At 47.5% G+C, this 113,974-nt stretch carries 116 protein-coding genes (2 of these 116 cut by a window edge); 75 read left to right on the forward strand and 41 right to left on the reverse strand.

What is annotated here, in order from left to right:
* From cdaA to Q0757_RS03130, 8 genes are all read left to right on the forward strand, one after another.
* Positions 1-237: the final stretch of a diadenylate cyclase CdaA gene (gene cdaA / locus Q0757_RS03095; protein ID WP_022794289.1), read on the forward strand. Its footprint begins 582 nt before the window's first position; the window shows 237 of its 819 coding nt (coding positions 583-819); its start codon lies beyond the left edge, outside the window; the stop codon is at positions 235-237.
* Complete coding sequence (locus Q0757_RS03100; protein ID WP_298784641.1) at positions 230-1,786, forward strand: YbbR-like domain-containing protein; 1,557 nt, start codon at positions 230-232, stop codon at positions 1,784-1,786. Before cdaA ends, Q0757_RS03100 begins: the two co-directional genes overlap by 8 nt.
* A gap of 43 nt (positions 1,787-1,829) precedes the next feature.
* The gene (gene glmM, locus Q0757_RS03105) at positions 1,830-3,176 is read left to right on the forward strand and encodes a phosphoglucosamine mutase (RefSeq protein ID WP_298784644.1); all 1,347 of its coding nucleotides are present in this window, start codon (positions 1,830-1,832) and stop codon (positions 3,174-3,176) included.
* A 541-nt stretch (positions 3,177-3,717) separates the two neighbouring features.
* Positions 3,718-5,520 carry a glutamine--fructose-6-phosphate transaminase (isomerizing) gene (gene glmS / locus Q0757_RS03110; protein WP_298784646.1) on the forward strand — a complete coding sequence of 601 codons (1,803 nt, stop codon included), beginning with the start codon at positions 3,718-3,720 and terminating at the stop codon, positions 5,518-5,520.
* Between the two features lie 339 nt (positions 5,521-5,859).
* Positions 5,860-6,816 (forward strand): calcium/sodium antiporter, encoded by a 957-nt coding sequence (locus tag Q0757_RS03115; protein WP_298784648.1) that lies wholly within the window; start codon positions 5,860-5,862, stop codon positions 6,814-6,816.
* Between the two features lie 144 nt (positions 6,817-6,960).
* The gene (locus tag Q0757_RS03120) at positions 6,961-7,830 is read left to right on the forward strand and encodes an SDR family oxidoreductase (protein ID WP_298784650.1); all 870 of its coding nucleotides are present in this window, start codon (positions 6,961-6,963) and stop codon (positions 7,828-7,830) included.
* 19 nt (positions 7,831-7,849) lie between these two features.
* Positions 7,850-8,377: a D-lyxose/D-mannose family sugar isomerase gene (locus Q0757_RS03125; RefSeq protein ID WP_298784652.1), complete on the forward strand. Its 528-nt coding sequence runs from the start codon at positions 7,850-7,852 to the stop codon at positions 8,375-8,377.
* A 141-nt stretch (positions 8,378-8,518) separates the two neighbouring features.
* Positions 8,519-10,219: a methyl-accepting chemotaxis protein gene (locus Q0757_RS03130; protein WP_298784654.1), complete on the forward strand. Its 1,701-nt coding sequence runs from the start codon at positions 8,519-8,521 to the stop codon at positions 10,217-10,219.
* A gap of 42 nt (positions 10,220-10,261) precedes the next feature.
* Here the strand turns inward: Q0757_RS03130 and Q0757_RS03135 are convergent, their stop codons facing one another.
* A complete protein-coding gene (locus Q0757_RS03135; RefSeq protein ID WP_298784656.1) occupies positions 10,262-10,768 on the reverse strand; it encodes a VOC family protein in 507 nt (168 codons plus the stop codon).
* Positions 10,769-10,991: 223 nt separating this feature from the next.
* Here Q0757_RS03135 and Q0757_RS03140 point away from each other — a divergent pair, with 223 nt between their 5' ends.
* On the forward strand, positions 10,992-11,462 hold the full coding sequence (locus tag Q0757_RS03140; RefSeq protein ID WP_298784658.1) for a GNAT family N-acetyltransferase: 471 nt from the start codon (positions 10,992-10,994) through the stop codon (positions 11,460-11,462).
* Positions 11,463-11,505: 43 nt separating this feature from the next.
* On the opposite strand, the gene Q0757_RS03145 is transcribed toward Q0757_RS03140, so the two are convergent.
* A complete protein-coding gene (locus Q0757_RS03145; RefSeq protein ID WP_298784660.1) occupies positions 11,506-13,179 on the reverse strand; it encodes a M20/M25/M40 family metallo-hydrolase in 1,674 nt (557 codons plus the stop codon).
* Positions 13,180-13,352: 173 nt separating this feature from the next.
* Between Q0757_RS03145 and Q0757_RS03150 the strand changes: the two genes are divergently transcribed.
* Positions 13,353-13,640, forward strand: coding sequence for a putative quinol monooxygenase (locus Q0757_RS03150; protein ID WP_298784662.1), 288 nt, complete (start codon positions 13,353-13,355; stop codon positions 13,638-13,640).
* Between the two features lie 47 nt (positions 13,641-13,687).
* On the opposite strand, the gene Q0757_RS03155 is transcribed toward Q0757_RS03150, so the two are convergent.
* The gene (locus tag Q0757_RS03155) at positions 13,688-14,131 is read right to left on the reverse strand and encodes an ASCH domain-containing protein (RefSeq protein ID WP_298784664.1); all 444 of its coding nucleotides are present in this window, start codon (positions 14,129-14,131) and stop codon (positions 13,688-13,690) included.
* 182 nt (positions 14,132-14,313) lie between these two features.
* Between Q0757_RS03155 and Q0757_RS03160 the strand changes: the two genes are divergently transcribed.
* A complete protein-coding gene (locus Q0757_RS03160) occupies positions 14,314-15,162 on the forward strand; it encodes a Cof-type HAD-IIB family hydrolase (RefSeq protein WP_298784666.1) in 849 nt (282 codons plus the stop codon).
* Positions 15,163-15,232: 70 nt separating this feature from the next.
* Here the strand turns inward: Q0757_RS03160 and Q0757_RS03165 are convergent, their stop codons facing one another.
* Positions 15,233-16,225, reverse strand: coding sequence for an NlpC/P60 family protein (locus Q0757_RS03165; protein WP_298784668.1), 993 nt, complete (start codon positions 16,223-16,225; stop codon positions 15,233-15,235).
* A gap of 641 nt (positions 16,226-16,866) precedes the next feature.
* Positions 16,867-17,595 (reverse strand): TIGR02206 family membrane protein, encoded by a 729-nt coding sequence (locus tag Q0757_RS03170; RefSeq protein ID WP_298784670.1) that lies wholly within the window; start codon positions 17,593-17,595, stop codon positions 16,867-16,869.
* Positions 17,596-17,825: 230 nt separating this feature from the next.
* Here Q0757_RS03170 and Q0757_RS03175 point away from each other — a divergent pair, with 230 nt between their 5' ends.
* Positions 17,826-18,788, forward strand: coding sequence for a bile acid:sodium symporter family protein (locus Q0757_RS03175; protein WP_298784673.1), 963 nt, complete (start codon positions 17,826-17,828; stop codon positions 18,786-18,788).
* A 50-nt stretch (positions 18,789-18,838) separates the two neighbouring features.
* Here the strand turns inward: Q0757_RS03175 and trxA are convergent, their stop codons facing one another.
* A complete protein-coding gene (gene trxA / locus Q0757_RS03180; protein ID WP_022794304.1) occupies positions 18,839-19,153 on the reverse strand; it encodes a thioredoxin in 315 nt (104 codons plus the stop codon).
* Positions 19,154-19,356: 203 nt separating this feature from the next.
* Between trxA and Q0757_RS03185 the strand changes: the two genes are divergently transcribed.
* Positions 19,357-19,947 (forward strand): protein-L-isoaspartate(D-aspartate) O-methyltransferase, encoded by a 591-nt coding sequence (locus tag Q0757_RS03185; protein WP_298784682.1) that lies wholly within the window; start codon positions 19,357-19,359, stop codon positions 19,945-19,947.
* A gap of 106 nt (positions 19,948-20,053) precedes the next feature.
* Positions 20,054-20,377: a 2Fe-2S iron-sulfur cluster-binding protein gene (locus Q0757_RS03190; RefSeq protein ID WP_298784683.1), complete on the forward strand. Its 324-nt coding sequence runs from the start codon at positions 20,054-20,056 to the stop codon at positions 20,375-20,377.
* Positions 20,378-20,434: 57 nt separating this feature from the next.
* Here Q0757_RS03190 and Q0757_RS03195 read toward each other — a convergent pair whose 3' ends face one another.
* From Q0757_RS03195 to Q0757_RS03215, 5 genes are all read right to left on the reverse strand, one after another.
* A complete protein-coding gene (locus Q0757_RS03195; RefSeq protein WP_298784685.1) occupies positions 20,435-21,763 on the reverse strand; it encodes a bifunctional diguanylate cyclase/phosphodiesterase in 1,329 nt (442 codons plus the stop codon).
* Positions 21,691-22,125, reverse strand: a complete 435-nt coding sequence (locus Q0757_RS03200; RefSeq protein WP_298784687.1) for a GAF domain-containing protein — start codon at positions 22,123-22,125, stop codon at positions 21,691-21,693. Before Q0757_RS03200 ends, Q0757_RS03195 begins: the two co-directional genes overlap by 73 nt.
* Before the next feature lie 209 nt (positions 22,126-22,334).
* Positions 22,335-23,567 (reverse strand): dicarboxylate/amino acid:cation symporter, encoded by a 1,233-nt coding sequence (locus Q0757_RS03205; protein WP_298784689.1) that lies wholly within the window; start codon positions 23,565-23,567, stop codon positions 22,335-22,337.
* A gap of 183 nt (positions 23,568-23,750) precedes the next feature.
* Positions 23,751-25,298: an L-glutamate gamma-semialdehyde dehydrogenase gene (gene pruA, locus Q0757_RS03210; protein ID WP_298784691.1), complete on the reverse strand. Its 1,548-nt coding sequence runs from the start codon at positions 25,296-25,298 to the stop codon at positions 23,751-23,753.
* A gap of 17 nt (positions 25,299-25,315) precedes the next feature.
* A complete protein-coding gene (locus Q0757_RS03215; RefSeq protein WP_298784693.1) occupies positions 25,316-26,521 on the reverse strand; it encodes an ornithine--oxo-acid transaminase in 1,206 nt (401 codons plus the stop codon).
* Positions 26,522-26,853: 332 nt separating this feature from the next.
* Between Q0757_RS03215 and Q0757_RS03220 the strand changes: the two genes are divergently transcribed.
* Entirely contained in the window at positions 26,854-28,461 is a 1,608-nt protein-coding gene (locus tag Q0757_RS03220; protein WP_298784695.1) for an L-lactate permease, read from the forward strand.
* 45 nt (positions 28,462-28,506) lie between these two features.
* Here Q0757_RS03220 and Q0757_RS03225 read toward each other — a convergent pair whose 3' ends face one another.
* Both Q0757_RS03225 and Q0757_RS03230 read right to left on the reverse strand, forming a co-directional pair.
* The gene (locus Q0757_RS03225; RefSeq protein ID WP_298784697.1) at positions 28,507-29,595 is read right to left on the reverse strand and encodes an EAL domain-containing protein; all 1,089 of its coding nucleotides are present in this window, start codon (positions 29,593-29,595) and stop codon (positions 28,507-28,509) included.
* 136 nt (positions 29,596-29,731) lie between these two features.
* Positions 29,732-31,306 (reverse strand): BCCT family transporter, encoded by a 1,575-nt coding sequence (locus tag Q0757_RS03230; protein WP_298784699.1) that lies wholly within the window; start codon positions 31,304-31,306, stop codon positions 29,732-29,734.
* Between Q0757_RS03230 and Q0757_RS03235 the strand changes: the two genes are divergently transcribed.
* The 3 genes from Q0757_RS03235 to yhfH all read left to right on the forward strand — a co-directional run bounded on the left by Q0757_RS03235 (position 31,297) and on the right by yhfH (position 33,194).
* A complete protein-coding gene (locus Q0757_RS03235) occupies positions 31,297-31,533 on the forward strand; it encodes a hypothetical protein (RefSeq protein ID WP_298784701.1) in 237 nt (78 codons plus the stop codon). The two genes, Q0757_RS03230 and Q0757_RS03235, sit on opposite strands and share 10 nt — an antisense overlap.
* Positions 31,534-31,745: 212 nt before the next feature.
* Positions 31,746-33,029 (forward strand): isocitrate lyase, encoded by a 1,284-nt coding sequence (aceA, locus tag Q0757_RS03240; protein WP_298784703.1) that lies wholly within the window; start codon positions 31,746-31,748, stop codon positions 33,027-33,029.
* A 30-nt stretch (positions 33,030-33,059) separates the two neighbouring features.
* A complete protein-coding gene (gene yhfH, locus Q0757_RS03245; RefSeq protein WP_298784705.1) occupies positions 33,060-33,194 on the forward strand; it encodes a protein YhfH in 135 nt (44 codons plus the stop codon).
* Positions 33,195-33,341: 147 nt separating this feature from the next.
* On the opposite strand, the gene Q0757_RS03250 is transcribed toward yhfH, so the two are convergent.
* Positions 33,342-35,522 carry a malate synthase G gene (locus Q0757_RS03250; RefSeq protein ID WP_298784707.1) on the reverse strand — a complete coding sequence of 727 codons (2,181 nt, stop codon included), beginning with the start codon at positions 35,520-35,522 and terminating at the stop codon, positions 33,342-33,344.
* A 390-nt stretch (positions 35,523-35,912) separates the two neighbouring features.
* On the opposite strand from Q0757_RS03250, the gene Q0757_RS03255 reads away from it, so the two are divergent.
* Positions 35,913-37,115, forward strand: a complete 1,203-nt coding sequence (locus Q0757_RS03255) for a Bcr/CflA family efflux MFS transporter (protein WP_298784709.1) — start codon at positions 35,913-35,915, stop codon at positions 37,113-37,115.
* Positions 37,116-37,169: 54 nt separating this feature from the next.
* On the opposite strand, the gene Q0757_RS03260 is transcribed toward Q0757_RS03255, so the two are convergent.
* The 8 genes from Q0757_RS03260 to Q0757_RS03295 form a co-directional block, all read right to left on the reverse strand.
* A complete protein-coding gene (locus tag Q0757_RS03260) occupies positions 37,170-37,382 on the reverse strand; it encodes a DUF896 domain-containing protein (RefSeq protein ID WP_298784711.1) in 213 nt (70 codons plus the stop codon).
* Positions 37,383-37,483: 101 nt separating this feature from the next.
* Positions 37,484-38,077, reverse strand: coding sequence for a response regulator transcription factor (locus Q0757_RS03265; protein WP_298784715.1), 594 nt, complete (start codon positions 38,075-38,077; stop codon positions 37,484-37,486).
* Positions 38,078-38,094: 17 nt separating this feature from the next.
* Positions 38,095-39,216 carry a sensor histidine kinase gene (locus Q0757_RS03270; RefSeq protein ID WP_298784716.1) on the reverse strand — a complete coding sequence of 374 codons (1,122 nt, stop codon included), beginning with the start codon at positions 39,214-39,216 and terminating at the stop codon, positions 38,095-38,097.
* 84 nt (positions 39,217-39,300) lie between these two features.
* The gene (locus Q0757_RS03275; protein WP_298784718.1) at positions 39,301-40,344 is read right to left on the reverse strand and encodes a fatty acid desaturase; all 1,044 of its coding nucleotides are present in this window, start codon (positions 40,342-40,344) and stop codon (positions 39,301-39,303) included.
* Positions 40,345-40,557: 213 nt separating this feature from the next.
* Positions 40,558-41,394, reverse strand: coding sequence for an STAS domain-containing protein (locus Q0757_RS03280; protein ID WP_298784720.1), 837 nt, complete (start codon positions 41,392-41,394; stop codon positions 40,558-40,560).
* A gap of 78 nt (positions 41,395-41,472) precedes the next feature.
* Entirely contained in the window at positions 41,473-42,324 is an 852-nt protein-coding gene (locus Q0757_RS03285) for a DegV family protein (RefSeq protein ID WP_298784722.1), read from the reverse strand.
* 141 nt (positions 42,325-42,465) lie between these two features.
* Positions 42,466-43,404: a heme o synthase gene (gene cyoE, locus Q0757_RS03290; RefSeq protein ID WP_298784724.1), complete on the reverse strand. Its 939-nt coding sequence runs from the start codon at positions 43,402-43,404 to the stop codon at positions 42,466-42,468.
* 295 nt (positions 43,405-43,699) lie between these two features.
* Positions 43,700-44,575: a Cof-type HAD-IIB family hydrolase gene (locus tag Q0757_RS03295; RefSeq protein ID WP_298784726.1), complete on the reverse strand. Its 876-nt coding sequence runs from the start codon at positions 44,573-44,575 to the stop codon at positions 43,700-43,702.
* Positions 44,576-44,813: 238 nt separating this feature from the next.
* On the opposite strand from Q0757_RS03295, the gene nirB (Q0757_RS03300) reads away from it, so the two are divergent.
* Genes nirB (Q0757_RS03300) through Q0757_RS03310 form a run of 3 tightly spaced genes read left to right on the forward strand, consistent with a single transcriptional unit; the run spans position 44,814 to position 49,530 of the window.
* On the forward strand, positions 44,814-47,174 hold the full coding sequence (gene nirB / locus Q0757_RS03300; protein ID WP_298784728.1) for a nitrite reductase large subunit NirB: 2,361 nt from the start codon (positions 44,814-44,816) through the stop codon (positions 47,172-47,174).
* Complete coding sequence (locus tag Q0757_RS03305) at positions 47,167-49,320, forward strand: molybdopterin oxidoreductase family protein (RefSeq protein WP_298784730.1); 2,154 nt, start codon at positions 47,167-47,169, stop codon at positions 49,318-49,320. Before nirB (Q0757_RS03300) ends, Q0757_RS03305 begins: the two co-directional genes overlap by 8 nt.
* A gap of 42 nt (positions 49,321-49,362) precedes the next feature.
* A complete protein-coding gene (locus Q0757_RS03310; protein WP_298784732.1) occupies positions 49,363-49,530 on the forward strand; it encodes a hypothetical protein in 168 nt (55 codons plus the stop codon).
* 19 nt (positions 49,531-49,549) lie between these two features.
* Here the strand turns inward: Q0757_RS03310 and Q0757_RS03315 are convergent, their stop codons facing one another.
* The 4 genes from Q0757_RS03315 to cobA all read right to left on the reverse strand — a co-directional run bounded on the left by Q0757_RS03315 (position 49,550) and on the right by cobA (position 55,206).
* Positions 49,550-51,091: an MFS transporter gene (locus Q0757_RS03315; RefSeq protein ID WP_298784735.1), complete on the reverse strand. Its 1,542-nt coding sequence runs from the start codon at positions 51,089-51,091 to the stop codon at positions 49,550-49,552.
* Positions 51,092-51,205: 114 nt separating this feature from the next.
* Positions 51,206-51,532 (reverse strand): nitrite reductase small subunit NirD, encoded by a 327-nt coding sequence (nirD, locus tag Q0757_RS03320; protein WP_298784739.1) that lies wholly within the window; start codon positions 51,530-51,532, stop codon positions 51,206-51,208.
* A gap of 18 nt (positions 51,533-51,550) precedes the next feature.
* Positions 51,551-53,980: a nitrite reductase large subunit NirB gene (gene nirB, locus Q0757_RS03325; RefSeq protein WP_298784740.1), complete on the reverse strand. Its 2,430-nt coding sequence runs from the start codon at positions 53,978-53,980 to the stop codon at positions 51,551-51,553.
* 50 nt (positions 53,981-54,030) lie between these two features.
* Entirely contained in the window at positions 54,031-55,206 is a 1,176-nt protein-coding gene (cobA, locus tag Q0757_RS03330) for a uroporphyrinogen-III C-methyltransferase (protein WP_298784742.1), read from the reverse strand.
* Between the two features lie 629 nt (positions 55,207-55,835).
* On the opposite strand from cobA, the gene Q0757_RS03335 reads away from it, so the two are divergent.
* The 14 genes from Q0757_RS03335 (at position 55,836) to Q0757_RS03400 (ending at position 63,598) form a co-directional block, all read left to right on the forward strand.
* A complete protein-coding gene (locus Q0757_RS03335; RefSeq protein ID WP_298784743.1) occupies positions 55,836-56,825 on the forward strand; it encodes a hypothetical protein in 990 nt (329 codons plus the stop codon).
* Positions 56,826-56,850: 25 nt separating this feature from the next.
* Entirely contained in the window at positions 56,851-57,825 is a 975-nt protein-coding gene (locus Q0757_RS03340; protein ID WP_298784745.1) for a hypothetical protein, read from the forward strand.
* A gap of 13 nt (positions 57,826-57,838) precedes the next feature.
* Positions 57,839-58,108, forward strand: coding sequence for a gas vesicle structural protein GvpA (gene gvpA, locus Q0757_RS03345; protein ID WP_022794406.1), 270 nt, complete (start codon positions 57,839-57,841; stop codon positions 58,106-58,108).
* A 39-nt stretch (positions 58,109-58,147) separates the two neighbouring features.
* The gene (gvpO, locus tag Q0757_RS03350; RefSeq protein WP_298785380.1) at positions 58,148-58,450 is read left to right on the forward strand and encodes a gas vesicle protein GvpO; all 303 of its coding nucleotides are present in this window, start codon (positions 58,148-58,150) and stop codon (positions 58,448-58,450) included.
* A gap of 6 nt (positions 58,451-58,456) precedes the next feature.
* Positions 58,457-58,894, forward strand: coding sequence for a gas vesicle protein GvpO (gene gvpO, locus Q0757_RS03355; RefSeq protein ID WP_298784748.1), 438 nt, complete (start codon positions 58,457-58,459; stop codon positions 58,892-58,894).
* Between the two features lie 6 nt (positions 58,895-58,900).
* On the forward strand, positions 58,901-59,977 hold the full coding sequence (gvpN, locus tag Q0757_RS03360; protein ID WP_298784750.1) for a gas vesicle protein GvpN: 1,077 nt from the start codon (positions 58,901-58,903) through the stop codon (positions 59,975-59,977).
* A gap of 13 nt (positions 59,978-59,990) precedes the next feature.
* Positions 59,991-60,740 (forward strand): GvpL/GvpF family gas vesicle protein, encoded by a 750-nt coding sequence (locus Q0757_RS03365; RefSeq protein ID WP_298784753.1) that lies wholly within the window; start codon positions 59,991-59,993, stop codon positions 60,738-60,740.
* Entirely contained in the window at positions 60,737-60,994 is a 258-nt protein-coding gene (locus Q0757_RS03370) for a gas vesicle protein GvpG (protein ID WP_022794401.1), read from the forward strand. The genes Q0757_RS03365 and Q0757_RS03370 overlap by 4 nt, the downstream gene beginning before the upstream one ends.
* A 15-nt stretch (positions 60,995-61,009) precedes the next feature.
* A complete protein-coding gene (locus Q0757_RS03375; protein WP_298784757.1) occupies positions 61,010-61,870 on the forward strand; it encodes a GvpL/GvpF family gas vesicle protein in 861 nt (286 codons plus the stop codon).
* Entirely contained in the window at positions 61,851-62,084 is a 234-nt protein-coding gene (locus Q0757_RS03380; protein WP_298784759.1) for a gas vesicle protein, read from the forward strand. Before Q0757_RS03375 ends, Q0757_RS03380 begins: the two co-directional genes overlap by 20 nt.
* Before the next feature lie 16 nt (positions 62,085-62,100).
* Positions 62,101-62,406: a gas vesicle protein K gene (locus tag Q0757_RS03385; protein ID WP_079475237.1), complete on the forward strand. Its 306-nt coding sequence runs from the start codon at positions 62,101-62,103 to the stop codon at positions 62,404-62,406.
* 34 nt (positions 62,407-62,440) lie between these two features.
* Positions 62,441-62,806 (forward strand): gas vesicle protein, encoded by a 366-nt coding sequence (gvpJ, locus tag Q0757_RS03390; protein ID WP_298784764.1) that lies wholly within the window; start codon positions 62,441-62,443, stop codon positions 62,804-62,806.
* Positions 62,807-62,817: 11 nt separating this feature from the next.
* Positions 62,818-63,045: a hypothetical protein gene (locus tag Q0757_RS03395; RefSeq protein WP_298784765.1), complete on the forward strand. Its 228-nt coding sequence runs from the start codon at positions 62,818-62,820 to the stop codon at positions 63,043-63,045.
* 97 nt (positions 63,046-63,142) lie between these two features.
* On the forward strand, positions 63,143-63,598 hold the full coding sequence (locus Q0757_RS03400) for a YkvA family protein (RefSeq protein WP_298784767.1): 456 nt from the start codon (positions 63,143-63,145) through the stop codon (positions 63,596-63,598).
* Positions 63,599-63,649: 51 nt separating this feature from the next.
* Here the strand turns inward: Q0757_RS03400 and Q0757_RS03405 are convergent, their stop codons facing one another.
* On the reverse strand, positions 63,650-64,144 hold the full coding sequence (locus Q0757_RS03405) for a shikimate kinase (RefSeq protein ID WP_298784769.1): 495 nt from the start codon (positions 64,142-64,144) through the stop codon (positions 63,650-63,652).
* Between the two features lie 144 nt (positions 64,145-64,288).
* Positions 64,289-65,638 (reverse strand): hypothetical protein, encoded by a 1,350-nt coding sequence (locus tag Q0757_RS03410; RefSeq protein WP_298784771.1) that lies wholly within the window; start codon positions 65,636-65,638, stop codon positions 64,289-64,291.
* Positions 65,639-65,770: 132 nt separating this feature from the next.
* Here Q0757_RS03410 and aroD point away from each other — a divergent pair, with 132 nt between their 5' ends.
* The 5 genes from aroD to Q0757_RS03435 all read left to right on the forward strand — a co-directional run bounded on the left by aroD (position 65,771) and on the right by Q0757_RS03435 (position 68,651).
* The gene (gene aroD / locus Q0757_RS03415; RefSeq protein ID WP_298784774.1) at positions 65,771-66,547 is read left to right on the forward strand and encodes a type I 3-dehydroquinate dehydratase; all 777 of its coding nucleotides are present in this window, start codon (positions 65,771-65,773) and stop codon (positions 66,545-66,547) included.
* 158 nt (positions 66,548-66,705) lie between these two features.
* Positions 66,706-67,050: a DUF4440 domain-containing protein gene (locus Q0757_RS03420; protein WP_298784776.1), complete on the forward strand. Its 345-nt coding sequence runs from the start codon at positions 66,706-66,708 to the stop codon at positions 67,048-67,050.
* A 70-nt stretch (positions 67,051-67,120) separates the two neighbouring features.
* Positions 67,121-67,726, forward strand: coding sequence for a hypothetical protein (locus Q0757_RS03425; RefSeq protein ID WP_298784777.1), 606 nt, complete (start codon positions 67,121-67,123; stop codon positions 67,724-67,726).
* A 111-nt stretch (positions 67,727-67,837) separates the two neighbouring features.
* Positions 67,838-68,200, forward strand: coding sequence for a hypothetical protein (locus Q0757_RS03430; protein ID WP_298784779.1), 363 nt, complete (start codon positions 67,838-67,840; stop codon positions 68,198-68,200).
* Positions 68,201-68,213: 13 nt separating this feature from the next.
* Positions 68,214-68,651: a PH domain-containing protein gene (locus Q0757_RS03435; RefSeq protein WP_298784781.1), complete on the forward strand. Its 438-nt coding sequence runs from the start codon at positions 68,214-68,216 to the stop codon at positions 68,649-68,651.
* A gap of 264 nt (positions 68,652-68,915) precedes the next feature.
* Here Q0757_RS03435 and Q0757_RS03440 read toward each other — a convergent pair whose 3' ends face one another.
* Entirely contained in the window at positions 68,916-69,185 is a 270-nt protein-coding gene (locus Q0757_RS03440; RefSeq protein ID WP_298784784.1) for a glutaredoxin family protein, read from the reverse strand.
* 219 nt (positions 69,186-69,404) lie between these two features.
* Here Q0757_RS03440 and dinB point away from each other — a divergent pair, with 219 nt between their 5' ends.
* Positions 69,405-70,523: a DNA polymerase IV gene (gene dinB / locus Q0757_RS03445; protein WP_298784786.1), complete on the forward strand. Its 1,119-nt coding sequence runs from the start codon at positions 69,405-69,407 to the stop codon at positions 70,521-70,523.
* A 21-nt stretch (positions 70,524-70,544) separates the two neighbouring features.
* Here dinB and Q0757_RS03450 read toward each other — a convergent pair whose 3' ends face one another.
* Entirely contained in the window at positions 70,545-71,180 is a 636-nt protein-coding gene (locus Q0757_RS03450) for a YIP1 family protein (protein WP_298784787.1), read from the reverse strand.
* Positions 71,181-71,427: 247 nt separating this feature from the next.
* Between Q0757_RS03450 and Q0757_RS03455 the strand changes: the two genes are divergently transcribed.
* Both Q0757_RS03455 and Q0757_RS03460 read left to right on the forward strand, forming a co-directional pair.
* The gene (locus tag Q0757_RS03455; RefSeq protein ID WP_298784788.1) at positions 71,428-72,204 is read left to right on the forward strand and encodes an alpha/beta fold hydrolase; all 777 of its coding nucleotides are present in this window, start codon (positions 71,428-71,430) and stop codon (positions 72,202-72,204) included.
* 272 nt (positions 72,205-72,476) lie between these two features.
* The gene (locus Q0757_RS03460; RefSeq protein ID WP_298784789.1) at positions 72,477-73,940 is read left to right on the forward strand and encodes a catalase; all 1,464 of its coding nucleotides are present in this window, start codon (positions 72,477-72,479) and stop codon (positions 73,938-73,940) included.
* Between the two features lie 236 nt (positions 73,941-74,176).
* Here Q0757_RS03460 and Q0757_RS03465 read toward each other — a convergent pair whose 3' ends face one another.
* Positions 74,177-75,037 (reverse strand): Cof-type HAD-IIB family hydrolase, encoded by an 861-nt coding sequence (locus tag Q0757_RS03465; RefSeq protein WP_298784790.1) that lies wholly within the window; start codon positions 75,035-75,037, stop codon positions 74,177-74,179.
* Positions 75,038-75,302: 265 nt separating this feature from the next.
* Here Q0757_RS03465 and Q0757_RS03470 point away from each other — a divergent pair, with 265 nt between their 5' ends.
* The 6 genes from Q0757_RS03470 to Q0757_RS03495 all read left to right on the forward strand — a co-directional run bounded on the left by Q0757_RS03470 (position 75,303) and on the right by Q0757_RS03495 (position 80,602).
* A complete protein-coding gene (locus Q0757_RS03470) occupies positions 75,303-75,764 on the forward strand; it encodes a GNAT family N-acetyltransferase (RefSeq protein ID WP_298784792.1) in 462 nt (153 codons plus the stop codon).
* Positions 75,765-75,783: 19 nt separating this feature from the next.
* Positions 75,784-77,478, forward strand: coding sequence for an FAD-dependent monooxygenase (locus Q0757_RS03475; protein ID WP_298784793.1), 1,695 nt, complete (start codon positions 75,784-75,786; stop codon positions 77,476-77,478).
* A 172-nt stretch (positions 77,479-77,650) separates the two neighbouring features.
* On the forward strand, positions 77,651-78,577 hold the full coding sequence (locus tag Q0757_RS03480) for an ABC transporter ATP-binding protein (RefSeq protein ID WP_298784794.1): 927 nt from the start codon (positions 77,651-77,653) through the stop codon (positions 78,575-78,577).
* Positions 78,574-79,533, forward strand: coding sequence for an ABC transporter permease subunit (locus Q0757_RS03485; RefSeq protein ID WP_298784795.1), 960 nt, complete (start codon positions 78,574-78,576; stop codon positions 79,531-79,533). Before Q0757_RS03480 ends, Q0757_RS03485 begins: the two co-directional genes overlap by 4 nt.
* A gap of 72 nt (positions 79,534-79,605) precedes the next feature.
* Positions 79,606-80,049 (forward strand): DUF4064 domain-containing protein, encoded by a 444-nt coding sequence (locus tag Q0757_RS03490; RefSeq protein WP_298784796.1) that lies wholly within the window; start codon positions 79,606-79,608, stop codon positions 80,047-80,049.
* A gap of 52 nt (positions 80,050-80,101) precedes the next feature.
* Complete coding sequence (locus Q0757_RS03495; RefSeq protein WP_298784797.1) at positions 80,102-80,602, forward strand: metallophosphoesterase family protein; 501 nt, start codon at positions 80,102-80,104, stop codon at positions 80,600-80,602.
* Here the strand turns inward: Q0757_RS03495 and Q0757_RS03500 are convergent.
* Positions 80,599-81,927 (reverse strand): NAD(P)/FAD-dependent oxidoreductase, encoded by a 1,329-nt coding sequence (locus Q0757_RS03500; protein WP_298784798.1) that lies wholly within the window; start codon positions 81,925-81,927, stop codon positions 80,599-80,601. The two genes, Q0757_RS03495 and Q0757_RS03500, sit on opposite strands and share 4 nt — an antisense overlap.
* A 101-nt stretch (positions 81,928-82,028) precedes the next feature.
* Between Q0757_RS03500 and Q0757_RS03505 the strand changes: the two genes are divergently transcribed.
* The 5 genes from Q0757_RS03505 to Q0757_RS03525 all read left to right on the forward strand — a co-directional run bounded on the left by Q0757_RS03505 (position 82,029) and on the right by Q0757_RS03525 (position 86,584).
* Complete coding sequence (locus Q0757_RS03505) at positions 82,029-83,207, forward strand: MFS transporter (RefSeq protein WP_298784799.1); 1,179 nt, start codon at positions 82,029-82,031, stop codon at positions 83,205-83,207.
* Between the two features lie 257 nt (positions 83,208-83,464).
* Entirely contained in the window at positions 83,465-84,307 is an 843-nt protein-coding gene (locus Q0757_RS03510; protein ID WP_298784800.1) for an arylamine N-acetyltransferase, read from the forward strand.
* Between the two features lie 108 nt (positions 84,308-84,415).
* Positions 84,416-84,964 carry a GNAT family N-acetyltransferase gene (locus tag Q0757_RS03515; RefSeq protein WP_298784801.1) on the forward strand — a complete coding sequence of 183 codons (549 nt, stop codon included), beginning with the start codon at positions 84,416-84,418 and terminating at the stop codon, positions 84,962-84,964.
* A gap of 133 nt (positions 84,965-85,097) precedes the next feature.
* Positions 85,098-85,754 carry a futalosine hydrolase gene (locus Q0757_RS03520; RefSeq protein WP_298784802.1) on the forward strand — a complete coding sequence of 219 codons (657 nt, stop codon included), beginning with the start codon at positions 85,098-85,100 and terminating at the stop codon, positions 85,752-85,754.
* On the forward strand, positions 85,751-86,584 hold the full coding sequence (locus tag Q0757_RS03525) for a 1,4-dihydroxy-6-naphthoate synthase (protein WP_298784805.1): 834 nt from the start codon (positions 85,751-85,753) through the stop codon (positions 86,582-86,584). The genes Q0757_RS03520 and Q0757_RS03525 overlap by 4 nt, the downstream gene beginning before the upstream one ends.
* A gap of 35 nt (positions 86,585-86,619) precedes the next feature.
* On the opposite strand, the gene Q0757_RS03530 is transcribed toward Q0757_RS03525, so the two are convergent.
* On the reverse strand, positions 86,620-87,564 hold the full coding sequence (locus Q0757_RS03530) for a multidrug resistance efflux transporter family protein (RefSeq protein WP_298784807.1): 945 nt from the start codon (positions 87,562-87,564) through the stop codon (positions 86,620-86,622).
* A gap of 133 nt (positions 87,565-87,697) precedes the next feature.
* Here Q0757_RS03530 and Q0757_RS03535 point away from each other — a divergent pair, with 133 nt between their 5' ends.
* Together Q0757_RS03535 and Q0757_RS03540 are read left to right on the forward strand one after the other, a co-directional pair.
* On the forward strand, positions 87,698-88,708 hold the full coding sequence (locus Q0757_RS03535; RefSeq protein WP_298784809.1) for a S66 peptidase family protein: 1,011 nt from the start codon (positions 87,698-87,700) through the stop codon (positions 88,706-88,708).
* A gap of 14 nt (positions 88,709-88,722) precedes the next feature.
* Positions 88,723-89,259 carry a GNAT family N-acetyltransferase gene (locus Q0757_RS03540; protein WP_298784811.1) on the forward strand — a complete coding sequence of 179 codons (537 nt, stop codon included), beginning with the start codon at positions 88,723-88,725 and terminating at the stop codon, positions 89,257-89,259.
* Between the two features lie 33 nt (positions 89,260-89,292).
* Here Q0757_RS03540 and Q0757_RS03545 read toward each other — a convergent pair whose 3' ends face one another.
* Positions 89,293-89,655, reverse strand: a complete 363-nt coding sequence (locus Q0757_RS03545; RefSeq protein ID WP_298784813.1) for a VOC family protein — start codon at positions 89,653-89,655, stop codon at positions 89,293-89,295.
* A 143-nt stretch (positions 89,656-89,798) separates the two neighbouring features.
* Here Q0757_RS03545 and Q0757_RS03550 point away from each other — a divergent pair, with 143 nt between their 5' ends.
* A complete protein-coding gene (locus tag Q0757_RS03550; RefSeq protein WP_298784815.1) occupies positions 89,799-90,416 on the forward strand; it encodes a flavin reductase family protein in 618 nt (205 codons plus the stop codon).
* A 47-nt stretch (positions 90,417-90,463) separates the two neighbouring features.
* On the opposite strand, the gene Q0757_RS03555 is transcribed toward Q0757_RS03550, so the two are convergent.
* Entirely contained in the window at positions 90,464-91,495 is a 1,032-nt protein-coding gene (locus Q0757_RS03555; RefSeq protein WP_298784817.1) for an LLM class flavin-dependent oxidoreductase, read from the reverse strand.
* 182 nt (positions 91,496-91,677) lie between these two features.
* Between Q0757_RS03555 and Q0757_RS03560 the strand changes: the two genes are divergently transcribed.
* From Q0757_RS03560 to Q0757_RS03575, 4 genes are all read left to right on the forward strand, one after another.
* Positions 91,678-92,697: a hypothetical protein gene (locus Q0757_RS03560; protein ID WP_298784820.1), complete on the forward strand. Its 1,020-nt coding sequence runs from the start codon at positions 91,678-91,680 to the stop codon at positions 92,695-92,697.
* Positions 92,698-92,922: 225 nt separating this feature from the next.
* Entirely contained in the window at positions 92,923-93,990 is a 1,068-nt protein-coding gene (locus Q0757_RS03565; RefSeq protein ID WP_298784821.1) for a tartrate dehydrogenase, read from the forward strand.
* 316 nt (positions 93,991-94,306) lie between these two features.
* Positions 94,307-95,542, forward strand: coding sequence for a peptidoglycan-binding protein (locus Q0757_RS03570; RefSeq protein ID WP_298784825.1), 1,236 nt, complete (start codon positions 94,307-94,309; stop codon positions 95,540-95,542).
* Positions 95,543-95,620: 78 nt separating this feature from the next.
* The gene (locus tag Q0757_RS03575; protein ID WP_298784827.1) at positions 95,621-96,007 is read left to right on the forward strand and encodes a peptidoglycan-binding protein; all 387 of its coding nucleotides are present in this window, start codon (positions 95,621-95,623) and stop codon (positions 96,005-96,007) included.
* A gap of 46 nt (positions 96,008-96,053) precedes the next feature.
* Here Q0757_RS03575 and Q0757_RS03580 read toward each other — a convergent pair whose 3' ends face one another.
* Entirely contained in the window at positions 96,054-96,989 is a 936-nt protein-coding gene (locus tag Q0757_RS03580) for an aldo/keto reductase (RefSeq protein WP_298785381.1), read from the reverse strand.
* 196 nt (positions 96,990-97,185) lie between these two features.
* On the opposite strand from Q0757_RS03580, the gene Q0757_RS03585 reads away from it, so the two are divergent.
* The 10 genes from Q0757_RS03585 to Q0757_RS03630 all read left to right on the forward strand — a co-directional run bounded on the left by Q0757_RS03585 (position 97,186) and on the right by Q0757_RS03630 (position 107,205).
* On the forward strand, positions 97,186-97,767 hold the full coding sequence (locus Q0757_RS03585; protein ID WP_298784829.1) for a hypothetical protein: 582 nt from the start codon (positions 97,186-97,188) through the stop codon (positions 97,765-97,767).
* 152 nt (positions 97,768-97,919) lie between these two features.
* Positions 97,920-98,309: a tautomerase family protein gene (locus Q0757_RS03590; protein ID WP_298784831.1), complete on the forward strand. Its 390-nt coding sequence runs from the start codon at positions 97,920-97,922 to the stop codon at positions 98,307-98,309.
* 120 nt (positions 98,310-98,429) lie between these two features.
* Positions 98,430-99,833 carry an FAD-binding oxidoreductase gene (locus Q0757_RS03595; protein ID WP_298784834.1) on the forward strand — a complete coding sequence of 468 codons (1,404 nt, stop codon included), beginning with the start codon at positions 98,430-98,432 and terminating at the stop codon, positions 99,831-99,833.
* Positions 99,826-101,133 (forward strand): (Fe-S)-binding protein, encoded by a 1,308-nt coding sequence (locus Q0757_RS03600; RefSeq protein ID WP_298784836.1) that lies wholly within the window; start codon positions 99,826-99,828, stop codon positions 101,131-101,133. The genes Q0757_RS03595 and Q0757_RS03600 overlap by 8 nt, the downstream gene beginning before the upstream one ends.
* 105 nt (positions 101,134-101,238) lie before the next feature.
* On the forward strand, positions 101,239-101,799 hold the full coding sequence (locus Q0757_RS03605) for an isoprenylcysteine carboxylmethyltransferase family protein (protein ID WP_298784838.1): 561 nt from the start codon (positions 101,239-101,241) through the stop codon (positions 101,797-101,799).
* An 18-nt stretch (positions 101,800-101,817) separates the two neighbouring features.
* Positions 101,818-103,320, forward strand: coding sequence for an NAD(P)/FAD-dependent oxidoreductase (gene crtI, locus Q0757_RS03610; RefSeq protein WP_298784840.1), 1,503 nt, complete (start codon positions 101,818-101,820; stop codon positions 103,318-103,320).
* Between the two features lie 172 nt (positions 103,321-103,492).
* Positions 103,493-104,479, forward strand: a complete 987-nt coding sequence (locus tag Q0757_RS03615) for a ketoacyl-ACP synthase III (protein WP_298784842.1) — start codon at positions 103,493-103,495, stop codon at positions 104,477-104,479.
* 121 nt (positions 104,480-104,600) lie between these two features.
* Positions 104,601-105,341: an SDR family oxidoreductase gene (locus Q0757_RS03620; RefSeq protein ID WP_298784843.1), complete on the forward strand. Its 741-nt coding sequence runs from the start codon at positions 104,601-104,603 to the stop codon at positions 105,339-105,341.
* Between the two features lie 120 nt (positions 105,342-105,461).
* Complete coding sequence (locus Q0757_RS03625) at positions 105,462-106,361, forward strand: alpha/beta fold hydrolase (RefSeq protein WP_298784845.1); 900 nt, start codon at positions 105,462-105,464, stop codon at positions 106,359-106,361.
* Entirely contained in the window at positions 106,342-107,205 is an 864-nt protein-coding gene (locus Q0757_RS03630) for an alpha/beta fold hydrolase (RefSeq protein WP_298784847.1), read from the forward strand. Before Q0757_RS03625 ends, Q0757_RS03630 begins: the two co-directional genes overlap by 20 nt.
* 9 nt (positions 107,206-107,214) lie before the next feature.
* On the opposite strand, the gene Q0757_RS03635 is transcribed toward Q0757_RS03630, so the two are convergent.
* Positions 107,215-108,039: an ABC transporter permease gene (locus Q0757_RS03635; protein WP_298784848.1), complete on the reverse strand. Its 825-nt coding sequence runs from the start codon at positions 108,037-108,039 to the stop codon at positions 107,215-107,217.
* 17 nt (positions 108,040-108,056) lie between these two features.
* Positions 108,057-108,989: an ATP-binding cassette domain-containing protein gene (locus tag Q0757_RS03640; protein WP_298784851.1), complete on the reverse strand. Its 933-nt coding sequence runs from the start codon at positions 108,987-108,989 to the stop codon at positions 108,057-108,059.
* A 156-nt stretch (positions 108,990-109,145) separates the two neighbouring features.
* Here Q0757_RS03640 and Q0757_RS03645 point away from each other — a divergent pair, with 156 nt between their 5' ends.
* Positions 109,146-110,084: an alpha/beta hydrolase gene (locus tag Q0757_RS03645; RefSeq protein ID WP_298784853.1), complete on the forward strand. Its 939-nt coding sequence runs from the start codon at positions 109,146-109,148 to the stop codon at positions 110,082-110,084.
* A 51-nt stretch (positions 110,085-110,135) separates the two neighbouring features.
* On the opposite strand, the gene Q0757_RS03650 is transcribed toward Q0757_RS03645, so the two are convergent.
* From Q0757_RS03650 to Q0757_RS03660, 3 genes are all read right to left on the reverse strand, one after another.
* Positions 110,136-111,203: an SDR family oxidoreductase gene (locus Q0757_RS03650; RefSeq protein WP_298784855.1), complete on the reverse strand. Its 1,068-nt coding sequence runs from the start codon at positions 111,201-111,203 to the stop codon at positions 110,136-110,138.
* A gap of 113 nt (positions 111,204-111,316) precedes the next feature.
* Positions 111,317-111,844 carry a M15 family metallopeptidase gene (locus Q0757_RS03655; protein ID WP_298784857.1) on the reverse strand — a complete coding sequence of 176 codons (528 nt, stop codon included), beginning with the start codon at positions 111,842-111,844 and terminating at the stop codon, positions 111,317-111,319.
* Positions 111,845-111,936: 92 nt separating this feature from the next.
* Positions 111,937-112,818 carry an ROK family protein gene (locus Q0757_RS03660; RefSeq protein ID WP_298784858.1) on the reverse strand — a complete coding sequence of 294 codons (882 nt, stop codon included), beginning with the start codon at positions 112,816-112,818 and terminating at the stop codon, positions 111,937-111,939.
* A gap of 162 nt (positions 112,819-112,980) precedes the next feature.
* Here Q0757_RS03660 and Q0757_RS03665 point away from each other — a divergent pair, with 162 nt between their 5' ends.
* Together Q0757_RS03665 and Q0757_RS03670 are read left to right on the forward strand one after the other, a co-directional pair.
* Positions 112,981-113,664 (forward strand): spermine/spermidine synthase, encoded by a 684-nt coding sequence (locus tag Q0757_RS03665; RefSeq protein ID WP_298784861.1) that lies wholly within the window; start codon positions 112,981-112,983, stop codon positions 113,662-113,664.
* A gap of 103 nt (positions 113,665-113,767) precedes the next feature.
* A protein-coding gene (locus tag Q0757_RS03670; RefSeq protein ID WP_298784863.1) for a glycosyltransferase family 2 protein crosses the window boundary here: on the forward strand, positions 113,768-113,974 show its 5' portion. The gene runs 729 nt beyond the window's last position; only the first 207 of its 936 coding nucleotides appear in the window; it begins with the start codon at positions 113,768-113,770; its stop codon lies beyond the right edge, outside the window.

Here is a 113,974-nt window from a genome sequence, read left to right on the forward strand (position 1 = left end):
CCCTTTATTTCAAAGGAGCTGGGCACCAGGCACCGCGCCGCTCTTGGTGTGAGTGAAGTAACAGACGCGCTTACGCTGGCTGTGTCGGAGGAAACCGGCAGTATTTCCATTACCAAAAATGGAGATCTTCACCGGGATGTTGATGAAGAAACACTCCGCAAAATGCTTGAAAAAGATTTGATGGCAGAAAATAACTCATCCAGTATTTGGCAGTGGGGAGGGAAAAAGGATGGATAAACTTTTTGCGAATAAGTGGTTTGTCCGCTTTATCTCTCTTGCTTTTGCCGTCATGCTTTACTTAATTGTGAATATGGATCCAACGGTAAATAACGCCGGCGTCGTACCAGACGGTGAAGATCAAACATATACAATCGAAGACGTGAATATTACCCCGGAATACAATGAGGAAGAGTACGCGATTACAAATATGACTAAAAATGCAGATGTAACGCTCGCTGGTTCGCAGACGGCTATTATGCTGTTTCGCCTGTCACGGTCCGACAGCTATGAACTTTATTTAGACATGCAGAGCCTGGGCGCCGGAACGCATAACGTTCAGGTAAGTCATCGTGATTTTCCGACAGATCTGGAGGTAACCCCGTCACCGGAATACGCGACGGTAACGCTCGAAGAAAAGCAGGAAACGACCTTTCCGCTTGAAACACAAATTTTGAACGAAAAGGAAAATGAAGAGTTTTCTTTTGGGAACCCGACCGTCAGCCCTGAGGAAGTGACGGTAAGCGGGGCCGGTACTGTTATCGAACAAATTGACCGGGTTGTTGCCCAGGTGGATGTATCTGAAGCAGATGGTGACATTAATGGAAGCTTTCCGGTAGCGGCACTCGATACGGAGGGCAACGAGCTGGATGTAAATATAGAACCGCAGGAGGCATCAGTGGAGCTATCTGCTGATGCTCCTTCAAAAGAAGTGCCGGTAAACGTGGAACGGACAGGCAATTTAAGTGCAGATACATCAATTAGTGAAGTCACAGCTTCCGAAGAAGCAGTAACTATTTACGGCAGCGAGGAAGCAGTACAAAATACAGAAAGCATTAATGCATCTCTCAACCTGAATGAAATTAGTGAAAGCGGCACGTATGAACTGGATGTACAGTTTCCGGACGGCATCCAACGGACAAATCCTGAAAATTTAAGCGCCTCTGTGACGATAGAGGGCGAAGATCAGGCTACGCTTGAAAACGTACCTATTTCGATTGTGAATTTGCCTTCAGGTGCATCGACGAGCTGGGTGAACCCTTCCTCGGGCCAAATGAATGTGCAAATATATGGAGCAGCCGGAACGCTTGAGGGTGTCAGTGCAGAAGATATTACGCTGGAGGCACTTTGGAGCGGCAGCGGCTCCTCCAGTGAGGAGTCCTATATTCTTCCTGTGGAAGCGAGCGGGCCGGAAGGAGTGCAGATTTCTCCGGCAAGGGAGAATGTGGAAGTAACCCTTCAGCAGGAAGAAAGCAGAGAAGAAACGGAAGAGGAAGCAGAGCCGGAAGGTGAGACGCCGGAAGAGCAGCAGAACGAAAATACAGACGAGCCCGAAGACTCTGGTCAGAATGATGAAGAAGGTGATTCTTCCGGTCAGGATGGCTCGACAGAAGATACAGAAAATGGCAGCGGGTCAAATGGACAGGATAATGATACAGAAACAGAGCCGGCACCAGAATCTGGAAACACTGAAGAAGATGGCTCCGGGGGTACAGAAGAAACACCGGCAGAAAATGAAGAAGAGGTTCCTGCGGAAGAAAATACTGAAACGGACGGGGAACAGCAGTAAACACCATCAGGGAATTGTGTAAGAATAAAGGAGAGATTTAACCATGGGGAAATATTTTGGTACAGACGGAGTCAGGGGTGTTGCCAATACAGAACTGACACCGGAATTTGCTTTCCGGCTCGGACGTGCTGGCGGTTATTTGTTAACGAAGGATCATGAACATCCAAAAGTATTAATAGGCAAGGATACGCGGATCAGCGGGGAAATGCTTGAAGGAGCGATGGTCGCGGGTCTTCTTTCCATTGGAGTGGAAGTGATGCGTCTTGGAACCATTACTACGCCGGGAGTGGCTTATTTAACTAAGGCAGTCAGTGCTCAGGCGGGGATTATGATTTCCGCTTCCCATAACCCGGTGGCAGATAACGGCATTAAGTTTTTCGGAGCAGATGGCTTCAAGCTGAATGACGATCAGGAAGCAGAAATCGAGCGCCACCTTGAAGGGGACGACCAGATGCCACGCCCGGTAGGTGGGCAGCTTGGAAGCGTTAATGACTATTTTGAAGGTCGTCAGAAATATCTCCAGTTTTTGAAGAATACGGTCAGTGAGGATTTCTCGAGCCTGCACATCGCTCTTGATTGTGCAAATGGGGCGGCTTCTTCTTTAGCTCCGCATTTAATGGCAGATCTTGAGGCTGATATTTCTACTATTGGAAACAATCCGGATGGAATTAATATTAATGAGGGTGTTGGCTCTACGCATCCGGAAGCTTTGGCTGCCTTCGTCGTTGAAAAAGGAGCGGACCTTGGTCTTGCCTTTGACGGCGACGCAGACCGGCTGATTGCTGTAGATGAGAACGGGAACATTGTTGATGGCGATCAGATTATGTATATCTGTGGCAAGCATCTGAAGCAGGAGCTGATGCTGAACAAAAATACGGTAGTAACGACGATTATGAGCAACATCGGCCTGCATAAATCCCTGCAGGAGATTGATGTTGAAACGGTGCAGACAAAAGTTGGAGACCGCCACGTCATGGAAGAAATGAGGACAAATGGGTACAGCCTGGGAGGAGAGCAGTCCGGGCACCTGATTTTTCTTGACTTGACCACCACAGGGGATGGAATGCTGAGCGCACTGCAGCTCGTGGATATGGTAAAAAAATCGGGCAAAAAATTATCAGAGCTTGCCGCTGAAATGCCGAGATTTCCACAAAAGCTGGTCAATGTCCGCGTGACGGATAAATACGAGGTGGAAAATAATCCAAAGGTTAAAGAAGTAATAGACCGGATCGAAGCGGAAACCGGGGACAAAGGGAGAATCCTTGTGCGCCCTTCCGGCACCGAACCACTCGTCCGGGTGATGGCAGAGGCTGAAACAGAAGAGCTGTGCAACAATTACGTAAAAGAAATTGCTGACGTAGTTCAGGCAGAAATGGGCCTGGATAAATAAGTAAAGAACGCCGGGTGGCAGAGCCCGGCGTTCTTTATGTTTAAAATATAATAATTTCGGTAACGGTCATGCGGTGTGTAACTTTTTTATGTAAATTGCGACTAATATTAAGTGTTTCTTAAAAAGAGGAAATATACATATTTGCATGAAAAAATTTCACAATTTCACAATTGATTACAGCAAGCATATAGCGTATTATTATGTATAAATCTAGTGAAGAAAGGAGCAGGAGTAAAGTTTCATTATTGAAGCGCTAGGGCTGTTTTGGAACGAAAAACAAAACAGTTGACGAGGTGGAGGTTTATCGATTAATCGGCGGATGCCTCCCGGCTGCATGTCTCAGCTGAAAGTGCTGGCTTAAATCATGAAGGCGACTTCGTGGCTAAAGGCCAGGACAAAGGCATGAAACTGGAAAATGAAATTGTGAAAGAGCACCCGTGAAAACAACATCAATAAAAAAATTAAACGAGACGAGTGGGGCATCAGTAAATGTCCCGCGACATATGCTCATGCTCCGCCGGTTATAGGAGGGTATCCACGTATGTGTGGAATTGTAGGATATATTGGAAATGAGCAGGCGTCGGACATTTTGTTAAAGGGACTTCATAAGCTTGAATACCGGGGCTACGATTCAGCCGGTATAGCGGTAGTAGACAATGACGGTGTTAGTGTATACAAGGAAAAAGGACGCATTGCCGCTCTCGAAGAAACGGTAAACGGCCAGGCAAATGGTACGATCGGGATCGGCCATACGCGCTGGGCGACACACGGAGCACCGAGCCGGGACAATGCGCATCCGCATCAAAGCATCAGCGGCCGCTTTACGCTTGTACACAACGGGGTCATTGAGAACTATCAGCAGCTCCAGCAGCATTACCTTGACAGAGTGTCTCTTCGCAGCCAGACTGATACGGAAATCATCGTGCAGCTTGTAGAGAAGTTCAGCCAGGAAGGGCTTAACACAGAAGCTGCCTTCCGGCGTACTCTGGCTCTTCTAAAAGGATCCTACGCTTTGGCATTAATCGACAACGATGATGAAGAAACCATCTATGTCGGAAAAAATAAGAGCCCGCTCCTCGTTGGTTTAGGAGAAGGTAAAAACGTTATTGCTTCGGATGCAATGGCAATGCTTCACACGACGAAGCAGTTTATTGAAATTATGGACGAAGAAGTTGTTATCGTGACACGTGATTCTGTGCAGGTAAAAGACCTGGAAGGAACTGTTCAGAGCCGCGAGCCTTTCGTGACAGACATTGACGAATCTGATACCGAAAAGGGCACCTACGATCACTTTATGCTCAAGGAAATTGATGAACAGCCATTTGTTATTCGTAACATCATCCAGAAATACCAGGACGAAGACGGCGACATTAAGCTTGAAGAAGATATTCGTGCAGCGATTAATTATTCTGACCGCATTTATATTCTCGCAGCCGGTACAAGCTATCATGCCGGACTCGTAGGTAAAGAAATGATTGAAAAAATCGGACAGAAGCCGGTGGAAGTACACATTGCGAGCGAATTTTTGTATAACCAGCCGCTTCTTTCCGAAAAGCCGTTGTTTATCTTTATTTCCCAAAGCGGGGAGACTGCCGACAGTCGTGGTGTTCTCGTCAATGTGAAAAAACAGGGTCATCCTTCGATCACGATTACGAACGTACCCGGCTCGACGCTGTCCCGTGAGGCAGATTTTACGCTTCATACGTACGCCGGTCCTGAGATTGCGGTTGCTTCAACGAAAGCTTACACTGCTCAAATGGCGGTAATGTCAATTCTTGCTATGGACATTGCCCGGGCCCGCGGCATTGAATCTGATTTTAATGCTATTCAGCAGCTGGGGCTCGCGGCTAACGCCATGGAGACGCTTTGTGACCAAAAAGATGTTATGGAAGGCATCGCAAGGGAATATTTGAGTGAAACGCGCAACTGCTTCTTTATTGGACGTGCACTTGACTATCATGTGGTGCTTGAAGGTGCATTAAAGCTGAAGGAAATTTCATACATTCAGGCTGAAGGATTTGCCGGTGGCGAATTGAAGCACGGTACAATTGCGCTTATTGAAGAAGGCACCCCTGTCATTGCCGTAACGACGCAGAACCATGTCAATTTAAATACGCGGGGGAACCTGCAGGAAGTGGTGGCACGTGGAGCCAATCCATGCGTGATTGCCTCCGAAACAAATCACCAGGAAGGCGATAACATCGTACTTCCGGATCTGCACGAAGTAATGACGCCTATTGTTTCGGTCATTCCACTGCAGCTTATCTCTTACTATGCAGCGATGCACCGCGGCTGCGACGTGGATAAGCCGCGTAACCTGGCAAAAAGCGTAACTGTCGAATAGTCAAAGGTTCGGCAGGACAGCAATATATACTAAGGGTCCATTGGAAAAAAATCCAATGGACTCTTTTTATAAGTTAATGTTGAATAAAATATTGAGAGGCAATGGAAATATGAGCTTTAATTAACTTAGCCTGAATCAACTATATTTTATAGGAAACTTTAACGGAATTAGGTATAATAAGGGAGATGTATTGCGCTTACCCTCTGTTATTGAAGTAATATAAAAATGGTCTTATTTCAGAAGGATATAAGCAGAGCAGTCCCCGGGCAAGGGAGTCGAAAATTCTTTGCAGATAGTATATTAAGTTTTTTTAAGAATATTAAAGTGAGGGTGAAGCGGTTGGCGTATTTGTTTTTACTCATTGGTTTTGCACTCCTGATTAAAGGCGCCGATTTTTTTGTTGATGGCGCCTCAAGCATTGCCGGCAATTTAAAGGTGTCCCCGCTTTTAATCGGGCTGACGATTGTAGCCTTTGGCACAAGCTCTCCGGAAGCAACGGTGAGTGTCCTTGCCGCCTTGGACGGCAGTGCCGGTGTTGCTCTCGGTAACGTAATTGGAAGCAATATTTTCAACATCACGCTTGTGATCGGTGTAACGGCATTAATTGCCCCGCTCGCCGTCGAAAATGAAACAGTGAGAAAAGAGATTCCTTTCACACTGCTTGCGGGTGTGGCGCTTCTTATTCTAATGAGTGACACTGCTCTTCAGGCGCTTAGTGAAAATGTAATCACACGTAGTGATGGCTTTGTGTTCCTGTTGTTTTTCACCGTGTTTTTATATTATATATTTGAAGTGGCCCGAAGGAACCGGGCTGCCCAGTCAGAGAACCAAATGAGTGCTCCGGCTGCCCCGTGGACAAAAAATATACTGCTGACCGTCGGCGGGCTCGCAGCCATCATTTTTGGCGGGGACCTGGTAGTCGACAGCGCGACTGAAATTGCGCTTGCGTTTGGGATGAGTGAAACACTGGTTGGTTTGACTATCGTTGCTATTGGGACGTCCCTGCCGGAATTGATTACTTCCATTACGGCGGCGATTAAAAAAGAAACAGACATAGCGATCGGCAATATTGTCGGAAGCAATATTTTCAACATTTTCTTTGTGCTCGGTGCCGCTTCCATAATCTCTCCGCTTGCAGTAGAAAGCAAAATTTTTATGGACATTTCGCTTATGATCATCCTGACAGTGCTGCTGCTCGTTTTTTCGAGAACCAATTTCAGAATTGGCCGCCGGGAAGGCGCTGTTCTTGCAGCCGCATATATTATTTACCTGATTTATATTATTATCCGTAACTAAATAGAATGATTGAACTGTCTGGGAGCTCCGGGCAGTTTTTTTATGCCATTTTCAGGTGCCTCCGGTTATAAATGTTTACTATTTCCTGTTAGCAGGTAACTAAAAAAGTATTACCTTAACAATGAAAAAGGAGCACTGATATAAATGGATATTAATAAACAGCAGCAGGATGGCCAGCCAAAGCAGACCCAGCCCGAGCAGCCAGGCCTTGAGTCAGAGATGAAGCCGCTGCCAATCCAGCCGCTCGATTATAAAGGAAGCGGAAAGCTGACGGACCGGGTGGCTCTGATCACTGGTGGTGACAGCGGCATCGGCCGCGCGGTGGCCATCGCCTATGCCAAAGAGGGAGCCCATGTAGTCATTAACTATTTGGAGCAAGAGCAGAGCGACGCCGATGAAACGAAAAAACTGATTGAAAACGAAGGCGTACAGGCTATGCTGCTGCCCGGAGATGTCTCGGAGGAAGAAACGTGTAAATCACTGATTGAAAAGACAGTGAATGAATTTGGCAAACTCGATATTCTTGTAAATAATTCTGCGATTCAGTTTCCAACGAGCGATTTGCAGGACATTTCGCTGGAACAGTGGGATAAAACATTCAAAACTAATTTATATTCCGTCTTTCATATGACCAAGTTTGCAATTCCGCATTTAAAAGAAGGAAGCTCTATTATCAACACTACTTCCATTAATCCGTATACTGGTAACCCGAACCTGATTGATTATACGTCCACCAAAGGAGCCATTAACGGCTTTACCCGCAGTATGGCAGCCAACCTTGTCGGTAAAGGCATACGGGTAAATATGGTGGCACCGGGACCAATCTGGACACCGTTAATCCCTTCAACCTTTGATGAAGATTCCGTGGCAGAATTTGGAACGACGGCACCGATGGGACGTCCGGGACAGCCTTCGGAGCTGATGGGCCCTTATGTTCTTCTGGCATCGGATGAAGGCTCCTACATGACCGGCCAGTGCATTCATGTGAACGGCGGTATGTACACGTCATCTTAAGAAAAAGAGGAGGAACCTTATGAAGCTGAATGATTTAACAGAGATTGAAGTTCAGAGAAAAGTAAATGAATACTTCCGGCTGGCAGACATTACGCTGAAAGATGAAGAAATACGGGATATTCAGATTAATGATTTCGGTCTTGGGCGTCTGGACGAACTGGGTCTGCAGCTGTTTGTGTATATTAATACAGAACGGTACTGTGCTAAAGAATGGGCGCTCTTCCCGCGTCAGACGTGCCCTGAGCATCTTCATCCTCCAGTGGAATCGGGGGACCCGGGCAAGCAGGAAACGTTCCGCTGCAAATTTGGAACCGTTTATTTGTATATCGAAGGGGAGAAGACTTCACATCCAAAGGTGCTTCCCCCGGAACAGGACAGGGCTCAGTTTACAGCAGCCCACGAAGTTATATTAACAGCCGGGGATCAATACACGATTCCTCCGAACACAAAGCATTGGTTCCAGGCAGGAGAAGAAGGTGCTGTAACCGCAGAGTATTCCTCGACAAGCACTGATAACCATGATATTTTCACGCATAAAGATATTTAACCATATGCTTCATTCATCCCTTCAGCCATATTGGCGGGAGGGATTTTGTTTATTTTATCCATAAAAATCCATTTCTTCCTATAAACTATGAGGTGATTATTACGATAATAATAGTAAGACATCAGCTTAAGGAGGAAAACGGTGAAAGGATTTATACAAAAGCTTACGCTTGGCACAAAGCTGAACATAATTATGGCTGCAGTTCTCATTGGTTTTTCTATTGTGATTGGTTTTATTACGTTCGACCAGATAAAAAAGGGCGTGGAAGAATCGGCTGTAGAAAAAGCGGTTTCCGACTTAAATTTAGGCTATGAATACATAAATAGTGAATACCCCGGGGAGTGGCGTATTGAAGATGGGAATTTAATAAAAGGGGAAACAACTATCAGCGGAAACACCGATATTGTTGATTTTATCGGGGAAATGACCGGGGGCACCGTAACCATTTTCATGAATGATACCCGTGTAACGACCAATGTGATGCTTGAGGGAGAGCGTGCTGTCGGCACCCAGGCGTCAGAGGAAGTGGTGGAAACGGTGCTGCAGGATGAAGAAATGTATACAGGAGAAGCAGACGTAGTGGGAACAAGCTATCAAACAGCTTATGAACCTATTTATAACGAAGCGGGAGAGCCTGTCGGCATGTGGTACGTAGGCGCGTCGCAGGAAATACTGGATGAAATTACCGGTAACGCACTCATTACCTTTTTGATTGCTTTAGTGATTGCCGGTATTGCAGCGATGGGCGGCGTATTTTTATTTTCACGAAGGATATCTAAAAGACTCGGACGTGTGACAGGTGCGCTGACAGCAGCAGGCGAGGGAGATTTTACCACGAAGCTTTCGGATCCTTCAGATGATGAAATAGGCCGGCTGACAGCGGGATACAATCAAATGCGGGAAAACTTGGGTGCATTGGTAAGACAAATCTTAACCACGTCTGAGCAGGTCGCAGCCTCCTCTGAACAGTTTAGTGCGAGTGCGGAGGAAACAAGCTCGGCTGCTGACGAAGTGTCCCGTGCAGTGCAGGAGGTGGCCGGCGGGGCGGAGCACCAGGCCCGCAGCGTGGGAGAAACAAAATCGCTGGTGGCAGATATTTCCGGCGGCATGGATCGTATATCGGGAAACATCCAGACAATTAATGAATCCTCGTCGATAAACGTCGAAACGGCGGAAAACGGGTCACAGGTTATTCAGCAGACGCTCGGACAGATGTCGTTGATTCAGAACAAAACGAATCATACCGCAACGTTTATTCATCACCTGGAAAACAAGTCTGGTCAGATAAATGACATTATTTCGCTGATTACCAATATTGCCAATCAGACCAACCTGCTGGCATTAAACGCAGCCATCGAAGCTGCACGCGCGGGAGAAAGCGGTCAGGGATTTGCCGTAGTGGCTGAGGAAGTGCGCAAGCTTGCCGAGCAATCCGGCAGTTCCGCGAGTCAGATTGGTTCGCTGATTAAGGATATCCAGGCAGACATCCAGGAATCGGTTACGTCGATGGAGGACGGGAAAGAAGCCGTAGAAGGGGGTATCCGTCAGGTAAAGGAGGCGGAGAGTGCCTTTCAGTCGATTTCTGTATCGACGAAAGATATCGCCGTTCAGCTTGAAGAATCATCGGCAGCTGTGGAGCAGATGACAGCCCAGACAGAAGCATTGATGCATTCCGTGCAGGGGGTCGCAGACATCGCCGACCAGTCCATGGAGCATACACAAAGCGTAGCTGCTTCCTCTGAAGAGCAAAACGCTTCCATGCAGGAGATATCATCTGCATCAAACACCCTTGCGCATATGGCAGAGGAGCTTGGGCGCTCCGTGCGCTCGTTTAAGGTTTAAGACCTGAAAAAGAAGCACCGGAGGCTAAAGGTCCCTGTGCTTCTATGCATTCTCATAAGCCTTTTCAAGAGCGGAAATATTTATCTTTTTCATCTGAAGCATTGCTTTCATGACGCTGGCGGCTTTGGCAGGGTCAGCATCGGTCAAATACCTGCTTAGTATTTCCGGGAGCACCTGCCAGGAAACGCCGTATTTATCTTTCAGCCACCCGCACACCTGCGCCCTTTCATCACCTCCTGCAGAAAGCTGCTCCCAGTAGTAATCGACTTCCTTCTGGTCACTGCAGTTGACGATAAAAGAAATTGATTCATCAAACGTAAATGGCTGGTTCCCGCCGTTTAAAGCGATGAATTCCTGGCCTGCCAGGTCGAATTCAATCGTCAGTACGGTTCCTGCTGGCATGCCGTGAACGTCGTACCCTTCATTTGTGTAATACGCCACCCTTTTCACTTTGGAATCAGGAAAAATACCGGTGTAGAAATCCACGGCTTCTTCAGCATTATAGCTGAACCAAAGATGGGGCGTAATTTTTTGAATTTGAGTCATCATCCTTCGCCTCCTTCTATGTAAATCATACCGCAATCCTCCAGGGAGTATTTCTTCCCGATTGCTTTTTTCGAAGCGGTTCTGTGGTTAGCAGGTATGTGATACAGTCAAAGGAAAGAATAGCTGCAGGGCCTGAGAGGAAAAGCAGCTTCGCTTTTTCTTGCCGTCGCAGACTTAAAGATGGAGAATGAGCATTCATAAAAATGAAACAGAGGAGGATACATCCATGCATATACGCAGGGTACAGTCCGAAGATTACTATGCGGTCAAGCAGGTGATTAACGAATGGTGGGGCGGAAGAGATATGGCTGGGAAGCTGCCGAAGTTTCTGTTTGACCATTTTCAGGAAACAAGCTTTATCGCAGAGGAAAAAGGCCAAATGACAGGGTTTCTTGTCGGGTTTTTGTCGCAGACAACAACGGACGGGGCCTATATACATTTTGCCGGTGTTCATCCGGATAACCGGGGAGAAGGAATTGCAGAAGGTCTGTATGACGCTTTTTGTGACTGCGCACTTGATGAAGGCCGAAGCATCATCCAGGCGGTGACGTCGCCTGTCAATGAAGGATCAGTGGCTTTTCATCAGGCAATGGGGTTTACTCTGATAGCCGGTGATAAGACGGAGAACGGACTTCCGGTACATACTGACTATGATGGAGAAAAGCAGGATCGTATTCTTTTTGAAAAGCAGCTGTAAAGCAGCCGGCGTCTCTTTTTACGGAGCGCCGGCTTTCGCTTTCCTATTCTTTTATCGCGGCGAATTCACGCAGAATCCGGGTAGTGGTGTTCCGGATCAAGCCGGGCAGAACACGAAAGGAGTAAGGCTTGTATACCCTCTCGGTCCATTTATGTCCGTCTTTTCCGTACACCCCCATGTTGATGGAGGAGATATTCAGCTGTTTTATAGCATCGACTGGCACAGGATAAAGAGTGTCGCCCTCCGGTAAATTTTTTAAGAGCGGCTCCAGCTCCGCATCCGATTCCTGAATGGACAAAAAGCTGCCGTCGGACAAATAGGGAAAGAAATTACGCATCTCGAATATTTCTCCAGTACTGGCCGAACTGTCCCGAAGAATAGAGGAAAGTGATGCCTTCAACTCCCGGTGCCGGCTATTGGCGTCTGTTAAATAATTGTGCGGCAGAAACGGCGGGGCGTAAAAGAAAATGATCTGCGGTGTTTTATCCGGGTCGAGCTCACGCAATGCGTGCACTAATTCAAAGCTTCGCAGCCGGAGGTCCATGCCGGCGGTTTCAGCAAGCCTTGCCTGAATGGCTGCCTGTGTGTCGAGTCCCTTTTGTTCAAGCTCAATGCGGTAGTTCTCATACGTCTTAACGTCTATTTCCCAGGAAATATTTTTTGGAGGCAAGCCGGTGGTCTCAATGTATCTGTCATATTGAGAGGCAAAATACTGCTCCGATTCCTCGGCTGCCCGCCGCGCTGCCTGAAGCATTTGTTCGGTTACCTGTTCTGCGGTGGTTTCGTATAAAAAGTAATTAAAATACAGCCGGCTGCCTGAAGCAGTCTGAACAGTGTAGCTTTCCTTCGTATCACGCTGGTAAAGACATGTCGGGGGCAGAATCAGTTCCCCGGGAATATGTTCGGTTAAATCATAATTGTTGTGGATGCGCTCTGTCAGTTTAGCGGCAACGAAATTAGGATCTACGCCGGCAAGCGTATCACCGACATGCACTTCGCGCCCAAAAACGAAAAAGGCAGGCAGCAGTTTTCCCGCAGTTCCTGTATAGATGTATTTTGTCGTATCTCCTTCATACAAAGGAGCGATAAAGTCGTTATTAATCGCGAGGAGGTACTGAAGGCCGTGAGAAAGCTTTAAATCACGAAGGACAGGCAGCGCGCCGATAAGGCCGCAATGCTCGCTTTCTTCATCGGGGTTCAGTAGAAGCAGAATATTGCCCTCAAGTTCTTCCGGATGCTCCGAGAAATAAAGCAGGTTCACGATATGTACAGCGATGCCGCTTTTCATATCGACGGACCCGCGTCCGAACATCCAGTCTCCACTTTGGGCGTCTGCCTGCACTTCAGGGTCATTTGTATAGCTTTGAAAGTAAGGAAGCAGTTCTTTTGGGGAACAGGCCTGGTGTTTAATATTTCCGTAGTCCTCAATCCCTACGGTGTCGATGTGGGAATGATAAAGAATCGTCTGAGCTGAAGCAGACGGGCCTTTGATAAAGGCAAACACGTTCTGGCGCCCGTGGGGGTCCCCGTGAACCGGCTCTATCCATAAGCGTTCCGGAAACTGTTGAAAATAAGGAAACGTATGCAGGATGCGGTAGAGCTCGTGGGCGATCGATACTTCGCCATCTGACGCGTTCACGCTGTTCCACTCCACCAGGTATTCTGTAAGGTACTCCGCCTGTTCTGCTGTAGTAAGAGCCTGTAAGTTTTCGTACACTGCTGATCACCTCGCCGCAATAATTGCTGTTGTCTTTTATTCTACTGCATGAATCTGTCAAAGTAAGCAAAGAAGTGAATTTTCCTGCGAAGGATTGTTTTATATCTCAAGGCCTGAGCTGTGCAGAAATGAGCAGGGTCGCCGTATAATAAACATATAAAGGAGGAAGATGCATGACAGTAACCATTAAAGCATTTCTGCAGGCACAGCCGGGAAAAGAAGAAGCTTTGAAAACAGAGCTGAAAAAGGCGCTGGCCCCGTCCCGGGCAGAAGCAGGCTGTATAGAATATGTTCTGTATGAATCGGAAGCGCAGGACGGGGTATTTATCTTTTCCGAACAGTGGAAGGATGAAGAGGCCGTGCAGCAGCATATTCAGACTGAACATTATCAGGCCTACCGGCAGAATACAGAAAATCTTGTCGTATCAAGAGAAGTGTATAAATTGAAACCAGTGGAATAAACGAAAAGAAGCTGCTTGCCGGCAGCTTCTTTTTTATAGATGCTTCCTTACTTCACTACCTCGAACCGTTCGCAGACGACTGTCATATCCTCCCGGAATATTTCCCCGACCTCTTCGAGCGCTTCGGTAAAAAATTGTTCATGTGCCTTCCACCAGTACTCGTATGAACGGTCTCCTTCCCCTTCGGCTTCAGCAAATTCTTTGGGTACTTCGTTCATCGGCATAATTTTGACGCTGGTAGTCTGGATAATGCATACCGGATCGCCGGCTCTGTTTAAAACGACGCTGTAATCCCCTATCGAAGGAAGAGGTTCATTTTCAATCTCATAAAACATGTAAGCCGAACATGTGGCCGTTTTGACTTCGGAAACGACAAGCTCTGCAAGTTCATCGGCATCTACGCCAAAGGACCAGGCCGTCACCTGCTCGGGAGGGGTCTCGTTTCGCTGCTGCCAAAAGTTTTTCCAATAAGTATCTGCTGCCTGGTTCATTGCAACTCCCCGTTTCTGTGATGGTCTTTCTTTTATTAAAACATACTTCCACCGGAATATATAACTTTGAAGAGCATATTAATAGAACCCTGCTGCAAATTTATTCGCGACATCTCCAAAAGTTTATGATAAAAGTAAATAAGAAAGATTCATATCGTCATTACATTGGGAGGAAATCAGAAATGAAGCTAATCGCTGTTGATTTAGACGGAACACTTATTAAAAAAGATCGCTCCATTAGTGCAGAAAATGTAAGGGCTATAAAAGCCGCTCAGGAAGAGGGGGATATAGTAGCCGTCTGCTCCGGACGGTCTCTGCAGGATACTGAGGATATTTTAAAGACTGCCGGCCTGGACTGCCCGATGATGGTCGGAAACGGGGCATGGACCTATCAGGACGGGAAAAGTATTGATCAGCTGGTGATGCCTGAAGAGATTACTGAGGAACTGCTTCCCGACCTTGAAAACGAAGGTTGGTACTACGAGATATACACAAATCAGGGAGTAATACTGCTTGAAGGCGGAAAGGAACGGCTCAGGGCAGAGGTGCAGAAGGTACAGGAAGAGAACGAGGAGGTGACCACAGCCTGGGCGGAAGAGGAGATGGGCATCCAATACGCCCAGCACGGCACGGGATATATGAAGGACTACCGTGATGTGGATCCGGCAACGGCAGGAATATACAAAATATTTGTATTGTCCTTTGATCAAAAAAGATTAAAAAATCTGCGGGATCGGATGTTCCCGCGTACAGACGTTTCTTTAACTTCCTCTGGGATTACAAAGCTTGAGATCGCGCACCCAAGCGTGAGCAAAGGGTATGCTCTGCGCCGCATGGCAGAAGAAATGGGTGTGCCGCTCGAAAACACAGCGGCAATTGGTGACAATTTGAATGATTTATCCATGTTTGACGTTGCCGGTACAAGTATTGCCATGGGAAATGCAGTGGAAGAAGTGATAGAAGCTGGGGATCATGTTACCAAAAGCTATATGGAAGACGGGGTAGCTTACGCAATTGAACACTATTTATAAACAGCGGAAAAGATGCAAAAAGCCAATAGCTCTCTTTAGAGTAGCCACTGGCTTTTTTTGCTGAAGTTGTTTAAATTTCGCCTGCTCCCATGTAGCGCGGTGCCCAGTAGGAGCTGTTCATGCTTGAGACAGTAACACCGGTGGAAGCGCCTGCGTGAATAAATTCGTTGTTTCCAGCGTAAATACCAGCATGGGAGGCACCGCCCCGTGTATCAAAGAAAACAATGTCTCCTACGGACGGGCTTGAAACTTTTGTGCTTGCACTGTAAATAGAAGCCACAGTACGCGGCATGCTTTTGCCGTGCTTATCATATACGTAGTTAATAAAGCCGCTGCAGTCGAAGCCGCTAGGCGACTCCCCGCCCCAAACGTAAGGGGTGCCCATGTACTGCTTGGCTGTGCTGACGATGTCTGAACCAGTGCCTGTAGAAATGCCGGCTACCTGTTCATTGCTGCTCGAGCTGCTGGCAGAAGAACCATCGTAATCCATCAGAGCGCTCTGCGTAGACGGTCCTGCTACTCCGTAATAGCTGCCGGCAGGAGACGAGATGCCTGTTGCCGATTGAAAGTCCTTAACAGCCTGGAGCGTTTTAGGACCGAAACGGGAACCGGTGTAGCCCTCGAAGAAGCCGTGCTCCTTTAGTTTCTTTTGAAGAGCGTTTACGGAAGAATTGACATCTCCGTAGGACATTGACCCGTGGCTTCCAATGGAAGTGGAACTCGAACTGCCTGACGTGTTTGATGAGGAACTGGACCCAATAATGTCCATTAATGTTCCCTGAGTCGAAGGTCCTGCTACGCCGTAATAGTTCCCGGCTGGAGATGAAATGCCTTCTGCTGATTGGAAATCCTTAACAGCCTGAAGGGTTTTAGGGCCGAAGCGGGAACCGGTATAACCTTCAAAGTAGCCTTCTTCTTTTAATGCTTCCTGAAGATCATTTACGGAGGAGTTGACATCACCATAGGATAAAGACCCATGATCATCAATTGCTGCGTCCGCTGCCTGAGGGCCTGCGAATAGTACTCCTGCTGTTACTGCTGTTCCAAATAAGTATTTTTTCATTATGTGTGTTCACTTGCTTTATGTATCATCCGCTGTCTTATATATGTAGGAGTATAATGATAAGTTTTTCGATATGATTACTGGATTTTATAAGTATAAGTAGTAGACAGGCTAATGGATGTAGCGAAGTGAAGCTGCACCTCCTAAATGTATTTTTGTGAGTCTTTAGTATGTGTTTTTCTATAAACCCAATTCTATAAGAATGTGAGAGACAATTCAATAATGTGCAAGTTTTGTAATATAGTTTTAATAAAAATGCTTTTATAAAAGTACTTTTGAAATAATCGAAGCAGAAAAACCCAACTGTTTTATTAATAGTTTGAATTTTTAATAAGTAATGCTAAAGACTGTTATTTAGGTAAAAAAGACTATGTATAAAAATGGCAGTGAACCAAAATACGACGTTTTTTAAATAAATATTAAGGGAAATGAGTAGAGTTCTTGAAGGTGTACAGTAATATACTTGTAACATTTTTGTAATATAAAATGATAAATCATAATAAGTGTTAAATATACATGTTTTATTTTTGCAATAATTCAGTAGTTATCCAAACGGCTTATTGATAAATGGGCCGTACAGGAACTGCATTTGGGTGTTCCGTCCTAAAGAGTGGGACGTCTTCGTTTTATGCACAGAAAAATTAAAAAACGAGAAACTTTTTCAGGACGAATCGGTATCCTGTGTACAGGCATAGAAATGCAGTTAGTGCGATGGCCTGAAGCGTGATTAAATAATACGGCCACGGGCCGAACAAATCGTACGGGGAGGGCGACGCTGGTTTTTCCATTAAATACATGTAATTGGCGTCGGAAGAGAGATTTACCAAAAATGCCAATGCGGCCGCAGCATTCAGGGCTCCCCAAACGACAAACAAGGAGCGAAAGGAGATAAAGGTACGCTTCACCACCACCTGATAAACAACGCCTGCCACAATCAGAGCGTGAGTAATAAAAAAGTGAAGAAACCGAAAATGAGGGAAGCCGTACCGTTCCATATCCGGAAATATTATAGTAAGTAAGGCGCTGGAGGTTCCGGCATAGAACGCGAAGGAAGTCCAAAAGCGGCTGCCGGTGATAAGCATAATAACAACTGCTATCCAGGCAAGATCGCTGACTTTAAGCGGAAGTGAAAAGCGAGTGTTCCAAATGCCGTTGGTAATATAAAAAAGCTGCAGGGCCAGCTGTCCAAGCAGAAAGGTGGAAATGATGAGCCACTTAATCGTCTGACGGGCCAGGGGCTCGCGCCGAAGGTAGTTCTGAAAAAGTATAATACCGGTGCAGGCAAGGGCAAGACAAACCCATACCATAAGCTGCCCGATACCAAAGGGTTCAAAGACCGGACCGTCATGATTAAATCTCCACCACCACATGTTTAATCCCCCTCTCGTTTTCCTTTTACCAGTATACGCGTTGCCAAAAGCTTCCCTCAAGGCCAGCTCTTTAAACAAATTACTCCAGGGCAGGCGTGGTTTCAATAGAAGAATGTAAAGAAAAACAAAGTATTCCGCTTCCTTTTTCCCGTTAAAGGATTGAAATATTAAGGCAATAGCGTTAAAATGCTAAATATTTCATAATTTAGAGAAAATAAAGGAGTGGAAGAATGAACAGCCTGAATATATTCGTAAATAAGTATTTTGCTGTTTTTGTGTTAATTGTTGCATTTATTGCTTATCTGCTGCCGGATGTATTTGTAGGAATTACTGGTTACATAACTATTTTACTCGGGATCATAATGTTTGGAATGGGGCTTACGCTGAATCTCTCCGATTTCCGTATTGTGGCAAAAAAGCCGCTGCCGGTGCTGACCGGGGTGGTTGCGCAGTTTGTTATCATGCCGCTTGCTGCCTTTATCATTGCCCTGGTTCTGCAGCTTCCGCCGGAAATAGCGGCAGGTCTCGTGCTTGTAGGTGCGTGTCCGGGCGGTACAGCCTCAAACGTTATGGTGTACCTGGCTAAAGGGGATCTCCCGGTCTCAGTGGCTATGACGACGGTGTCGACGCTGCTTGCGCCGCTGTTGACGCCAATTGCTCTTTTAGTGTTTGCAAATGAGTGGCTGCCGGTGGATCCGCTGGCAATGTTCTTATCCATTTTCCAGGTGATTATTGTACCTATCGCACTCGGTTTAATGATCAAACAGCTATTTCCAAAGACGGTGGAAAAAAGCGTTCAGGCGCTCCCGATCGTGTCCATGGCAGCCATTATTGCGATTGTGGCGGGAGTCGTCGGGGCAAACCAGGAAAACATTGCTGCAACCGGGCTGTTGGTTTTTGCAGCGGTGGTGCTTCATAACGGCTTTGGGCTGGCCCTTGGCTATGTCACGGCGAAGCTGGTGGGGCTGGACGAAACAAAACGGCGGGCCGTATCGATTGAGGTCGGAATGCAGAATTCCGGGCTTGGCACCCAGCTGGCAACGGTCCACTTCACACCGCTTGCTGCGCTTCCTAGCGCTATTTTCTCCGTCTGGCACAATATTTCGGGGCCGCTGCTCGTGTCCTGGTGGGGAAGGAAAAGCCAGAAGAAGGAAGAGGCTGTGAGGGAAAAGGAATGGAAGCATTATAAATAATAGAAAAAATCCCGTGCTCACAGTGAGCGCGGGATTTTTAAAACGGAAAATTACATGTGTTTTTCAAGCAGGCCCTGGAGCTGATCCTTTGGCTGGAAGCCGACGATTTGTTCTACCATTTCGCCGTCCTTGAAAATCATGAGTGTTGGAATACTCATAACACCGTATTTACCGGCGGTTTCCTGATTTTCGTCAACGTTTAATTTAGCAATTTTGACGTTGTCGCCGATTTCTTCGTTAATTTCTTCGAGAACCGGAGCGATCATTTTGCAGGGTCCGCACCAAGGTGCCCAAAAGTCAGTTAGAACGACACCTTCGGAAATCTGTTGGGAAAAGTCCTGATCTGATACGTGTACAATAGCCATTTATGAGAACCTCCTTCATTTCGCTTCATTGCGAGTATAGAGTAATCGTAGTACGAATAACCCTATTTGTCTAAAAGTATGCTTGAGCGGTTCAATTTTTTCAAGGGGAAGGAATGGATAATGAAGTGCACGGGAAAGAATATAAATAAGAAAATTCACAGAGAGTAAGTATTCGGAAGCATAAAGAAGAGAGGGGTTCACCTATGGCAAATAATGATAGGGATAAAGAAATAAGAAGCTATTTTAGGGAAATGGATCGCAGTTTTTATATGGATACGGACAAAAGCCTTGCCAAGTGGGATCAGGCTTTATCGATTGGGCACGGGCAAACCATCTCTCAACCGTCGCTCGTATTGAAAATGACGCTGGAGCTGGATGTGGAGCCAGGCTCCCGGGTGCTCGAGATTGGTACAGGCTCCGGCTACCAGACCGCTCTGCTAGCAGCTTTCTCCGACTCTGTGTACACGGTCGAACGAATTCCGCCATTGCAGGAAAGGGCACAGGATCGCCTGTTGGAAGCAGGGTTTACAAACATTAATTACCGGCTGGGCGACGGCAGTAAAGGCTGGCCGGAGCATGCGCCGTACGACCGTATTATGGTAACGGCAGCAGCTGAAGCTGTGCCGGATTCCTTAGTGGATCAGCTGGCAGCTCCCGGGAAAATGATGGTGCCGGTAGGCGGCCGTATGGGGCAGGAACTGCTTCTCATCGAAAAAAACCACCAGGGAGAAGTGAGCTCTCATGTAGTCGAATATGTAGCGTTCGTGCCGCTCGAGCAGGACGATAAAACGTGAGAAAACGTGGAAGGCGTAAAGGACCAGTCAATATGAGGGAGATTATGTGGGCGGTTTCCACTGTGTTACGCTTTACATGCACGTTATTTTAAAGAGGAGGTTTACTATGCCAACGGTTCACGTAAAAGGCTATGGTACATTTGAAGTAGAAGAAGGAAAAAAATTAGTGCTTGCACTTGAAGACAACGATGTTGATATTCTGCACCGCTGCGGCGGAAACGCCAGGTGCACCACCTGCAGGTGTGAAGTAAACGAAGGAGAGCTCGGGCCAAAGGAAGCTCCTGAAGCCGCGGTTCTCGAAAACAAAGACATTACTGATGAAAATATCAGGCTCTCCTGTCAAAACCGGGTGTATTCCGACCTGACGGTAACACCAGTTATGACGGCCTCCAATTCTGATATGGAGCCGGGAAGACGCCCGGTAGATTAATAGAAATGAACACCAAAAGACTCTCCTGGCGGCTGCGGAGAGTCTTTTTTACATATGTTAAGCATCGGTTTTTTCATTCAAAAGCTCCTGGAAAGGAAGCGGTTTGTAATAATAATATCCCTGTCCCCATTTCACGTGTCGGGCCTGGTAAAAGGAATGCTGCTCAAAGGTTTCTATTCCTTCCACTACAGAACGCATATTTAGGGAATAAGCCAGCTCAATAATCGCACTGACTATTTTTTTGTTCGCGGTGGAAGTCAAATTAGTGCTTAATTTTTTATCGATTTTTAAAACATTAATCGGGAAACGGTGGAGAAGGTGAAAAGAAGCATAGCCGACACCGAAATCATCAATAGCAATACGGATTCCCATAGCCCGGAGCTCTTCCAGATTTTTCAGAACCTCCGGATTTTCGTCGATGAACAGCCGTTCTGTAATTTCTAGAATGAGGCGGGAGGGCGGAAAGCCTTTCTTTGTTAAAATGTCATATACATTTCCCGAAAAAGAAGGTTCATATAATTGGAGTGGCGATACATTGACGGAAAGGTCTATCGGTTTATTTTGTGAAAAGTAATACGCCAGTTCAGAACAGCTTTTTTCGAGCACCCATTTTCCGATTGTGGGAAGAGCGCTCGAGTTTTCGGCAATAGGCAGCCATACGTTTGGAGGTATTCTTCCGTAAACCGGGTGGTCCCAGCGAAGCAGAGCTTCCACTCCGCCAATTTCTCCGTCTTTTAGATCCACCTGGGGCTGATAGTAAAGGGAAAGCTGCTCGTATAATTCTTCTTTTTGCAGTTCGTTACTAAGCATGAACTCCTGCTGGGCAAGATCGGCCTGATTATCGTTACTGATTATATAGCGGGAGTCCTTTTTATGCTTGGCCTGCATCAGCCTTCGTTTAGCAGTCTCAAGGAGCTCTTCATATGTGGCAGCTTCTTTGGGAAAATAAGCAAGTCCGATACGGAAATGAACGTACACATTATTACCATTTAACGAAAAGGGGGAATTCCATAAGTGATACAGCATTTGTTCTACAGCTTTCGTAGAGCTGTATTCTTCATTTTCATCCTCCGGGTGGGGAAGGAGAACAGCAAACTCGTCCTGGCTCACACGTCCAATAATGGCTTCCTGCGGGAGCTCCTCGGAGAGAAAATGAGCAATTTTTTGAAGCAGGCTGTCGCCCTGCCCCCACCCGTACTGCTGGTTAATCATTTGCAGGTTTTCCACATCAATGTAGAAAAGGCTGCAGATAGCATATTCCTGCATTAAATGTTCGAACAACATAGGGAACGAACGCTGATCATAGAGGCCGGTCAAAGGATCGCGGACTTTTCCTGCTCCATCTGCACTGTCTGACCGACCATAAAGGCCATGCTCTGCATCCACTTTTCATCTCTTTCGGTGAATTCATATGGCTGGTCACTGATTAAACATAACGATCCGATAGAAGTGTTGTTATCGAGAGCGATAATAGTGCCTAAAAAGCTGCCGTTTCCATGCAATTGGGTGAAGGGATGGTTTTTGGCGATGGGATGATCAGCGAGAGCAGGGATGCGGATTGATTGGGTCAGTTCGGTTAAAGCTAACCGGCAGAGCGAATGATGAAAGGATTCAGTGTAGCCTTCAGGCACGTTCAAATGCGCCTGGTCCCATACCCGGTGGATGGTATTGGTATCATGGTCGTGAGTAGCGAAATACACCGTATGGGCCGGAAACATGCTTCCGATTAAACGCATCAAATGACTCATTGTTCTTTGGAGACGCAAATAATATTGGGTATCCTGATGAAGGATATGATTCCCCTCCCTTCCTATCACATTTATTGTTCAACAGCTGAATAATTAAGTCGTAAGTACTATTATATACTCTAGTACCTTATTTGTATATTTTAGAAAAAAATGGGAATGTCCAGCATAAAAAAACGCTGGACAGCAAAGAATGCCTCCAGCGTTTCGGATTATGATTTTCCGGCAGCACTGCCTGTTTTTTCTGTTTTATTAATCAGCTTTGTTCCGACGAGATCGCCTGTAACATTTAAAGCGGTCGCGCCCATGCCGACAAGTACGTCAACAGCGGTTAAAAGTGCTACTGCTTCCATGGGAAGGCCGACCTGGGCAAAAACGGTGGCAATCATAATAATGCCGGCGCCCGGGACTCCGGCTGTACCGACCGTGGCAAGAGTCCCGACGATGACTATTTGCAGAATGGCCACAAAGCTAAGTGGCTCCCCGACGACATTTGCTGCGAAAACAGCGGAAACAGCGACCCGAATGGCAGCGCCGTCCATGTTAATCGTCGCTCCGAGAGGCAGGCTGAAGCCGTAGAGGCTCTGCTTTAACCCAAGGTCACGCGCAGCGTTTAATGTGAGAGGCAGCGTGCCGGAGCTGCTCTGGGTGACGAAGGCCGTAAGCATCGGGGTGCGCGCTTCCCGGAAGAAGGCGCCCAGATTAGTTTTGGCGGCTAAAAGAAAAACAATATAGAGCCCCAGCTGTACTGCAAGGGCAACGTACAGCACGATTATAAAGTTACCGAGGGAGAGAAGGGTATTTGCTCCCTGGCTGCCTACAATCTCAGCGATAATGGCAAAGATGCCAAATGGTATGAACTGTAAAATGCCTTTCATCACGGTGAGGGTAAGTTCGTTTAGAGCTTCTGCCCCGCGGTATAGACGCTCGCCTATTTCTTTATAGCTTGAGGAGGAACGCAGATAGGTTAATGCAATCCCAAAAGCAAAGGCGGTAAAAATAATGCCCAAAAGATTCATTTCGGTAAAGGCTACGGCAATATTATCCGGGACAATGTTTAATATAACCTCTGTGACCCCAGGGTTATCAGGAGTCTCAAAGCTTTCGCTCCCATCCAGGGTAGTGCCGGTGCCAGGGTTGAAAAGGCTGGCAACAGAGGTGCCCACCACGATTGCTACAGCAGAGGTAAGAAGATAATAAATGAATACTTTTCCTCCCATCCGGCCGAGACCTCCGACAGTAGTCTGGTTGATCCCTACAATCAGCGTAAATAAAATCAATGGAACTATAATAAACTGAAGCAGTCGCAGCATAAGGTCGCCGATAGGGGCGAGCACGGAGGCACTTTCGCCAAAAATAAGTCCCACAGCGATACCGGCAATAAGAGCAGTTGTAATTTTGGCAATCAGTGAGACATCAAAGTAACGCTTTAACAGGTGTTTCAATAGCTGGCCCTCCTTTATTAATGAATTCTTATCGGTTTAATCAACATGATAAAACTAAAGGAAACAGACAGTGTTGTCAAAATGAATGCTCAGAAAAGATGTAATGAATGTAAAGATAAAAAAGAGTTTCCCCAAAGTGGGAAAACTCCTTTGTAAAAATATACTACAGCACCGACAGCAATATTAAAGCATTTGGCTGATTGTTTTTGGATGGAGATGCTGAATCAGATAATCCGGGCCGCCGGCTTTGGCATCGGTACCGGACATTTTAAAGCCGCCAAATGGATGATAGCCAACGATGGCACCGGTGCAGTTGCGGTTGAAATACAGGTTGCCGACGTGGAAATGAAGCTTCGCGTATTCCAGCCGGTCGATGTTATTGGAGATGACCGCCCCGGTTAAGCCGTATTCGGTATTATTGGCAATATCAATGGCTTCTTCGTAGGAGGACGCTTTCGTAAAAGCAACGACCGGGCCGAAGATTTCCTCCTGCATAATACGTGCTTTCGGGTCCAGGTCAGCAAAGACGGTCGGATCAATGAAGTAACCTTTGGAGTCGTCGCTCGTTCCTCCAGCCACAAGCCGGCCTTCCTGTTTGCCGATATCGATATAGCCGGTGATTTTATCGAATGCTTTCTGGTTGACCACAGGGCCCATGTAGTTGTCATAGGACGTCGGATCCCCGACAGACAACGCTTTAGCCTTTTTCTCCACTTTGCTCAGGACGTCATCGTACACGTCCTGGTGAGCGACGACCCTGGAGCCTGCCGAGCATTTCTGGCCGGAAAAGCCATAGGCAGAAGCGATAATGGCTTCAGCGGCCGTATCAAGGTCCGCTTCGCTGTCGACGACAATCGTGTCTTTGCCGCCCATTTCAACGATGACCCGCTTCAGGTGCTGCTGGCCTTCCTGAATCTCTGCTGCTTTTTTATAAATACGTGTGCCGGTTGCCCGGGAGCCGGTAAAGCTGATAAGCGCTGTTTTCGGATGATCCACGAGGTGATCGCCGATTTCTTCCGGTTCACCGGGTACGAAGTTAATGACGCCGTCCGGCACGCCGGATTCAATTAAAATGTCGACAAACTTCGCGGCGATCACAGGGGTCGGCTCGGCCGGCTTTAACAAAACGGTATTGCCTGTCACCAGCGGGGCGACCGTTGTCCCCACCATGATGGCGCAGGCGAAATTCCATGGTGGAATGGTAACGGCCACACCAAGCGGCTGGTAGACATACTGGTTGTATTCTCCCTCACGGCTGTTAATGGGCTTGCCGTTTTTCAGCTCGAGCATTTGGCGGGCATAGTATTCAACGAAATCAATGGCTTCGGCCACATCAGCATCTGCTTCCTTCCAGGGCTTGCCGCCTTCTTTGACGAGTGTGGCCGACAATTCGTGCTTCCGGCGGCGCATTTTTGCGGCTGCCCGGAACATGACTTCCGCACGGGCGTTGGCACTTGTCGTTCTCCAGGACCGAAACGCTTCGCTGGCAGCATCGAAGGCCTGATTAATTAAGGCGGGATTGGCTTTGGAGACTCGGCCAACCACTTCTTTTTTATTAGCAGGATTGATGGAAACAAGCTTTTCGCCCGTGATAATCCGCTCGCCGCCAATAATCAGCGGGTAATCCTGACCGAGATGTTTTTCGACTTCTTTGATCGCGTCAGCAAATTCCTTGCGGTTCTGCTCATTCGTAAAATCCGTAAAGGGTTCATGACGGTAGGTTGTATACATTTGAAAGCCTCCTATTATTAAAGTTCAGCAAGCACTTCTTCAATTCGTTCAGCCGCCCAGTCGAGATCCTCCTTTGAAATAACGAGCGGCGGCGCGAATCGGATGACAGTTTCGTGTGTTTCTTTACAGAGAATTCCTTTGTCTTTTAACTGCTCACAGCAGGCACGCGCCGGAATGTCGAGCTCGATGCCGATAAACAGCCCTCTGCCTCTTACTTCTTTAATATGAGGGTTAGTGATAGCAGCGAGTTTTCGTTTGAAATGCTCTCCGAGTTCGAGTGAACGGGAGGCAAGCTGCTGCTCTTCGATCACTTCAAGAGAAGCAATTGCTACTGCGCAGGCGAGGGGGTTGCCGCCGAACGTAGATCCGTGGGACCCAGGGGTGAAAACGCCAAGGATATCCTCGTCGGCAGCTACGCATGATATAGGAAAAACGCCGCCGCCGAGTGCTTTTCCAAGAATGTAGATATCAGGAGTAACCCCCTCCCAGTCGCATGCGAACGTTTTACCGGCGCGCCCGAGGCCGGATTGAATTTCATCGGCGGCAAACAGCACCCGGTGGGTCCGGCACAGCTCGTACGCCTGCTGCAAAAATCCTTCAGGGGGTATTACAATCCCGGCTTCCCCCTGAATAGGCTCAACCAAAAACCCGGCTGTATGAGGGGTGATAGCTTTTTCAAGCGCCTTGAGATCTCCATACGGTACGATTTTAATACCCGGGAGCATCGGGCCGAAGCCCCGTTTGTATTCCTCTTCCGAAGAGAGGGACACAGCGCTCATCGTGCGTCCGTGAAAGTTTCCCTCGCATGCAATAATTTCCGCCCGTCCTTCCGGAATTCCTTTCGTTTCATAGCCCCAGCGGCGAATCGCTTTGACTGCTGTTTCTACTGCTTCAGCCCCGGTGTTCATGGGAAGCACCATGTTCTTGCTGGTTAAGGCTGACACTTTGTCATAAAAAGGAGCAAGCTGATCATTATGAAATGCCCGGGAGGTAAGCGTCACCCGGTCAGCCTGGTCTTTCAGGGCGTGAATAATTTTGGGGTGGCGGTGGCCCTGATTGACAGCAGAGTATGCACTCAGCATGTCAATATAGGAGCGGCCTTCCGGATCCTTCACCCATATGCCCTCCGCTTCAGTAATAACAATAGGAAGCGGTGTATAATTTCGGGCACCGTGTTTATCGTTTTGATCGATAATCTGACTCGAGGACATTATTTCTGCCATGCATACCCACTCCTAAAGTAAGGTTACTGTAAAAGTTGCAAGAACTGTGCCAACTTCGGAAGAGCCCGCAGCAGGGAGCGGCTGGTGAAAAAGAGTGGGAGATGAAAAAAATTTTGCACTCATTGATTAATTTTTTTGCACTTTTTTGAAAATTGAATTGCAGTAATTATCCACAGAAAAATTCTGAAATAATGGAGGAAATAAAGAATAGATTTTAAATTAGAACATTATGTGAATATTTTCACAAACTTATTGTGTGAACGGATTGCCTAAGGTATGCTCTATATGTGAAATGATTCACATATAGAGATGGAGAGAAGGAAGGGATTTTCATGTTTGTGGAAACGTACGATCCGTTTCAAAATATTGTTTTTTCTGCTCTGGCGGCTGCCATACCGATTTTGCTGTTTCTGGTATGCTTGACGCTTTTTAAAATGAAAGGCATCTATGCGGCTCTGCTTACGCTCGGCGTTACCTTTGTAATAGCAATGGGAGTTTTTGGCCTGCCACTTGCGCAGAGCGGCGGAGCAGTGACGGAAGGAATTGTGCAGGGGCTGTTTCCAATCGGTTATATTATTATCATGGCCGTGTGGCTGTATAAAGTATCAGTCGCTTCGGGGAAATTTCAGACAATCCAAAACAGCATCGCTTCAATTTCCGCGGACCAGCGGGTGCAATTATTATTAATAGGTTTTTGTTTTAATGCCTTTCTGGAAGGCGCTGCTGGATTTGGTGTACCAATTGCTATTTGTGCCGTGCTTCTCGTTCAACTCGGGTTTCAGCCACTTCAGGCAGCCATGCTTTGCCTGATCGCTAACGGCGCAGCCGGAGCTTTTGGTGCGATCGGAGTACCGGTTGGTATTATTGATACGCTTCAGCTTGAAGGGGTCACTGCCATGGACGTTTCACAGATGACCGCACTCACGCTTCCGTTAGTAAACTTCAGCATTCCGTTCTTACTGATATTTCTTCTGGATGGATTAAAAGGCGTCAAAGAAACTCTCCCGGCGATTTTAGTGACGGCTGTAACATATACGGTGCTTCAGGCAGTGATTACGATTACTGCTGGTCCTGAGCTTGCCAATATTATTCCTTCCCTGGCAGCGATGGGGGCTCTTGCTATTCTCCAGCGGTTCTGGCGTCCGATTAATATTTTCCGCCTTGATGGTAACGTGTACGTGCAGGCTGAACCGAAAGCGAAAGGGTCGTGGAGAAAGGTAGTGTTTGCCTGGTCGCCGTTTTACCTGCTGACGATTTTTATCATGATATGGAGCTTTCCGGGATTTAAAGCACTTTTTGAAGACAATGGCATGCTTTCCCCTGCGGTGCTTGGTTTTATTCTTCCTGGAACATACAGCAGCTCCGCGGGCCAGGGAATTGTATTTAACCTGAACTTTATCGGGGCTACAGGTACAGCGATTCTGCTGGCGGTGCTCGTCACAGTGCTGTTTGCCAAAAATATGAGCTGGTCCAGGGCGCAGGCAGAATTAATGCAGACGGTAAAAGAGCTGTGGCTGCCCATCGTCACCATTTGTGCCATTCTTGCAGTAGCTAAGCTTGCTACCTATGGCGGGCTGACAATGGCTATGGGGGAAGCGGCTGCTATGACAGGAAACATTTTCCCGTTTCTCTCACCGGTGCTTGGCTGGATTGGAGTATTTATGACAGGATCGGTCGTAAATAATAATACACTTTTTGCTTCTATTCAAACAACGGCTGCCTCGGGAGTCGGTGTCGACGGGGCGCTTCTGGTAGCGGCGAACACAGCCGGGGGCGTAATGGCGAAGCTCATCTCTCCGCAGTCCATTGCCATTGCGACTGCCGCTGTAGGACAGACAGGTCAGGAAGGGCAATTAATGAAAATGACGCTTAAATACAGCCTGTACCTTTTGTTATTTGTCTGCCTGTGGACCTTTGGTCTAAGTCTATTTATTCATTAAATCGGTTAGGCGAAATAAAAAAACACAGCAAAAAGGACCGGCTTTTCAGCTTCGGTCCTTTTTATTTCCCGGGCAATAAACAAGTTCATTCTGATCAGCCTGAAATGGGAGGGCTGCTTTTGGTTCTCCAATCAAGTATCCCTGGGCCAGGTCAAACCCAAGTTCGCGCACACAGTTTAATTCTTCAGAACGCTCGATTCCCTCGGCCAGTGTAATAATACCGTGGCTCCCCGCGCGTGAAATGATTTTTTCCAGCCGCTGCTGCTTTTTAAGTTCCCGATCACAATAGTCGACAAGCGAACGGTCGATTTTTACGTAATGCGGCTGGAGCTCCTCCATAACGTCAATCGTCGAGTAGCCTGCCCCGAGATCATCTAGAGCTACGCGTACACCGTGCGATTGAAAGATTTGAAAAATACGAAGCAGGTGTTCGAGATTATCAAACTTCTCTGTTTCCACCACTTCAAACACAAGGTCCTTCGTGGAAATACCTAAGCTCCGGGCTGTGGCAAATGTAGAAAGCAGACAGTGATCGGGATCATAGATTGAAGAGGGCAGAAAGTTAATAAACCGTTTGATGCCAGGCTTTAAATATTTGGCACTTGTTTTAATAGACGCGATGCGCGCCCGATTGTCTAAAAGCGACTGCAGACCGCTCTGCTGGGAGAAAGAAAACAGCTGATCCGGCCGGAACTGGGCAGCTTCTGCCTGCGAACGCATGAGGAATTCGTATCCCATTACTTCACCGGTATTCAATTGAATAATCGGCTGCATGTGGTGAGTAAACTGCTGATTATTGATAACGGTCATGAATGAGGGACGGGAAATCCGTTCTTTCAGCTGAGGAAAATTAATCATGTTTGCATGAGCCTGTTGATCTTTATCTGTCCAGGCACCTTTTAACCCGGCTAGGTCTTCGGGAAGGGCACGTTCAATGAAATCCAGAAAAGGACTGAGTGTCTGGACAGCAGAATAGTAATAATAAAGCGTATTATCCTGAATGCAGGAATTGTAACCGTTCTGGAGCATATGATAACGAAGCTCACGGAGCACACTGAAGGATGTATGAGTGAACAACAGATACCCGGAAGATTCCAAAGCAGGCAGTGCTGTGCAACTGGAGCATTGATTCATGATCTTAGGTCCTCCTATTCAAAACGTACGCTTGTATAGCTTTATTTCTCTCTATTTTATCGGGTTCCAAAAGAAATTGTTGAAAAAAACATAAAAAAAAACAGAGAAAAGGAGGATTTCCTTTCTCTGCAGCGTATTACTGTGCTTCTTTTTTTGTTTCACTTTCTATGGAAGAGGAGGCTGTAATTCCCTGATTTTGTGCCATTGCTTTGGCTGCTTTCGGCGCGAGCCAGAGTGTTGGCAGCAGAATAAGGGAAACAGGGACGGCTGTTACTACAATAAATGACTGCAGGGCGTCCACACTTCCTTCACCGATAAACAACAGACAGGCAGCTACGGCTCCCATAATAACCACCCAGAATACACGAATGGCAGGATGAGGCTCTTCGCTGTCACTGACTACAATTGAAATTGTGTAGGACATAGAATCCGTCGTAGTCACCACAAAAAGAATAGTGACTAATAGAAAGCAGAAGGCGATAAAGGTTCCGAGCGGCAGCTGCTGTACGATAGCCATCATCGAAGCTGGCATGCCTGATTCAAACAGGGCGTCTGAAACTGATCCCGGATTATTTAATTCATAAAAGATGCCCGAGCCGCCAACGATGGTAAACCAGAAGTTTGTTACGAGCGGGGCGATAATAGACACGGCGAGGATCAGCTGCCGGATCGTTCTGCCACGGGAAATTCTCGTGATGAAAATAGCCATCATCGGCCCATAGCCTAAAAACCATCCCCAGAAAAAGACCGTCCATAAACCGAGCCACTCATTGCTTCCGCGAAAGCTGCTCATCTGTGCAAATTCCTGCGTGTACACTCCAAATGAAGAGATAAAGGCGTCTAAAATGAAACCGCCCGGACCAATAAGCAATATAAATAAAATCAAAACGATCGTAAACCATACGTTAAACCGGCTCAAAAGCTGAATCCCTTTATGAATACCGGTGACGGCGGATATAGAAGCAATAGCTACAAGCCCGGCAATAATCATAAACTGGGTCGGGTAATTATTGGGGATCCCCATGAGGGTCTCAAAACCGTAGCCTGCCTGAGTGCCTAAAAAGCCAATAGGACCAATAGTACCGGCAGCGACCGAAACGATCGAACACACATCCACGATGGTACCAAGCGGACTGTGAACAGCGATTTTTTCGCCGAAGACCGGATAAAGGAGCGTCCGCGGACGAAGAGGCATGCCTTTATCATAATGAGCATGCATTAACACTATGGTGCTCAGTGTTCCGAGAATAGCCCAGGCGAGAAAGCCCCAGTGTAGAAAGCTTTGAGCGAGCGCAGGCTGTACTGCTTCGGAGGAGCTGCTTTCAAGCCCGGAGAATACCGGGGGAAGATCCATAAAATGATAAATAGGCTCCGCTGCGGCCCAGAAAACACCACCGCCAGCCAGCAGGGTACACATAATGATGGAAAGCCATTTAAAATAGCTGAATTCCGGTACGGCTAAATTTCCAAGGCGTACATGTCCGTATTTCGAAAAGCCGATGTAGAGTCCGATGAAAAAAGTGGCAAGTAAAAGAATCTGCCAAAAGGCTCCGAAAAAGACAACAGCCCAGTTAAAGGTGGTCGTGACAAACTGGCCGACAGCTCCAGCGTTAATAAGAGAAAAAACGACAAATAAAATCAACAGTCCACCGCTTAAAAGCGTGACCGGCCAGTCATTGTTTTTCCAATGATTTGGGGGTTGTGAAGACACAAATATTCCTACTTTCTTTTATATATGGAGTAAAGATTTATGCAGGCAGAGAAACGCCGGGACAGGGGGAGCGGTTTTCAGCAGCCGGACACAAAGAACATATCTTAGTAGAACCGATGGGCTTCGTCAATAAAAAAGCCCACAATTTTAGTAAAAGCCTTGGCTTTGAAGGTGAAAAATCACTTTTTAATAGTTCCTCCTTCTGTATTAATACAGAAGGGATTTGAAGAATAGTTTATTTAAAAGAGAAAAACTATTTAAACAAGGGATGCGGAGCCTCTATTAAAGAAGGAAATAAAAATTTCAAAAAATTATTATAAAACAGTTGACGAAAAATACATACTGTTATAATATAGTCTCAACAAAGCAAATTGTACTATAACAGAAAGCGCAGCTGCATTTCCAATTTGTTTAATCTGAAGAAAAAGGAGAGAGACATATGATTCGTCAGGAAGATGTAAAGCAGATGGAAGAAGCCTGGGAGAACGAGGAACGGTGGAAAGGGATTACACGCCCCTACTCGGCAGAGGATGTGCTGAAGCTTCGTGGCTCGATCAAAGTAGAATATACACTCGCTGATATGGGAGCAAATCGTCTTTGGAATTTAATGCAGGAGGACCCGTTCGTCCGGGCGCTTGGTGCCCTTACAGGCAATCAGGCTGTACAGCAGGTGAAAGCAGGATTGAAAGCAATTTATTTAAGCGGCTGGCAGGTTGCCGCTGACGCTAACCTCTCCGGCCATATGTATCCGGATCAGAGCTTATATCCCGCCAACAGTGTTCCGCACGTAGTGCAGCGTATCAACCAGGCACTGCAGCGGGCGGATCAGATTGAACATCTCGAAGGAAACGATGAAACAAACTTTTTTGCTCCAATCGTAGCTGACGGAGAAGCAGGATTTGGCGGCCGGCTGAACGTGTTTGAATTAACCAAATCGATGATCGAGGCAGGAGCCGCGGGTGTTCATTTTGAAGACCAGCTTGCATCCGAAAAGAAGTGCGGTCACCTGGGCGGAAAGGTATTAATACCGACAAGCACGGCTATTCAAAATCTCATTTCGGCAAGACTTGCAGCAGACGTGATGGGAGTGCCGACAATTATCGTGGCCAGAACCGATGCAAACGCGGCCGATCTGCTTACAAGCGACATCGACGCCTATGATCACTCATTTATCCGAAGCAACGAACGGACCGAGGAAGGCTTTTACCGCACAAACAACGGGCTGGACCAGGCGATTGCAAGGGGACTTGCTTACGCACCGTACGCCGATCTTGTCTGGTGCGAAACCTCTGAACCAAACCTTGAGGAAGCACAGAAATTTGCAGATGCGATTCACGAAAAATTCCCGGGAAAAATGCTTGCCTACAATTGCTCGCCTTCCTTTAACTGGAAAGCAAAGCTGAGTGACGAAGAAATTGAAACCTTCCAGGAGCGGCTTGGCGAGATGGGCTACAAGTTTCAGTTTGTTACTCTGGCCGGCTTCCATGCTCTTAACAACAGCATGTTTGAACTGGCTGGCGGCTATAAAGAACGCGGCATGGGAGCTTATTCCGAGCTTCAGCAAAAGGAATTTGCCAACGAAGACCATGGCTACACAGCAACGCGTCACCAACGTGAGGTTGGTACAGGATACTTCGACCAGGTAGCAACTACCATTTCAAGCGGAAAATCATCCACGACAGCGATGAAGGGATCGACAGAATCGAGTCAGTTCAGCCGTTAATTATTAAAAAATCATGAGGAGGTTTTTCCAATGAGAGAAACGACGATGGAGTATCAAAGAGAAATACCGACAATGATTTGCAGCGACTGCGGAAGCGAAATGACAGAGCATCAGGAAACACCAATGATCCAGTGTGATCACTGCTTAAGCAAAATCGAAGAATAGCAGAAAAGATACGGCCGGTGCCCCGCGTTACAGCAGGGCGCCGGCTTTTTCTGTATACATATGTAATAGAACGGCCTGAATGCGGGTGTGCAAAAAAGACCCTCAGGCTTTCCGCTTTAGGGAAAGCCTGAGGATGGAGAAAGGAGGCTATTTGGCTTCTGCTTTTAAACGATCCTTAGCTTCTCTGCGGCGTCTGTGCAAAATAGGCTCGGTGTAGCCGTTTGGCTGGTTGTATCCCTGGAATACTAAATCGCAAGCGGCCTGAAAGGCGGTTGACTGCTCAAAATCCGGACTCATCGGGCGGTATTCGGGATCGTGGGCATTTTGTTCATCTACAACAGCGGCCATTCGTTTGAATGTTTCCATTACCTGCTGCCTGGAGCAAATGTGATGATGAAGCCAGTTGGCAATGTGCTGGCTGGAGATGCGAAGCGTTGCCCGGTCTTCCATAAGTGCAACGTTGTTGATATCCGGCACCTTAGAGCAGCCGATACCAAGCTCGACCCAGCGTACAACATATCCAAGAATACCCTGAGCGTTATTATCGAGCTCCTCCTGCACCTCGGCGGAGGACCAGTCAGCATTAGCGGCAGTGGGTATAGTTAAAATAGAATCAAGATGAGATTCAGATAACTGCTTTAAATCCTTTTGAACCTTCGGAACATCAACCTGGTGATAATGAAGAGCATGCAGCGTGGCCGCCGTTGGAGACGGTACCCAGGCGGTGGACGCCCCAGCTTTTAATTGCCCGTCTTTCTGATCCATCATGGCTGCCAGCTGCTCGGGCATGGCCCACATGCCTTTACCGATCTGGGCACGCTGTTCAAAACCGGTGGCAAGTCCGGTCTGTACGTTTGATTTTTCGTAGCTTCCGAGCCAGGCAGAGGTTTTCATTTCGCCTTTCCTGATCATCGCTCCTGCCTCCATGGAGGTATGAATTTCATCTCCGGTCCGGTCCAGGAAGCCTGTATTAATGAACATTACCCGGTCTTTTACTTCCCTGATGCAGGCCTTCAGGTTTATCGTTGTTCTTCGTTCCTCGTCCATAACGCCTATTTTCAAGGTGTGGCGTTCGAGGTGGAGCATATCTTCAATCCGGTCAAACAGCTTGTTTGCAAAGGCAGCTTCTTTAGAACCATGCATTTTTGGCTTAACAATATAGATGGAACCTTCGCGGGAGTTTCCGTATTTTCCGTTTCCAAGCAGGTCGTGTTTGGAGATAAGGCTCGTAATGACGCCATCCATAATGCCTTCAGGAATTTCTTCTTCCCTTTCATTTAATATGGCATCGGTTGTCATCAAATGGCCGACGTTCCGGTTCAGCATCAGAGAGCGGCCTGACAGAGTAAATTCTTCGCCGAAAGGAGACGTATAGCTGCGGTCCGGATTCATAATGCGTGTCACTGTTTTATCGCCTTTTTGAAACCGGGCGTTAATATCTCCTTTAATGAGACCGAGCCAGTTGCGGTAAACCAGTGTTTTATCTTCAGCATCTACAGCAGCTACAGAATCCTCGCAATCCATAATAGTTGTAAGCGCAGACTCTACAGCCACATCTTTTACTCCGGCCGGGTCGGTTTTACCAATCGGGTGACTATAGTCAATTTGAATTTCGATATGCAGCCGGTGGTGCTTTAAAAGCACAGCTACCGGACGGGCGCTTGCGCCCTGGTAGCCTGAGAATTGTTCAGGACGTTGAAGCTGCCCCTTGCTGCCATCCTGAAAGGATATTTCGAGGCCCCCGTTTTCAATAGAATAGCTGACCGCGTCCTTGTGGGAACGGCTGCGAAGTGGAAAGTATTCGTCCAAAAATTGCTTAGCATAAGCAACAACCTTTTCCCCGCGTACAGGATTGTAGGGTTGCTGCTGCTCCGCTCCGTCCTCTTCATTGATGATATCGCTTCCATATAAAGCATCGTAAAGGCTTCCCCAGCGGGCATTAGCTGCGTTAATGGCAAAGCGTTCGTTGCTGATGGGGACGACAAGCTGCGGCCCGGCCTGCATGGAAATCTCTTCGTCCGTGTGTTCCGTGGCAATTTGAAAATCATCCGGCTCTGGTTCAAGGTAGCCGATTCTTTCAAGAAATGTTCGGTACTGATCCGGGTCCCGCTGAGGGTGAGCCTGATGCCATTCGTGAATCTGGTTCTGCAGATTGTCTCTCGTGTGCAGAAGCACTTCGTTTTCAGGGGTCAGATCATGAACTATCTGACCGAATTCCTGCCAAAACTGCTTTTGTTCCAGTCCGGAGCCGGGAAGGACTTCTTCATTAATAAATTGATATAAAGAAGGGTGCACATGAAGTCTGCCTGCCGATCGGTACGTGTTCATATTATTCCTCCTTCAAGGTAAGAGAACAGAAAAAGCTGCTCCCAGAATATAATACCATTGTATTATAACAGTTATATAAATATCAACACTGTTATATAAAATTATAAAACTTCGTCAAACAAAATTTTTTTTAGTATAGTGAAAGCATTGTGAATTAAATTTAAGAAACGTATTTTATGATTGTACCCACAATGGCATTGGGAGTAGTATTTCCCGTTGGAATATTTGTGATGGAGTGAAATTAGAAATAACCAGGTCTTATGCTGAGGCTGATAGCGAAATGAGGTATACATGGGCCTGGAAACGGGATAGAATAACTAATGTATACAGAAGCTGTGAAATTGTATGCGGATGCAAGATCCAATTCAAGCAGAAAGGTGTTCCTTCTATATGATTCAGAATCCTAAAGGAAAAGAGCGGATCGGTCTGGCGCTGATTCTTAGTATGCTTGCAATTCTCGGGCCGCTCAATATTGATATGTATCTGCCAAGCTTCCCGGGAATAGCGGCAGATTTAAACGCCCGTGCCTCCATGGTGCAGCTTAGTTTAACTGCCTGTCTTGTTGGTCTTGCAGTCGGTCAGGTGATCGTCGGCCCGATTAGTGATGCAAAAGGGAGAAGAAAGCCGCTGCTGGTTTCTATTACGCTGTTTGCGGCTGCTTCGTTTATTTGTGCAATTGCACCGAATATATACATATTGATTGCTGCAAGGCTGCTGCAGGGCTTAACTGCTTCTGCCGGCATTGTCGTTTCAAGGGCGGTGGTGAGAGACATTTTCAGTGGAAAGGAACTGACCCAGTTCTTTTCACTGTTGATGGTTATTAACGCCATCGCCCCTATGGCCGCTCCGATGATTGGAGGCGCCATTTTACTCCTCCCATTTTCAGAGTGGTCGACAATTTTCCTTTTTCTCGCGGTCGTCGGGCTTGCCATCGTAATTACCATCGGTTTTCGGCTTGAAGAGACCCTTCCGGAAGAAAAAAGAACGCCGAGCTCACTCAAATATACGATCCGCACCATTGGTGATTTGTGGAAGGATCGTTCTTTTATCGGGTACGCATTAACGCTTGGCTTCGTGCACGGGGGCAGCTTCGCCTACGTTTCCGGCACGCCATTTGTGTATCAGGAGATTTACGGGGTCTCAGCCCAGGTGTTCAGTGTATTATTTGGCATTAATGGCCTGGCTATTATCACCGGCAGTTTTTTAATCGGCCGGCTGGCCGGCATTATTGCTGAACGAAAACTACTTCGCACGGCGGTGATCACGGCAGTAAGTGCGAGTTCTTTTCTTCTCGCGATGACAATCATTGAAGGCCCGCTCGCGCTGCTCGTCATCCCTATTTTCATTTACATGACAGCGATGGGGATGGTGCTGACAAGCTCGTTTACGCTGGCGATTGCCAAACAGGGCCACCGGGCAGGAAGTGCAAGTGCGCTGCTCGGCATGCTTCCGCTTTTGATAGGTTCAATAGTTTCCCCGCTTGCCGGCATTGATGAAACGACAGCCGTGCCGATGGGAGCTATTATGTTTATTACGACCGTATTTGGACTGACGGCGTTCAGCACGCTCAGTGAACGCCCGCAGAAAAAATAAAATAAAGCCGGTACGCTGTGTTGGAAGCGTACCGGCTTTGTATAGCAAAGCATTTTAGGATTGAATGTTTTTTAATTTTTCCGGTGTTACATCGTTACCTTCCGGATCCTGCACGGTGGTGGTGAGCAGTGTCTCTTCCATCGACCCGCGGATCATTTGAAGGTACTCTTCACGAAGCTGCTTCTGCTCCAGCTGCTCTTGTGCAGTCAGTCCCTGATTTACTTTTTTTCTCGCCAGTTCGTTAATGCGAGGAAGCGTTGCGATCATGTGAATTCCCCTTTCGCTTTATACCCATACATGTATATGGTATAAAAATAGTATAGCAGAAGCCTGCTGCATATGCAAACCACAAGCAGCAGGCGGAGCTCTTAATGCTTCAATTCCTGAAATTTAGTGACGGCCTCCACACGATTGCTTACTTCAAGCTTATCAAATATAACAGAAATATAGTTTCTCACAGTACCATTGGTAAGAGACAGCTGCCGGGCTATGGCCGTGGTGCTTTTTCCCTCTGCGATTAACGCAAGTACTTCTTCTTCACGTTTGGTAAGCGTGGCGGCATTGTTATATGCAAGATCCACCAGATCAGGGGAATAGACCTTTCTGCCGCTCATAATAATACGGATAGACTGGGCCAGTTCTTCGCTCGGGCTGTCCTTTAAAAGATAGCCGCTGATTCCTGCTTTTCGTGCCCGCTCAAAATAACCGGTGCGTGCGAAGGTGGTAAGAATAATAATTTTGCACGTACTTTCCTTTAACTCCTCAGCAGCCTCTAACCCGCTTTTTACCGGCATTTCAATGTCCATAATACATATATCAGGCTGTTCTTTATCAATAAGGGCCAAGGCTTCCTGTCCATTTTCTGCTTTACCGACGACTTCCATATCTTCTTCTAAATCGAGAAGAGAACCAAGGGCTCCTAAAAGCATCTGCTGATCCTCCACGATCACTATTCTTATCATAGCGGGCGGCCTCTCCTTTATTTAATTTGTTGAACGACCAGAGGTACTTGAATATCAAGCTTTGTGCCTTCGGAAGAATAATAGTTAAACTGGCCGTTGATGAAGCCGAGGCGTTCTTTAATGCCCTGCAGGCCGCTTTCGGACCAGGATTTCTGATCGGAGGAAATGCCTTTGCCATCATCTTCGACTGTGAGGGAAAGGCTGGTTGTAGATTGATCGATCGTAATATAACAGTTTGCTGCTTCACTGTGTTTGACAACATTGGTCACAGCTTCCTTTAAGCACATGCTAAGCACGTTCTCAATGAGAGGAGGAGCTTCGTGAAAGCTGGCGCTGCCCTTTACATGAAGAGTAATACCTGCAGCCTGAAGAATTTCCTCCACGCGCAGAAGTTCGTCGCTCAACTTCGCACCTTTCATATCGGATACGAGCTCACGAACTTCTTTTAAAGCGGTGCGGGCGGTCTGATGAATATCAGTTAATTCCGCCTGGGTCCGTTCAGGTTTAGTATCTATTAATTTTCCGGCGAGTTCACTTTTCAAACCAATTAACGAAAGCTTCTGTCCAAGAGTATCGTGCAGATCTCTGGCAATACGCTGCCGTTCTTCGAGAACAACGAGCTGGGAGATGCGTTGGTTCGCTTCGTGAAGCTCAGTTTCAAGCTTTTCGCGTTTGTTTCGGTTGTAGATATTAAAAGGAAGAAGAATAACCCCGATGACACTGATGGCAATAAAGGGAAGCTGCATCATAAACAGCTCGTTTTGAACGTAAAAGCCGATGACAACAGCGGCCAGGGTAGTAAGAAGGTGGAGAATGTACAGGGTAAGGAAGCCTGCCTTATGCTGAATATTACCAATAAAGAAGGCTAAAAACAGGGAAAAATAAACATAACCAAAATAAAGGGTCATGCCGATACTGATAAGCATTTCAATGCCCACAGATAAATAAACCGTCCAGCCCTTTTTAATAAAGGATAAACGATAGGTCGTAAAAAACAGAAGAATCATAAAGACACCAAGGATAATTTCAAAATACGTGGCAGACCGGATAATAAAATAAAAGGGGAGCAAGCAAAAAATGATCCATGCGTACAGGCTGAGGCCGGTGCTCTTTGGGAATATATCGAACCAGTTTTGCATAAACGGGCTCCTTTTTCATGAGGCGTCGTATTTCTTTAAATTAAGTATAACAAACCCCTCTCCGTAACAGAGAAGGGTTTGTTGTTAAGATTTTTTATCGGACGGGGAGGCTAACGGCTCTTTTGCCTGTCTTTTGCTCCGGATGTTCGCTTCTTTAAAGCTGACAAACGTATTGTTTGCTTCATCGTACAAACGGAACCGAATAGAGGTGAGGCTTGTACCCAGAGTGATTTTTGTAGCCTGCTGCAGTGGTTCAATGTTTTCATGGGTTTTTGCCAGATTATAGTTCGGTACACGCGGGCTGAGATGATGCACGTGATGGTAGCCGATATTGCCGGTAATCCACTGAAGCACTTTTGGAAGCTCGTAGTAAGAGCTTCCGTCTACTGCAGCCTTTACAAAGTCCCATTTATCTTCGTTTTCAAAGTAGGAGTCTTCAAACGTGTGTTGGACGTAAAATAACCAGATGCCGAGAAACCCTGCTGTAAAAAGCATAGGAATCTGAATGGTGAAAAAGGCAGCCCAGCCGACAAGCCAGATTAACAAAGCGTAAATAACTACAATAGAAATATTCGTGAAATACGTGTTCAGGCGTTCTTTTCGTTTGGCACCTTTACGGTTGAAGCGGTTTTCGACAAGAAACAGATAAAATGGCCCTAAAAAGAAAAGCACGAATGGGTTGCGATATAAGCGGTAGCTGAGTCGCAGCCATCTGCCGGCGTTTTGATATTCGTCGACGGTCATAACCCAAACATCTCCGGTGCCCCGTTTATCGAGGTTGCCGCTCGTGGAGTGGTGAATCATATGGCTTCTTTTCCATTTTGCATAAGAGAAGTGAGTAATGATCCCGGTTAATGTGCCGATTCGATCATTCGCCTTACTGCTTTTAAAAAATGAACCGTGCGTGCAGTCGTGAAAGATAATAAATGTACGGACGACAAAGCCTCCGGCAATAATTGCGAGGGCGACAGTAATAAAAGGAGAAATGGAATACGCTGCATACGCAAGCGCCCATAGGGCCAGTAAAGGAAGAATGGAGTTGCACAGCTGAATAATGCTTGCTTTATGGTCAGAATGAGCGTATGGGGCAGCGCTCTTTTTCAATTGCATTTGTTCTTGTCTGCTCATGGTTAATCGCTCCCTGTTTTATCGGGTATGTCTCTATTAATAGGGTATAAAATTTTGACTCCGGCTGTAAGTCATAGACGTCAGGGAGAAAAAATGACAAATGTCATATACGGGTTGAAATAAGTGAAAAATACGAAATATGTATAAAATCAGCCGGAAAACTCCGGGCAGACTAAAGCCTCTGAACGTTCAGGTGTTCAGAGGCTTTGGCTTTTATAAAGCGTAGTTTGCCTGCAGTGCGTGGGTCAGCTCGGAAACGATATCAATGTCTTTAAAGCTGATGCCAAGTTGGACGGCAGTCTGGGCCATCTCTGGTCGCATGCCGCACAGCGTAGTTTTCACGCCGACGAGCTTTAAGGCGGTGGCAAGCTGCATAATGCGCTGAGCGACAAACGTAGTGATATCACGAACGCCCGAAAGGTCAATGTACAGCCTCGTTAATTCGCTTTCGGTGCATTGCTTTAACGTATGCTCCACAATCACCTGGCCCCGCTGTTCATCGATATGGCCAATGAGCGGAAGCAGACCGGTTTTCTTTTGAATCAAAATGATCGGGGAGGAAAGCTCCAGAATCATAGCTTCTTTCAGCTGCATCTGTTCGTTCATATGATAAATGGCTTCCTTCATGAACGCCCGCCCGGCGTAATCGAAAGCCTGGAGTGCCTTGCGCTGCCAGTCGAGCACATGATCGACCGGAATTGCTTCCTCATACTGGTGAACAAACAGGCGGATCTGTTCTAAAATGGCGTTGCGGTAATAGGTGAATTCTTCCTGGATAGTGAGCATCGGCTGCCACATTTCTTTATTCTCTTCCACAATGGCACTGATTTTTTCTTCAAAATGCTCGTAAAATTGAGTTTCTTCTTCCCGGAATACATGCACAAGCTCCTGGGCAAAAACCTTTTTCATTTCTTCGAGTTTTTGATTTGTATAATCATCAGAAGCATTGCCAGAAGAGGAATCGGAAGACCATGTGCCACGCATGGTGTCTATATGTTCAATCAAATAATCATATAAGGAGCCGTCAGCTTTTTCCTGATTAAATTGCACGGGCATTATTCCTCCAAAGTAAAAGTATGGTGCAGAATGGTCTAATTATAGAGTCTGGAAGAGAAAGTCACAAGCCCTTTATCTGTATTCATACCACATAATCCCCATGGTTTCTGCTCCGCCGTGAACACCGATCACCGGACTGAGAGGGCAAAGATGAATGGAGAGCCCGGGGGAAAGCTCCTGCAGCTCTTTTTTCCATGCCTCTGCTTTACCTTTTGTTGTTGTATAAATAATGCTCAGGTCTTCGACCCGCGAGGATGCTATGGCATCTTGAGCAATCTGCAGAAGCCGATTTTCGGCCCGTTTTCGTGTGCGAATTTTTTCAAAAGGAACAATTTGGCCCCGTTCAAAGGTAAGAAGAGGATGAATCTTCAAGAGCGTTCCAAGAATCAGCTTTCCGCGGGAGATCCTTCCCCCTTTATGTGCCTGTTCAAGGCTTCCGAGGAGCAGGTAGCCTTTGGCATGCCCTGCCATCTCTGTTAACCGCTGCTGTATTTCCTCCGGCGTACTTCCTTCCTCTGCTAATTGTGATCCTCTCGTCAGCAGGGGGCGAATGCTGCCGGCACCCATCCCTGAATCCACTGTGAAGAGCGGAAATCCGGTCGTTTCTGCCGCGAGCTGGGCAGTTTGAAGAGTACCGCTCAGGTGACTGCTGATATGTATGGCGATTCCTGCGTCATAAGAACCCTTTAATTGTTCAAACAGTTCGGAAAAGCTTCCCACAGAAGGCTGGCTGGTTGTAGGGAAAGCTTCTTCATGCGGCAGGCGCTTATAAAATTCCTCCGTGGTAATCTCGACATTTTCTTTATAGCTTTCATTTTCAAACACAACAGATAAGGGAATAATATGAATATTATACTTTGCGGCTGTTTCCGGATCGATAGAACTGGTGCTGTCTGTGATCCAGGCTATACGCTGTGTCATCATCCACCTCTTTTTCATGTTAATTTGATAACGTTTTCACTATACAGATTCTGAGGCGGGATTTCGAATGAAACCCCGCCGGCTCCGTATAAAAACATTGGTAAAGAAAAACATGCCCGGGCCCGTGCAGGTGCCAGAACATGTTTAGTTAAAAAACAGGGCAATTAGGGAAAATCCAATTACGACAGTGAACAAAATCGTCATATGATTCAATGAAAAAATAAACATAGTAGTTGCCCATTTTTTGCTGTCCATCCGCCGGTAGCATATAAAGCTTGCTGCAAGCCAGGCTGCGCTTAATACAAAGGATACACCAACGATAAAGCTGCTGACAGGAAGGAAAAGAAAGCTCGATAGGGTCAGCAGAACAAGGTAAACGTTTGTCTGAATATAAGTCCGCCGGTTTCCCTTGATTACTGGAAGCATTGGGATATCTGCTGCTTTATACTCGTCGTGTCTTCGTATAGCGATAGCATAGAAGTGAGGCATCTGCCATAGAACCATAATAACGAAAAGGCCGAGAGCTGCCGGGTGGAAAAAATCATTAGAAATAGCAGCCCAGCCGATAAGCGGGGGCACTGCTCCGGAAATACTTCCGATTTCTGTATTGTAAATCGTGCGCCGCTTGCTCCACATCGTATATGGAACAACATAAAAGAATAAACCTATAAAGCCGAAGAAGGCTGCGAGCGGTGAAGCCGCATATAAAAAGCCCAATCCTGCAAGTGTCATAACAATTCCCAGTATAAGTGCATTTTTTAGCTGCATCCGGCCAGTCGCCGTAGGGCGGTTTTTCGTCCGGTCCATAATCTTATCGATATCGCGGTCGTATAAGTTGTTAAACGTGCCGGCGGCGCCGATAACAAGACCCGAGCCGAGCGTGGCAAGGACTATCGCTCCGATTTTATCGGAAAAAGCGATGTTGTGAATATATAAAGCAAGGGTAATCCCTGCAAACATAACGATTAAATTGGATTTGATAATACCTGTTTTAATCGTTTCCGCCAGTACTTTACGAAGTGCCTGTTTCGGGGCAGCGAGGGATCCTTGTTGAACCGTGCGTTCGATATTTTCCGATTTCATTTTATTCCCCCCAACCGTGTTCATCCGATACTAATGTATCACATATGTCGTAAAAATTAGAGATATTGACGAAAAAGTTCGCTATCTTGTCAATTGTTTGTGAACGATTCATGACAAATTATTGTATAAATGTACTTCGTACTTTCAGCAAACAAAATTATATTCTCACATTAACGGCGTATTGGCAAGTGTTACTTCCCGGCTCGAGCCGGCAGAGCAACCATGAAAATGATGGTCTCTGCACTTATTCCGGGCTGCCCGTACAAAAGCCGTCCGGCAGGGGACGGCATGAGTATCAGCTGCTTTTCGTTTTTAATTCATGGAGCATTTCATGCACAGCATGAGCGACTCCGTGTTCGGTATTTGTTTTTGTGGAAAAACCACATGCCTTTTTAATTTCCGGAACGGCATTGCCCATGGCAACGCTTCGTCCTGCCATCTGGAGCATATTTAAATCGTTAAAATTATCCCCAAGAGCCATAACATCCTCAAGGGAGATCCCCCGCTCCAGCGCAAACTCCTGAAGTGCAAAGCCTTTTTGGGCCCGTACGTGGTTTAATTCAAGGTTGCCCATGCCTGAAGAAGTAAGAGCGAGCTCGTTATCACCCCGGAGATCGTATTTCATCTGTTCGAGCACGGAAGCCTCTGAAGAAAAGGCGAGCATTTTATACACATCGATGTCCTCGTAGTCGAGTATTGAGAAGAAATCATCGGTGAACTGGAAATTTTCATCCTCAAGCCGGCGCTCAGCATACTGCTGTGCTGCAGCTCTCGTCAGCTCGGGGTGCGCGGTCTGCAGCATTCCCACAACCACATTCATATACGCTTCTCTTGAAGGCGCAAAGATACCATGACTGGTAAAAAGTTCAATATAAGAACCGGCAGCGTGATTCACGGTTAAAATCCTCTCACAGGAGCTTTCTGTGATTGGGGCAGAACGCTGTATTTCCTGCCGGTTTTTGTAAGTGACGGCCCCGTTCATGCTGATAATTGGGTAGGAAAGGCCGGCGGACTCCAATGGCCTGTGTGCTGCTTCGTAGGTCCTCCCTGTGGCGATGACAATATCAATGCCGTGTGCCGAAGCACTCTGCAGAGCTTCGGCGTTGTCTTTACTGATTTCTCCATTCTGATCCAGCAATGTACCGTCCATATCCGTTGCAATTAGTTTCATTTCTTCTCCTCCGATATGCGTTCGATCTGTTGATCCGTCTTAATTGGTATCTTCTATTATCGAACACTTTATCTGAGTCATCAACTTTTTTGTTTTCAGCAGGAAGATTGGCATCATAAAAACATCGACAGCTTATCTTACAAGGTAATTGAAGAATTCGTAAGGTTTCTACAAACTGATAGTAGCTTGTAAAGATTTCGGAAAACATATTTCGCTCTGCGGGAGGGCGGTGCCTGACATGAAAAAGCAGCATGTAGTCATTATAGGAGGAGGGCTTGCAGCTATCCGGTTAATGGAACAACTGCGTGAACGGTCGGCCCGGGTGCATATTTCTATTTTCAGTAAAGAAAAAACGCTGCCGTACAACCGGATCCAGCTTTCCTCCTATTTAAATGGAGAAATAACAGAGGACGATTTAACAACCTATACAAATAAATGGTTCCGCCGGAACAATATATCCTTTCATCCGGGAGAAACGGTGCAGAATGTGTTAAAGGATGAAAAGAAAATCATAACAGCCAGCGGAGAGCACTCCTATGACCATTTAGTTTTTGCCACGGGGTCATCGCCGCTGATTCCACCGGTGGAAGGGGTAGAAAAAGAAGGAGTATTTCCTTTTCGCACGCTTGAGGACTGCCGCAGGCTCGTTAAAGCAGCTGGGCAGAAGCGTCGGATTCTGGTTATCGGAGGCGGCCTGCTAGGACTCGAAGCGGCTAACGGACTGAGCCGTTTCGATGCAGAAGTGACGGTCATACAGCGGGCGGACAATATTATGGACCGCCAGCTTGATCGGCAGTCTGCCGCCATGCTGCAGGGAAAGCTGGAACGGCGCGGCGTAAAATTTTTGCTGAGTAAAGACGTTACTTCCATTTTGGGACTCCGGAAGGTATCAGGAATTGCTTTTGGGGACGGGACACACATGGAAGCAGATATGGTCGTATTTGCGATCGGTATTCGTCCGCAGCTGAAGCTTGCAGAAGCGTCCGGTATTGAAACGAACCGTGGGATCATTGTGAATGATCGAATGGAGACGAGTGAAAAGCACATATACGCGATAGGCGAATGTATCGAACATGACGGCCGGACCTATGGTCTGGTGCAGCCGGTGAACGAACAGGCGGATGTGCTGGCCAGGCGTTTGAGCGGTGAGCATAAAGCCTATTATAAAGGTTCAAGTACCTCGGCAAAGCTGAAAATATCCGGAGTGGAATTGTTTTCTGTCGGCTCTCTGATCGAGGACGACGCTACAAAGTCATGGGTGCTCCATGATGAAGAAAACGAGCTTTATAAAAAGATTGTTTTTCGCCATAAAACGGTCCAGGGAGCTGTTCTTTACGGCAATACAACCAACAGCGATCTGTTAAAGAGCCTGGTGATGACGGACAAACCAATCAACGCTTCGGAGAAAAAACAGCTGCTGTCAGCAAGCAGTGAGCCGGCCGGCTTTCTGCTGCAGATGCCGGGTTCTGACACGGTATGTGCCTGTAATAATGTAAATAAAAATACGATTATCCAGGCCGTTCAGGAAAAAGAACTAACCACGCTGGATGAAGTGAAAACCTGTACGGGGGCTTCTACCTCCTGTGGGGGCTGCAGCAGCATGGCAGAGGGTCTGCTGAATCTTGCCCGTGAATGGAAAGTGGAGGCGGAAAATAAAACAGAAGCGCTGTGCGGGTGCACGGGGCTTGACCACCCGACGCTGATTAACCGGCTGATGGAAGTAAAACCATCGACGCCCGAAGAAGCGATGGATGCTTTAAACTGGAAAACGCCCGAAGGCTGCGAAATGTGCCGGCCTGCCATTGCTTACTATCTCTATATGATTCAAATGAAGCAGGGAGAGCTTTCAAGCAACGAAACACTGCCGTTCACCTATTCGCCGTACATTTCCCTCGAAGCGGATGGCACCTATACCCTGCAGCCGATCATGAAAGCAGGGATTATTTCTCCTGATCTGATCAAAAATCTAAATACTGTTATCGAAAAATACCAGTTGAGCTATTTTCATATTACAGCTGACGGACGCATACAGCTTCCATATGTCGAAGACGAAGATGTGGTGGAAGTATGTGACAGCCTGGATATTCCTCTTCTTAACTTTCCAGGTTTTCAGATGACGGCTGTACAGAGTGTATTCAAAGACCGGATCCGGGAGCGTCATAACCCCGGGATGGTACCATACGCCCTGGAGCTTGAGGAGCCGGTGGAAGCTGTTCCTTTTCCTGACACGCTCCGTTTTGTCATGCTGGAGGGATTTTCCATTCTTGAAGGAAATCACGTTGATGCCGGCCTGCTTAAAATGGAAGACAAGTGGGAGTTTCACATTCATTTTGAGGAAAAGTCTGTACTGTTGTTTTCAGCTCCCACCTTTATGGAAATAAAAGAATACATTTGGGCGCTTCTTCAATATTACCGGGAAACGGCGTTTTTTAAGGAATCATTTGCCCGGTGGTGCGGACGTATGACGATCATCCATATTCGGGAAGGATTGTTTGATCCGGATACCAGAGAGCAGCTGCTCCACCAGTTAAGTACTTGTTTGAAAAAGCCGCTGCCGTATCATTTTTCGATTCCAGAAGGGAGTACAGTTCATGAATGATTTCGGGTCCAATTACGGACGGACAATAGAGCCGACAGTTCTCGAAGAAAACCGGCATCAGGCTCAGTGCCCTTTCTGCAGCATGCAGTGTAAAAAGGAAGTAGTGGAGCAGATTACTACAAAAGGCATCAAATATAAAACCGTCGGTGTGGATAATCCCACCACGCACGGCCGGTTATGTGTCAAAGGTCACTCAGCCTACCAGCATGCGATTCATGAAGACCGGATTACAACTCCGATGAAAAAAGTGAACGGCCGGTTTAAATCTATTGAATGGGACGAAGCCCTGGATATTATTGAACAGCGAACGAAGGATATTCAGCAGACCTCCAGCAAAAATGCTTTATCGGTCTACGGCGGAGGCTCGCTTACGAATGAAGAATCCTATCTGCTCGGCAAGTTCGCCCGGGTCGGACTGCAGACAAAATACATCGATTACAACGGCCGGTTCTGCATGTCTTCTGCTGCCTCAGCGGCGACAAAGACGTTCGGGGTCGACCGCGGGTTTACCAACGGCATTGAGGAAATTCCAAACGCAAAATGCATCATACTCGCCGGCACTAATATTGCCGAATGCCAGCCGACCATCATGCCGTATTTTGAAGAGGCAAAACAAAACGGAGCCTTTATTATTGTGATCGATCCGCGAGTGACAGAAACAGCTAAAATGGCAGACCTGCATCTGCAGCTGAAGCCCGGGGAGGACTGGTCTTTAACGACCGCGCTTTTAAAAGTGATTTTTGATAAAAATCTGCAGAATAAAGAATTTCTGCAAAACCGCACAGAAGGCGCTGAAGAGCTTGAAGCGTACGTGCGCCAGTACAGCGTAGACGAGCTTGCGAAACGGGCAGATGTGCCCCGGGGCGATATTGAGCAGGCGGCTACGATATTTGCCGAAGCGGGTACAGGCATGATATTTACCGCCCGGGGGGTGGAACAGCAGATTGATGGGCATCAGGCTGTCCGTCATTTTATTAACCTGGCACTAATCTGCGGCCACATCGGCAAACCAGGTTCAGGATACGGGGCGATCACCGGTCAGGCAAACGGCCAGGGGGGCCGGGAGCACGGTCAAAAATCTGATCAGCTTCCGGGCTACCGCTCGATTGAAGATCCGAAAGCCAGGGAGCATATGGCGGCGGTTTGGAATGTGAACGAGAAGGATTTGCCCGGAAAAGGTGTTTCCGCCTACGAAATGATGCAGAAAACGCAGAACGGGGAAATTAAAGGAATGTTTTTAGTAGGATCCAATCCTATCGCTTCGAACCCGAATGCCTCTATTGTGAAGCAGGGACTGGAAGCACTTGATTTTTTAGTGGTCGTGGATTTATTTATCTCGGAAACGGCCGAATATGCCGATCTGGTTCTCCCGTCGACTGCGTATATTGAAGACGAAGGAACGCTTACAAATATGGAAGGGCGGGTGACCTGGAGACAGGGAGACCGCCCGGCTCCCGGCCAGGCAAAGCACGATTGGGAGATTTTATCGCTGATTGCTGCGCGTCTTGGCAAAGAGAAATGGTTCAGCTACCGCTCGGCGAAAGATATTTTCGAAGAGCTGCGTTTTGCTTCGAAAGGAGGGCCGGCTGATTATTACGGAATCACGTATGAACGGATTAAAAAGGAAAACGGCGTCTTCTGGCCATGCCCTTCTCCGGAAGAACAGGGAAGGCAGCGACTGTTTGATGAGTCGTTTGTGCATGACAGCGGCAGGGCCCGCTGCTTTACTCCGGAATACGGGGAAGAAATTATTAAAGAACGGCTGTCGGAGGCAAGGCCGCTGTATTTGACGACTGGAAGGGTTATGTCCCATTATCTGACCGGGGTTCAGACAGGAAAAAGCGCCAAATTAAATGCCCGTTATTTTGAATCATTCGTCGAAATTCATCCTGAAACAGCAGAAAAGTATGGCATTAAAGAAAACGACCTTGTCACCCTGGAATCTCTGCAGGGCTCTATTGTGGTTAGAAACCAGTGGTCGGAAAACATCCGGAAGGATACCATTTTCGTACCTTTTCACTGGGCGGGCAAACAGAACGTGAACCGGCTGATTGCGGGTACGCTGGACCCGGTCTGCCAGATGCCTGGCTTCAAGCTGGCAGCTGTGTCCATGAAGCCGGCAGAAGCCCAAAAACAAAAAGTATAATAGATGTAATGAAACGCTGCCGGCATCGGCAGTGTTCTTTTTTTGTACCGCGATGGTGTCTATTTAATAAATAAAAAACCAGCCTCCGTACCGGTTGTGAACGGCACGGGGGCTGGTCGGGGTTTGTGGCTGACATGGCAGGCAGTGGCCTCTACAGCCCGCGGAGCGTTCCTCTGGCAGAGACAAACGCTCCGCGGGCCGGCCTGGTAAACCAGGACCGGGCCCTCACTCAGCGGTCTTTATCAGAAACCTGACTGGCATAGGAAACGGCTTCCTTCGAGCGGATGGCCGCTCCTTTTGCTTTTTCCTTAAGCAGCTGATCTTCCTTCGAGAGATAATAGTCGTCGGCGAAGGAATTCTCCGGTTCTTCGAGTGTAAAGTAGCATATGATAAAGCTTATAAAAGCTCCTCCGGCCAGGATAAAGAAAAACTGACTTGGGGTGACGAACGTATAGAGCGTTAAATAGACACTTGCACCGATGCTTCCATATGCTCCGGTCATACCGGCCACCTGGCCGGTGACCCGTTTTTTTACCATTGGAACCATTGCAAAGGTGGCACCTTCGCCTCCCTGCACAAATAACGAAGTAAGAACTGTCATGAGAACAGCCAGTATGACCGGCCAGCCGGAGTTGATCATGCCCATGCCGCACATGCCAATCACAATACCGAACATATAAACGAGCATTACCTTGCGCCGGCTTCCAAGGCGGTCGGATAGTACACCGCCGAGCGGACGGGCAAGCAGGTTTACAAAGGCAAATGAAGCTGCAATCAGACCGGCTGTAGACGGCGTAAGAGAGAAGGTGAGCTGGAAAAACATAGGGAGCATGGATACAATCGCAAGTTCAGCGCCAAAGTTGGCGAAATAAGTACTGTTCAGAGCCCCGACATTTTTGAAGTTGTATTGATCGTCTTTTGCTATACCTTGTTTAATAATAGGAACGTTTACTTTTATGATCATGTAGATCTGATAAATCAACACGAGCCCTACAGCGATGAAAATACCGTACACAATAGAAGTGGAAATAAAGCCCATATCGAAGACTCTCCAGGCACTAAGAGCCACAGCGCCTCCGACAGGTATAGTCCAAAACATCAGTTGAGCCATATCCTTCCAGGAGCTCACTTCCATGGCGCCGGAGCGTTTCGGCTTAATAAGCGTATGGCCTTCCGGCGTGTCGCGGACGTTTAAGTAAAAAACAATACCATAAATAAAGCAGACAACCCCGGTGAAAGCAACCGCATATCTCCAGCTGTCATCGCCGCCGATAAGAGTGATGGCGAGCCACGGAAGAATGATAGCCCCCGCTGCTGAACCAAAATTGCCCCAGCCGCCGTAGATTCCTTCAGCAAAGCCCACATGCTTGGGTGGAAACCATTCTGCGATCATGCGGATACCGACAACGAAGCTTGCGCCAATACTTCCGAGTACAAGCCGGCTGATGGCAAGCTGCGCCCAGGTGCTGCCGAATGCAAAGATAAATGTAGGCACCGCCATAATAATCAATAGTGTGGAAAAGACGACCCGCGGGCCAAAGCGGTCGAGCAGCGAGCCGATAATGATTCGCGCCGGGATAGTCAGGGCTACGTTCATGATTCCGAGGGCGGCGATATGTTCAGTCGTCAGCCAACCAAGGTCAGCCATCATGGTGGTCGCAAGCGGAGCCATATTGTACCAGGCGAAAAATGAGATGAAGAACGCAAACCAGCAGAAGTGAAGAATTTTAATGCGTTCATCCTGAAAGCGAAAAAGGTCTTTAATAGTCAAAAGGAGAACCTCCTAAGATTAGGTGATTATTTTTGGTTTTTTTCAAAAAACAATTGAAAGTTAACGCGCGTGTACTTATTTCTCAGGAAGTTCGCCGATGCGGCCGAAGAAGTTTTATTTTAAAAGCAAATAAACGGTGTTGTTTTCAATTTTTGTATCATAGGAGATGGTACAGCCTTCATCCGGCCCCTGGGCCTCTCCATCGTTCAGGCTGATTTTCCAGTCGTGAAGCGGACAGAAGACGTGCTCTCCACTGACAATCCCCTGGGAAAGGGGGCCTCCTCTGTGAGGGCATTTATTTTCCAGGGCGAAAATGGTGTCGTCTTTGGTCTTGAAAATGGCTATGGAAGTTTCTTCAATGAGCACTTCTTTAGGAATATCGACCGTAATTTCCTCAACGGTGGCCACTGCTACTTCTTTTTGTTTATCTACGCTATTCATCTCTGTTCCTCCCTCAAATTAAACGAGCTCCACTTTACGCTGTTCAAAAAGCTCCTGCTTTTTCTTTTCGTTATACGTAAGTTCCTTCCACGGGTCTTCACCTTTATGCTCGAGGGACACTTCCATGCGCTCAATTAAGTTTGCCCGTGCCTCTTCATCTTCGAGGACGACTGCTTTTACATGATCAAGGCCGACACGTTCGATCCAGTGAGAGGTGCGCTCGAGGTAGTGGGCGGACTCCCGGTAATATTGGAGAAAAGCGCTGATAGACTCCAGCAGCTCGTCATCGCTGTTCATTTTTCCGAGCAGGTCGCCGCCCCTGAGGTCCACGCCGCCATTTCCGCCGACGTACATTTCCCAGTGACCTTCAAGGCCGACAATTCCAATATCTTTGATGCCGGACTCCGCGCAGTTTCTCGGGCAGGCCGAAACGGCCATTTTCACCTTGTGGGGAGTGTTGAGCCGTTCGTATTTTCGCTCGATGGTCATACCCATCCCGATGGAATCCTGGGTGCCGAAACGGCAGAAGTCTTCACCGACGCATGTTTTTACGGTACGTATACTTTTCCCGTAAGCATGGCCGGAAGGCATGTCGAGTTCGCCCCATATGGACGGGAGGTCTTCTTTTTTGACACCAAGCATGTCAATACGCTGGCCGCCTGTCATTTTAAGCAGCGGCACTTCATACTTTTCTGCGACATCGGCAATTTTCCGGAGCTGCTCTGAATTAGTGACGCCCCCATACATTCTTGGAACAACGGAGTAGGTGCCGTCGTTTTGAATGTTGGCGTGCACACGTTCATTGATAAAACGGGAGGCGTAGTCGTCCTCATACTCTTTTGGTTTCGAGACGCTCAAGTAGTAGTTCAGGGCCGGACGGCACTTGGAGCAGCCTTCAGGCTCCTTCCATCCGAGCACGTTCATCACTTCGCGGGTATGAGTGAGCTGCTTTGTTTTTATTTCTTCAATGACCTGCTCATGGGAGAGGTCGGTACATCCGCACAGCGGCTCCACTTCGGCACCGGCAGCTTCGTCGCCGAGCGTGGCATTCAGCAGGTCGGAAACGAGCGGTTTACAGCCGCCGCAGGAGCGCGAAGCGTTCGTATGCTGTTTAATCTCGTTGACGGAAGTCAGTCCTTTGTCATTAATGGCAGAAACGATATCGCCTTTACAGACTCCGTTGCACCCGCAGACCGTTTCTTCGTCCGCCATGTCTGCGACGGGACTCTCCACCGGTGCATTGCTTTCGGAGGGGAGGATGAGCCCTTTGCCAACGTCGGAGATGTCTTCTTTTTTATTGATCAGATTCAAAAGCTTCGGCGAATCGGAGGTATCTCCGAATAAAACAGCTCCGACAACCTTGTTATCACGGATGTTCACTTTCTTATAAACGCCGTCAAAATCGTCATGAACAAGCACAGATTTTAAATCGTCCGCTTCTCCAAATTCACCTGCTGAAAAGACATCCACCCCTGAAACCTTTAATTTGGTTGAGGTAAGAGAGCCCTGGTAGCCGGTCCCTGCCGGTTCTTTGGATACGAGCCGCTCAGCCAGAATTTTTCCCTGTTCATATAACGGGGCTACGAGGCCGTAAGCGATCCCGTTATGCTCTGCGCATTCGCCAACGGCGTATACATCCGGAGCGCTCGTTTCAAGAAAATCGTTCACGACAATCGCGCGGTTTGTCTCCAGACCGGAGTTTTCTGCAAGACTAATATTCGGACGGATGCCGACAGCGATAACAATGAGATCGGCGTAAAGTGATTCCCCGTCTTTAAAATGAAGGCCCTGCACGCGTTTGCGGCCGAAAATCTGTTCTGTCTGCTTTTCCATATGGAATCGCATGCCCTGGCTTTCAAGCTCACGCTTTAGCATTTTGGAGGCGTTTGGATCAAGCTGGCGTTCCATTAACTGATCCTGAAGGTGAATCACTTCTGTTTCCATATTTAGATTCAGCAGGCCCCGGGCGGCCTCAAGACCCAGCAGTCCGCCGCCAATAACAGCTGCTTTTTCATATTTTTTGGATGCTTCAATCATTGTTTCGGTATCTTTTATATCCCGGAAGGAAATTACTCCTTCTTTGTCAGAGCCGGGGATAGGGGGCATAAAAGGGTTGGATCCGGTAGCGACGATCAGATGGTCATACGTACATACTATCCCCTCGGCACTTTCCACCTGTTTGTTGTTCGTATCAATGTGCGTGACTTCATCGCCTGCATAAAGCGTAATATTATGTTCTTCATACCAGTCATAATCATTTAAAACGATGTCTTCTAATTCGCTGTCTCCCTGAAGAACAGAGGAGAGCAGAATGCGGTTGTAGTTTGGGTATGGCTCTTTGCCGAAAACTGTAATTTCAAAGCGCTCCGGCTCCTGCTTTAAAATTTCTTCAATAGTATACATGCCGGCCATGCCATTGCCGATCAGTACGAGACGTTCTTTACTCATAGATGAATCCTCCTCAAATAATTTAAATAATTCTGATATTTTTCGTCGGTTTAAATGCCGGCTGGTGTTTTCACAGGAAACGAAGTAAGGCTGTTTAACTGTTCCGTCATTTTTTCAGGCGGCAATGAAGGATCTATATAAAAAACATCTGCTTCATTTGAAGGGAAAGCCTCCTTATCAAAAATAATGTACACCGGAGAAATGGTTGTACGCTGTTCACTTATCATCCGGTCGATGCCCGGCTTCAGCCTCTGATAGGAAACATAATCTGGAACAAAAACGGTATCGATGAGTTTTTCGTCAAGAAGCCGGGAAAGAGCGTGTTCGGTGTTTGGTGAAAGGTGTCCGGTATCAACCGGCTGATTCGTATGGCAAATGGCCGCCTGCTCGTTCTGCAGATAATCTGTAAAATTCTGAAGCTCTGGGTGTCCGGCGGTGAAGGCTGCAATACTCCGCCTCGTTTTTCTCTCAGGGTCGAACCACTGTGTTCTGGTGTGCATCTCTGTAACAGCACCGACTACAATAATTGCGGGATTTGCAATCTGTTCTTTGTGAACTGTTTCTTTAAGGCTGGCGAGCGAAGCGGCGGTTGACTGCTGTCTGCCATAGGTGCCCCACTGCACAATAAGCACCGGTTCCCCGGGCGAACGTCCGTGCTGGATCAGCTGTTCCGCGATCCAGCCGGCATGTTTGACCCCCATATAAAAAACGATCGTATCAGAACCAGCAGCAAGACCGCCCCATTGAATGTCGGGCATTCCGTCCTGCTGTTTGCCGTGCCCGGTCACTACGGTATAGGAACGGGAATAGTCCCGATGGGTTAAAGGGACACCTGCATAAGCTGGAGCGGCGCTTCCGGAAGTGACGCCCGGAATGATTTCAAAGCGGATCTGATGCTTTTGAAGCTCTTCGGCTTCTTCTCCGACTCTTCCAAAGACTCCCGGGTCCCCTCCTTTCAAACGGACGACCCGGCTGCCGCGTCTGGCGTGAACCCGAAGCTCATGGTGAATGTCCTGCTGCCGGAGTGTATGCTGGCACGGCTGCTTGCCGCAATAGATAAGTTTCGCATCGGGAGAAGCCTGCAGCAGGAGCCCGGGATGGGCCAGACGATCATAAATGACCACATCTGCCTGTTGTAATTTACGCAGGCCCTTAGATGTGATTAATTCAGGATCACCCGGCCCGGCGCCTACAAATGAAACGATTCCAGTATGATTGCTGCCCATGCTGCACCTCTTTCCTTTTAATATGTACCTGGAGTAGTTATTTTTTTGATTACGAGTTTTATTCTAGGTAAAGCCGGGAGGTAATTCAGCATGTGTGAAAGAAAATATGACGCTCTTTTTTCTTTATTCGTACTTTAAAACTTTGGCATACGTACACAGACGAAAATTTCATAAATAAAAGTGCGAAAAACTCATTATTTTTGTAAGAAAATATAACAACGAGTTCTGCGGCACTGAAAAAAAGGAAAAAACTAACCCTTCGTTAAAAATATGAATCGGAAATATAGGTATTTAGAACTTTTTTTAAGAATAAATCCCTTAAAAAGTTTAAAACGGTGAAGTAAAAGGTAAGTCGAATAAAGAAGATATTCAATTTAATTTAGATGAGAAAGCGAGTGTTAGTCATGATTCGTACAATTTTAATGGTTATTGGAGCTATTGTTGTGATTGGAGCAATTCTCTCCTTAATTTAAGAAGAAATTGCTCAAGCGATTACATTAAAAACCCTCTCCAGCCAGCGAATTCATGACTGTCTGTTTCCAGCTATTCATTGGAAAAGCATGAAGCCTTTGGCCGGATGAGGGTTTTTGCGTATAGATTAAATTTTCACATAAGAAAGGTGAGTTACAATGACCGACGCTAAAGATAAAGTTACGTACGGATTGATGGCCGCCGGCAGTCTTATTGGCGGTGCACTTCCTCTAATAACTAAAGGGACGAAAAATAAACTTCAATCTTCGGAAGAATCTTCCGGGGAAGAAAATACTGATGAAACAGCTGAGAACCAGGAAGCAGGAAAAAAAGCTCCCCGGCTCAAACAGACAGCAAAGAAGCCTGCGATTAAAGTAAAGCAGGCGTCAGACAACGTAAAAGAATCAGAAAAGCAAATGCAGGGGAACCTGAAAAACAAGAAGAAAAGCGCTGAAGATAACGTAAAAAAAGCGGGTGCCCAGGCTAAAGATACCGTTACAGGGAAAGCTAAAGGAGCCGGGCAGGCAGCTGAAGCAAGTAAAGTTGTTTATAAAGGAAACGAAAAGGTAAAAGAAACTAAAAGCAGGATAAACGGAATTAAGAATACTGTTGGCGAAAAAGTAGAAAAAACCGGCATGAAAATACAGAATCAAAAAAATGCCCACAGCAGTGTTAATAAAGCTGAAGAAGAAGCAGAGCAGCCAGCCCGGGAAACGAAGAGCAACGCTCCGAAAAAGGCAAAAAAGGTGTCTAAAAAGACCGCACGCCGTCTTATAGACGCAACAGGTCTTGAACAGAGCGCGGCTTCAGCAGAGCCGGGGGTGGAAAACGCGGAAGAGTCCACGTTAACGCAGGAATTTGAGCGCCGCCCGGAAGCAGAAGCTGCTGCCTATCAATCCGGCAGACAGAACGGAAGTAACATGAACCACAGCCTGAACGATGTAATGGATACCGTGAACGATTTCTTTGAGAGCTATGTAGCCGAGCCCCAGCGGATTACTTCCACAGAAAAGCAGGAGGGCCAATGGCTTGTAGAAATAGAAGCATTAAATAAAGAAGGAAGAAAATCAAAGAAAGAAACGTATCAGGTGCAGGTGGATGATCATTTAGAGGTAGCCTCCTATAAGCGGGTAGACGGAAATAAATAATGCTTCGGTTTGAGGAGACCAAATTATGGCAAAAAAGATTTTACTAACTGAAGGCGGAAAATATGTCGATGGTTCAGAGCCAAAGGTAAGAAAGACGTTCTCCGTGCCGGACGAAGCCTGGAAGAAAACTCACTTTTCTTCATATTCCAAAGCAGAATCATCTGATGACAATTTATCCAGAAAGCAATCAACTGAGGAAGAAAAGAATGCCCAGGATAAAGAATCGTTTTTGGATAAGGTGAAAGACAGCGGTCAAAAAGCAGCCAAATGGGTTTCATTAAAAAAAACGAAGAAATATTTTGATGAAAAAACAGAGAATACGGTTATTGAGCCGGTTAAAGAGACCGCAGAAGAAATTTCTGACTTGAACCCTGTGGAAACAACGAAAAATATGATTCAGGGAAACGCCAAAGAAGAACTCGCAAAAACCGCTGCAAAGGGAATAAAAAATAATCCTCAGGCTGCCAACGCTGTAGCTGCTGCCTATATGGGGAAAAAGTTTTTTAACACTCTGGAAAGCGCCCGTTTGGCAAAGGAACATGCCCAGGAGAAAGTACAGGAAACAAAGCAGGCTTTGGAAGGAAAGGGAGAAGAAGCCCAGGAAAAACTGCAGAAAGCTGTTGAACAGGCTAAAGAAAAAGGCCAGGAAGCCCAGGGAAAACTGGGTGAAGCTACAGGGCAGCTGCAGGAAAACATTCAGGGAGGCTCCAATAAGTCCGGGAAAGGGGGCGGTAAAATCCTTCGGTCGCTGCCCGAAAAAGGTTTGAGCGATCTAAAAGGAATGGAAGATATCAAGGGACCGTCGAACATCAAAAGTTACAGCGAGTCCAGGTTAAGAAGCTATGACGAGGTCAAGGGCGTTGATGATATTAAAGGCATAAGCGAACTGAAAGGCTTATCTGACATCAAGAGCTACAAGGAATCGAAGCTGAAAAGCTACGATGATATCAAAGGTATCAACGCCATTAAAGGAACAGAAAATATTAAGCATTATGATTAAGGAGTGAAAGATTATGGCAACAATTGAAAAAAGTACAGATTCTTCCAGCTTGGCAGAGGTTATTGACCGTATACTAGATAAAGGTATTGTTATCGACCTGTACGCTCGTATTTCTGTTGTAGGAATTGAACTGATTACAATTGAAGCACGTATCGTTATTGCAAGTGTTGATACTTGGCTCCGTTACGCTGAAGCAGTCGGACTGCTCCGCGACGATGTCCAGGGCGAAATCGATGAAGATGCAGACTCTAATGAGCGTGCCGGGCAGTTAAACTTTGCTTAAATTTCTCTAATCCCGTCATGCGTATGACTGCATGGCGGGATATATTTCTATTGTAAGAAGAAAGCGGGGAGCACTATGAAAGAAGTCATGGAATCACTGAACGATTTTTTTGAAGAAAATTTAAAGCCTCCGTTTCGCATTACTTCGGTTTCGGAAGAAGAGTACGGCTGGTTTGCAGAAGTGGAAGTAATCGAAGAAGATGAGTATATGCAAAAGTACGGACATGATCAGCTTCTGGGCGTTTATGAAGTGAAGCTGAACAACAATCAGCAGGTAGGATCGTTTGAACGTGTTAACCTTAGACCGAGAAGTGCCCACGTTGAAACGGCAGAGAGGAGATAGGTACTGATGGCGGCCAAACAATCTACGGCAAAAACAGAAGAAAAAACAGAAGAGAGTCAGGGGCAGGAGTCGAAAGAACAAATTAAACGCCCGGCCAAATCAGACTCTTCAAACACGTCTTCACAAAAGTCCTCCGGGCAAAATGAAAAAGCGGACGACAAAGCGTCGTTTGCACCTATTGAAAGTGATATGTTCGAAACCATCCGTTCGTTTTTCGAAGAAACGATGAACTCACCTGTACGCGTTACAGCTATTATGGATGCCGGAGACAGCTGGAAAATTGAAGTAGAACTAGTAGAAGAGAAGGAATACACGCAAAAATACGGAAGAGACCAGTTGATTGGGATTTATGAAGCTACGATGAACAAGGATCAAAAAATAACTTCCTATCAAAGGATGAACACTCGCCCGAGAAGTACTCCTTTTGAGAAAAAAGAGAGGTAAAAAAATATGGCTACTACTAACGAAAGAAAGCAGCAGACTCAGAAAAAGTCATCCAACACATCAGGGAGCTCCCGGACAAACCAGCAAAAAAACAGCTCTCAGAACAACAGAGGACAGTCAAAAAAGATCAATACACCTGCTAACACGAAATCAAAACAAACGACCTCTGAAGACCAGCAGCAGTCCAAGCAGCAAAAGATCAGCACTATTAATAAAATCGTAGAGACTGATGAGATGCAGTCGATTCTGGAGCGTTCCGAGAAGTATTTAACCTCCGGGTACCCTGTACACTTTACAGGCGCAGCCGGAGTAGGCAAAACTACCCTTTCCTTTCAGCTTGCACGCCGGTTTAACCAGCCTGTTACGCTGTTAAACGGGAATGAAAGCCTTTCGAACACGGATCTTCTCGGCGGAAGAATCGGCTATACTAGTGACAAATTAATTGATAATTACGTCCGGAAGGTATATAAGCGCGAAGACCATATTACGGAACGGTGGAGCACCGGTCGTCTGCTCGAAGCGGTAAAAAATGGCCATACGCTTATTTACGATGAATTCACCCGTTCGCTGCCGTCTACAAATAATTTGTTTCTTTCCGTTCTTGAAGAGGGCATACTGCCGCTTTACGGCACACAGCGAAATGAAAGCTTTATTACCGTACACCCGAATTTTAAAGCAATTTTCACAAGCAATCCGGAAGAATATGCCGGTGTGCATAAATCCCAGGACGCCCTTCTTGATAGAATGATTACAATTCCGGTGGAGGACCCTAATAAGGAAGCCCAGGTTTCTATCCTGACTGAAAGAGCTTCCATTAGTGAAAAAGAAGCCGAAACCGTTATTAAAGCACTGGACTGGGCGAAATCTACGAGCAGGGAAAATGATACGCATGTGCCAAGCTTCCGTCTCGCTGTTATGACTGCGATGTTAAGCTCGGAGCATGATGTTAAAATAGATGTAAAAAACGACGATTTTCAACAGCTGTTTTTTGATGTGATGGGACATTATTTCCTGGAAAATATTCAGGGAGAAGATGTCAGCGAAGCACAAAAAAGAATGAAGGAAGAGTTGAAAAAGGTCTAGGAGGCAAGTAACCGTGGGAATTTATATGTTTGGGGTTATTGAAACTACTGAAAAGCCAACCTTCGGCAGCGTGGAACTTGAGGGCAAAGAACGAAAAATCTATACCCTCCAGCGCGGACAGGAGGCGATGGTGGTAGCGGAAGCTCCGATGCAGATTTATGATCCAACGAGGAAAAACCTGCGGGCTCATCAAGATACAGTGGCCAGAGTAATGGAAGAATACGATGTCATTCCGATGAGTTTTGGGAACGTCCTTGAGGACCAAAAAGAAGTCTTTGCTTTAATGGAAAAGCTGAAGGATCAATTTGACGAAATTTTTCCGAAGATCCGCGGCAAAATGGAAGTGGGGCTTAAAATCATCGGAAAAAAAGAATGGCTGAATGAACAAATCCGTCAGGAGCCGGGGATGGAAGACCTGCGCAAAAAAACGGATACGAAAGGTAAAAACGCCAGCTATTACGAGCGGATGCAGCTCGGGGAATCGGCTCAGAAATTCATGATAAGGCTGCACGAGCGCTTTGAAGAAGAAGTCTTCCAGCCGCTCGCACAGATTGCCAACGCAGCTAAAAGCAACGAAGTGATCAACGAGCGGATGCTGTTGAATGCCGCTTTTCTAATAGATAAAGAAAATGAAGAAGATTTTGATGCAAAAGTAAACGAGATCTTTAATGAATGGAACGAACACGCTGATTTCAAGTATACGGGTCCGTGGCCGGCATACAACTTTATTGACCTGAAAATAAAAGCGGGGAACAGCGTATGATTCATAAATTATTTACCTGGCCGCTTGATACGGTCGTCTGGGCGGGTAAAAAAGTAAAGGAAGAGGCGGATAAAGAATATTTTGATGTCCGCCAGATTCAAAAAAAACTCGCCAATCTGCAGATCATGTATGAAATGGAAGAGATTTCTGAAGAGGCCTTCACTGAGCAGGAGGAAGAGCTGCTGCAGCGGTATCGCAGAGCGAAGCAGATTGAACAGGAAGAATTACGGGAAGAGTTAGAGGAAAAGGATTAAAGGAGTGAACCGGCAGTGCAGACAAATTCGGGCGCACCGGCTCTTTTGTATTTGTATGCCTTGATCCCCACGAGTGAATATGAGGAAGCTCCTATGGAGCCGATGGAAGGCATGGAGCCGGACAATAATATCAGCTTTATCGAACATGGCAGTATCACTGCAGTAGTTACTCATGTTCCAGAGGAAGAATTTTCCCAGGAAAAACTGCAGAAGAATGTAGAAAAAATGGAATGGCTGCAGGCTAAAGCCTTTCACCATCATGAAACGATGAACCAGCTGCATGATCGCTATACCACGATTCCGTTAAAATTCGGCACGATTTTTGAACAGGAAGCAAACCTTGCGGAAATGATTGAAAAGTACCACGAGAGTGTAACGGCCCAGCTTTCTTATTTGAAGGGCAAAGAAGAATGGAACGTCAAAACTTACGCTGATCAGCAGTTGTTCACTGAAGCCGTCGTCCAGAACAGCGAAGAAATTCAGGCGAAAGAGGCAGAGCTTGAAGCGATGCCGGCTGGCCGGCGCTTTTTTGAAAAAAAGAAAATGGATCAGTTTATTGAAGCGCAGGCAGACGAGCAGATTGAGAGGCACTGTCAATCGTTTCATGATGAGTTAACTGCCTGGAGTGAAGGCACGGAAATAAAAAAGAATTGGGAGAAACGCGTCACAGACCGGGAAAAAGAAATGGCATGGAACGCAGTATACCTGATTCACTCGAAAGACCGGGAAGCGTTTATTCAATTAATTGAACAGCGCCAGGAAAAAGAAGAAGCAGAAGAGACCGGGATGGAGTTAGAGTGTACAGGCCCGTGGCCGGCATTTCATTTTTCAGGCCTGACAGACAGGAGGGAGCAAAATGCCCCAGGACACTCTTAAAAACCGGGAAGTTTCCCTGCTCGACGTCTTGGACTCCGTGCTGGATAAAGGGGTCGTGCTTCAGGGTGATTTAACGATATCCATTGCTGGGATTGACCTTGTTTATTTGGATTTACGCGTACTAATCGCTTCTGTAGAAACCCTGCGACAGTCGGAATTGAAGACGCAGAAAGAGTTTGTTTCTAATTCTTCAGAAACTTCCCAAGTCGAATAAAGGAGACTGAAAACAGATGGAAAATAATAACCCGCAAGTAACAGAAGCCCAGCAGCCGACCGGGCGCATATCACTGGATCCGGACAAAGCAGAAGAAGGACTCACACAGCTGGTGATGACGGTGGTGGAGCTGCTGCGTGAGCTGGTGGAACGCCAGGCGATGCGAAGAGTCGAAGGCGGCGATTTAACAGAGGAACAAGTCGAGCAGCTTGGTGTAGCGCTCATGCAGCTGGAAGACAAGATGGAAGAAATGAAGGAAATCTTTGGCCTTACGACAGAAGATTTGAACATTGACCTTGGACCTTTAGGGAACTTGCTGTAAGCTTCAAAATAGGCTTGAAAGAAGGGAATATATTATGGCTGAACAACCTGTACAGCGCTCAGCACCTGATCACCTGGAGAGACCGTCCGGCGGTCTTGTTGATATTCTGGAAACAGTACTGGATAAAGGTGTCGTTATTGCAGGGGACATTAAAGTAAATATTGCAGACGTGGAACTGCTGACTATCAAAATCCGTCTGGTCGTTGCCTCGGTGGATAAAGCAAAAGAAATGGGCATCGACTGGTGGGAAACAGACCCGCATTATTCTTCCAATGCTAAAAGGCTTGAAGAAGAAAATCAGCGTCTGCTTGAGCGCGTAGAGCAGCTCGAAGATAACCAGCAGGCGGAAAGCGAAGAGCAGCAGGCGGACACACAGAATAAAAACAAAGCCGAAAAGTGAGGTGAACGCACGTGATTTTCCGTGATTTGTCTAAAGACATTGGCCAACTGGTACGGGATCTGCAGAACCAGGACAAGTCGCAGGTTCAACGCACCGAAGAGCGCACGTTTGGAAAAGACGAAAACGCACCGAAGCTTCGGATGGAATATAACATGAAAGCACGAACGCTTCCGTCGAAGGAAGAAATGGAAGAATACCGAAAAGAAATCAAGCAGCGGGACAGGGATCGTCTGGAATAAACAGGTGCTGTCCTGCATCAAAGCTTTTCCGGGAAGGCCTGTTTTTCTCCGGGAAAGCAGTACATAGCCATATCAATTTATAAAGGAGTTTGGAGACATGGCAAAAGATAAAAAGCGGCGGAGATTTTTAAAGAAGAAAAATATTGACGAATCCACGTTGAAGGATCGGTTAAGCCGCCTGAATCCACGGGCGAAGAAATACGCGAAAGACCCAAAAGAAACAGAAAAACTGCTGCAGCAGGCGAGAGAGAAAGCGGATGATAACCAGAGTCCGCTGAAAAATGTATGGCAGGAGCTGCAGCTGATGCTCGAGATGCTTCGTGCCTGGTGGAAAAAAGATTATCAGCATGCGCCCTACAAATCGATTGTAGCCATCATTGCGGGACTGATTTATTTCGTTTCCCCGATCGATTTGATTCCGGACTTTCTTCCGGGCGGCTTGATTGATGATGCAGCGGTTATTTCATTTGTTTTCAAGCAGGTGCATAAAGACCTCGATGACTTTAAAGAATGGAAGCTCCAGCGTGACAATACGATTGACGCAGATGAATAGGAACCAAAAAGCTCCAGCCGGGTGCATAGCGCCTGCTGGAGCTTTGTTACTTTATTCGTATAATTTCCAGGCTGTTTTTAGTGAGTTAGTAATATAATCTGCTATTTCTTCCGGGGAATCTTTATCTATAGTGACTTTGGAATGGTGGCTGGCATAAGCCGTCTGTCTGCTGTAAAATAACTCTTCGATATCTTTGAGCGAACGTCCCTGAAGAACAGGACGGTCTGCCATGAGCAGATGAATTCGTTCCTTCCAGGCGTCCCACGGCATATCCAGGTAAAAAACGGTGCAGTTGCTTAAGCAAACATCCCGAATTTCCTCCTGCATGAAGGCGCCCCCGCCAAGAGAAATAACCTTAAGGCTTTGATTGGCATACTTTTTTACAAGCTCTTTCTCTTTCTCCCTGAAGGCTGGCTCCCCGAGTAATTTGAATACATTTGGTACAGGCATTTGAAACTCTTTTTCAATCTGTTCATCGATATCAATGAAGGACCTGTATAAGTTTTGGGCGACCAATTTGCCGATGGTTGTTTTACCGACTCCCATAAAGCCTATCAATACTATGCTTTTTTCACGTAGAGATTTTTCTTTTATCATGAGATATCTGCACTCTTTCGTTAATAAAATGAGGTAGTCAGCGAAATGTACCGTGATTATAATACAGTTTTCACCAAAAGTAAAAAACCGGCGCTACATAAGAAGCTGCAGAATATAGGCAAAGCACATCGTAAACAGCATGTATCCAATTACAAATGGCAGGTTCCACAGACCCAGCCGGTATGGGTTGGTTTGAAGATGGTACCCGACAATGGAAACAGAGATATTAAACGGGCTGAACATAATCGGGCTGAGGCTGCATACAATTAAAACAAGAGCCAGCGGCATTGTCTGAAGATCTGCAAGAGAAGGTGCAATGATTTCTGCGAGCAGAATAACAGAAACCAGCGGGTGAAAGCCGATAAAGCTGGAAACAAGAAAATAAGCACCAATCAGCAGGTAAAAGATAAAAATCTGCTGATGCATGGAAGTGAAAAGATGCTGCAGGAGGCTGAATAACGAAGTCTCCGCAAGCATTTGGACGAACAAACCGGCGCTTAAAAACATGAAAAAGAAATTAGCCATTCCTTTTGTCCTTGTCTTCCATTGATTAAAAGCAATAAACGTATATCTTCGCAGACGTTTAATAAAAGTGGCCCATAAAAAAGATACAGGGGCAATAAACAAAACAAGCGTGAATAAATAATCGAAGCTCGACCAATGATTAACAAAACTCACACAGGTTACAAGCACCACTAAGAGAAGGAGTAACTGCTTAATCTTTCTGCCTGCGGTGCCTGATTGATTAGTTTGAGTGCCTGCAGGCTGCAGCCGCAGTTTAGGGTATTTGAAAGAGGCCGTCAGAATATCGAATAAAATGACTATAATAACGATCGTTATAATGAATGGAAAAATAAAAATGTAATTCTGCCCGGTTACATTTAAAGCTGTAATGACCATAATTTCAAGCGGACTCCAGGCGAGACACAAAGCATAAGCCCGGAGTAAATTCTGCGTGTAAAACTTCGCTTTTATTTTTTGAGGGAGCGAGGTGAAGGTTCGGTCCAGAGTGCGCATAAGAACGGCAAACGTAGCAATGTTTAAAAACAACCCCAGCACGTGACATACAAAAAAACTTCTTCTGTACAGCTGTATGACGGTGTCCGCACCCTGTTCCATAAATTTTCGAAGTCCGTGATCGTATTTTCCCACCCGGATGAGTGAGTTGAGAAAGGGAAGCATAAAAAAGAATGAAAGAATGCCGAGCATTGTCTGAAACGATAAAAAATAATCCTGCCAGGAGGCACTGGTCTGGAAAAATACAAACGTTCCAATAGTATAGAAGGCTACGCCTGAATAAAAGAACAGTCCTTTCGCAAAAAACAGGGAAACAAATATAACAATATTTGCGAGAATGCCGATGAATAAAGAAAAGTTTGGTATATGTAAAAATTGTGAAAGTACATACGAGAGGATTAATAGAGAATAAATGCATAAACGCAACTGTTGTTCCCCCAATTTCCGGTTGATGGCATCCAAGAGTATGATAGCATATTAGTTACATATACGAAGGCAATCTATACATTTAATATTGCAAGAGAGACGTTAATACTAATCATTTGAGCGGGGGAGCATATGACAAGCCACAGCCATCAAACACTGCAAATAGGAAATAAATCGTACAGTACCTCGCAGCCAATGATCTGTGTCCCTTTAACTGAGACAACGGCAGAAGACTTAGAGGGAGAACTGAAAGCGATAAATACTGCGCAGGCAGACGCCATTGAATGGCGGGCAGATCACTTTGAAGACTTAAAAAATAAACAAGCCGTAAGCGGGGTGCTGCAGATGCTGAAGCGGCAGGCCCCGGAATGTGTGCTTTTATTTACTGTTCGTTCTGCACAGGAGGGCGGCGCTGATAGACATTTGACTGATAAAGAAACGGTGGAAATCATTTATGCGGCAGTGCATTCGGGAAATACAGATATAGTGGATATAGAAGGAAGAATGAGCAGCGAGCATATAGCCTTCGTTCGTCAAATAACCCGGGAGCATGACGTGAAATTATTAATCTCCCATCACGACTTTTCAAAAACGCCTGAGGCTCATGATTTGTTCCGCTGGGGGGAGGCGGCAGAAAAGCACGGGGCAGACGTTGTAAAAATGGCAGTCATGCCAAACCACAAATCAGACGTGCTGACTCTATTAGGAGCCCTTGTGGAATGGAGTGAAAGGCTGAATATCTGTACAGCTGCTATGTCTATGGGATCTGAGGGGCTGGCTTCCCGCCTGGTCGGCCATACATTTGGCTCTATGATGGTATTTGCTTCCGGGAAAAAAAGCTCTGCCCCTGGACAAATACCGCTTGAGGAAGCGCGTCTGGTGATTGATATTGTTAACAAATACTCTTAAGACTCCTCTTTAGTGCCCGCTTATTGAACTGCAGATGAAATTAATCAGTGTGAATCAGTAATAAAAGTTGAAATGTCTGTAGAAAAACCCGTATCATTTAATATAGATACGGGTTTTTACGTATGATCAGGTCTTATACATAAGGAGGGTGGAGACTGATGGAAGACATTCGCCAGCTTGAGGAGGATTTATTAAAGCCGAGTATCCGTCGGTCGGCTGTGGAAGTGAGCCGGCTGCTGGCAGAGGATTGCCAGGAAATCGGAGCCTCCGGCCGTATTTTTACCCGGGAGGATGTAATTTTTGGTCTGGAGGAGGAGCGCCCTGTTCATAGAACGGTGGCTGATTATAAAACAAAACCGCTTTCGGAGCATTTATATTTAGCAACCTATACCGTGACGAGCGAGCTGGGAACTTCACTGCGGAGTTCCATATGGCGGAAGACGGCTTCCAGCTGGGAGCTTGTTTTTCATCAGGGGACGCCCAAAAAAGCAAATCAACCGTAGAAGCAGGACACAGGAGCTGTTTTCAGCACGAGTGCAGCGAGCTTGCAGAAGGGCAGTAGAGGTGAACAATATGGAATTATTCCATTACCATTTTTGGACGACAGAGGTAGAGGAAACAGAAGCTTTTTACAGCAGTCACGGCTTTGAAGTGGTGGGACGCTTTGCCCTGGAAAATTATCGCATTAAGCGGTACGATCCGCCGCTTGAGTGGGATGATTTCCGCGATAAAGGGTTAACGTTCCGGATGATAGAAATGAGTCTCGGTCAGGTGCGGGTTACCTTTGGCGCAGGGAGAATGAATACGTTCGGCTACTTTGGCTATCGTGTAAACCAGAAAGAGCATACCGGTATTCTCCGGCGCGCAAAGGAGCACGGATGGGGTATTAATAAAAAAGAACGGAGAACCTTTCTTCAGCCGTCCACCGGACCGAAGATTCAGCTTGATTGGGCTGAGGAGCTTCCTATCGGCGGAAAAGAAGAGCTGCAGTCTGTCCTTATTACGAGTCCGGAGCCGTATGATTCGAATGACTGGCTGACCGTTCTGGGCGAAAAAGCATTAGTGCCTGTCTGGCAGGAAAAGCGTGCATTTGAACTTGAAAAAGTAGTTATTCAGGGAGCGGAAAGGATGGAGACGGTACAGGATCCAAACGGTGTCCATCTGGAATTCCGTACTTAACGGAAGGAAGCAGAGCATAATGAAATACGTAATTGGAACGGTTCTGGGATTTGCTTTGTTTGCAGTAAAGCCCAGAACGGCAAAAAGCAGGGAATAGGGAGCGAATACATCGTGGAGTCGTCATTTCGTCAATTAATTATTGTTATTTTAGCTATACTGTCGGCTGTGCGCCTGGTCTTCTTTTTTGTGCTGGATCAGCCGCTTATCGATGCAATGATGCCGCTTGCGTTCATGGTTTACTGGATGCTCATTTTATCGATAGCGGACAGCAGACAGTTATGGAGCGCAAAACGCGAGCTGATTACCATTCTGGTGGCGACAGCTCCGGTATTGATTGTTTCCTTTATCGGGGTCGTAACGGAAACGCATGCGATCTTTCTTCCATTGTTTACGAATTCGATGCTTTTAATGGTTCTTATGCCTATTGTTTATAAGTATGGGTTGAAACCAGACGATCCTGATAAAAAAAATTAGAGGAGACCGGGTAATGGTGTTTCGAGCGAAAGGAAGCAGGCTGCTGTCCGCATTTGCGATCATAGCTATCGTACTGCTGGGATATTCTATTTTTCAGGCTCTGTTTATGTATAACGGAGGGCCGGGGACTATTCTGCGGGCTGTGATCGATGCGGTTATTATCATTTTAGTAACACAGATTGTATTTTTCACAAAATATGAATTGCACGAAGAGCATCTGGCAGTCCACGCCTCTCTTTTAATCCGGCTGCGTATTCCCTATGATTCCATTCAACGGGTGGAAGAGGTGCCCGGATGGATTAAGGGGGCGACGCCGGAAAGGCTGAAGGTTGTCTACCAGGAGGGGCGTCAGCAGCATATTACACCGAAGGACGAAGCATTGTTCCTCGAGAAGCTGGCTGCGAAAAACAAAAATATTGAAATGCCAAAGGAAGGACGGTTCACACGGTGAACTGTCCTTTTTATAATTTGTCGTAAAATTTACGAAGGAAATAAAACCCAATAGAAGCTAAAACCGTTCCGGCAATAATTATCGTTATGATAAAAAGTGCTGTAGGCACGAATCTTCCTCCCTCCGCTGCAGATTCCCGCTGTTATAAGTATTTACCCCGGGAGGCATAACCGCAAGCGTCATTATTTGAAAAGCGAAGCCTGAAGATTTTATTCAATAAATAAAAAAGCACTGGCCTGAAAACCAGTGCTGAAGTCATTAACATTAATTGCTTTGGCCGGATATTCCGACTGTAGTAGCAAGCGTTTTTATTTTTTTGAGGTTTGGACCGACCACCTGATATCTTTTGTCGTTCGTAATAATAATAGTAATAGGAACGAATTTTTCATTTAACGCACCGAACTCCTGGTTTGCCTGTGGATCGTTTACGATATCCTTTTCAATATAAGAAATGCGGTTTTCCTGAAACCAGCCTTTCACTTTTGCACAGGAGGAGCAGTTGGGCTGGGTGAAAATCTGGACTTCATAGTTCATATACATTCCTCCAATTGGGCGTAGGTGTACCGCGACGCCTTCGTATTTATACGATTATGATAGTATACTAAAGTGCAGGAGAACGCAATGAAGACGGCAAAGGCCCCGGATGTAAAAAATAAAGGATTATCGCCTTATAAGAACATACGTTTGTGAAAAAAGGCGGTGTCCGCTATAATAGAAGGAACAGAGAACTGCGCGTATAAGGGGGCGTAGGAAATGAAGCAGGATGAGCAGAATCTCCGGAAAATTATTCATATTGATATGGATGCTTTTTTTGCGTCTATTGAACAGCGCGACCAGCCCCATTTGCGGAACAAGCCTCTGGTAGTCGGAGGTTCGCCCTGGTCAAGGGGTGTAGTGGCTACGTGCTCTTATGAAGCGAGGCCCTACGGTATTCATTCAGCTATGTCTTCCTATGAAGCCTATCGCAGGTGTCCGGAGGCTATATTTATTAAAGGGAATATGGAAAAATACCGGGAGGTCTCGCGTGAAATAATGGCCATCTTCCATGACTGCACAGATTTGGTGGAGCCTCTGTCTCTGGATGAGGCTTATCTTGATGTGACAGAAAACCACTGGAACATGCCGTCCGCTACGCTCACAGCTAAAGAGATACGAAGGAGAATCTATCAAAAGACCGGTCTTACTGCCTCTGCAGGTGTTTCCTATAATAAATTTCTTGCAAAAACGGCTTCAGATTATGATAAACCGGATGGACTGACGGTTATTACCCCGGACCGGGCGGACGCTTTTGTGAAAGCTCTTTCCATTGGGGATTTTCGCGGAGTTGGAAAGGTGACTAAGCGGAAATTTGATTCACTAGGCATCGAAACCGGAGAAGACTTGCAGCAGCTGAGTGAAGCAAGGCTTGTGGAATTGTTTCATAAGCAGGGCCACGTATTTTACCGTCAGGCCCGGGGCATCGATGAACGTCCGGTAAACCCGGAAAGAGAGCGAAAATCGCTCGGAAAAGAGACGACGCTTTCGCAGGATCTTCTGCTTGTGCAGGACATGCTCCCGGTCATTGAAGAGCTGCTTGACCAGGTGCTTGCGAGATTGAAAAAAGATGGCATCAGGGCTAAATGTATTGTGCTGAAAATAAAATTTGCCGATTTTCAGCAGATAACCCGCCGGTCTACGCTCGAGCACCCGAGCAATGACCGCGCGGAGCTGCTCGAAGCTCTGCGCCTTCTACTCGAAGAAGGGACCTCCGGGGGAGACCCTGTCCGGCTTCTCGGAGTCACAGCTTCGGAGTTTTACGGTCCGGGAGAAGTAACGGGAGGCAGAGGCAAGGTTTATAAAACGGTAAACTATGAACAGCTGCGTCTTTTTTAAAAACACAGCTGCTTTGCCAGCTTAATTGGAAAAGGCGCCTGCGATGAATATCGCAATGACAGCCAACAGCAGAACGAGAATAAAGATGAGAAGGGTCAACAGCAGGGCAAATACGACAAATACTCCAAAGGATTTACCGCCGGAGAAGCCGGAGGCAGCGGAGATTAAGTTCACCTGCATGACAATAGTCCAGACAGAAGCGGCAGCTACGGCGGCCGAGGCGATAGCTGTAAGAATTGCGGGCGTGCTCCCTCCGCCTGCAAGCTGGCCGATAAACAGTAAAAAAATAAATGGGGAAATAAACGCCTGAGGGTAAAGAGACAGCCCGTAAACGGTGCGGGCTTCGCGTGCTTTGATACGTCCCTGGAACATCAGGATCACGAGCTTTAGGATCAGGCCATTCAAATAAAACGTAATAATTTGAAATAGAAGGAAGGCAGCGATAATTCCGGTGGCTGTGAGGAAAGTGGATAAGGCAGATCCGGTATCAACCGGGGACATATCACGTGTGTTTTGGGCAAAGGCCTGGGACAGTCCCGCAATGATAACAATCCACAGGGCCGTGAAATGAAGCCCTGGGCTGCCGCTTAATTGTCTGTATGTTTTCCGGGGTGCAGTAAACAACGGCAACAATCGGATAGGATTCATAATCATCATTCCCCGCTTCCGTCAATACAACCTTTTTTAATTGCTATTAGTGTACAATATTTCAAAGAAAGAATACATAAGTAACTTTCGGAATAAACGGACGGTATTGATCTATCTCAGACAACGACCAGCCTGGATGATGGAATGAAATCCATTCAAAGAATAGGAACAAAATAGGAAAGTGCATCGAGCTAACACTAAGAAAATATCTTGTGGTACAATTTTCCCAATGTGATATTTAGAAGGGATGTAAGAAATGTCGACGATGAGCAGTGCGGACAAAATTACTCTGTTTTATAAAGAAGCCGGACAAGGATATCCTGTTATTTTTCTGCATGGGCTGACTGGGGATCACACGATGTTTGAACGTGAAATGAATCAGCTGAAAGACCAGTTCCGCGTCATAGCCCTTGATATGAGAGGGCACGGAAGATCGGACAAGCCTGAGGCATATACATTGGAGGATCATATACAGGACGTACTGCACATGATGGATAAGCTCGACATTGAATCAGCACATCTGGTCGGTGTTTCGATGGGGAGCTATATCGCTCAGGGTGTGGCTGTTGAAGCGCCAAAAAGAGTTACGAAGCTTGTATTAACAGCGCCGAAGGCACATGGAAAAACGTCTTCCACTGCCCGCCTGTTTGCTGAGCACGAAGACGAGTTAAGCGGTCTTTCCCACCGTGAAAAATTAAATAAAGCCTCGATGTATATCTATCATGATATTGGCAGGGTACAGGACTGGTCAAAGCAGATTGAAGGCCGGGCCATCGAGCTGAATGCCGAAGAAGAGCAGGCAGCGTCTGATGCTTTGAAGGGGTTTGATTTCCGTGACCAGCTTCCTTTCGTAGAGGCAGAGTCGCTTGTGATCAGCGGGAAATACGATGGCCTGAATCCGCCAGAATACGGAAGAGAAATAGCTGAACTGATTCCTTCATGCCGGTTTGTGGAATATGGGCACTCGGGTCACGGGATAAACGTTGAAGAGCATGAACGGTTCGTAGAAGACGTCAGAGAATTTTTGAAATAAAGCCAGTAAAAAGAGCAAGAGCATGATGATTAAACGAATAAGCCTGCTCTTTCGCTCAGAGCCCCGGAGATCCGCTGTGATTTTCAATTAAACAGACAGATATTCAATTGAGTCGATGGAAACAATGATTTTTAAAGACCTTAAGCTGTTTTTAAAGTGTGAAATGGTTAAAAAGCGAAGTCCCAGATTAAAATTGTTATAAAATAATATTGATTTTTATGTGGGTTATGTTATCATATGGGATATGAAAATAATTAAGAGGTGATTAAAGCATGGCTGATCGTAAAAATGTACAAACAACCGGTTCAGGTGCTCCGGTAGGAGATAACCAGAACTCGTTGACAGCAGGAAACAGAGGCCCTACTCTTATTCAGGACGTACACCTTTTAGAAAAACTTGCTCACTTTAACCGCGAGCGTATTCCTGAGCGTGTTGTTCACGCAAAAGGCGGCGGAGCTCACGGAGTTTTTGAAGTGACCAACGACGAAATTTCTAAATATACCAAAGCTGATTTCTTAAGCGAAAAAGGAAAAGAAACGCCGATGTTCATCCGTTTTTCCACAGTGGCGGGCGAATCCGGTTCAGCGGACACAGTACGTGACCCGCGCGGTTTTTCAGTAAAATTCTATACAGAAGAAGGCAACTACGACCTCGTAGGTAACAACACACCGATCTTCTTTATTCGTGACGCTATCAAGTTCCCGGATTTCATCCACACACAAAAACGTGATCCGCAGACGCACTTGAAGGATCCGGATATGGCATTTGACTTCTGGTCCCTTTCTCCAGAATCGCTGCACCAGATCACGTATCTGCACGGTGACCGTGGTATTCCGGCAACGTGGCGCCACATGAATGGCTACGGCAGCCACACGTTTAAGTGGGTTAACGACCAGGGAGAAGCATTCTGGGTAAAATACCACTTTATCAGTGATCAGGGCGTTAAAAACCTTGACGAGCCAACAGCAAATCAAATAGCTGGGGAAAACCCGGACTATCATACAGAAGATCTGTTCAACGCTATTGAAGAAGGAGATTATCCTTCCTGGACACTGTATGTACAGATTATGCCTTATGAAGAAGCACTCACGTACAAATGGGATCCGTTTGATGTAACTAAAATCTGGTCGAAGGAAGACTATCCACGTATTGAAGTCGGCCGTATGACATTGAACAAAAATCCTGAAAACTACTTCGCAGAAGTAGAGCAGGCTGCGTTTTCCCCGGGACACTTTGTGCCTGGTATTGAAGCTTCTCCGGATAAAATGCTGCAGGGACGTCTGTTCTCTTACTCTGACGCTCACCGCTACCGCGTAGGCGCCAACCATGAGCAGATCCCGGTTAACAAGCCAGTAAGCGGCACAAATAACTATCAGCGTGACGGCTTTATGCGTACGGACGACAATGGCGGCGGTTCGAAGAACTATGAACCAAACAGCTATGGCGGACCGACCGAAGACGCAGCAGCAGAAATCAGCCCGTTTGATGTAGAAGGTAAGGTTGCAAGCACGCCTTATCCTGACGACGATCACTACACGCAGGCTGGCGACTTGTACCGCATGATGAGCGAGGACGAAAAGCAGCGTCTCGTAGACGCATTCGTGGGCCACATGAAACCAGTCCGCAAGGATGAAATTATCAAACGTCAACTGGAAATCTTCTACAAAGCGGATCCGGATTACGGACGCCGTATTGCAGAAGGACTTGGCTATAAAGTACCACAAGAAGAAGCGTAAGCATTACCATCGTTTGCGCAATCACCAACTTTAATTTTATGCATCATCCACTCACAACTTGCACCCGTGCCTTTTTAGGCACGGGATTTTTTTATGAAAAAAAGCCGGATTCCAAAGAAATTCTTCGGATCCCGGCTCATGCATCAAGGCATCAGTGCCTCAGTTTATATTTCGAAAAGGCAGACGAAAATGTGTCAGCACGTGGTATGATAAAGACAGAAGGAAAAATGCATCGTTTAAGAATTCATCATGTATGTAAGGGCTTCTGCGACACCGTATTCATCGTTTGTGCCAACAATATGGTCGCTCATGGTTTTGACTTCATCCACAGCGTTTCCGATAGCGACGGCATAGCCGGCCGTTTCAAGCATACTGATATCATTGTAATTGTCACCGATGGCGGCGGTATCTTTTAACGGTACAGCAAGCTCTGTAGCAAGTCTTTCAAGCGCAAGCCCTTTCGAGGCACCTGTATGTTCGACCTCAAAATTATGATCACCTGAGGTGACGAGGGTTAAATCTTCCCGGTATTTAAAGTGGTCAATGCCTGCCTGGCGCTTTTCTTCGATAAAAGATACGGCCAAAATATTATACAGGGAAATGCTCATATCATGCAGATCGAGATAGCTTTCAATAAAAGAAAATCCGGTTTGGCTGTACTGTCGTTCCGCTGCCTTCTGCATGGAGGCTGTATCTCCATGCGGGTTGGCACTTTTGATCCGGTCCTGCTCGATTTGAAGCAGTTCCCGGCTGTTGTGGGGAGTGTAAATAGCCTTTTCTGTAAACGCTTCATAATAAAATTCCTGCTGATGCAGCCACGAAAGCACTTCCATGCCTGTATCTTTTGGGAGAGGTACGGAGATATACAGCTCACGGTCCGGGGAGTGAATAGCGGCGCCGTTCGCAGAAATCACCCATGGATAAAGAGAAGTATTTTCAAGAATGCTCCATACGTCAAAGTGGGCTCTGCCTGTGGCAATGACGATATCGATGCCGTTTTCGACGGCTGTTTCAAGTGCTTGTATCGTTTTGTCATCCAGTTGATTTTCGCTGTTCAAAAGAGTTCCGTCCAAGTCAATTGCGACCATTGAAAACATTTTTATCCTCCCATCAGTAGACGAGGCTAAAAGCATAAACCTTTTATACTTTAACATAAAATATCGTAAGCAACGAAATCACGCGCAAAAATTTGTATAATAATGGTAAAATACTTGTACAGCTTTATTCGGAGCATGTATAAAAATACTGCAGTGGTAATGTCCGGGGGCTCTTTTTATTGGCCGGAGAAGGAGATGGAAAAGTACGGAAAGAAGGTAGTGGAAGGAAAAAGAATGTGAAGGATACTGAATAGGGGGCGTGGTTATGTATATTAAAAGAACAGAAGATCCGGTGCTGCTCAGCCGGTTAAATCAGTCTCTGCACGAATGGCACGTAAACCTTCATCCTGAGCTTTTCTTCCCTTACGATCAGCCGTCGGCTCAATCGTATTTTGAAAAAAAGCTTTCTGACGACTCCCAGATGTTTTTTATCGCTGTCGAAGACGAAGAGCCGCTGGGGTACGTCTGGCTGGAGCTTCGTAAAGAGAAGGGCAACGATTTTAAACGTCCTTCGCGCTACGGCTACATTTACCAGATTGTTGTGAAGGATCAGCATCAGGGCCAGGGCGTCGGGGCTTTTTTGATGAAGGAAGCGGAGTATGCTGCACGGGACTACGGAGCAGACAGACTTGAGCTCGACTATTTGGCACAAAATTATATAGCAGAAGCGTTCTATAAAAAAATCGGATATGAACCAAGGCGGGTCACAGTGCATAAAGAGCTTTAAGAGGATGGGGGCTGGAGAGATGATTACGAGTCATACAAATATTATTATCGCTGGCACAAGCATCGAAGGACTTGTGCTGGCACGGGCTTTGGAGCGCTATGATGTAAACGTCCGACTGCTTGAAGCCAAGAAGTCTCCTGCCCATGAACCGAAAGCACTGCTTTTATATGCGCGGACGCTTGAAGTGCTCGAAAGCGTTAAACTGGCAAAACCATTGCTGGAGGCAGGTATACCTTATCGTTCGCTGGAATTCAATTACGAAGGAAAACAGATTTTTACTCCTTCCTTCGATTTTTTGAAAAAAGAATCTCATTATCCGTTTGTATTATCGCTGGCTAACTGTGATGTGCAGCATATACTGCAGCGCTCGCTGGTGAAAACGTCTGTGGAGTGGGGGACGAGCATTACTCAGCTGAAACAGAACGGTTTAAAAACAGAAGCGTTAATCGAAAAGAATAACATGGAAGAGCGGATCATTGCAGATTATGTCGTGGGGGCTGACGGGATTGACAGTGTGGTCCGGCAGCTTGCTTCTATTAAATGCAAAATGGAGGGCGGCTCGGAATTAATGATGGCGGATGTTAAAACAGAGAAGCGACTGACAAATAATGCGCCGTCCATGATGTTTAATAAAAAAGGGATTATGTTTGCTGCAGACCTCCCGGGCCATCAGACGAGGATCATGATGGTCGACCGTGATAAGCCGGACGCCAGCCTTGAAAATACAGAAGCTTCCCTGCGGGGGCTCTACCAGAAAATCACGGGCCGTCCGTTGTCCATGCAGGCGGCGGTGACGGTACAGTCAAAGCAGGCTGTGTTTCATCAGGCAAAAGAATTTCGGGCAGGCGACATCTTTCTAGTTGGTGAAGCAGCACACGCCCATCACCCGATGACAAGCCAGAGTGTAAACCTTGGCATTCAAGACAGCATCAATTTAGGCTGGAAGCTGGGCATGGTATGCGCAAGAGCCTGTCCGGAAACGCTGCTTAAATCATACGAGGTTGAGCGGCTTCCGGTCGCGAGAAAAGTTAACCGGACGACAGACTGGACGGTTCGAAGCCTGACTGTGCAAAAGCCTATTGCTGTGCAGGCAAGAAACCGCACGCTGAAAATGGTGGAAATGATTGAACAGCTTCCGGAGGCCTTTATCCGTAGACTGTCGCATTTGTCTGTGAGATACCGGGCATCGGCGCCACCGTTGAACGAAGAGCTCAGGCGCGAAGGGGTGCTGCATCCGGGAGATCGGGTGCCCGACGCGGCATTAACGGATTTTGAAAATTGTAAGACCAGGTTGTATGAGCATTTGCAGGAAGGGAAATTTTTATTTGTGATACGCACAAGCGGAAGCCGGATTGATAAGGAGTACGCATTTATTAAGCGGTGGATCCGTAAATCCGCTCCGTATTTTGGCAGCATGGTACAGCCTGCATTAGTGGCGCCGACACCGACAATGGGACAGCCTGATGACATTTTGTGCTGGAGTGAAAGACATTTAAGCAGAGAGTTCCGACAGTTAATCGGGCCAGGGGAATCTATGCTCGTACGGCCGGATGGTTATTTGCTTTTTCATAGTGACGCTGCAGAGTGGAGCAGCTGGAAGGATGCAGTTGAACTGTTTCTTACAGCAGGAGCTGAATGGAACCTGGAGGAGCGGGAAGCCCGGAAATGGTACCAAAACATTAAATCGGTCAGCCGCAGATGGACAAAAAGCTGATATTTAGTAAATAAGAAAATCTCCCTTAAAGCCGGTACTGTATCCAACAGGTGCCGGCTTTTTGAAACGCATGAACATATGTTACGTAAAAACGAAAGAAAACATTGACATCTGCATTCCAAAAATAGGAAAATGTACGAGTTGAATGTCTAATAAGTAAGGAGAGGAAACCATGTCATCGATTTTAGAAGTGAATGACGTACATAAGCGTATTCGCGGTAAAGAAATCATTCAGGATCTGAATTTCTCTGTCGAACCGGGAGAGGTTTTTGGCTTTCTTGGACCGAACGGTGCGGGAAAAACGACGACGATCCGTATGATGGTCGGACTCGCCCCTATTTCGTCCGGAGATATTCTTATCGACGGATACAGCATTCAGAAATCGTACGCAAAGGCGATTAAACAGGTCGGAGCCATTGTGGAAAATCCGGAAATGTACAATCATTTAACAGCGGAAAAAAACCTGATTCACTTTGCCCGCATGAACGGGAAGGTGGATCAGGATCGTATTGACGAGCTGCTCGACCTCGTGAAGCTTGGGCATGTGAAAAAGAAAAAAGTGCGCACCTTTTCGTTAGGGATGAAGCAGCGCCTCGGTATTGCCCAGGCGCTTTTGCACCGCCCAAAGCTGTTAATTTTAGACGAGCCGACCAACGGCCTGGATCCGGAAGGTATCCGGATGGTACGGGCTTACCTGCGCCGGTTGGCCGAGGAGGAAGGGCTGGCGGTGCTTGTTTCTAGCCATTTGCTCTCAGAAATGGAGCTGATGTGTGATCGTTTTGCGATTATCCAGGACGGTAAGCTGATTAGCATTGAAGATCAGCGCATCTCAGAAGGAGAAGGACGCCCGGTGCCGTACCAGATTGATGTTGGTCCGCAGAAGCTGGAGGCTGCGAGGCGGATGGTGAAAGAAGCTTATCCGGATCTGCAAATAGAAGAAGCAGACCAGCGGTTGACGATATACATAGAAAAAGAGAACGTCCCTGCCCTTCTGCGCTATGTCATGGAAGCCGGATTTGATATTTATGAAGCAAAAGAAGATAAACAAACGCTTGAAGACCGGTTTCTTCAAGCAACGTCGAAGGAGGGGTCCTCATGATCCGCCTGATTCAAAACGAATGGATGAAGCTGTTCTGGCGTATCAGCACATGGATAATGACAGCGATTCTGCTCCTCGGGGTGGTGGGTGTTCTTATTTATTCCATCACCAATCAGCCGTCATCGGATGAGCTGCCGTCAGAGGCGCAGTGGAAAGCAGAGACTCAGCAGCAGATTGAACAGGATCGGCAGGCGCTCGAGGACAGTGGGGCTGCAACCGATTTTTATGAGCAGAGAATTGCGGAAAATGAATACCGCATCCAGAACGATCTGCCTCCGCAGGACGCTACAGGAGAAAGCGTCTGGTCGTTCATGAGCACGAATACCGGGCTCCTCGATCTGCTGAGTATTTTTGTCATTATCGTAGCGGCGACAATTATTTCCTCTGAATTTAAAACCGGCACCATCAAGCTGCTTCTGGTCCGCCCGCCGTCCCGGATCAAGATACTGATGTCCAAGTACCTTACGGTCATCCTTTATGCTGTTGCAATGCTCGCTCTGCTTTTCGGGGCATCGTTTATTCTGGGAGCTCTTTTCTTTGGATTCGGTGAGCCTTCCACACAGTTAATCTATACGGACGGAGAGGTCGAACAACGCCCGCAGGTGCTTGCTTTGGCGATCGATTATCTGACCGGATCGGTGAATTTTGTCATGCTTGCGACGCTGGCCTTTGCCATTTCAGCCATTTTCCGGAGTGAAGCGATGGCGATTGCCATCAGTGTTCTGTTATACGTAGTGGGCGCTGGTGTAACAAGTACTCTGGCTCTTGCCTACGACTGGCCGAAGTACCTGCTGTTTGCAAACACGAATCTGAATCAGTACTTTACAAGCGGAGGACCGCCGGTGGAAAGTATGACGCTTAGTTTTTCCGTTATCGTCCTGATTGTGTACTGGCTGATTTTTATGGGTTTTGCCATATGGATGTTCAAAAAGAGAGAAATTAGCGTAACTGGTTAAGGAAAGTTGTTTGAATCCAGGTGTAGACAGGGAACAAAATAATTGAGAGTAAATGAAGAGGAGTGTGCGCCTATGGTGAAACGTACGGCTGAAAAAGTACTTGGAATTATTGCCGCTGTTTTAAGCGGTATCGGTATCGTTTTAGGAATTGTTCTGACGTTTGTAGATGCTTCTACGTTCGAGCAAATAAATCAAACCGTCCAGCAGCAGGGTGGAGAAACGATAAATACTCAGGAGGCGGCTGCCCAGGCTACAAATTATGGCATCAGTCTGATTATCTTTTCAGCGATTGCCACGATTCTTGCAGCGGTAGGCGTCTTTATGCTGAAGCGTAATAAACGCTCTGTCGCTTCCGGCATTTTGTTTTTTGCGGCAGCGATCGCTGGCTTTATAGCGATCAGCTTTTTAGCCATTATCCATTTTATTCTGCTCGTGGTGGCAGGCATTATGGCTCTTGTCCGCAAGCCGGACACGCCAGCCGATAATTCCGCAGATGTTCAGGAATATCCGGAATAACAGAAACGCGGGCTCCGAGAAATTCGGAGCTCTTTTTTATGAGGAGGGTGAAATGAGGGTACTGGTGATTGCGGACACCCATATGCCGAAAAAAGCAAAAGAGTGGCCGGAGGAGCTCTATAAAGCATTTGCAGAAGCTGATTATATCATCCATGCCGGAGACTGGCAGAGCCTGGATGTGTGGCGGGACTTAAAAAAATATGCTCCGCTTACCGGGGTATATGGAAATGTGGATGGGGACGAAATAAAAGCTGTCGTGAATGAGAAAGAGGAGATCGTTCTTGAAGGATGGCGTATCGGTATTATACATGGTCACGGAGAGAAGGGAACGGCTGAAAAAAGGGCCGGAGAAGCATTTTTCTCCGGCCAGAAGGATATTATCATTTTCGGGCATTCTCATATTCCGTACCTGCGGTATGCCGGGAAAACGTTGATGTTTAACCCAGGTTCGCCGACGGATAAACGAAAGGCGGCGATGTTTTCCTACGGGCTGCTTGACCTCAGTCATGACCATTTTGAAGCTCGTCATGTGTTTTTTCCACGAAAAAGCTAAACAAAATACTGAAGGTCCGAAGCGTTGGTCGGATATGCAAACATTGTCCGGGATAAGGAGCTCGCCGGTATCTCGTGCTGAATTACAAGCGTCATGTAGTTAATGAACGAGGCTGCATCACTGTTTAACGCGTGAGCGCCGACAACGATGTCCTTATCCTTATCAATAATTAATTTTACAAAAGCCGTTGCTTCGTTTTTGTGCTTGTACGTAAACCACGAGCTTACATCTTCGGTAACTACAGAAAGCCCGCGGGCGGAAGTTTCCTCACCTGTCAGGCCTACCGCTGTTAACCCGGGCACGGTGAATGCTGCAGAAGCGATTGGCCCGTAGTGAACGGGAGTGCTGTTGTTTTCAAGCAGGTTGGTGGAGACGTAGCCTGCCTCAAATCCGGCTAACGGAGTTAATGGGCTGCCGGCTGTATCTGCGCAGTCGCCAGCGGCATAAATATTTTCATTGGTGGTGTTTTGCAGATAGTCATTTACAGTAATGCCCCGTTTTTTATCATAGGCAGCTTCAGCCTTTTCCAGGTCCAGCGTTTGTACATTCGGTGTACGGCCGCTGCCGTGAACGACAATATCGCCGTAAAAGGAGTCTTCTGTTTTTGTATAAACCTGGTAGCCTTGTCCTTCCGGACGTATTTCAGCTGCTTCAGTATGCAGGTGTACATGTACACCGATCGATTCAGAGTAATCAATGAGCTGCTGGACAAGCTCAGTATCAAATCCTTTCAATGCATGGTCTCCGCGCTGTAGAATATGAACATCGGCTCCAGCCCGTTTAGCGAGGTGGGCAAACTCAAAGGAAATGTAGCCCCCGCCGATAAAAACAATGCTTGATGGCAGCTGTTCAAGTTCAAGAAAATCATCGCTGCTGAGCATATGTTCAGCTCCTTCAATTGGAAGACTGGCAGGGCTTGCGCCGGTGGCGAGTACGAATTTTTTACTCTTAATGGGGTGTCCATCCACTTCTATAGTTTCACGGTCGGTAAAACGGGCACGTCCGTGCAGGGTGTCGATGCCGCTGTCTTTTAAGCTTTGTTCGATAGAGTCCGGGACCCCTTCGACAAAGGTGCGTTTGAAGTTCATTAAATCCTCCCACCGGATGGATAAACTGCCTTCAAGACCAAGGCCCTTCAGGCGCTGGGCCTGCTCGAGTACTTCTGAAGCATGGATGAGCACCTTCTTCGGATCGCATCCGCGCAGGGCGCAGGTGCCGCCGTAAGGACGTTCATCCACTATTGCCGTGTTCCATCCGGCCTCGTTTAAGTTTCCGGCGGCGGTCATCCCCGCTGAACCGCTTCCGATTACGATCACATCATACATAATATTTACCTCCTTTAATCTCTTCGTTCCTATTCCTTTTGCTGGAAGAAATGAAACGAAGCTCGAAATGGAAAACTATTACTTGAAAGAAGGAACAGCACATGCAGTATGAAACAGGTGAATTCCACTCAGAACGACTGACGACCGGGCTTTTGTTCTGGTCAGGGCTGATTGTTATGTCGAGCTTGTACATGACGATACCGCTCATACCAACTTTTTCGGAAGCTTTTCATATTTCTGCCGGAGAAGCCGCCTGGGCGGGGAGTATTTTTTCAATCTTTTTTGCAGCTGGCTGCCTGCTGTATGGCCCTTTATCGGAACGGGTGGGGAGAAAACGCACGATTGTAGCGGGTTTGTTGGTGCTTGCTGCCGTCACCCTTCTGCTCGGGATGGCGTCGACCTTTTCTGCTCTGCTGATCGGCCGCGCTCTTCAGGGGCTTGCGGCGGCATCATTTTCACCGGTAGCGCTTGCCTACATTGGCGATATGTTTACACCAGCTAAGAGAGGCTCGGTTATCGGGTTTATCAGCGCCGGATTTTTAATCGCGGGGATTTTCGGCCAGACGTGGAGCAGTGCCGCCGTGCAGGCGGCTAACTGGCACTGGGCCTTTTTGCTGCTTGGAATCATTTATGTGCTCACCTTTGTTTTAATGTGGCGTCTGCTTCCTGTGGATCCATCGAAAGGAAAAACGGGCGGTAAACCTTCGTTTGTCTCCCAGCTGCAGACAGCGGCCAGAAATAAAAGCCTGATGCTCTGTTTTATCGTCACTCTTTCGGTGCTGATGGTTTTTGTGGGGATGTATTCTTCGCTCGGACAGTATCTGCAGGGAGCATTTCAGCTAAGTCAGGGCGACATTTTATACGTTCGCGCTGCGGGCCTCCTCGGCATTAGTGTTGCTTTTTTTACGGGAAAATGGAGCCGGCGTGTCGGCAGTCCGTTTATCCTTCGTCTCGGTCTCGGTATTGGAGCGCTCTCACTTTTGCTGATGCTCGTTACGGACAGCCTATGGCTGCTGGTGGCATGGAGCGTACTGTTTACAGCTGGAGCTGGTTTAATCGTTCCTGCGATAATTGCGCTCATCAATCAGGTGGGAGCTGAAGTGAGAGGCGTTGCAACGTCGCTGTACACATTTATTTTATTTATCGGAGCCAGCATTGGCCCGGTGCTCAGTACCGCAGTGAGCCAGGCTGTGTCTGTCGAATGGGCCTTCGGCGTTCTCGCTTTGATTTACGCCGCCAGTTTTGTCACAGCTTTAGGAATACGTGTGCCAAAGCAGTAAAGAAGTCGTTGAACGGCTTCTTTTTTTGTTTCGTGTGAATTTATTTAACATATTTTTTCTTCTGTATAGGTTTTATCGGGAAAAAATGCTGGAAAAGCAAGAATAAGAGAAATTAATGAAAGAAAATATAACAAAGTAATTTCTATAATGTCATCTAATTACTCGAAATTTTCAGAAAACAATGATACGATAGAAATCCAATCGGATAAATAGTGAAGAATATATTTAGATAATTCAGATAAACAGGAGTGGTGAACATGGTTAAAAGCAGCACGAAGCGGTATTTGAAAGCCTTAAATTTGACGGTGGAGGAACCTTCTTTTTTTTATCTGGCAAAAATTATGAACGCTCACTTGTTTACCTTTCCGTTTGAAAATGCGAGCAAATTAATATATCACCAGGAAAATACCTGGGAAAATTATACGCCGGACGCCCAGAGCTTCGTTGATAACTTTGAAAAGCACCAGTTCGGCGGTACGTGCTTTACCGTTAATCAAAAGGTGGCGGCTATACTTCATGATTTAGGCTTTGATGCTTACAACATTAATATGGGACCGGAGCATATCGCTACTGTCGTCCGGCTGCAGGGTGAGCATGTCCTCGTGGATTGTGCTGTTTCAGCACCGATTTTTTCCCCGGTGCGCCTGGAGAGGTCTGACCGGAACATTTATATGTATCACGACGAAAAGATTGTCATCAGTCCGGTGGATAAAGAAAGCCACCTGTATGAATTCAAACGCTATATAAAGGGGACGCTGACAAAAGACCAGTGGGTGTTTGACGCAGGGCTTTCGAGAAACAGAAAATACCTTGATAATATGGTGAATCATTCTCACCGGGAAGACGCTATGTTTATGTCACTGCTGAGACTGCAGATGTGGCAGCCGACGCGGAATATTACGTTGAAAAATAATCGGATGCGCATCTATCATCCGGATGGCACTACGGAAAAAAGAGAGCTTCAGTCGATTGAAGAGATCGAAGAGGCGGTCCAGCATGAATTCGGACTCGGAAAACTGCCTGTGCGAAAAGCGGTCGAATACCTTGAGGCTAAAGGAATCGACGTATTTGCCTCTTTAAATAAAGAAGAAGCATCTTAAGTAAAACCGGCGCAGGCAGCGCCGGTTTTTTGTTTGCAGACGGTTGCGGCCGGTTATCGGTATCGCATATGATAGACAGATAATATTAACACAGGGCAGGTGTTTGGATTGAATAACGAGATTGCTGAAGTAAAGTTGGTACCCTTTGAGCGGAAGCATTATGACAGGTTGATCGAGTGGGTGCCGTCAGCCGATTTTTTAAAGCAGTGGAGCGGAGAAGCGTTTACATACCCGCTGAATAAAGAACAGCTCGATGATTACCGTATGCAGCAGGAGGGTGATAATCCCAAACGGTTCGTCTATACTGCTCTGCACCAGACAACGGGAGCCCCGGTCGGTCATATATCACTTGGGGCTATTAATTACCGCGATCGTTCCGGACGGATAGGCAAGGTGCTCGTTGGAGATGAAACGATGCGCGGCAGGGGTCTCGGACAGTGGATGGTACGGGAGGTATGCCGGGTCGCCTTTGACGAATTGCAGCTGCACCGGGTAGCGCTCGGAGTTTTTGATTTTAACGCTTCCGCTCTGCGCTGCTATGAGCGTGCCGGCTTTCAGCGCGAGGGGGTAAAACGGGATCTTCGTCTCGTAGGAAACACCTATTGGTCCCTTGTAGAGATGAGCATGCTCGAAGAGGAGTGGGAAAAGCTGCGCTAATTATCGCAGCTGTTACCGCATTTCTGGAAATTTTCTCAGGAAGGGTTCATAATAAAAAGACAGGAGCCCTCTGCGCTCGTGTCTTTTTTATAGGCGGAAAGCAGAGGCTTGATTACGGCTTGGAGGGAAGCGCATGGAGAAAAAACCATCTGTACTGGTAATGGTTTCTGTAGAGGCAGAAAAAGAAGCGCTGCAGGCAGCAGTTGAGGCAGAGGATGCATGGGTGATGCAGGTGGGCGGTGTCGGAGCGGCACAGATGAGTGTCCGGACATCGCTGCTGCTTGCTGAACATGACTATGATTTAGTTATAAACGCCGGGATTGCAGGTGCCTTTCCGGATAAAGCCTGGTTGGGGGATATTGTGGCAGCCAGCGAAATCGTTGCCGCGGATATGGGGGCAGAAACTGAGGAAGGATTCGCTCCGCTCGAAAAGCTTGGGCTTGGGCCGACACGTTTTCCGGCAGAAAAACAGTACACGCCTGAGTTAGTCCGGCGTCTTTCGGAGCAGGGGATTTCGGCTGTTGAAGCTCCGGTGCTTTCTGTGTCGACTGTGACCGGTACACAGGCAACGGTGAACCAACGGGCGTTTTTATATGAAGATGCTGCGGCAGAAGCAATGGAAGGCTACGGTGTGGCCGCGGCCGCCAGTCACTTCGGGGTCCCGGTAATGGAAATACGCGCCATATCAAACGAAGTCGGGCCGAGGGACAGGGACGCCTGGGACATCCCGGGAGCACTGGATTCTCTGCGGTCGGCTATACTTATATTGCAGGAGGTTACATCATCATGAAAATAGCTTTTTCCCCGTGTCCCAACGACACGTTTGTCTTCCACGCCTGGACGCATGGGCTGCTAAAAGATACAGAAGCTCCGGAAGTCACATTTGCAGATATTGATATCACTAACCATTGGGCCGCAAATAAAGAAGGGCCGGAGGTAATGAAAATTTCCTACGCAGCCCTTCCGTGGGTGCTTGAAGATTATGCCCTTCTTCCGAGCGGCGGTGCCCTCGGGTACGGGTGCGGTCCTTTAGTATTAACAAAAGGAGAAAAAACGCCTGAACATTTGATCGGAAAAACGGTAGCGGTGCCGAGTGAACGGTCCACGGCTTATCTGCTGTTCCGCTTATGGGCATCCAAAGTGATTCCTGAAGGTGTCGGAGAAATTAAGGTAATGCCCTTCGATGATATTATGCCGGCGGTCCGGGACGGCGAAATAGATGCTGGTCTCGTCATCCATGAAGCCAGATTTACGTATCATAATTACGGCCTGTCGCTTGTAGAGGACATGGGCAGTTGGTGGGAAAGGGACACAGGCTTCCCGATTCCGCTTGGAGCGATTATTGCCCGCCGTCATTTAAATACGCAGGAACTCGCTGATAATGCCCGGCGCTCCGTGGAATACGCCTGGGAGCATCCGGAGGCATCAAGTGATTTTGTCATGGAAAATGCCCAGGAGATGTCACCGGAGGTGGCCCAGTCCCACATCGAGCTGTATGTTAACGAATTCACCCGCAGGCTTGGTGAAGACGGGTACGCTGCTGTGGAAACCTTGCTCGGACGGGCGATGGAAGAAGAATTAATCCCCTCCTTTGATTTGAAAAAAATCAGGCTGTACTAAACAAAGAAGCTTTACCTGGAAACAGGCGGAGCTTCTTAAATATCTGCAGTTTTTATTTTCCTCGCTGCCATAGCGGCGCGGAGGCTGTGAAAAATCATGCCTGTGAGCACGAGCGCAATGCCGGAGAACGTCAATGCCGAAGGTGCAGCCGTGTGAAGCAGAAGCATTTCGCCGATAAGGGCAAATAGTACTTCACCTGACTGAGTGGCTTCGACGCCGGCTAATTTAGAAGCATCGTTTTTCACCAGCTCTGTGGCATAAAAAAACAGGACAGTAGCGATAATGCCGGAGGAAACAGCAACGATAAAGGACTGGGAAACCTGAGATCTTCCGGGAAGTCCGTGTACGGAGGCTCCATACAATGCTAAAATAATCCAAAAGGGCATGCTCGCAATTGTCATGCCGAGCACACGCTGAAAAGTGGTTAGCCCATTTCCGGCCACGTGCATCATTTTCCGATTGCCAAGCGGGTAGGCGAAGGCAGCTAAAAGCAGCGGCAGCACGCAGAGCCAGACATTCAAAAGAGGAACTGCTGAAGCGTGTTCAGCCTGCACAATAAACACACCCGCCAGGATCACTAAAGAGATCAGTATACTCTGGAGCGGAATGCGCTGCCGGGGGTCGGTTGTTTTATGTAAAAAAGGCACAAGCAGCGACCCGGCAATGATGGTGATCTGAAAAGTGGCGGCGACGAGCCAGCCGGGACCGTATACGGTGGAAAAGGCGATGGGCGCGTAAAAGAGCCCAAATCCAACTGTGCTCCAAAGAAGCCACTCTGAAGGACGGGCGCGGAGATGATGAAAGACAGGGCGCAGCTGTTTTTGTGCTCCAACGATTAAAATAAGCATGGGCAGCATAAAAAAATAACGAAGCGACGCACTCCAGGCCCAATGCCCGCCGGAAAGCTCCATCGAACGGTTCAAAACAAACGTGACAGAAAAGAAGAGGGCTGCTGTAAGCCCCAGCAAAATAGCTTTCATTTACGAGGACCACCTTCGATACAATATTTGGTTATTGTATCACAGCTAAAAATTTTTCCCAATATTCTGTTGAATAAAAACGGCCGAACAGTGTGCTTGTACGAAAATATCATGTAAAGAAAGCAGGTGGAGCATGAAATACCCTGAAGCTCTAAAAAAGGGAGATACAATTTATGTAACAGCGCCATCGAGCGGAGTACCTGCGTCTTTACACGGGGTGCTTCAGCAGGCAGTGAAAAAAGTCGAAACGAGAGGCTTTCATGTCCGGGTCGGAGAAACGGCCTGGAGGCAGCAGAAGGCAGCAAGTGCCGACCGTTTTCAAAGAGCCGAGGAGCTGATGATGGCACTGGCAGACCCGGAGGTTCAAGTAGTGATGCCTCCGTGGGGAGGAGAAAGAATCGTGGATATTTTACCGCTTTTGGAATGGGAATGGCTGCGTGAGCTCCCGCCCACCTGGATTCTCGGTTATTCTGATACGAGTACACTTGCCTTTGCCTACACAATGATGACCGGAGCGGCTTCAGCTCATGGCACGAATCTGTTTGACCTGGCCGCGCCGATCTGGGATGACGTGACAAAAAAATGGGAGCAGGCTTTAAAGGCTCCGGAGGGAGAAGCTGTTTACCAGCATTCAAGCTCTTATTATCAATCATCCTGGGACAAGGCGTTTGAGCAGCCCGGCTCAGGGTTTGTGCTGGATACGCGGACGTCCTGGAAGCATCTTGAAGGGGCAAACACGGATGAATTGAGCGGGCGTCTGCTCGGAGGATGTTTGAATACACTGCCGCGTCTTGTCGGCACTCCTCTGGACCGGGTACAGGAGTGGCGTTCAGAAAAGGTCATTTGGTATCTGGAATCCACAGGCATGGATGCAGCAGAGATTCACCGTTCCCTGTGGCAGCTGCAGCAGGCCGGCTGGCTGGATAACGCTGCCGGATTACTTATAGGCCGGCCCGAGGGATACAATGACACAGAAGGCTTTACCATGAAGGACAGCCTGATGGAATTGTTCGGGGGACGCCTTCCTGTCTGGTACGATGCTGATATTGGCCACATGCCGCCGCAGTGGACATTTATTAACGGAGCATTTGCCAATATCCGTTTCGATCGCGGCCAGGCCGAGATGACAATGAGAAAATCATAGAAGGAGGATCTATCATGCAGCTAGAAAGCAGCCGGCTGCTTTTAAGGCCTTTTTCGGTAAAGGACATAAACGTATTGGCAGACCTTGCAAATAACTACCGTATTGCAAAAACAACCCTGGAGCTCCCATACCCTTATACCGAAGAGGATGCACGGTGGTGGATCGGGCGTCATTCAGGCTGGATGGAAGAAGGGTCCTGTTTTCCATTTGCTGTCACTAAAAAGGATGAAGACAAATTAATGGGAAATATCACGGTGCGCATGCAGCCTGAACACCGGCGCGGCGAGCTTGGGTACTGGCTGGGGACGGATTACTGGGGGGACGGTTATATGAGTGAAGCAGCAGCGCTGGTCCGGGACTTCAGCTTCCGCACGTTGAAGGCAAACCGGCTGACGGCTCCTGTGATGAGTAAAAACCAGGCTTCCGCGAGAGTGTTAAAGCGAATCGGAATGAGCTATGAAGGCACGCTGCGCGAAGACATCTGGAAATGGAGCCGATACGAGGATGTAGATGTGTACGGCATGACTGCCGGTGACTGGACGAAGGCATAAATAAAACAAGCGCTGCCGTATTGGCAGCGCTTATCAGCTTTTTAACAGAAACACATTATCGTCTTCATCGCGAAAGCTGGCGTAAGTAATACCGTTCATCTCTGTTGGTTCTTCGTCAAAAACAATATTCTGGGCTTTCATCCACTGGTAGGAGGCGTGCACGTTGTCGCACTCAAAAACAATCGATGGCTTCAGCTCCTGCCAGTTCAAAACGTATGACTTAGGATAGATGGCAAGCGTTGTTTCAGCTCCTGGAGCTGCGACCTCCAGCCGGTAGGCGTTTGGACCGAGCGGATCTTCGCTCCGGACTTCAAAACCTATCTTTTCTGTCCAGAATTCTTTTGCCCGCTGCTGATCTTCTACATAAACAGCTGTAGAGGCAATTTTTCCTATCATTTTTATACTCTCCTTTAGACGCACTGTTTTATTATATCAACTGCACACAAAATTCCAAGTGAAATTATTTTTCGGTCGTTCTTTTGAAATGAAGCCTGACAGGGAATATGAATAAAATAATCGAAAAAAGGAGACTGTATACTATGCATGAACTGCATCCAGATGATCTGCCGGTAAAAGAAGTGTATAAGCTGCTGACAGGGTCGGTCATCCCACGTCCGATAGCCTTCGTTACTACAATGGCAGAAGATGAAACATTAAACGCAGCACCGTTCAGCTTTTTTAATGCGGTAAGCCCCGACCCGCCAGTATTAATGATCTCTATCACGAGAAAAGACGGGGAACCAAAGGACAGTGCAAAAAATATTTTAGATCGCGAAGAACTGGTGATACACATAAGCGATGAAGGTATTGTAGAGGATTTAAACATTACAGCAGCAACGCTTCCCCCGGAGGAAAATGAACTGGAGCATACTGTCTTACATACGGTACCGAGTAAAATGGTGGAGGTGCCGGGGATAGAGGAAGCGAATATCCGCTTCGAATGCCGGCTGCACAAGCACGTACCGCTTCAAAATGCCGAAGGGAAAATCACTCAGGATGTCATATTCGCAGAAATTGTATGTATCTATGTTTCAGAGGGCGTGTATGACAGTGAAAACAATTATATTTCACCCGATAAGCTGAAGCCGGTTGCACGTCTTGCAGGAAACGATTATTCCAGGCTTGGGGAATTATTTACGCTTGAACGCCCGAAATAAAAAGGACCGCGCCTGTTGCCTTAAAGCAAACAGACGCGGTCTTTTTATTAGATGGAGGCTGTGGTGGCAGTTGATTGTTTTTGTACCTCTTTAATGAGCTCATAGGAGCGAAGGCGTTTGGCCTGGTCGTACACACTGCCGCTGATCATAATTTCATGAACCGGAACGTTCGAAGAAAAATCTTCAAGCTGCTGGCGCACAGATTCCGGTCCGCCCTGGATAGTGCCGGCATCCCAGCGTGCCATCATCGCTTTTTCCTGCGAGGTCCAAAGCGCGTCCATATCTTCTACCGGCGGCTGTATTTTGCCCGGACGGTTTCGGATTAGGCTGAGAAACTGCTGTTTCATCGTCGTACCGAGGTAATCGGCTTCCTCGTCTGTTTCGCCTGCGATTACGTTGATGCCGGTCATAGCGTAAGGCTCATCGAGCACTTCAGACGGCTGGAAGGAATCCAGATACAGCTGCAGGGCTGCTTTCATATTCTCAGCTGCAAAGTGGCCAGCGAAGGCATATGGAAGTCCAAGCTGTCCGGCAAGCTGAGCACTGAATCCGCTGGAGCCAAGCAGCCAGATAGGAATATCCAGACCAGCGCCCGGTACGGCTTTTACCTGTGGAGGGACGGCCATATTGGCTGGGTCCTGAAAATATCTCTGCAGCTCTTCAAGGCGTGCTGGAAAGTCCTCGCCGCTGTTTACATGACGGCGAAGAGCGGCCGCTGTTGTTTGATCGGTGCCTGGCGCCCGGCCGAGTCCTAAATCAATGCGTCCCGGATACATGCTTTCGAGTGTACCGAACTGTTCGGCAATTGCGAGCGGGGCGTGGTTGGGAAGCATAATACCGCCCGAACCAAGGCGAATACTTGACGTCCCACCGGCCAGATAGCTGAGTAATACAGAGGTGGCCGAGCTTGCGATCCCTTCCATGTTATGGTGCTCTGCGACCCATAAGCGGTTGTAGCCGAGTTTTTCGGCATGCTGAGTCAGCTCGAGGCTTTTTGCAAATGAATCTCCCGCTGTTTCCCCTTCGTTTACAGGGGATAAATTTAATACTGAAAGCGGCATATCTTTAAATGCTGGCATGAAAATCTCTCCTTTATATGACACGTCCTGCTGGTAATTGAGTCATAAAAAATTATACTCCTCCTGCGCACTGTTATTCAAAAAAGGTGCTCAATACTGAAAAATTCTCTAGTATAATAAACATGCCCTGCTGGTAAAAGCATGGGGCCTGGGCTTTAAAGCCAGGGAAGGGATGGGAATATATGAATATCGTTTTATCCGGGTTCGGGGCTGTCGGACAGGCAGCAGCCCGTGTATTAATGAATAAAGAAAAAGAGTGGAAGCGCACGTACGGGGTGCATATAAAAATTACCGCTGTGCTCGACCGCAGTGGGGTTGCGGTGCACAGCGACGGGCTGGATCCTGAACAGCTGCTTCAGACAAAAGCGGAAACCGGCCGAGTGGATGATGGGTCGCTGCTGCCGAGGAATGTAGACCAGCTATGGGCGGACAGCCAGGCGGATATATTTATTGATGCAGCAGAAACAAATACATTAACCGGGGGCTCGGGGCTTGCGCTCATGCAGTCAGCGTTAAGGCACGGGGTGGACGTCGTCTGCGTCAGCAAGGGAGCGCTCGCCTTTGCCTGGGATGATCTGCACGAGCTTGCTGAAGCATCCGGAAGAAAAATAAAATACAGCGGAGCGGCTGCTGCTGCCCTCCCGACTGTGGACACAGCCCTGTACAGCTTGGCCGGGTCGGAAATACATACAATCGAAGGACTGCTGAACGGAACAAGCAACATGATCGCGACAAGAGTCGCCGCTGAACATATTACGCTGCAGGAGGCGTGGGAAACAGCAAAAAAAGAAGGGAAGGCCGAGGCAGACCCTTCTGAGGATATTGGGGGGAAGGATACGGCGCTGAAAATGTATTTTCTGACAAAAGCCTGTCTCACGCCAGAAATAAACTGGGAGAGTGTTACGATACGCGGCCTCGACGAGCTCTCCGATGCTGAATGGAAGCAGGCAGAACATGGGAAAACAAAGTGGAAGCTGGTCGGGAAAGCGCACAAAATGGCGCAGGGAACAGTGGTCTCTGTCGAGCCCAGGCTTCTCACGGCAGAGCATCCTTTCTTCCACGTTGATGGGGCCGAGAAAGCAGTGCTTTTTTCTACAGACACGATGGGAAGCGTTCTCGTTTCCGGTGGAGCGTCATCGCCTACGGGGGCAGCTGCCGCGGCCTGGAAGGATGTCATTCACCTTGCGAGTGAAAGAGCCTGAGATAAGGCTCTTTTTTATGCTCAGATGGCTGAAAAGTCTTTTATAAGTAATGGAGGGAATATGCTTTCTGCATTGAGAAATAATTTATTTGAAGAAGAAGTTTATTTTTATCCAGAGAAGGGATTAACCAGTAAAAGCATGTGACGAAATCAATAAAGAAAAGATGACAAACACAAAAAGAAATGGAAAAATGAAAGTGCATACACTCAAAGGGAGATGAAAAAAATGAATACATATACAGTTGCATCAATTGCGGGAGATGGCATAGGCAAAGAAGTAGTACCAGCTGCCTGGAGGGTGTTGAAAACGCTTGAGAGAGTGCAGGGAGACTTCGAGCTGCGTGTAACAGAGTTTCCCTGGAGCTGCGATTATTACCTTGAGCACGGCAGAATGATGCCCGAGGATGGTTTGAAGCAGCTTGAAGCCTTCGATGCCGTGTTTTTAGGAGCGGTCGGTCACCCGGATCTCGTTCCGGACCATATTTCGCTGTGGGGACTTTTAATTAATATACGCCGCGGCTTCGAGCAGCAGATCAACGTGCGGCCATCCCGCCAGTTTGAAGGGCTTGCTTCTCCGCTCGCAAATCCGAATCAGTTTAACCTGATGGTTGTAAGAGAGAACAGTGAGGGTGAGTACAGCGAAGTCGGCGGCCGGATGTACAGCGGGGAGAACGCAATTGCGATTCAAAACAACGTATTTTCTAAAAGAGCAGTAAAGGCAGCGATGGAGTATGCTTTTCAGCTGGCCAAAGACCGAAGCGGCCACGTGACCTCGGCAACAAAATCCAACGGAATCGTCTTTTCCATGCCTTTCTGGGATGAAGTGTTTACCGAGGTGAAGGAAAATTATCCTGACATAGAGACCAGGGCAGAGCACATTGATGCTCTGGCGGCAGCCTTTGTTACCAAGCCGGAGACGATGGATGTTGTCGTCGGCAGCAATTTATTCGGAGATATTCTGACAGACATCGGAGCTGCTTTGATGGGCAGCATTGGCATTGCTCCGGCTGCCAATATTAATATAAACGGGAAATATCCATCCATGTTTGAGCCGGTACACGGCTCGGCCCCGGATATTGAAGGAAAGGGACTGGCAAATCCGATCGGCCAGCTGTGGACAGCTCAAATGATGCTTGAGCATCTCGGAGAAAGCACGGCAGCCGAGACATTAATGAACGCTATTGAATATGTCATCAAACAGGGAACACTCACGAAGGATCTTGGAGGCGATGCTTCTACCGAAGAAGTAGTGAAAGCAGTGGAAGAATATTTAACATCAGAAAAAACAAATTAGGAGTTAACTAATAGGTATTTAATAATAATTTAAGCGGGAATCTGTAGAATAATAATCGCGAAATTCCTTGATAACTAACGTTTTGTGATGCTAAATACACTGTTAATTTCCATTTTATGATTAATTCACTCAATGTTACAGTTTTGATACAAATGTATTGAGTATATTGTCTATACCCCCTGGCACTTATATACTACTTTATACACAACAGTAGAGTCAGACATCGCAGCACATGATCAAATAGGGGGTGGATTCGCTGGAGCTTTCGCATTGCGCTTAATCAGAGCAGCGATATAAAAGTTTATGGCGAACGTGTATGAAAAAATATGCATATCCAGCAGCGATTGTTGCTGCGGCAACAGTAGTTTTTGCAGCTCCAACGGCAGCAGATGCTGCCTTAGGTGATCAAACACTACGTCAGGGCTCGAAGGGTTCGGAAGTTAAAGAATTGCAGGACTGGCTAAAGGAGAACGGGTATCATAACGGGGCAGTGGATGGAATATATGGACTGGCGACTGCGGGGTCCGTGCAGGCCTTTCAGCGTTCAGCGGGTATTACCTCTGATGGTATAGCCGGGTCGAATACGTTTTCCAAAATGAGCTTAAAAGGAAAACAGGCTTCGACTGAAAAAAGCTCTAAAGCTTCTGACAGCTCCCGGGGCACGTCTTCAAGTGTATTAAAGGCGGGTGCTTCGGGAAGCGACGTCCGGGATCTACAGGCAAAATTGAAAAGCAAAGGGTTTCATACCGGAGCACTCGACGGAGAATTTGGACCGGTCACGAAGTCTTCAGTTATTGCGTTTCAAAAAGCAGCCGGAATTAGTTTTGATGGCGTGGCCGGCCCGAATACATTCAAAGCGTTAAGCAGCTTTAAATCCTCAGGTGGTGCGAATGAATCAGGTTCCGCCAAGCCGGATGCTTCTTCTTCGGAAACCGGAAGCAAAACGCTCCGGCAGGGAGATACGGGCAGTAACGTGAAAAGCATGCAGCAGACGCTTAAAAGCAAAGGCTTTCTTTCGGGAGCAGTCGACGGCCAGTTCGGCCCGCAGACAGCCGGTGCAGTGAAGGCTCTGCAGCGGGCAGCTGGTTTGAGCGCTGACGGGATCGTCGGCGCCAACACATGGAAAGCGTTAAGCGATTCTTCTGTGAAGAATGGAACCAGCTCCTCTCCTGAAAAAGTCAGCTCAGGCTCTTCAGGCAGTGTATCAGGGCTGATAAGTACAGCGAAAAAGTTCATAGGTGTTCCATACGTATGGGGAGGCACGACGACGAGAGGATTCGACTGCAGCGGCTTCACCCAGTATGTATACAGGCAAAATGGAACAAGCCTTCCACGTACGGTGGCCCAGCAGTATGCTGTGAGTAAAAAGGTATCGAGCCCGCAGGTAGGGGATATGGTGTTTTTTACTACCTATAAAGCAGGAGCATCGCATAATGGAATATATATTGGAAACAACCAGTTCATTCACGCAGGATCCTCGACAGGAGTGACTATAAGCAGCATGAGTAATTCATACTGGGCTCCGCGCTACATTGGGGCCGGAAGATTCTGAGTTATACTTAGGGCACATCGTTCAGCAGAAACGGTGTGCTTTTATATGCCTGCAGGAAAAGTTTATAAAATTACACGTATGAACAGGGAGTTACGTGTTGTTTACAACTCTGTAATAACCATTGTTCTGCTCATGCCCCGTGCTTACAATAAAAGAGCATCAGACGATAGAAAGCGTGGGATTGCAATGAAAAGAAGAATGTCAGCGTTTATGCTCGCTGTTTTATTATTATTTGTGCCTGCTCAGGCTGAAGCCGCTCTGGGCGATGATACACTGCGTCCGGGAGACCGCGGAGAAGATGTGGAAGAACTGCAGGAAGCCCTGCAGCAGGAAGGATTTCACAGCGGGAAAACGGACGGGGTTTACGGTTCAGTCACGACTTCATCAGTAAAGGCTTTCCAAAAGTATGAAGGTTTAACGACAGATGGAATTGCTGGAGAGGCGACCCTCGAAAGGCTTTCCTGACAAAAAAGAAGCTGAAGCCAACTCGGCTTCAGCTTCTTTTTTGCTTTTAGGAAAAAATGCTGCTGATTTGTTCTACTTCTTCTTTCGTCAATTCTACATCAGAGGTTTTCAGGTTATTGACCACTTGATCGGAGCTTTTGGCCCCTGGAATCAAAACGTCTACTGACGGCTGATGCAGATACCAGGCGAGAACGACGTGAGCTGTTTCTTCACCTTTACGTTCAGCGATTTTTTTGACTTCATTTACTTTGCGGAGATTTTCTTTGAATGCTTCTCCCTGAAAATTAGGCTTTTGGGCACGGAGATCATTAAACGTAGTGTTTTCATCGTATTTTCCGGCCAACAGGCCAGATTCAAGCGGAAAATAAGGAACGAAGGTAATGTTGTTTTCTGCGGTATATGGAAGAATGTCTTTTTCCACTTCGCGGTTCAACAAATTATATTCGGACTGCACTACGTCCACATGCCCATCCTTGTTTGCTTCCTTCAGCTGCTCCAGGGTGAAATTCGATACGCCGATGGAGCGAATTTTTCCGGCTTCCTTCATTTCCTGCAGGGCGCCGACTGCCTCATCCTTCGGCGTGTCTTCATCCGGGAAATGAATATAGAATAAATCAATATAGTCCGTTTGCAGGCGGTGGAGCGCATCATCTACGGACTGTTTTAAAAATTCCGGAGAGTTGTCCATAACAGTATCGCCATTATCGAGAAATTTGTGGGCTGCTTTTGTAGCAATAACCACCTGTTCACGGGCATTTTTTTCTTTTACTACTTCACCGACGAGTTCTTCGGAACGGCGCGGTCCGTAAATAAACGCTGTGTCCAACAGGTCCACGCCGTTATCGATGGCAGTGGCGGTTAACGCTCTTCCCTGCTCTTCATCAAGCATATCGGGATAAATATTATGTCCGCCCACTGCGTTGGTTCCCAGTCCAAGAGGGTTTACAGTGACTTCAGATTTTCCAAGTGTTACACGATTCATTGCCATATAAACGTCACTCCTTTGTTATTTCAGCACACTTATTCGTATTTCACCTGTAACCAAAAGCTAAACATTTTTCTGTTCACATGAATAAGTGCACGATTTCGTAGAAATTCACGTTTACTGAAGAAAAGATAAAGGTAAAGAGTAGATAGGTTCTATTACGAAGGATACTGAGAATAAAGGGGAGAAACATATGCCAGAACAGCAAAACAGTAAATTACCTATTATTATAGCCTCTGTAATTATTGCAGGGATCGGGGCAGTATTTTTAAACCGTTCAGCCCGTGATACGGTGAAGGAAAAGTCGTCCGAAGCAAAAGAAACAGCCAGCCAGTACAAGGAAAATGCCAAAAACAGCGATGCAGTGAATAAAGATGACTTTATGGCACGTATCCAGAACGCTACAGAGCTGGCAAAAACCATCGGTACGCAGCTTCAGGATGTATACAATAATTACGGAAAAGATCTGATCGCCCAGGTTCAAAAAGTGAAGGACGACTCAGAAGAAGTGGTATCAACGGCGAAGGAAGCCGGCGAAGAGTTGAAGGGTGTGGGTGACACGGCAAAGGATGCCGGAGAAGAACTAAAAGAAGCCGGCAGCCAGGTAAAAGAAGCTAAAGACGAGGTTGCAGGTTCTGACGATGATGATAATGATACTAAAACAAAAGAGTATCAAAGCGCTACCGATGCTTCCAAGTACAGCGACAGCGATCTGCCAACGATCGGCTCCACTGGAAACATGGACGAAGATATTAACAAATCGGCAAGAGAATAATGATTGGACTCCGAAGAAGCACTTCGGAGTCTTTTTATATACAGGAGGAAGTATTGAAACGCCAGCTGAATATGCTTATAATTAAGTAAGCGCTTAACTAATTTTTTATCTGGTTTTGAAAATGAGATAAAATTCCCTAAAGGAGGGGTATGATGCCTTTAATACGAATTGATGTTATCGAGGGGCGCACGGAAGAGGAGTTAAAGCTGCTTGCAGATGCTATACATGACGCGGTAATTGAAAGCTTTGAAGTCCCGGAACGGGACCGCTATCAGACGATTAATCAGCATAAGCCGTATGAAATGTATATCGAAGACACCGGGCTCGGCCTTGAGAGGACGAATAATATTGTGGTTATTCAGGTGATCAGTAAAACACGTACAGCAGAACAGAAAAAGCGCCTGTATAAAAATGTTGCCGAATATTTGTATAGCCGGTGCCATATCGAATCGGAAGACGTGATGGTGTCGATCACTGACAACACAGAAGCGGATTGGAGCTTCGGGCTGGGAGAAGCCCAGTTTTTAAACGGGAAGCTGTGAAGGCTGGAGGCTGCCTGTGGGCAGCTCCGGCCTTCTTTTACCAGAATATTGCATTCATTCGGGCAGGGGAGTACGATAATGATAAGTTGTTAAAGTGAAGGGAGAAAGGAGCTGCTTTTATTGCACGAATGGGAAGAACAGCTGCGCGCTCTTTTAAGTGATAAAAGGGTATTTACAGAGCTTGCCGACCGATACAGCTACAGCTTTGATGCTTCTTTTGGCGAGCATCTGCCCGAAGTGGTTGTACAGCCTAAAACGACGGAGGAAGTACAAACAATCATGAAAATCGCCAATCAGTTCGGCTTGGCCGTAACGCCCAGAGGGCAGGGCACCTGTCTGAGCGGAGGTCCGCTGCCGGTCCATGGGGGGATCCTTTTGGATATGGCGCAGTGGCCAAAGGAAATTAACGTTTTCGCCGATGACTTAATTGCGGTTGTCACGCCGAGTGTGCTGACAGCTGATATTCATGCGGCCGCTGAAAATCACGGTCTAATGTATCCGCCTGATCCAAGCAGTGCTCACGTGTCAACGATCGGCGGAAATCTGGCCGAAAATTCCGGTGGGCCGAGAGGGCTGAAGTATGGTGTGACCAAGGATTTTGTGATCGGCCTTGAAATTGTTACCCCCGAGGGAGACGTTATGCATACAGGCGGACGAACGATTAAAAATGTAACCGGTTACGATTTGACGAAGCTGCTTGTCGGATCCGAAGGGACGCTTGGCGTGATTACAAAAGCGACGCTCAAGCTGGTGCCAAAGCCTCCGGCCGTACAAACGATGATGGCCGCCTTTACAGACATGGCAACAGCCGGGAAGGCTATTTCCAAAACGCTCACCTCAGGAGTGCTTCCGGCAAAAATGGAATTTATGGACCGGGCCTGTATTGAAGCCGTCGAGCGGTACCGCCCATCAGGCCTTCCAACCGCCTCGGAAGCGCTGCTTTTGATCGAACTCGATGGACATCCGGAGGCAATTAAATTAGAAGCCGAACAGGTGAAACAAATTCTCGAGGAGCTGCAGGCAGATCCCATCATCACAGCGGAAAGCGATGAAGAAGCACAGAAGCTGTGGAGTGCAAGAAAGCTTGTGTCGCCGGCAATTGCGACGATCAAGCCGACAAAAATTTCGGAAGATGCTACGGTGCCGAGAAGCCGGATTCCGGAAATGATGGATCGGCTGAAGCAAATCAAGGAGGAGTATCAGGTGGAGCTCGTCGTATTTGGGCATATCGGGGACGGCAACCTGCATCCGGATATTATGTGCGACCAGCGGGATGAAGAAGAAATGATACGCGCTGAAAAAGCGGTCGCAGAAATCTTCCGGGCGGCCCTGGAGCTTGGCGGCACGCTTTCCGGAGAACACGGTATTGGCACGATGAAAGCACCCTTTATGGAGCAGGAAATGGGAGAGGTGGGAGTATCGATGCTTAAGCGGATCAAAGAAGCCTGGGACCCCAACAATATTATGAATCCGGGAAAAATCTTCGCAGAAAAAGGGCAGAAGCTGGTGCTGCGTGATGGCTGATACACTTAAAGACATGCTCCGCTACGATTTGACCTTTGACTGTGTGCAGTGCGGCTACTGTCTTCCGGTCTGCCCGACCTATGAAACGATGGAGCGGGAGACGCACTCCCCGCGCGGACGTATTAATTTAATCAAAATGGTCGCAGAAGGAAAAGCTTCAGTGGAGGATTTAAAACAGCCGATCGACAAATGTCTGGGATGCATGGCATGTACGACCGTGTGCCCGACAGATGTACAGTACGGACAGCTGTTTGAAAGTGCAAAGCATGTAATTGATGAATACGAAGAAAAAACGTTCGTCCAGCAAAAAACCGAGCATTTTTTATTTCACTCATTTTTTCCGTCAACAGCTTGGATGGACCAGCTTGGAAATGCCACATGGCTGTATCAGGTGAGCGGTCTGCAAAAAGCAGCGCGTGGACTGAATGTAATGTCTGCGGCACCGCTTCATCTAGGTAAATTTGAGCAGGTGCTGCCGCCGGCCCCTTCGCCGAAAGAGAGGCATGCGAGGAAAAATCGCCTGCATCCGGACGGGCCGCCGAAAGCAGTAGTTGCCTTTTTTACCGGATGTGTGATGGATAGCGTATTTTTTAGGCAAAATGAGAAAACGATGGAGCTTCTCCGGCTTTCGGGGGCAGAGGTGCAGCTGCCGAAAACGCAGACCTGCTGCGGAGCGCTGCATGCCCATGCAGGCAAAGAGCCTGAAGCTGTAGAGCTTGCCAAGCAAAATATACAGGCGTTTGAGGAGAAGCCGGTTGACTATATCGTAAACAATGCCGGGGGATGCGGGGCCCAGCTGCATAAATACGGAGAGTTGTTTGCCGGGGATCCGGAATGGGAAGAACGGGCGAAAGCTTTCTCCGACAGGGTTAGAGATATTACAGAAGTACTGGTGGAGCTTGACGGTCTGGAGTTTACCGAAAGAGTCGAGGAAACCTATACGTATCAGCCTTCCTGTCACATGACGAATGTGCAGAAGGTAAAGGAGCCGCCGCTGCAGCTGATCCGCTCCATTCCGGGGGTAACGCTGAAAGAGCTCGACCGGCCTGACTTCTGCTGTGGTTCAGCAGGCATCTACAATATTACGCAGCACGAGGATGCGATGGATATTCTGGATGTGAAAATGAAAGACGTTAAGCGGCAGTGTCCAGAGGGGATTGTCACAACCAATCCGGGCTGTATGCTTCAAATGAAACTGGGCGTGCAGCGGGAAGGTCTCGAAGAAGAGATTGAGACGGTGCATATTGTGGATCTTTTGATGAAAGCAAAGCCGGTAACTAAGCAGGTGGCGAAGGCGTAAAAGGAAAAAACAACAGGAGGGGACTTTTGGTTTAGCGGCAGCCAAGAAGGGGGAAATGGTAACGAGTGTAAAAAGAAACGCGGCGTGAAGGGAGAAGGTAAAACCATGGTGTTGATTGATACAATATTTGTGGTTGTTACCTTCTTCTGGATCGCCGAATTTTTTTTATTCAGGCAGAAGGCTCCCTCAAAGGAACCGGAGCGCACCGAACGCCGCTCGTTCCGCTGGATACTTGCGGCCATCATCTTGTCGATAGGGACCGCAGTGGTATTTGGCGAGACTGGTTTTCTCAGCCTCTCCTCAGTTTGGCTGCAGGCCGCCGGTCTTTGTCTGTACGGAGCTGGCATCGGCCTGCGGTATTGGGGAATTCTTCATTTGCGGGACCAGTTCAGCAGAGACGTTTCTGTCAAAAACGGGGACAGCCTGGTAAGCAGCGGCCCATACCGCCGCTTGCGCCATCCCCTGTATACCGCTTTATTTTTCATTGTACTTGGCTTTTGCTTATTTATGAATAGCCCCGGAGCAGCAGCCATAAGTACAGGAGTCATGGTGCCGGCACTTCTTCACCGCATCCGGATTGAAGAAGAAATGCTGCGCCAGACGCACGGCGATACGTATCGTTTATGGTGTCGGCAAAGAAACCGGTTAATTCCATTTTTGTACTAATTCACGGAGGTGTGCTATTTGAAGAAAAAAGCAATTGTCATCGGCGGAGGCCTTGGAGGCATGTCCGCAGCGATCCGGCTGCAGACGGATGGATATGAGGTAACGTTACTGGAGAAAAATGAAAATCTTGGCGGGAAATTAAACCGCCGCAGCGGGAAAGGGTTTACCTTTGACACCGGGCCCTCAATTCTGACGATGCCATGGGTGCTTGAACAGCTGTTCCACAGCGCAAACCGCTACCTTGATGATTACATACAGGTAGAACGGGTGGAGCCGCAGTGGAAGACATTTTTCGAGGACGGAACATCACTGAACGTGACGAGCGATCTGCCCGGCATGATTGAAGAGGCAGCGAAAGTCACGGATCAGCCCAGCCGTAAAATTACGGAATTTTTATCCTATACAGAAGAAATGTATGAATTATGCATGAAAAGCTTTTATAAATACAGCATTGAGGATTTAAAGGATTTAAAAAGCCATCATACCTTGGGCGACTTAATGAAGATGGATCCGTTGAATACGGTGGCCAAAGCGACGCATAAACAGTTTGACAACAAATACCTCGAGCAGATGTTCAACTTTTTCATTATGTATGTCGGATCCAATCCGTACGCAGCGCCGGCCATTTTGAACCAGCTCGTCTACGTGCAGCTTGGTCTCGGTATCCACTATGTGAAGGGCGGCATGTATAAAATTGCCGAAGGCATGGAGCGCCTGATGCAGGAGCTGCGCGTTGATATTCATCTGAACAGTCCGGTCAGCCAGCTGCTGGTGGAAAATGACCGGGTGACCGGTGTGGAGACAGAGAGTGGAGACACGTATGAGGCTGATGTTGTCGTTTCGAACCTTGAAGCAATTCCGGCCTATAATACGATTGCTCCCCCGGAAGCGAAGGCAAAAAAAGAATCCAAAAAACTAAGCAAGACGTTTATTCCCACTGTTTCCGGCGTTGTGCTGCTGCTAGGGGTGAATAAAAAATTCGACGGACTGCACCACCACAATTTCTTTTTCTCCGAGGATCCTGAGCTTGAGTTTAAGCAGGTATTCGAAGAAAAGGTTCCGGCCGATGACCCGACAGTGTATATTGGCATCTCCGCCCGGTCGGACGAGACCCAGGCGCCGGCGGGAAAAGACAACCTGTTCGTGTTGACGCATGTACCTCCAATGGATGCCAAGCAGAAAAAATCCTTTGACTGGGACAAGTACCAGGAGACAATTTTGAATAAATTAGAACGAAATGGACTGGACGGCCTGCGGGAGTCGATCGAATTTGAATACCGCTTCACTCCGGAAGGCCTTGAGGAACTCTACGGCGCCAACGGAGGCTCGATTTACGGTGTAGCCTCTGATCAAAAAGTGAACGGCGGATTCAAAGTGCCGGCGAAAAGCAGAATTTATGACAACCTGTATTTTGCCGGAGGCTCCACGCATCCCGGCGGCGGTGTACCAATGGTTACGCTGTCCGGCCAGCTGACAGCGGATCTGATTCAAAAACACGAGCAGACAGAAGTGAAAAAATAACCTGAAAACCCTTCCTGAGCCGGGGAGGGTTTTTGTATATTCTGCCATCGCGGTTCGAACAAAGCAAAGGAGGCATAAGCCTTTGTTTTGTGATAATATAAATAAGAATGAGATTCAACGAATATCAAAGCGCATAGGCGATAATTATACATAAAACGGGGGTTACATACCGATGGTACAATCAAAATCTTCAATTACAGCATTAGGATCCTTTGTTCCGAAAAAACGACTGACAAATGATGATTTGGAAAAAATGGTGGAAACAAACGATGAGTGGATTACGTCCCGTACCGGCATCAAGGAACGCCGGATCACAGAAGAGGACGAGTTCACCAGCACGATCTGCCTGAAAGCAGCAGAGGAGCTGCAGCAGGTAAGCGGGAAGGCACTTGACGATGTGGATTTAATTATTGTGTGTACGCTGACACCGGACCATAAAACGCCGAGTGTCGCTTCTCTGGTACAGGCGAGTCTCGGCATTTCCGGGGCAGGCGCCTTTGATTTAAACGCTGCCTGTGCCGGCTTCTCCTACGGGCTGCATATGGCCGATGGCATGGTCAGCTCCGGTCTTCACCGTAAAGTACTGGTGATCGGCGCTGAAACACTGTCCAAAATCACGGATTATACGGACCGGGCAACATGTATTTTGTTCGGGGACGGGGCCGGAGCGGCTCTTGTGGAAGCGGACGAAAGCAATCCATCCTTTTTGGCTGCTCTCACAGACTCGGATGGCAAAAAAGGGGAATACCTGTACTGCACGGATTTGTCCAATCAAATTGGCGGACATGAAGTGGATCCGGACGGCTATGTCGTCCAGAACGGACGGGAGGTTTACAAGTGGGCGGTCAAGACAGTTCCTCAGGGCATCGATAAGCTTCTGAACGATGCCGGAGTAGCGATTGAGGATATCGACTGGTTTGCCCCGCACAGCGCGAACATGAGAATGATCGAATCCATTTGCGAGCGTACCGGCATTCCGGTGGAAAAAACGCTGACGAGCCTGGAATACTACGGGAATACATCGTCTGCTACGATTCCCCTGTCTCTCCGGGAAGCGCAGAAGGACGGACGGCTGAAAAACGGCGACCTCGTGCTTATTTACGGATTTGGCGGCGGTCTGGCGCAGTCCGCGTTATTAGTCCGCTGGCATGCAGAATAATTGAACTGAAGGAGCTCCCGGGGCAGGGGGCTCTTTTTTGATGAGCAGCAAAGGTTATGATTATAGTGCGGCGGGTATAGAGAGTACGTAATCAATTCAGAACAGCATTGGAGGATATAACATGGCAGAAGTTGAAGGAAAAGTAGTTATACTGACTGGTGCTTCAAGTGGTATCGGTGAAGCAGCGGCTAAAGAATTAGCTGGCAAAGGAGCTAAAGTAGTGCTGGCTGCCCGCCGGGAGGAACGTCTGCAGCAGCTTCAAAAGGACATTGAACAGGACGGCGGCACCGCTGCCTATAAAGTAGTGGATGTCACCTCCCAGGAGCAGATGGACGAACTCGCCCAGTTTGCCAATGAAACGTACGGCCAAATTGACGTTATAGTAAACAATGCCGGACTGATGCCGCTCTCAATGCTGCGGAACCGGCAGTTTGAAGACTGGAACCAGATGATCGATGTGAACATTAAAGGCGTGCTTTATGGTATCGGCGCCGTGCTTCCCTTCATGAGGGAAAGAAAAGAAGGGCACATTATTAACGTTTCCTCGGTAGCGGGTCACCAGGTATCTCCGGGCGGCGCTGTCTACAGCGGCACGAAATACGCTGTGCGCGCTATTTCGGAGGGACTTCGTAAAGAGGAATCCCCGGAAAATAATATCCGCTCCACCATTATTTCACCAGGGGCTGTGGAATCGGAGCTTACCGAAACAATATCGGACAATCAGGTGAAAGAACGCGTGGACGAGCTGTATAAAAACGCGATCTCTTCAGAAAGCATTGCCCGCACCATTCGATACGCGATTGAAGAACCGGCGGAAGTATCCGTTAATGAAATTGTCGTACGCCCAACCGCGCAAATGTAAAAACAACGGCATCTGTCCTCATGGGCAGGTGCCGTTGCCATTTACAGCGCCCTATCGAATTTTACCATTGAATCAGGGCGTTTCCGGGTAAAGTAACTCATAGAGTGAAGGAGGTTTTTGATGGCAGAGCTATCATTTAAATATGTACATGTGAACGGTATTCGTCTTCATGTCGCTGCTGCGGGTCCAAAGGAGGGAGAAATGGTCATCCTGCTGCACGGGTTCCCGGAATATTGGCGGGCGTGGGAAAAGCAGATGCACGCTCTGGCGGAGGAGGGCTATTTTGTAGTGGCCCCTGATCAGAGGGGCTATCATTTGAGCGCCAAGCCCTCCGGCACAGCATCCTACACGATGGACGCCCTCCGGGACGATATCATCGGGCTCATTTCTCATTTCAAAAGAGAAAAAGCTGTAATAGTGGGTCACGACTGGGGCGGGGCAGCAGGCTGGTATATGGCGCTTACCCGTCCGGAATACATTTCGCTGTTTATCCCTGTTAACATGCCGCATTTAATGGCTATGCCAAAGACAATGCTTACGCACCCAATGGATCTGATCAAGGGGTATTACATGGCAGCCTTCCAGATTCCCAGTCTTCCCGACAAAGGAGCTGCCATGTTCCAATACGCTGCATTGAAGGCTCACCTGGCTGTGACGAGCTGCCCTGGAACATTTTCAAAGCAGGAGCTGGACGGGTATCAGTTTGCCTGGTCCCAGCCCGGCAGCGTAACGGCCATGTTCAATTGGTTTCGGGCAATTCCATCCGGGCCGGCAGACGCGATGAGCACAGAAGCCATCAACGTGCCCGTGCGGATGATCTGGGGTATGCATGACTGGTTTTTGGGCACCGCTGCTGCTAAAGAAAGCCTGAAATACTGCAGCGATGGAAACGGAGTTTTTATTGAAGAAGCGACGCATTGGGTCCATCATGAACAGCCGGAGCTTGTCACGCAGTTCATTAAAAGCTTTATTCAAAAAAACCAACTAGGGGGCAATACGTATGCAGAATATCAGCTTTGAGACAATAACAGTAAACGGTGTTTCGTTACGCACGGCACTGGCTGGTCCAAAGGAGGGACCGCTTGTTGTGCTTCTGCATGGCTTTCCGGAATTCTGGTATGAGTGGAGACACTTAATCGGACCGCTTGCAGCCCGCGGATACCGGGTGGCGGCGCCGGATCAGCGCGGCTATAATCAAAGCAGCAGGCCGCTGGAGATTGATGCTTACGCCCTGGACGAGCTGCGTAACGACGTGACGGAGCTGATCAAAGCGCTGGGCCGTGAAAAAGCGGTGATCGTCGGCCACGATTGGGGCGGGGCGGTAGGCTGGTATACGGCAGCATCAAAGCCGGAATATGTAGAAAAATTTATTGCTATCAACATCCCGCACCTGCCGGCGATGCCGGCCAGTATGAAAAAAGATCCAACACAGCTTTTGAGAAGCTCGTACATGCTGTTTTTTCAGCTTCCCAGGCTGCCGGAAAAGCTGCTTGCCTATAATGACTTTGAAGAGTTTGCCAACGGTCTCGTGAAAACAAGCAGGCCGGGAAGCTTTACAGAAGAGGATCTGGAAAAATACAAAGAAGCATGGTCACAGCCAAATGCGGTCACGACCATGATCAATTGGTACAGAGGAATGAGAAAAGGGCCGAAGGATATCGTGGAATCAAGCCATGTGACTCCGCCGGTACGGATCATCTGGGGCGTGGGGGATGCCTTTTTATCGAAGGCCTCTGCCCGGACGAGCCTTGAATACTGCCGCGCCGGAGAATTGATTTTTGTATCCGATGCGACGCACTGGGTGGTTCATGAGCAGCCGGATATTGTAGAGCGGCTAGTGACAGAATTTATAGAACAGACGTAAAGCCAATGCTCAGGCATTGGCTCTGCGGAAGCTTATAGTGGCCAGCGCAATTAAAATAGAAGTGAATACAATTAAAAAGAGGAGCTCCTCAGCGATTGTCACTGTACGTCCGAACAGCTGCAGGTTCAGTCCGAGTGCATCCTGGGCAGCAACCGGAAGATCCCCGGCGCCGGTCATCACCTTCTTCATAGCGTCTACGCCGTAGGTAACAGGATTGACTTTAACAAGAATATCCATCCAGGCCGGCATGTTCGTTACCGGAAACAACGCTCCGGAAAGAAAAACCATTGGAAATACAAGCACCTGGACAATCAGCTGGAATCCCTGCGTTGATCGAAGCAGGCTTGCTATCAGCAGGCCTAGGGAAGCGAGTGTACAGGAAAGCAGAAACATAATTGGCAGTACAGCCAGGACATTGCTCCAATCGTAGGTTACGCCGAGAACGGGGATCAAAATAAACATCAGCACTCCCTGCATAAAAGCAACCGTAGAGGCTCCGAGCATTTTGCCGATGGCAATGTTCACCCGGGAAACCGGGGAGACGAGAATTTCTTTCATATAACCAAATTCTTTATCCTGGATAACTGATAAAGAAGAGAAAATCGAAGTCATTAAAAGGGTCATGGCGACAATTCCCGGAAAAATGAACGTAAGGTAATTAAAATCTTCGATTTCAGAGGTTTGATTCATCACTAAATTTTCCATTGTTCCGCTGAAGCCGCCGCCAAATATAATTAAAAATAAAATAGGCATCGCAAAAGAGCCGAGCAGACGGGGACGGTCCCGGACGAATTTCATTAAATCCCGCTGCCAGATGGCAAAAATACCTTCCATATGTTTGATCTCCTTTCTTAGGCGGGGCCGGCTTTAATATCGCGTCCAGTATAGGACAAAAACACGTCGTTGAGCGTGGGCCGGCGTATGTTCAGGCTCGTAATAGGAACGTGAATCTGCTGAAGAAAAGTAGAAATAAACTGGTCACTGCTGGGCACCTGGATACGCAGAATGCCTGCTTCCTGTTTTATTTCTGCTTCCGGCATCGCTGACTGCAGCTGAGCGGCAACGGTGTCATTATCCTCGGTTCCGAGTTCAATGACGTCCCCGCCAACCTGCTGTTTTAAGCGCTCAGGTGTATCGAGAGCGATGATGGTGCCTTTGTCCATAATAGCGATGCGGTGGCTGATTTCTGCCTCATCGAGGTAGTGGGTGGTAAGAAATATCGTGATATTTTCTTTTTCCTTCAGGCGGAGAATGTACTCCCAAATATGGGCCCGCGTCTGAGGATCCAGGCCTACCGTCGGTTCATCCAAAAAAAGGACCTTCGGGTAGTGAAGCAGGCCACGGGCAATTTCAAGCCTTCGTTTCATCCCGCCGGAGAACTCCTCTACTTTTTTCTTTTGATTGTCGATCAGGTCTACAATTTCAAGTACTTCCTGAATACGTTCTGCCCGTTTATGTTTAGGGACACGGTAAAACCGGCAGTGAAGCTTTAAGTTTTCGAGGGCGCTTAATTTTTCATCGAGCGTATTTTCCTGAAAAATGATGCCAATGCTTTCGCGGACTTTTGCTTTCTGCTTAAAAGCGTCGTACCCATTAATGGTAACGCTTCCCGAAGTGGGAGCGAGCATCGTGCAGATCATGTTGATGGTCGTGCTTTTTCCTGCACCGTTAGGGCCCAGAAAGCCAAATATCTCTCCTTGTGCAACGTCAAAATGAATACCTTTGACCGCTTCCATATCTTTGAATGATTTTCGCAGTTCGTGCACTTGAATGATAGGTTCCATACATTTACCCCTACTTTAGCCATAGTCATTATGTTAGCGTAACTATATAACTTCAGGCAGCCATCGTCAATGGATACGAAAACAAAGACGCGGTTTGATGGGTAGGCAGACGAAATTCAGGGTATGGGCTATTATAGAAAGAAGGGGGCGGAAATAATGGAACTTCGAGACCATGTAAAGCAGTATCTGAACCAAAACAGTTCCTTCGAAGTGGAAACAGTGGAGGAAGTAGTCGATGAACGCAGGCGAAGAAATGAAATGACACCCGCACCGTCGGAACGACCAGCCGTGGCTGAAGTGTGGGATAAAGATATTGGTTCAGAGGGACGGACCTTAACCGTGCGCAGATACAAGCCGGTTTCTGAAGAGCCGCTTCCTGTAGTGATTTTTTTCCACGGCGGCGGATTTGCTGTGGGGAGCCTTGAAACTCATGATACCTTTTGCCGGGTGCTGGCCAATGAACTGGGGGCGTATGTCGTAGCAGTGGATTACCGGCTCGCACCGAAGTACCCATTTCCGTCAGGAGTATACGACTGCCTGGACGCTGTACGCTGGGTGCTTTCGGAGTACCGGGACTGGTCGAACACGGAGGACCGGTTTTATCTTTGTGGTGACAGCGCTGGGGCAAATATTGTATACGCAGCGTCTACGCTGCTCCGAAAAGAAGAAACATACCTTGAAGGACAGATGCTTCTGTATCCTGTCGCTGATTTTTACAACCGGGAGGAAGAGCCTGCTTATGTATCATATCACCGTTTCAGTGAAGGCTACGGCCTGACGGCTAAAAATATGGGCGACTTTTGGGCGCATTACCTATCAGCCTGGGATGAACGCAGGGATCCGCTGGCTGTACCAATGCGGGATGAAGAAAAACGCGGGAATCCTCCTACACTTATTATAACAGCAGAGTATGATGTGCTTCGGGATGAGGGTGAAGAATTGGCCCGTCAGCTGAAAGAGGCAAACGCAGATGTGCATCATCACCGGGTGGACGGGACGATTCACGGATTTATCAGCCATTTTCCGCTTGAGGAGGACGGACAGGAAGCGATGAACTATATGCGGGCATTTGTACAAAAGCATATCGGGAAATGATGAAACACCCATCCGGAAGCAGGCGGATGGGTGTTTCAGGCGTATCAGAGTTCAGTCTGAAAAGTCCGGGATCAGCCGCTGCTCCCGAAATTCGCGAAGCAGCTGCCGGAACATATCATCGCTGTTCACTACTTCAGTAAAACCAAACTGTTTTACCTTATTAGTATCAGACATCACATCGTATTCTACATTGAAAATGAAATCACCGAACGGCCAGGCGGCCAGTTTATCAAACGGAATATTCTGCAGGCTGTATTTTTCCTGCATACCCTCCCACAGCTCCTGCTGCAGCGGCATAAAATCAGAGAGTGTAATCGTTTGCACAGGCCCGGTGTTCATTTGAAACTCTTCGGCAATAACCGGCCACATGTGTTCCCAGCGGAAGAAGTCTCCGTTGGTGATATTAAATGTCTCAAATGCACACGGCTCGTGCAGTGCAGCCCAGACGGAGCAGCGGGCGAGCAGGCCGGCATCGGTAACCTGGGCGAGTGACCGGTAGGTAACATCTTTTCCCGGAAAACGAAGGGGAAGGCCAAGCTCTTTAGAAATAGAGGCGTACACAGCAATAACCATGCTTAAATTCATGGGAGTTCCTACCGAATAGCCGCATACGACGTCGGGACGCAAAATTGTCCATGACCAGCTTTTCCCACTCTGATGGCGCCGCAGGTAGTCCTCCTGGTTGTAATAAAAGTTCGGCGGCATATGACGCGGATCGCTTTCCCGTGCCGGTGTTTTAAAGGCGCTGAGATGGGCACCGTACACTTTGGCTCCCTGCATCAATACGACACGCTGAAGCTGAGTGGAGGTCGTTTCCACGGCCTGAACGGCACTTCGGAGCATATCGGTATTAACTGTGATCTGTTCTTTGGAGAGGGGATCATAGTCTTGGTAGGCTGCGTAAAAAATATGGGTGACAGCAGGCACGTCCTGAAGTGCCTGTGTGATTTCTTCTTCTTTTAAGAGATCGGCCTCCACGTAATAATCGGCACCGTGCGTATCCTCCGGCTGATGACGGGAAATACCCACAGCGGTCCAGTCTTCGAGCGATGAAATATGTTTTAGGATACTGCTGCCTATTATGCCGGTGGCTCCTACGACCAGGGCGGTTTTAGTCATTGAAGAGGACTCCTTTCAGAATATAGGGTAATACAGCTGTATACCACAAATCGGCAGAGGCCTAACCTGGCCAACGGGAAAAAACGCCCGGACAACTGGCCGGGCGATGATAATTACGTATTCTGCTGTTCAGCGGCACGAAGCTCCTCGAGACTCAGGCCGAAGGTCATCTCGAGGTGGGGGTAGTCTTTAAATCCGGGCCAGTCCCCGCCCCAGCTGAAGCCGAGTTCCTTAGCGATCTCCACGGCCTCCGTCCAGTCTGCTTCTCCGTTGCCGTTATCATCTCGTTCCATATCCCAGACAAGCTCTCCGTCTGGTGTACGTAACGCAAAATCAACGGCGAGCCCGTAATTATGGTATGATTCTCCGCCCCGGGCCCGCGTAACAATTTCTCCCTGTGTCGTCCGGCCCTGGGCGTATAGGGCATCCTGTTCTTCCACCGAACGGTATTCATCCGTTACTACAACGTCGATCCCCTGCTGCTCTGCACGCTGAATCCATTCATTTTTTCGTTCCTCGACGACAGGGTGAAGGCTGTTCTGTTCAACGACTTCGCTTGCTTCCACCTCGGGAAGAGGATTCTGCCTGCTGTTCCACCCGAGTACGACCAGAATGAGAAGCAGCCCGGTTATAAGTAGCAAGACATGTCTTTTCACTCAGCTGATTTCCTTTCTTTTTTCAACCTGCGTACAGGAAGTATAAACGAGAATTTGGGTTCCGGAGCCGTCTGCCTTTAGCCGTGAGTGTTTTCGAGGGCCTGGGCAGCAAGCGCAAATCCACCGGTGATGCCCGCATCATCGTGGAGGTCCGGGGTAACAATATATTGATCGATATTGTGAGTGATCATTGGATCCTGAACATAACCCTGCAGAAGCTGCTGCGTTTTTTCGTGTACTTTTGCAAGCAGGGACGGCTGTTTGCTTACGCCGCCGCCGATAATAATCCGCTCGGGGGTAAGAATCAGAATGTAATTCATCATTGCCTGGGCGAGATAATAAGCTTCAAGGTCCCATACCTCCGGGTGGGAGGTCAGTTCACTGCCTTTTTCTCCCCATCGCTGTTCCACCGCAGGTCCTGAAGCAAGCCCCTCAAGGCAGTCGCTGTGGTAGGGACAAGTGCCGGTGAATTGGTCCCCGGGATGCCGGCGGACCATGATATGCCCGGCTTCCGGATGGTTCAGGCCTTCAAGAATATTGTTGTTAATTACAGCACCAACACCGATACCGGTACCGACTGTCATATACAGGCAGCTTGTTTTTCCAGCACCGGCGCCGTGCTTCCATTCTCCGAGCGCCGCTGCATTGACATCGGTGGTGAAGCCTGCCGGGACAGCAAGGTGTTTTTGTACGTCTCCGAGAATGTTAAAGTTTTGCCATGCTGTTTTTGGTGTTGTAGTGATATAGCCGTATGTATCATTTTTTGTATTAATATCAATCGGACCAAAAGAACCAATGCCAACAGCTTCGATAGAAAAAGCACGGAAAAAATCGTACACCTGCCGCATAGTTTCATCAGGCGTCGTAGTTGGAATAGAAATACGTTCTTTTATGTCACGGCCGTCTTCACTGACCGCGCAGACAAATTTAGTCCCTCCTGCTTCAATGGCGCCGAGCATATAAACAACCTCCTGGTCTTTTTCTAAAATAATAAAAAAGATCATTCAAAATAAATGAAAATTCCATATGGATAAAATTCTGTATACCTTTTAATCGTACCTTTTTTTTCTTGTTTTGCAAATATGAAATATACTTGCCGGGCGGGAAAGGAGTAAGCTTGAATGAGCAGTAACAGAGAAATAATAGCAAATGTTCAGGGGCAAAGCGGAGAATTGCAGCTGCAGCGCCGGGACTCTCACTATGAAGTCATCAGCAACGGCACATTTTTGATGGCTACCCACAACGGAGAGTCGGAGCGGCGCATGGTGCAGGAAGCGCTGAATCATGCTTTTTCAGCAGAATCGGTGCTGATCGGAGGCCTGGGCGTTGGTTTTTCGCTCGACGAGGCAGTGCGGCATGCAGATACAGTTTATGTAACCGTCGTGGAATTGGAAAAGCACATAATTGAGTGGAACCATTTCTATTTTCAGGAATGGAACAAAAGGGCACCAGAAAACAGCAAAACGAAAATCGTAGAGGGTGATCTCCAAGTGTTTCTGGAAGAAGAAACAAACACCTGTTGGGACGTTATATGTATGGATACAGATAACGGCCCTGACTGGCTTGTCCGGGAAGGCAACCACTATATGTATGAACCTGGAGGTCTACAGACGATTTTCGGCGTCCTCCGGGGAGGAGGAGTGGCAGCTTTTTGGAGCGCTTCTTATTCCAGTGCCTTTGAAAACAGTCTGGAAGAATTGTTTGATAATGTATGGGTAGAGGAGGTGGAGGCCGGACGCGGCGGTCCGGATGTTATTTTTTACGCCAGGAAAGCAGAACATATCCATCCATCACACAATTTTTGAGATTTTTTTAGCCCTCTACAGTGATACAAAGGATACAGAGAAGGGTACGATATGAAAGTACTGTGAAAACAGTGGTAGATGAAGGGGCCAGGGAGGAAATGGAATGAAAAAGATATCAATCGTAATTCCTTCGTTTAATGAAGAGGACAACATTGTGTCTGTATATGAATCACTGCAGAACCATTTAGGGCATCTGCCCTATGAAATAGAGGCACTGTATATCGATGACGGAAGCTCGGACCGGACGCTGACGAAGATGAGAGAGCTTGCCGGGCTGCATGAAAATGTAAGCTACGTTTCGTTTACCCGC

Origin of the sequence: uncultured Marinococcus sp. (genome assembly GCF_947493875.1) — a bacterium.
GTDB lineage: Bacteria > Bacillota > Bacilli > Bacillales > Marinococcaceae > Marinococcus.

Coding starts and splice junctions, on each gene's coding strand:
- Q0757_RS03270 (WP_298784716.1), bottom strand. CDS start 39,216: ATGCAAAACTGGTTCGATATATTCCCAAAGAGCACCGGCCTCAGCCTG.
- Q0757_RS03505 (WP_298784799.1), top strand. CDS start 82,029: ATGCAGTATGAAACAGGTGAATTCCACTCAGAACGACTGACGACCGGG.
- Q0757_RS03215 (WP_298784693.1), bottom strand. CDS start 26,521: ATGGCAGAAATAATGTCCTCGAGTCAGATTATCGATCAAAACGATAAA.
- Q0757_RS03470 (WP_298784792.1), top strand. CDS start 75,303: ATGTATATTAAAAGAACAGAAGATCCGGTGCTGCTCAGCCGGTTAAAT.
- Q0757_RS03575 (WP_298784827.1), top strand. CDS start 95,621: ATGAACAGGGAGTTACGTGTTGTTTACAACTCTGTAATAACCATTGTT.
- Q0757_RS03380 (WP_298784759.1), top strand. CDS start 61,851: ATGCCCCAGGACACTCTTAAAAACCGGGAAGTTTCCCTGCTCGACGTC.
- aceA (WP_298784703.1), top strand. CDS start 31,746: ATGATTCGTCAGGAAGATGTAAAGCAGATGGAAGAAGCCTGGGAGAAC.
- Q0757_RS03630 (WP_298784847.1), top strand. CDS start 106,342: ATGCAGAATATCAGCTTTGAGACAATAACAGTAAACGGTGTTTCGTTA.
- aroD (WP_298784774.1), top strand. CDS start 65,771: ATGACAAGCCACAGCCATCAAACACTGCAAATAGGAAATAAATCGTAC.
- Q0757_RS03585 (WP_298784829.1), top strand. CDS start 97,186: ATGCCAGAACAGCAAAACAGTAAATTACCTATTATTATAGCCTCTGTA.
- Q0757_RS03640 (WP_298784851.1), bottom strand. CDS start 108,989: ATGGAACCTATCATTCAAGTGCACGAACTGCGAAAATCATTCAAAGAT.
- Q0757_RS03520 (WP_298784802.1), top strand. CDS start 85,098: ATGGAGAAAAAACCATCTGTACTGGTAATGGTTTCTGTAGAGGCAGAA.
- Q0757_RS03615 (WP_298784842.1), top strand. CDS start 103,493: ATGGTACAATCAAAATCTTCAATTACAGCATTAGGATCCTTTGTTCCG.
- trxA (WP_022794304.1), bottom strand. CDS start 19,153: ATGGCTATTGTACACGTATCAGATCAGGACTTTTCCCAACAGATTTCC.
- Q0757_RS03480 (WP_298784794.1), top strand. CDS start 77,651: ATGTCATCGATTTTAGAAGTGAATGACGTACATAAGCGTATTCGCGGT.
- Q0757_RS03185 (WP_298784682.1), top strand. CDS start 19,357: ATGGCAAATAATGATAGGGATAAAGAAATAAGAAGCTATTTTAGGGAA.
- Q0757_RS03140 (WP_298784658.1), top strand. CDS start 10,992: ATGCATATACGCAGGGTACAGTCCGAAGATTACTATGCGGTCAAGCAG.
- Q0757_RS03190 (WP_298784683.1), top strand. CDS start 20,054: ATGCCAACGGTTCACGTAAAAGGCTATGGTACATTTGAAGTAGAAGAA.
- Q0757_RS03500 (WP_298784798.1), bottom strand. CDS start 81,927: ATGTATGATGTGATCGTAATCGGAAGCGGTTCAGCGGGGATGACCGCC.
- pruA (WP_298784691.1), bottom strand. CDS start 25,298: ATGTATACAACCTACCGTCATGAACCCTTTACGGATTTTACGAATGAG.
- nirD (WP_298784739.1), bottom strand. CDS start 51,532: ATGAATAGCGTAGATAAACAAAAAGAAGTAGCAGTGGCCACCGTTGAG.
- glmM (WP_298784644.1), top strand. CDS start 1,830: ATGGGGAAATATTTTGGTACAGACGGAGTCAGGGGTGTTGCCAATACA.
- Q0757_RS03580 (WP_298785381.1), bottom strand. CDS start 96,989: ATGAATCGTGTAACACTTGGAAAATCTGAAGTCACTGTAAACCCTCTT.
- cyoE (WP_298784724.1), bottom strand. CDS start 43,404: ATGAAATCGGAAAATATCGAACGCACGGTTCAACAAGGATCCCTCGCT.
- Q0757_RS03455 (WP_298784788.1), top strand. CDS start 71,428: ATGTCGACGATGAGCAGTGCGGACAAAATTACTCTGTTTTATAAAGAA.
- Q0757_RS03565 (WP_298784821.1), top strand. CDS start 92,923: ATGAATACATATACAGTTGCATCAATTGCGGGAGATGGCATAGGCAAA.
- Q0757_RS03405 (WP_298784769.1), bottom strand. CDS start 64,144: ATGGGAGTCGGTAAAACAACCATCGGCAAATTGGTCGCCCAAAACTTA.
- nirB (WP_298784728.1), top strand. CDS start 44,814: ATGAAAAAGCAGCATGTAGTCATTATAGGAGGAGGGCTTGCAGCTATC.
- Q0757_RS03120 (WP_298784650.1), top strand. CDS start 6,961: ATGGATATTAATAAACAGCAGCAGGATGGCCAGCCAAAGCAGACCCAG.
- Q0757_RS03225 (WP_298784697.1), bottom strand. CDS start 29,595: ATGAATCAATGCTCCAGTTGCACAGCACTGCCTGCTTTGGAATCTTCC.
- Q0757_RS03600 (WP_298784836.1), top strand. CDS start 99,826: ATGGCTGATACACTTAAAGACATGCTCCGCTACGATTTGACCTTTGAC.
- Q0757_RS03645 (WP_298784853.1), top strand. CDS start 109,146: ATGGAACTTCGAGACCATGTAAAGCAGTATCTGAACCAAAACAGTTCC.
- gvpJ (WP_298784764.1), top strand. CDS start 62,441: ATGGCTGAACAACCTGTACAGCGCTCAGCACCTGATCACCTGGAGAGA.
- Q0757_RS03170 (WP_298784670.1), bottom strand. CDS start 17,595: ATGTGGTGGTGGAGATTTAATCATGACGGTCCGGTCTTTGAACCCTTT.
- Q0757_RS03305 (WP_298784730.1), top strand. CDS start 47,167: ATGAATGATTTCGGGTCCAATTACGGACGGACAATAGAGCCGACAGTT.
- Q0757_RS03570 (WP_298784825.1), top strand. CDS start 94,307: ATGAAAAAATATGCATATCCAGCAGCGATTGTTGCTGCGGCAACAGTA.
- Q0757_RS03420 (WP_298784776.1), top strand. CDS start 66,706: ATGGAAGACATTCGCCAGCTTGAGGAGGATTTATTAAAGCCGAGTATC.
- Q0757_RS03155 (WP_298784664.1), bottom strand. CDS start 14,131: ATGAACCAGGCAGCAGATACTTATTGGAAAAACTTTTGGCAGCAGCGA.
- Q0757_RS03285 (WP_298784722.1), bottom strand. CDS start 42,324: ATGATGACACAGCGTATAGCCTGGATCACAGACAGCACCAGTTCTATC.
- Q0757_RS03340 (WP_298784745.1), top strand. CDS start 56,851: ATGGCAAAAAAGATTTTACTAACTGAAGGCGGAAAATATGTCGATGGT.
- Q0757_RS03460 (WP_298784789.1), top strand. CDS start 72,477: ATGGCTGATCGTAAAAATGTACAAACAACCGGTTCAGGTGCTCCGGTA.
- Q0757_RS03485 (WP_298784795.1), top strand. CDS start 78,574: ATGATCCGCCTGATTCAAAACGAATGGATGAAGCTGTTCTGGCGTATC.
- Q0757_RS03175 (WP_298784673.1), top strand. CDS start 17,826: ATGAACAGCCTGAATATATTCGTAAATAAGTATTTTGCTGTTTTTGTG.
- Q0757_RS03125 (WP_298784652.1), top strand. CDS start 7,850: ATGAAGCTGAATGATTTAACAGAGATTGAAGTTCAGAGAAAAGTAAAT.
- Q0757_RS03660 (WP_298784858.1), bottom strand. CDS start 112,818: ATGCTCGGCGCCATTGAAGCAGGAGGGACTAAATTTGTCTGCGCGGTC.
- Q0757_RS03535 (WP_298784809.1), top strand. CDS start 87,698: ATGAAATACCCTGAAGCTCTAAAAAAGGGAGATACAATTTATGTAACA.
- Q0757_RS03220 (WP_298784695.1), top strand. CDS start 26,854: ATGTTTGTGGAAACGTACGATCCGTTTCAAAATATTGTTTTTTCTGCT.
- gvpN (WP_298784750.1), top strand. CDS start 58,901: ATGGCTACTACTAACGAAAGAAAGCAGCAGACTCAGAAAAAGTCATCC.
- Q0757_RS03605 (WP_298784838.1), top strand. CDS start 101,239: ATGGTGTTGATTGATACAATATTTGTGGTTGTTACCTTCTTCTGGATC.
- Q0757_RS03540 (WP_298784811.1), top strand. CDS start 88,723: ATGCAGCTAGAAAGCAGCCGGCTGCTTTTAAGGCCTTTTTCGGTAAAG.
- Q0757_RS03665 (WP_298784861.1), top strand. CDS start 112,981: ATGAGCAGTAACAGAGAAATAATAGCAAATGTTCAGGGGCAAAGCGGA.
- Q0757_RS03200 (WP_298784687.1), bottom strand. CDS start 22,125: ATGAGTCATTTGATGCGTTTAATCGGAAGCATGTTTCCGGCCCATACG.
- gvpA (WP_022794406.1), top strand. CDS start 57,839: ATGGCAACAATTGAAAAAAGTACAGATTCTTCCAGCTTGGCAGAGGTT.
- Q0757_RS03635 (WP_298784848.1), bottom strand. CDS start 108,039: ATGGAAGGTATTTTTGCCATCTGGCAGCGGGATTTAATGAAATTCGTC.
- Q0757_RS03255 (WP_298784709.1), top strand. CDS start 35,913: ATGATTCAGAATCCTAAAGGAAAAGAGCGGATCGGTCTGGCGCTGATT.
- Q0757_RS03620 (WP_298784843.1), top strand. CDS start 104,601: ATGGCAGAAGTTGAAGGAAAAGTAGTTATACTGACTGGTGCTTCAAGT.
- Q0757_RS03250 (WP_298784707.1), bottom strand. CDS start 35,522: ATGAACACGTACCGATCGGCAGGCAGACTTCATGTGCACCCTTCTTTA.
- dinB (WP_298784786.1), top strand. CDS start 69,405: ATGAAGCAGGATGAGCAGAATCTCCGGAAAATTATTCATATTGATATG.
- Q0757_RS03385 (WP_079475237.1), top strand. CDS start 62,101: ATGGAAAATAATAACCCGCAAGTAACAGAAGCCCAGCAGCCGACCGGG.
- Q0757_RS03370 (WP_022794401.1), top strand. CDS start 60,737: ATGATTCATAAATTATTTACCTGGCCGCTTGATACGGTCGTCTGGGCG.
- nirB (WP_298784740.1), bottom strand. CDS start 53,980: ATGAGTAAAGAACGTCTCGTACTGATCGGCAATGGCATGGCCGGCATG.
- Q0757_RS03275 (WP_298784718.1), bottom strand. CDS start 40,344: ATGAGCAGACAAGAACAAATGCAATTGAAAAAGAGCGCTGCCCCATAC.
- Q0757_RS03100 (WP_298784641.1), top strand. CDS start 230: ATGGATAAACTTTTTGCGAATAAGTGGTTTGTCCGCTTTATCTCTCTT.
- Q0757_RS03425 (WP_298784777.1), top strand. CDS start 67,121: ATGGAATTATTCCATTACCATTTTTGGACGACAGAGGTAGAGGAAACA.
- Q0757_RS03475 (WP_298784793.1), top strand. CDS start 75,784: ATGATTACGAGTCATACAAATATTATTATCGCTGGCACAAGCATCGAA.
- Q0757_RS03590 (WP_298784831.1), top strand. CDS start 97,920: ATGCCTTTAATACGAATTGATGTTATCGAGGGGCGCACGGAAGAGGAG.
- Q0757_RS03530 (WP_298784807.1), bottom strand. CDS start 87,564: ATGAAAGCTATTTTGCTGGGGCTTACAGCAGCCCTCTTCTTTTCTGTC.
- Q0757_RS03450 (WP_298784787.1), bottom strand. CDS start 71,180: ATGATGATTATGAATCCTATCCGATTGTTGCCGTTGTTTACTGCACCC.
- gvpO (WP_298784748.1), top strand. CDS start 58,457: ATGGCGGCCAAACAATCTACGGCAAAAACAGAAGAAAAAACAGAAGAG.
- Q0757_RS03625 (WP_298784845.1), top strand. CDS start 105,462: ATGGCAGAGCTATCATTTAAATATGTACATGTGAACGGTATTCGTCTT.
- Q0757_RS03160 (WP_298784666.1), top strand. CDS start 14,314: ATGAAGCTAATCGCTGTTGATTTAGACGGAACACTTATTAAAAAAGAT.
- Q0757_RS03555 (WP_298784817.1), bottom strand. CDS start 91,495: ATGCCAGCATTTAAAGATATGCCGCTTTCAGTATTAAATTTATCCCCT.
- Q0757_RS03400 (WP_298784767.1), top strand. CDS start 63,143: ATGGCAAAAGATAAAAAGCGGCGGAGATTTTTAAAGAAGAAAAATATT.
- Q0757_RS03550 (WP_298784815.1), top strand. CDS start 89,799: ATGCATGAACTGCATCCAGATGATCTGCCGGTAAAAGAAGTGTATAAG.
- Q0757_RS03265 (WP_298784715.1), bottom strand. CDS start 38,077: ATGATAAGAATAGTGATCGTGGAGGATCAGCAGATGCTTTTAGGAGCC.
- Q0757_RS03490 (WP_298784796.1), top strand. CDS start 79,606: ATGGTGAAACGTACGGCTGAAAAAGTACTTGGAATTATTGCCGCTGTT.
- Q0757_RS03135 (WP_298784656.1), bottom strand. CDS start 10,768: ATGATGACTCAAATTCAAAAAATTACGCCCCATCTTTGGTTCAGCTAT.
- Q0757_RS03440 (WP_298784784.1), bottom strand. CDS start 69,185: ATGAACTATGAAGTCCAGATTTTCACCCAGCCCAACTGCTCCTCCTGT.
- glmS (WP_298784646.1), top strand. CDS start 3,718: ATGTGTGGAATTGTAGGATATATTGGAAATGAGCAGGCGTCGGACATT.
- Q0757_RS03335 (WP_298784743.1), top strand. CDS start 55,836: ATGACCGACGCTAAAGATAAAGTTACGTACGGATTGATGGCCGCCGGC.
- Q0757_RS03510 (WP_298784800.1), top strand. CDS start 83,465: ATGGTTAAAAGCAGCACGAAGCGGTATTTGAAAGCCTTAAATTTGACG.
- Q0757_RS03260 (WP_298784711.1), bottom strand. CDS start 37,382: ATGATCGCAACGCTTCCTCGCATTAACGAACTGGCGAGAAAAAAAGTA.
- Q0757_RS03545 (WP_298784813.1), bottom strand. CDS start 89,655: ATGATAGGAAAAATTGCCTCTACAGCTGTTTATGTAGAAGATCAGCAG.
- Q0757_RS03495 (WP_298784797.1), top strand. CDS start 80,102: ATGAGGGTACTGGTGATTGCGGACACCCATATGCCGAAAAAAGCAAAA.
- Q0757_RS03560 (WP_298784820.1), top strand. CDS start 91,678: ATGAATATCGTTTTATCCGGGTTCGGGGCTGTCGGACAGGCAGCAGCC.
- Q0757_RS03295 (WP_298784726.1), bottom strand. CDS start 44,575: ATGAAACTAATTGCAACGGATATGGACGGTACATTGCTGGATCAGAAT.
- Q0757_RS03465 (WP_298784790.1), bottom strand. CDS start 75,037: ATGTTTTCAATGGTCGCAATTGACTTGGACGGAACTCTTTTGAACAGC.
- yhfH (WP_298784705.1), top strand. CDS start 33,060: ATGAGAGAAACGACGATGGAGTATCAAAGAGAAATACCGACAATGATT.
- Q0757_RS03435 (WP_298784781.1), top strand. CDS start 68,214: ATGGTGTTTCGAGCGAAAGGAAGCAGGCTGCTGTCCGCATTTGCGATC.
- cobA (WP_298784742.1), bottom strand. CDS start 55,206: ATGGGCAGCAATCATACTGGAATCGTTTCATTTGTAGGCGCCGGGCCG.
- Q0757_RS03150 (WP_298784662.1), top strand. CDS start 13,353: ATGACAGTAACCATTAAAGCATTTCTGCAGGCACAGCCGGGAAAAGAA.
- Q0757_RS03525 (WP_298784805.1), top strand. CDS start 85,751: ATGAAAATAGCTTTTTCCCCGTGTCCCAACGACACGTTTGTCTTCCAC.
- Q0757_RS03650 (WP_298784855.1), bottom strand. CDS start 111,203: ATGACTAAAACCGCCCTGGTCGTAGGAGCCACCGGCATAATAGGCAGC.
- Q0757_RS03165 (WP_298784668.1), bottom strand. CDS start 16,225: ATGAAAAAATACTTATTTGGAACAGCAGTAACAGCAGGAGTACTATTC.